Source organism: Mycobacterium sp. 852002-51961_SCH5331710, assembly GCF_001665535.1.
Taxonomy (GTDB): domain Bacteria; phylum Actinomycetota; class Actinomycetes; order Mycobacteriales; family Mycobacteriaceae; genus Mycobacterium.
In genome coordinates this window covers 57,200-155,026 of record NZ_LZSQ01000019.1, presented here as the reverse complement: position 1 = coordinate 155,026, position 97,827 = coordinate 57,200, and the positions used below count along the sequence as shown (strand labels likewise).

The window sequence follows — 97,827 nt, the reverse complement described above, 5'->3', positions numbered from 1 at the left end:
CCGGCCCCGCCGCCGGCGTGAGCCGGGTCGGTTCTAGGTGGGCAGGACTATTCGGGCGTGAGCTGGTCGGAGTCGGCGAACAGAAGTGTGCCCTCGTCGAGCATCACTGCCCATCGACGGGCGGGATCGGCGATGTGGTTGGAGCCGATATCGACGGCAACGGCCGTCATCTCGCCGAAATCCTCCACGATGACGCCGCGCGTCTCGGCGTCTGTGTCGGCGTTGACGCGCACGCGCACGTCCACCGCCAGCTCCGAGTCGTGGCCTTGCTCTCGATCGTCGACGCTTTGGTCAGCCACCGGTTCCTCCTGACGCCTGTCAAGAATTAGCGAGGAAGTCAGTGAACCACGACCGCCCGCACCCGAACACGGAATTCGTGAATATCTTCAGTTTGCGGACCGCTTCGTTCGCTTGGCGTCCATGCGGCCGCCGTCAGGTGCGCTTCTCGATCCACTCAGTGATAGAGCGCAGTGTCTCTGGAATCTGGTCGATCATCTGCCGACCGAGAAGGCTCTCGAGTTTGCCCCCAACGAGTGGAACTTTCACTTGGACGGTTGCTGAGCATTCGAGGCGTTCCCCGTTGCGCGACGGGGCGATCACTACGAAACTGCGGCCAGAGCCTGGCGCACCATGGGCCTTGACGCGAATATCTCCGCGCACTATCCCGTCGTGATCGACGGCCCACGTCTCGCTTTGAACGAGTTCTAGACCTCGGGGATAGAGCTTTCCGAAGGGAGGCGGTAGAACTGCGTCTTTCAGGTCCTGGACGACTGTGGCGCGCACAGTCCCGCTCGCGTCAACGTCGAATGAACGGAGTTCAACAACGTCCTTGTGAGGTGCCAACCGCGCCTCCCAATAGTCCCGCTCGCGGTAGACGGCATGAAGTTGTTCAACGCTGACCGGAGATTCGACGATGCAGTCGAACGACTTTGGCATGCCAGAGAGGCTATCGTCATTCGGCGAAAAAGAAGATCGCTTGACGCTGCTGCCGAAGTGAGCTTGTCGGATCATTGCGGCGCCGATGTATCACGGTGAACAGATCGGTGATGCGGTCGTCGTCGACGAGTGCGACGTCGAATCCGGACACGATGGGCGCCTCGGTCCCCGGCGCGACGACATGACAGGCGAGATATCCGAATCCCCGACTCTGGTGCACCGGACCGGCTTTGGCAAAGCTCAGCCCAGCGAATTATCCGTCCTGGAGCGCTAGGGCCTTCGCGTCGAGCGCCGCGTGACAGACCGAAACCCCTTCGTCGTCGGTCCACCGGACATCGGGTGAGTAGGTGTCCGCGATGGCGGCCCGGCGGCGTTCGGCGTCGCGTTCGTTAAAGACGCTCAGCAGATTGCTCTCCGTAAGGCGCTCGACGGACTCGGGCATCGGGACTCGCGTTCGGTGCGGATTACCGGCCGGGTGCCGATGACAGTACGTCTCAATGGTTGCGCACGAGACGTATCTGGCTCCCGACGGCTCACGTTACGTTTTCGCTCTGTTGTATGGCGGCATCTCAACGGCGCCGCCGAATGCGCACGAAGAAGAGCTGCACCGTTGACAGCTGCGCCCTCATGGCCATACATTTTCGTGCGAGCGTAAACTCGGACTCGGTGTAGGAGCTCCTGTGACCGTCGAAACCGTGCACTCGAACGTCTTCGATGCGGGACTGCCGATGCTGGACTACGACATCACCAGCACGCCGCACGAGGTCCTCGGCCTACTGCGACAGGCGCAATCGCAGGCCCAGGTCGCGATCGGTCCGGTGGGTCCAGAGATCCTGTCCTACGACATGGCCAGGGCCGTGCTGCGCGACACCCGGTTCGAGATCCCGCCCGGTATCAGCCTGATGGCCCAGGGGGTCACTTCGGGTCCGCTGTTCGAAAAAGTCATCTCCACCCTGTTATGCCTGGACGGTGCCGAACACCAGCGCCTGCGCAAGCTGGTCTCCAAAGCGTTCACCCCACGCGCGACATCCCGCCTCTACGAGACCATCGGGGCGGTGGTGAACGAACTCATCGACAACGTCGCGGACTCAGGCCAATGTGACGTCGTCACCGACATCGCCCAGCCCTACCCGATTCCGATCATCTGCGCGCTGCTCGGGGCACCTCGTGAGGACTGGCGGTTGTTCTCGACCTGGGCGGCGGACATCATCAAAGCGTTCAGCATCGACACCAACCTCGTCGACGAGGAGCCCGGCGTCATGCGTGCGTGGGGCGAGCTGGACGCGTACGTCGACGACATGATCGCCGATCGCAGGACCCGCCTCACCGAAGATCTGCTCTCCGAACTCATCCGCGCAGAAGAGGACGGTGACCGGCTGAACGGCAGCGAACTCCGCATGCTCGCAGCCAGCCTGCTGATGGCCGGGACAGACACCACCAGAAACCAACTGGCGGCTTCGGTACAGGTGCTGTGTGAGCATCCCGACCAGTGGTCCCTGCTGCGCGACGACCCCGATCTGGCGATGCGCGCGGTCGAGGAAAGCATGCGTCACTCCCCCGCTGTGTGCGGAACACCACGTTTGGTCACACGAGACGTCGAGTTCGACGGATTCCTCTTTCCGGCAGGGACGTTCGTCATGGTGAACACGTTCGCGGCGAACCGTGACCCGAAGGTCTACGGCGATGCCGACCGTTTCGACATCACCCGCAAGGACGCGCCGGCGATCTTGACGTTTGGGGGCGGAGTGCACTACTGCCTGGGTGCCAACCTCGCGCGGCTCGAGTTGGCGGAGGCGCTCGCGATCATGGCGCAACGCCTCCCGACGCTGCATCGGGTGGGACCGGCCCCGTGGAAGCCGGTGCTGGGCATGACCGGACCGACAAGCCTCCCCATGGAATTCGACGTCGACGCGGTGACGGGTGCGTAGCCACGGCTGGGCGGGCGCCACGCCCGCATCCGATGAGGAGGCGATCACCAGAATCCTTGACGCCGCAGACGAAGTCGTCGCCGAGCGGGGATCGTCCTTACGGATCACGGACGTCGCGCGAAGGCTCGGCGTGACCCGACAGACCGTCTACCGCTATTTCCCCGGAACCGACGCGCTGCTGATCGCCAGCGCGATGCGATCCGCGGACGGCTTCATCGACCGGCTGGCCGAACATGTTGGCGATCAGAAGGATCCGGTTGCGGCGATGGTCGAATGCGTCGCCTATGCCGTCGAGCACTTGATTGGGGATCCCCAGTTCGAGAACTTGCTGACCGAACGCCGGGACGGCGGAATGATCACATCCCTGACCTCGGAAACCGCCTTGAGCTTCAGTCGGTCGATTCTTCACCGGTTCCACGTGGACTGGGAGCTACACGGCTTCGACGAGGCGTCACTGGATGAACTTGCCGAACTGGCGCTGCGGACGATGCATTCGCTGCTACTGGATCCCGGACAACCGCCACGAGACGGCGTCGCGTTGCGCCGCTTCATCGCGCGCTGGCTCGGACCCGCGATCCTCATGCCGCGCGTGGCGGCGGCGATCGCATAAAGCCGCGTCGCTCACGCGGCGTCGCTGCAGATTGCTGCGGCCCCTGTCAGGCAACGGACTCTTCAGGCAACTTTGCGGGACCACGTATTTGATGCGTAATCGCTGCCGCGCCAGACTACGCCCCGCGAACGAAAGAGTTCCTATCCGATTGGTAAGCGACCTCGTCCTGGCGGGCCACGCTTCTACGCGCGACCTCAACGGCAGGACGGTTCACTGCGAGCTACGCTCGTCGCCGTACGGCGGACCGAGGAATCGCCGCAGCATCTGGTACTCAGCGTCGGGATCCTTCATGGGCCAACTCCAGAGCGCCAGAAAAACCCGAATCAGCCACTGCTCCGCGAGGGGGTCGGGATCCTCGAGTCCAAGCATCTCGGCGGCAAACCGCGCGATGACCTCAGACGTCGTCAGCCAGTCTGTTTCGGCGGGCGGATGGGCGGAGCGGAGCGCCTTGGTCAACGGGTCGGACCGGGCACGCTTCAACGCCAACGCCGTCGCCTCGACCGCCCTCTCCGCACCCTTGAGTCCGCGGATCGCTTCGCGCACTGTTTCGACGGTGCGGGCCGCGTGGATACCGACGACAGCGTCGCGGATCGCGGTCTTACCGCCGGCGTGCCGGTAGATCGTGGCCGGCGAGCAGTGCACCTCCGCGGCCAAAGCATCGATGGTGAATGCCTCCCATCCACGCCTTGCGATCAGATCGGCGGCTGCGGCATGGATGCGCTTCGTTGCCTCGGAACCTCGGTCTTGACCGACCAACCAATCCGTACCGGCCATTCCGCGCGCCTTCCTCCGCTGGCAGCCTCGGGGCTCTATCTCTCAGGATGAGAAGAACAGCGCCGATTCTCTCATGCAATGCGCAGCTCAGGGGTCGTCCGTGAGAAGGTCTTGCCCGACCGCGCCGCGAGGAGCATGTCAACTTCCTTCGGCGCCGTTGACGGCCCTCGGCCACAGGACCAACGCTAGGACCGTGGCGATCTTGGACGACCCTGCTCAATTCTTCGGAAATGCCGCCATTCAGGATCCATACCCGCTTTATGAGCAGATGCGGTCGGAAGCACCGGTACACCGCATCGGCGAGTCCGATTTCTACGCGGTCTGCGGCTGGGACGCGCTCGTCGAGGCGACCAACCGGGTGGAGGATTTCTCCTCGAATCTCACCGCAACCGTGGTCTACGACCACAGCGGCGCGGTGAACCCGTTCCCGATGATGCCGCTCGGCGACCCGGCGCACGCGCTCGCCACCGCGGACGATCCGGCACACGCCGTGCATCGCAAGGTTCTGTTGCCGCACCTGTCGGCTCGGCGAGTCCAGGTGATCGAGAAGTTCGCGGAGGAGACCGCGCACCAGCTGTGGACGGAGTCGGTGAATGACGGGCGAATCGAATGGATGAGCGCCATAGCCAACCGGCTTCCGATGAAGGTGGTCGCTCAGCTGCTCGGCTTGCCCCACGATGATGTGGACAAACTCATCAGGCTGGGATACGCCACCACCACGCTGCTCGACGGGATCGTCACTCCGGAGCAACTCGAAACCGCCGGTCTGGCCGCAATGGAACTGGGCGGCTACGTCCTGGAACATTTCGAAGCGGCGGCCAGCGATCCACAACCGGGACTGATCAGCGATCTCGCTGCGCGCTGCGCCTCCGGCGAGGTGGAACAGCCGGTCGCCTTGAGCATCATGCTCACGCTCTTCAGCGCCGCCGGCGAATCCACGGCCTCGCTGCTCGGCAGCGCCGCATGGATTCTCGTGAGCCAACCGGACATACAGAAACAGGTCCGCGAAGATCGCGACCTCCTGGTGCCCTTCATCGAGGAGACGCTGCGCTACGAGCCTCCATTCCGCGGCCACTATCGCCACGTCCTGCACGACACCACGCTGGGCGGCGTCGACCTACCCGCCAACTCACATCTGCTGCTGTTGTGGGGCGCAGCCAATCGCGATGCCGCGCAGTTCGATTCACCGCACGAGTTCCGGCTCGACCGCGACAGCGGCAAGGGGCACGCCACGTTCGGCAAGGGTGCTCATTTCTGCGTGGGCGCAGCCCTTGCCAGGCTGGAGGCCCGGATCGTCCTGCGCATGCTGCTCGAACGGACCGAATGGATCGAGGCTGTCGACATCGGAGATTGGCTGACCAGCATTCTGGTCCGCAGATTGGAACGTCTGGAACTGGCAGTCCAATGACGACGGTTCAACCCCCGCCGAATCCTGCGCAGGATGCAGGGCGTTGATCAAGATCTACCGCAAGAGAGCGCTGCGGATAGCGGCGCTCATCATGGCCGCCATCTTCGCGGCGATCTCGTCGCTGACTTACCTCGCATACTCGGGGAGGTTCATTCCCGTCGACACCGTCACAGTGACCTCGGCACGTGCCGGGCTCGTGATGGACCGCGACGCCAAGGTCAAGTACCTGGGAATTGAAGTCGGAAAAGTGTCCTCGATCGAATACGACGGTGCACAGGCGCTACTGACACTCAAGATTCGCCGCGATCAGATGGAATACATCCCGTCCAACGTCACCGTCCGTATTGCGAGCAACACGGTATTCGGTGCGAAGTCCGTCGAGTTCCTGAGCCCGCAGACTCCCGACAAAATCCCACTTGCAGCCAATTCGCATCTGCGTGCCGCCGAGGTCGCCGTAGAAGCCAACACCCTCTTCGAAACGCTCGTCGACACTCTGAAGAAGATCGATCCAACCGAACTCAACGCGACGATGACGGCAATCGGCGAAGGGTTACGCGGAAACGGACGGGACATCGGGACCACTATCTCGACGTTCACCGACTACATGGGAACGTTCAACTCGCACCTGCCCACCCTGCAGGCGGATATCCAAAAGGTCGGCGACGTCGCCGATATCTATGCAGAAGCTGCGCCGGACATCCTGACCTTGTTCGATAACGCCGGTCCCCTCAGCGAGACCATCGTCGACCAACAGGAGAACCTGGCCACGACGTTGATGGCCTCGGCCGGACTGGGAAACAGCGCAGCGGATGTGCTCGGGCCCACACAGAGCGACTTGACCGCCGCGGTCCAGCGATTGCGGGCCCCGTTGAAGGTCCTGGGCGACTATTCACCTCAATTAGGCTGCCTCCTAACCGGTTTGGCGACCACACTCAAAGAATTCACTCCCGCTTGGGGAGGCACCGTACCCGGGGTCTTCATGAATGCCTTCTTCATCCCAGGCGTGGCGCCGTACACGTACCCCGAGAGCCTTCCCATCGTCAACGCATCCGGCGGTCCCAATTGCCGGGGACTGCCGAATCTGCCCGGGAAGATGAAGAACGGATCGTGGTTCCGGCCGCCGTTTCTGGTGACGGACAACGCATATATTCCGTATCAGCCCAATACCGAACTCCAATTCGATCCGCTGTCAACCTTCCAGTTTCTGTTCAACGGCGCCTATGCCGAGCGAGATGACTACTGATGCCCAAGGACCGGCTCGGGCTGAAAGTTGCAGCATTCACCGTTGTGATGCTGCTCGTCCTCGGCCTTCTCGTAATGACCTTCGGAAAGTTCCGTTTCGGTTCAGCGGTGTCCTACCGTGCAGAGTTCGACTCTGTCTCACGCCTGAAGCCCGGCCAGGACGTGCGCGTGGCAGGCATTCCCGTCGGGTCCGTTATCGACATCGCTATCAACGGCGACCATGTCGACGTCGAGTTCGAGATCGACAAAGAGTATCGGATATACAGCTCGACCCGCGCGGCGATTCGATATGAGGACCTCGTCGGCAACCGCTACCTCGAAATCAGCACTGGCTCAGGGGAACTACGGCCGCTGGCGCCCGGCGGTACCATACCGCGCTCGCACACCGTACCGGCAGTGGATCTCGACGCTCTACTGGGCGGTTTGCGTCCGGTCCTCAAAGGCCTCGACGCGAGCAAGGTCAACGAGGTCAGCAACGCGATCGTCGAATTACTCCAAGGCAACGGCGGCACCTTGGCCAAGGTCCTGTCGGATACCGACTCGTTCACCCGGACGCTGGCGGGACGCGACCAGTTGATCGGTGATGTCATCGACAACCTCAACACCGTACTCACTTCGATCGATGACAAAGGGGCACAACTAGACACGAGTATCGATCAATTGCAGCAACTGACCACGACATTGTCGGCCGGGCGCGACCCGATTGCGGGGGCGATCCAGCCGCTTGCCTCCGCACAGGCCGACCTCACCGACCTGTTGATCTCGTCGCGGCGTCCGTTGCAGGGGGTGATCGAGCACGCGCGTCCGTTGGCGACCGTTCTTGATGATCGGAAAGAGGAGGTGAATGCCGTGATCGAGCCACTCGCCGAGAACTACCTGCGACTCAGCGCGCTCGGTCAGTACGGCGCGTTTTTCAACATCTTCTTCTGCGCAGTGAAGATCAAGATAAACGGTCCGGCAGGGAGCGACATCTTGATTCCGCTGCTCGGGCCGTCGGATCCGTCAAAGGGACGGTGCTCCGATGGCGGTTGAGGAGCGGGGTCGCCGGAACCCGTTACGCACAGGCATTTTCGGAATCATTCTCGTGATACTGCTGGTGCTCGTCTCATTCGGTTACTCCACACTGCCCTTCATGCCACAGGGAAAGGTCTACACCGCGTACTTCACAAACGCCGCCGGAGTCACCAGTGGAAGCGATGTGCAGATCTACGGTTACAACGTCGGCAAGGTGACCTCGGTCGACCTCGACCTGAGCGCCCGCGCCGCAAAGGTGCTTTTCACCGTCGACCGCGATCTACGCCTCGGCGACCAGACGCTGGTGGCGATCAAGACCGATACCATTCTCGGCCAACGGATTCTGGCGGTCACCCCGGGTGGTGCAGGTTCGGTCGACACCGTGCCGCTCGGACGCACGACGACCCCGTACACCTTGCCCGACGCGTTGCAGGACCTGGGCAACTCCGCAGCCGAGCTGGACACCGACGCCTTCGAAAGCGCGCTTGAAACTCTGACCGCGACGATGCGCGATGCCACCCCCCAGCTGCGCAGCGCGCTCGACGGCGTGGCGGCGCTCTCCCGCAGCATCAACGCCCGCGACGAAGACCTCGCCCAGTTGTTGACTCACACGAAATCGCTGTCCACCATCCTCGCCACTCGCTCACGCGAACTGAATCAGCTGATCACCGACGGTAATGAGCTGTTCGCCGAGCTCAGTGAACAGCGCACCGCGCTCGCCTCGCTCGTCGCGGGGATCGGCGATGTGTCGAGGCAGATATCGGGGTTCGTCGCGGACAACCGTCGTGAATTCGGTCCCGCACTGGTCAAGCTCAACCTCGTACTCGAGAATCTGAACGCCCGCCGCGCCCACCTCGACGAAGCGCTCAAACGGCTCCCTGCCTTTTCCACCACATTGGGTGAAGTTGTGGGGTCCGGACCGGGCTTTTCCGTCAACATCTGGGGCGTGCCGACTCCTGCCGTTGCCGGCGTGCTGTTGGACACCTACTTCCAGCCGGGCAAGCTGCCCGACAGTCTCGCCGACATGCTTCGCGGATTCATTCGAGAGCGACTCGTGATCAGGCCGAGAACGCCATGACGATCGGACTCAACCGCCCCCGACGATGGCCTCGGGCTGTGCTCATAGCCGTGCTGACCATGACGCTTGTCGCCGGGGTGTACACAGTGTGGCCGCGCACGCAGCAACGGAACATCACCGGCTTGTTCTCCTCGGCAGTGGGTTTGTACGTCGGCGACGAGGTGAAGGTCGCCGGGGTCACCGTCGGCCGGGTCACCGGAATCGAACCGGGCCCGGAGCACACCAGGGTGGCAATGAGTGTCGACTCAAGGATTCCCGTTCCGGGCGATGCCGCCGCCCTGATAGTTTCGCCGAATCTGGTCTCCGCTCGGTTCGTGGAATTCGCGCCGATCTACGACGGCGGCCCGACCCTGTCCGACAACGCGGTCGTCGGACTCGATCGGACAGCGGTACCGATCGAATGGGATCAGGTCAAAGATGAGCTGACCAAATTGTCGGCACAACTTGGACCCAGACCAGGCTCGGCGCAGGGCCCACTGAGCGAGTTGATCAACCAAGCCGCAGATACTTTCGACGGTTCGGGCGAATCATTCAGGAGTGCGGTCCGTGAATTATCGCAAGTGGCAGGGCGTCTCGGGGATTCCCGTACCGACATCTTCGACACCGTGAAGAACCTGCGCATCGTCGTGGACGCCCTCTCGAAGAGCAATGAACAGATCGTGGCGTTCACGTCACATGTCGCCTCGGTCTCTCAGGTGCTCGCGGACAATTCCCGCGACATCGATCAAGCTCTCGGCTCACTGAACAGTGCGCTCTCCGACGTCCGGGGGCTGCTCAAGGACAACAACGATGCATTGATCGGCCAGATCGATCGGCTCGCCGACTTCACCAGTCTGCTCACCGAACGCAGCGACGACATCGAACAAGTTCTGCACCTCGCGCCGACGGCGCTAGCCAACTTCTACAACATCTACAATCCAGCCCAGGCCTCGCTGAACGGCATCGTGACACTGCCCAACTTCGGCAACCCAGTTCAGCTCATGTGCGCGGGGATGTTCGAGACCTCCGAGACGCCGGAGAATTACAAGCGCGCAGAGATCTGCCGCCAGCGAATGGCGCCGGTGGTCAAGCGGCTTCAGATGAACTATCCACCGTTCCTCTTCCGTCCAATCACCAGCATCACGGCGTACAAGGGGCAGATCATCTATGACACACCGCAAACGGAGGCGAAGGCGCAGACCCCGATTGCGCAACTTCAATGGCAACCGCTGCCCGGCGTGACCCCACCGTCCATTCCGCCCGAGGCCGATCTGAGTTCGCTCATGGTCCCGGACGCACCGATTGCGCCACACCGGCCGGACGGACAGACAGGAGCCGGCAGATGATCAACGTGCATCTCCGCAAATCGGCGCGGCAAGCGACGGCGATCGCATCACTCGCGGTGGCGCTCTCGGCATGTCAATTCAACGGGCTGAACTCACTGAACATGCCCGGCACCGCAGGTCACGGCGAAGGCTCGTTCACGGTATCTGTCGAGCTACCCGATATTTCGTCGCTGCCACAGAACTCCCCCGTCAAGGTGGACGACGTGACCGTCGGCAGTGTGTCGGGTGTCAAGCCTATGCAGCGTGACGACGGTACGTTCTATGCGCTGGTCCAGCTCTCCCTCGACGGTTCGGTGCATCTGCCCGCCAACGCCACCGCGACCGTCGCGCAAACATCGCTCCTGGGCTCGCGGCATTTGGAGCTGGCCGAGCCCATCTCCGAACGGCCCGTAGGCTCGCTGGGCCCGAATTCTAGGATCGGCATTGAAAAGGCCGGGAATTATCCGAGCACCGAAGATGTCCTGTCTTCGCTGGCCATCGTCGTCAACAACGGTAATCTTGGTGTACTGCAGGATATTACAGACGAGACGTATGCTGCCGTTGTCGGGCGCGCCGGTCAGTTCACCGCGTTCCTGCCACGGCTCGCCGAATTGGCCGCGGGGTTGGATGCCCAGGCCGGCGACATCGCTACGGCGATGGAGAAGGTCAACCACTTTGCAGGTCGACTCGCCGGCGGTACCGACAAGATCGAGCGGGCACTGGAGGCACTCCCGTCGGCGACGCGGGTACTCAAGGACAACGGCCAACGAATCGTCGATGCTTTCGCGGCCCTGAAGCGACTCGCGGACATCGCCGCCCCGCTGTTGGCTCAGACGAAAACGGATTTCGCCGCTGACCTCATCCACGCCTTCGCCGTGGTCAAGGCCCTCAGCGACAACGCCGAAACGCTCGTCGACGCATTGCCGATCCTGCCGGCATTTCCGATACCGCTCAACGACGGACTGAAGCGGGCGGTCAGGGGTGACTTCCTCAACGTCTTCGCGACGTTTGACCTCACCCTGCGGCGAATGGGCGAGAACTTCTTCACGACGAGCACGCTCGATCCCAACATGAAGCGCCTCTCCGAAGTCATCTCGGTACCCGATTACCTTGTCGGAGCGACATCGTCGTTGTCCGGGCAGGCTGCCGATCCCTTCAAAATCCCGCCCCTGAATCCTCCCGATCCACAGTCGGCCGGCCAACCCTGATGCTCACTCCACTCGTCCGCCTGCAACTGACCATCTTCTCCCTGGTCGCGCTCGTCAGCGTGTTCGTGATCGCAGTGTTCTACGTGCAGTTGCCGAAGGCGTTCGGCCTCGGGACCTACACCGTGACGGCCAACTTCGCGGCCAGTGGAGGTCTGTATCCCAATGCAAACGTCGCCTACCGCGGAACGACCGTCGGCAAGGTCAAATCCGTATCACTGACCCGTGACAACGATGTTCGGGTCGAGATGCGAATCGAGGACACTACGAAAATCCCCGACGACGTCGACGCCTACGTCAAGAGCGTGTCGGCGATCGGCGAGCTATACGTCGATCTTGTGCCGCCGCCGAACGCGTCGACGGATTCTCTGGAAAATGATGGGCACATCGACCGTGCCCGAACGCACATCAGCGGCGACATCGCCAGCCTGCTGCGCGAGGCGCAAAGCCTGGTCGATTCGCTTGATCGAAGCCGGTTGCGCGACGTACTGAGGGAGGCATTCACCGCTTTCGACGGGTCGGGTCCCGAGCTCGCCCGGCTCATCGAATCGTCACGGTCGCTGATCGAAGAAGCCGACAACACGTCCAGCGAGACAATTCAACTCCTCGAACAATCTCAGCCGCTGCTCGACGCCCAGCGTGCGTCCGGGCAGAACATCAGATCGGTTGCAGATGGCCTGGCACGCCTCACGACTCATCTTCGTGAAGCCGACCCCGAGATACGCGCAGTTCTGCAGTCGGCCCCAGGCGCTGCCGACGAAGCGACCGCTCTCTTCGAAGGCATCCGTCCCACGTTTCCGGTGCTGGCTGCGAACCTCGCCAACGCCGGCCGTGTTGGCGTCATCTACCACAAGTCGATCGAACAGGTGCTGGTGATCATGCCGGCCCTTGCCGCGGCGGTCATCACAATCGCGAATCAGTACCCGGCAGACGAGGGCGCCAAAGCGGACTTCAAGCTGAATTTCGGTGATCCACCGCCCTGCATCACCGGGTTCGTACCTCCGTCCGACATACGCTCGCCCGCCGACACCACGCTTCGCGATGTCCCGAAAGACATGTACTGCAAGGTCCCGCAGAACGATCCAACAGTCGTTCGCGGCGCACGCAACTACCCCTGCCAGGAATTCCCCGGCAAAAGGGCGCCGACGGTGCAACTCTGCCGCGATCCGCGGGGTTATGTACCGTTGGGGAGCAACCCGTGGCGCGGACCGCCGGTGCCGGTGGGAACACCGGTGACCGATCCACGAATGACTCTGCCGCAGAACAAGTATCCGTACATTCCGCCGCAAGCGGACTACGATCCCGGGCCTCCCGCCGTGCAGCTTCCGCCAGGTGTGCCGCCCGGGCCGGGGCCGGCGCTCACCGCGCCGTATCCGACGCAGGTCCCGCCCGTGACCCCCGGACCACCTCCACCGCCTCTACCATTTCAGGCGCCGCCTGACCAGGTGATCCCGCCATACGTTCGGCCGTCTGCGCCACCCACTCCTGCAAATCCTGGCGGCGCAACGCCACCCGCGAGCGAGAACGCACCGTTGCCGGCTGAGGCCGGATTGTCGGGAACAAGCCAACCACAGGCGGGCCGTGCCGCCGTGACAACCTACGATCCGACAACCGGTGGGTTTCTCGACCCGTATTCCGGAATCAGCCTGTACGCCAGTGGCTCATCTCGAACATCCACAGCAGAGAACTGGGTGGACCTCATGACCTACCCCCGCCTCAGTTGACGACAGCGAGACCCCCTCAGTCGACATCGATGAGAAGGTGGGTGAGCCGAAGTTCCGCGATACGCCACTCCCCGTCGCGCCGGACCCATCGGTCATGGTAATGACCGTAGGCAGTCAACCCCGTCCCGTTGTTCCACTTCACTCGCTCTTGAGCCGCCCAGATCACGCGGGCCCCATCCTCGTCGAGGTGAAACTCCGGGCTGTGCACCTGATGGACCGTGACCGCATCTGTCACAGACGCCTGCACTGCCGCAAGCGTGGCGTCGCGTCCGACGATCGGCGGCACGTCATCGCCGCCTCCTAGATCGAAGACGATGTCTTCGGCCATCAGCTCGGCCAATCCGGCCCAGTCCTTGGTGTCCATCAGCCGGCAGTATCTCGATTTGGCCTGCTCCAATTCGAAACAAGTCTCTAGGTCGATTTGCACAATGGCTCCTCCATTGGACGAAGTGATGTTCAGGCCGGTCGGAGCAGCATGGCCGTAGTTCCGCTGTTAGCGGCTCCGACTCCGACCGCTGCCAGCGATACGTCGTCGACCTGCCGGCCGTCTGCCTCGGCCCGGATCTGCAGACACGCCTCGTACAGGTGACCGAACCCGTGCAGCCGGCCTCCGGATAATTGGCCGCCCGCGGTGTTGATCGGCAGGTCACCGCCGAGCGAGATGCGTGCCGGGTCGGCAATGAACTCGCCGGACTCGCCCACCTTGCAGAAGCCGAAATCTTCCAACCAACACAGTACGAACACGCTGAACCCGTCGTACAACGAGGCGTAATCGACATCGCCCACAGTGAAATCCGTTCGGTCCCAGATGGTTGACCAACGCGAACTGATCCGAGTGATGTCGTCCCCGCCCTCCCAGGTGAACCGGTCGTGATGAGCGCAGTCCAGTGACTCGACCGTAACCGCGTGATGGTCCAGTGCTCGTGCGTGTTCGCCCCGCGAGATGACGAAGGCGGTCGCTCCGTCACAGGCGATGTCACAGTCGTACATGCACAACGGCTCGGACACCATGCGCGCGTTCAGGTAAGTCTGCAGATCCAATGGGTCGGTGTAGATCGCCGACGGGTTCCTCCGCGCGTTGGCGCGTTCGGCGATCGCAACAGAGGCGAGTTGTTCGCGCGTCAGCCCGTAGCGGATCATCCGGGCTCGAATCTGCATTGCGGCGAGATTGGCGGCGGTGGCGCCAAAAGGCAACTGCCATACCAGTATTCCGGCCGGGCGGCCGTCGCGCGCCCCGTAGCCCTGGCGACGCCCTGAGCCCTGGGCCGTGCCCTCCCAGATGCTGCGCCAGCACAGCACATGGTTGGCGAGGCCGCCCGCAACGGCGAGCATCGCGTCGACAACGGCACCCAACTGTCCGGGCGATTCCACTCCTCCTGCCACCCAATTCGGTTTGATGCCGAGGGCGTCGTGGATATCGCGCAGAGAAGCGCCGGAGAACCCCGGGCCGGCCTGCGACGCCCCCGGGTACGTGGTCAGCCCGTCGATGTCGGCGAGCGTGAGTCCTGCGTCTTCGACGGCGGCCAGGCAGGCGTCGGCGGTGAGCCGCAGTGCATCCCGACCCAGTCGCCTGCCGATAGCAGATTGACCGATGCCACTGATGATGACGTCGTCGGTGAGCGGCGAGGCCATCAGAGATCCGGTTCGAACAGCGGTACGAACACGTCGTCGTCACCGTCACTGCGTGGATCGAACGTGACGCGTACCGGTAAGCCCGCGGTGACATCGTCGGGCTCGACGTTCACGAGGTTCGTCAGGACTCGGACGCGCTCGTCCTCGACGGGTGTGACGAACGCGATGATGTACGGCGGCGGAAAACTCGGGAAGAACGGGTGTTGATTCACGGTCCACGTCTCGACGCGTCCCCGGCCGCTGAGCGCGACGTATCCGAGCTCGCCGTGGTCATGCGGGCAGCGCACGGCCGGTGGGTGAACCAGACGCTCGCAACTCGAACAGCGCTGCAGACGAAACCGCCCGTCGGCGCCCGAAGTCCAGTACGGCCGATTCACCTCCGACAGCAGCGGAATCGGCTGATCCGGTGTGGTCTCGCTCACCGCTCGTCGACGCCGAAGATGAACCGGTCGGCGATCGCGTGCTCGTTGCGGATCGACATCTCCTGAGCGGTGTTCAGCCAGAGGCCGTCGAAGCCCTTTGAGTGCATGCCCGCGTGGATGGCACCGATGTTCTTCAGGTCCTGAGTCGGCAACTCTCCCCAGCCGTCATGGTCCTGCCAGCGCTCGAACTCCTGCCAACCGGCTTCGGGCACTTCGCCGGGTGCGAAGTGCTCGAGCGAGAACATCTCGAACGTGCACCTGTTCGGATCGTCGGCGTCGGGCAGCATCCGGTACCCGAGCAGACACGATTTCTCAACGAGGATCACGAGCGTGGGAAAGATGTGCCAGTCGCCGTTTCCGGCGAAATACTCCTCCATCGACATCCGCGGGAAATCGACGCCGTCGGCCAGCGCCAGTTCCTCACACATCTTGTGGTAGAGGACAAATGGCGGAGTTTCACTGGGCTCCATCGTTGCCAGCTGCTGCGCGGCGCGATAGTCGCGCTCGGTGACCAGCGCGTTCACCCCGAGGAAGTTGTACTGCATAGCGTTGGCGAACACCTCCGGCCGCGAGGACTGCTTCCGGCGAGCACTGTCACGCTCGGCCGTCTCCGGCCGCTGTGTGTAGATGAACCGCGAGTGGTTGCGGTAGGCGATCGTCGGCGTGTACGGCGCGTAGACGTACTCCTGAGGCAGTGCCGGTTCGGTGCTCGGCCGGGGACCCTGAGCAGCCCGCAACGTCTGCGGGTGTGTGCCCGGCGTGTGGTAGCCCTCGATGAAGGCATCGATGACGGTCTTGTAGTTGGCCGGCAGAAACGTCCGCTTACGCCAGCGGTAACGCATGTCCTGCAGGCGAAACGGCGCCAGTGCAGTAGGCAGCGGGTCCAGCCACGACAGGAGGTCAGGCGGGTCGTCGGCCATGCTGATGAACACCCAGCCACCCCATGTACCCACGTTGACGGATTTCAGCCCCCACTGATCCCGCGGCCGGGAGGCGAACTCCTCTCTGCACGGGACGAACGACGAACGGCCGTCGAGCGCGTAGCGCCACCCATGGAACTCACACCGCAGATCCCCCTCGACAGCCGTGCCGGTCCCCCGCACGATCTTCATCCCGCGATGTGCGCACGCGTTGTAGAACGCCTTGATGCTGCGATCCTTCTGGCGCACAACGACGATCGACTGCCGACCGATGGTGTACTCGTAATAGGAGCCCGGGTCGGGGATCTCTTCCTCGCGGCACGCGGCCTGCCAAACCCGGGTGAACAGCCTGTCGAGTTCGAGCTGGAGGAACTCCGGGTCGAGGTAACGGCTCTTCGGGACGAACGTTTCCCCACACGCATACTTCTCCGGCACACGCCGGGTCGCCACGTCGGTCATCGTCACCTCTGTCTCGTCAGCCGGCAGGCGGCTTGTCGAAGATGTTGGGCCACAGGATCGCCTCTTTGAATGACGTTTCGATCTCGGCGAACGCGCTGGGGATGTCCCACGTTCCCGTGGCCGAGACGATTTCGCGCTCGATCACCGGATTCGACATCAAACTGATCCGGCCGTTCCCGGCGAAGATCACGCGGCGATTCAGCCAATCCGACTGCACGCTCGCCAGATACGCCACCGGCGGCACGCAGTTCTTCGGCGACAACCGCACATTCGAATCGGAGTAGTCCATGCTGCCACCGCCCTTGATGCCCTGCGTCATTCGCGTTCCGGCGATCGGAGCGATCGCGTTCGACGTGACACCGTAGTTGCGCAGGGCGTTGGCGCAGGAGAACGTGAGGCCGACGATGCCCATCTTCGCGGCCGCATAGTTCGGCTGGCTCGGCGCGCCCTGCAAACCGGACATCGACGTGAAGTTGATCAACCGGTACTGGCCGCCGCGGTTCTCCCGCCACCATCCGGCCGCATGTCGGCTGATGTTGAACGTCCCCTTCAGGTGGACGGCGACGACGGCATCCCAGTCCTCCTCGCTCATCTTGAAGACCATGCCGTCGCGCAGAATGCCCGCGGCGTTCACCACTACGTCGAGCCCGCCGAGGGTGTCGGCGGCGCGGCCGATCAAGTCGGCGCAGGCGCAGAAGTCCGTGATGTCGGTGGTGTCGGAGAAGGCCTTGCCACCCTGTGCGTTGATGGCCGCGGCCACCGCCTCTGCCGGCCCCGGGTCACGACCGGTGCCATCGACTCCCACACCTGCGTCGGAGACCAGGACGGTCGCTCCTTCTGCCGCCAGCCCGTCGGCCACGGCAGCTCCGATACCGCGACCCGCGCCGGTGACCAGCGCCGTCCGTCCGTCCAGTGCACCCATACCCGCTCCTTAACAAGCGCTCTCCGGCATCATACAAGACAGTAGAACACTGTGTGTATATCTGTATACTAGTCGAAACCCCATTCCGAGTATCGGCGCTCTAGCTCCGCAAGTGCCTCCCGGCCGCCTCTGGCCGCCCGCTCCTTCATGAAGTTGAACTCGTCCTCACGCCAGGACAGGTTGCTGAACACGCTGTGCGCCATGGGAACCCAGTCGCCGAACTGCGCCATGCCGACCGCGTGCCAGAACGTGATGAGTGCGTGCTTGCCGACCATCAGCCCGTCCGCCGAATGGTGGGCGATGGCGCGGGCATACCGCAGCGCCTCGTCGTGCAGCCGTTCGGCGGGAACCACCGACGCGGCGACTCCCCACTCGCGCAGCTCGGCGGCGGGGACCTTGCGCCCCGTGATCATGGCCTCATAACCGCGGTTCGGCCCGAGCTTGAGCAGGGCCAGCGGCATCGCGGTCGAGAATCCGGCGAAGCCGATACGGGCCTGCGGGCGCGCCAGGTACATGTCGTCCGCGACGACCAGGATGTCGGCGGCAAGGGCGAGGTTCATCCCCGCCCCCAAGGTCGCACCCTGGCATGCGGCGATCACTGTCTTCGGAAACTCCAGCCAGTTCGCGAGGTGGCGGTGCAGCCTGCGCGCGTTGCCCATCCGGGCTGTCTGGGGCAGCTTCTTGCCCTTTGCCAGGCCGGCCTTTTCGACGGGGAGCCTGCGAACGTCGTCACCGCTACAGAAGTCCTTGCCGTCAGCGGCCAAAATGACGACCTTTACATCGTCGTCGTTCTCGGCTTCGTCGAGATGTTTCTTGAAAAGCGTGTGCATATCGGGCGACAGGATCGCGTTGCGCCTGTCAGGCCTGCTGATCGTGATCTGCGCAATGTGCCGTTCGATGACGTCGTAGCGGACCCAGTTCTCGTCGACCTCGATATCGCCCGCGGTCCCATCGTCAGCGCTCACCACACCCCGATTCCACGCAGCAGATTGTACATCTGAACATATTCCGCTCTATTGTTACATAGATGATAGGGTCGCCACGTGCCGACGATGACTATCAGCAAGGACGTCGCGGCAAGCGCCGAGGCGGTGTGGGCGATACTCGCCGACTTCGCCGATGTCCGGTGGATACCGGTGATCAACGACGTCGAGGTCGAGGGTGACGGTCCGGGCATGAGCCGCAAGATCCGCGGCTCCACCGAGGGTGAGCCGACGGTCGAGACGCTGCTGTGGATTCGGCCTGCGCAGAGACAGATCGCCTACCGGATCACCAACAACCCGCTGCCGGTCAGCCACTTCGAAGCCGTCGTGTCGGTAACCGAATCCGAAGGCCGCGACTGCCGGGTCGGCTGGGAGGTGGAGTACGAACCATCCGCCGACGACGCGAGTGCGCGGGAGAGTATCGAACTGGTTTACGGGATGATGGCCGACTGGCTGGCGACCGCGGCGACCAACATCGCCACGTAGTCTTGGAACAGATATACAGCATCTGTTCATTAGTCTAGAATGTTGCCGGTGATCGACCCCCTGGACCTCGTGCTCATCAGCGTCGACGACCACACCGTCGAACCTCCCGACATGTTCAAGGGCCGGGTCCCAGCTCGATTCGCCGACGATGCCCCAAAGATCGTGCAGGACAACGACGGTGTGTGCTACTGGGAGTACGCGGGGCTGCAGATGCCCAACATCGGACTCAACGCCGTGGCGGGCCGGCCCAATGACGAATGGGGCTTCGAACCGTCACGCTTCGAGGACATGCGCAAAGGCTGCTACGACGTCGGCGCCCGGGTCGACGACATGAACGCGGCGGGTGTGCTGGCGTCGCTCTGCTTTCCCTCGTTCCCCACCATCTCCGGAGCGCTGTTCACCTACCGCGGGGAGCGAGACATCTCCGAGGTGATGGTCCGCGCGTACAACGACTGGCACATCGAGGACTGGTGCGGTCGGCATCCGGACAGATTCATCCCGATGGGAATCCTCCCGCTGTGGGACCCTGTGCTCGCGGCAGGCGAAGTCGCGCGCCTCGCCGCGAACGGATGTCGTGCCGTAACCGTGCCTCAGCACATCGGGAGCTACGGCCAGCCACCATGGCAGGACCCACGGTGGGACCCGCTGTGGGAAGCGGTGTGCGAACACGAAACGGTCGTCAACATCCACATCGGCACCGGCGGCGGCGTCCCTGTCCCGTCGGACCAGACCACCTACCTCGCGTACAACTCCATGCTGGCGATCGATACCATGAGGTTCACCGCGGACCTGCTGTTCTCCCCCGTCGTCGTCAATTTTCCGACCATCAAGTTCGCCCTCTCCGAAGGCGGCATCGGATGGATTCCGTTCCTGCTCGAGCGGTTCGAGGACATCTACTCCCGGCAGCGTGCGTGGACCGGTGACGATCTCGGTGAAGGTCTGACCCCGACGGACGTCTTTCGACGCAACTTCATGTCGTGCTTCATCCGCGATCGCGTCGGGATCGAGATGCGCGAGCGGATCGGGACCGAGACCATCTGCTGGGAGATGGACTACCCACACTCAGACAGCAGCTGGCCGGATGCGCCCGAGCAACTTGCGACGCAACTCGACGGATGTTCGCCCGACGAGGTCGAGGCGATCACCTGGCGAAATGCCGCGCGCGCCTACGGCTATGACGGTGTCGAGCGTCTCGGACGGCAAAACTGCACGGTGGGCGCACTGCGGGAGAAGATCGCCGGTCTCGACCTGTCGGCGCCGAAGGTCGATGCGGGCCGCGCACCCAAGGCCGGCACCACCGCGATCACCTACGGCGAGATGAAGGAGCGGATGGCGTCGATCATCCGCGGCGGCACGTGACCGAACGCGACTACGGTGTAGCCCTCACCGACGCGGATCGTGCGTTCCGCGACGAGGTTCGCGCCTTCCTGTCCTCGTCGCTGACTCCCGACCTGCTCGACCGGGACGGCGGCGAGACCACTCGCCTCGATCGGATGCGGATGTGGCAGAGTCGACTGCACGCTGCGGGACTGGCGGCGATCTCCTGGCCGACGGAGCACGGCGGACGCGCCGCGACGCCGACACAGCAGCTCATCTTCAGCGCGGAGATGGCCGCTGCCCGCGCCCCGGAGCCGATCAACCGCAGCGCCATCAATCAACTCGGCCCGACGATCATCCAATGGGGTAGCGACGAGCAACGAGAGCGCTATCTGCCCCGAATCTTGTCGGCGGAAGATGTCTGGTGTCAGGGCTTTTCAGAACCCGATGCCGGCAGCGATCTCGCAGCCCTGAGAACCAGGGCTGTCATCGACGGCGACGAACTGGTCATCACCGGGCAGAAGATCTGGACATCGAAGGCCTCCTACGCGAACTGGATCTATCTGCTGGCTCGGACCGATCCGAGCGCCGAGAAGCGAGACGGGATCAGCTTCATCCTGGCCGACCTGGCCTCACCCGGCATCGAGGTCCGCCCGATACGTCAGATCACCGGCGCCGCGGAGTTCAACGAGGTGTTCTTCGACGCGGTGCGGGTACCGCTCGCCAACGTCGTCGGACCGCTGCACGGCGGATGGAAGGTCGCGAAGTCGACGCTGGGCTACGAGCGGGTCGGCCAAAGCCGCACGCATCGGATAGAGCGCCGACTCGACATCTTGGTCAAGATGGCACAGAAACCGAACGCCCTGACCGACAGGGGCTTTGCCGACTCCTATGTCGCCGACCGAATCGCCCGGTACGTGGCGCAGGTCGAGGCGCTGCGCCAGATCGCCGCACAGGCCACCGCCGCCGGCGTGCGCGGGGTCAGCCCGGGGCCGGAAGCGTCTGTCGCCAAACTGCTGACGTCGGAGGTGGACCAGTCGATGGCCACGTTCGGGCTCGAACTGGCCGGGCCGTCCGGCGTGCTGGAACGCGGATCGGCCGGGGCCGCCAAGAAGGGCAACGTCGCCACGAGCTATCTGCTGATGCGGGCGGCCACCTTCGGTGCCGGAACGTCGGAAATCCAACGCAACGTCATCGCCGAACGACTCCTGGGGCTGCCCCGTGACCCCTGACATCACCGTCTCGCTCGCCGAGATCGCCGATACAGCAGCCGAAATCGCCGCGCTACACCAATCGGCGCACGACATCATGCGCCAGGCCTGGTCGGTGGAACGCACTCGCTCGCTGCTGGACGGGTCGGCGTTCGACGAGATCTTGTGGAACACTGTCCGCGACCTGGGCTGGCCGGACGTGCTGGTAGCGGAAGACCGCGGCGGCGCAGGCGGAACCGTGCGCGAACTGGCCGTGTTGAGCGAGTCGGCCGGATTCGTCGCGGCTCCCCTGCCGCTGGCCGCCACGGCGGCCGCGGCGTGGTGCGAGAGCAACTGCGTCGACGGAGTCGCCGTCGTGTTACCCGAACCCGCAGCACTCACGGGTGAGACAGTCTCGGGCACATTCGGTTTCGTTCCCTACGGCGGTGTCGCCGCCCGCTTCACCGTCCTTGCCGAAGCCGACGAGTCGTCGGTGCTCGGCATTGTCGACGCCTCCGGGCCGGGCGTCACCCGGACACCGCTGACGCCGCTCGATCACACTCCCGCCGCGCTCGTCACGCTCGACGATGCGCCGATCCGCGCTATTGCCGACGGTCCTGGAACTGCGCGCCGCTATCGCGAAACGGTGATGCGCTGGCGCGTCGGGCTGGTCGCCGAACTGGTCGGTGTTGCCGCGGCCGCCAACGCCGCCGCAACCGAATACGCGAAGGTCCGCGTGGCTTTCGACCGGCCGATCGGTGCGTTCCAGGCCATCAAACACCGCCTTGTCGACCAGCGATCGGCGATCGAGGTGGGCCGTGCACTTGTCAACCGGGCCGCCGACGCTTGCGATCAAGGCCATCCGGATGCAAGCGCATTGGTCTCGTTGGCGGTGTTCTGGGCCCTCGACGCGTTACGCGCCGTTCCAGAAGGAGCCACGCAGGTGTTCGGCGGCATCGCCTATACCTGGGAGCACGAGGCTCACGTGTTCCTGCGCCGCGCGGCGACCCTGGCCGCATCCATGGGGTCACGCGCAGCCCATCGCGAGGCGATCACCGATTGGCTGGCCACGCGCGGCTGACACTCAGCGATAGTCGAGGGTGACGTCCAACCGGTCGAAGGTGTTGACCAACGACGATTCCCGCTTGATCCGCTGACCCGTCACGCGCACTGCCTTCGCGCGTTTCAATACCTCGGCGAGTACGAACCTCGCCTCGCGCCTCGCAAGGGCAGCCCCCATGCAGAAGTGCTCTCCGACACCGAAACCGAGATGTCCCGCCGCGTCGGTGCGCATGATGTCGAAGTCCTCGGCGGTGGGTCCCCAATGGTCGACGTCTCGATTGGCCGACGCGTACGCCATCAGCAGACCTTGACCCTCGCCGATGGTCTTTCCCCTGACCTCCACATCCTTCGCGGCCTGGCGCGCCATGCTCATCACCGGCGTCCACCACCGCAACGTCTCCTCGACCGTGTTCTCGGAGTGCGACGGGTCGGCGAACAACTTCTCGGCCTGGTCGGGATGCAGATCCAGGCATTGCACCAGCCCGGCCAACAGGCTCTGAGTCGTCTCACTTCCCGCGGCAAGCAGCGTCATGGCGTACACCATGATCTGCACTTCGTTGAACGGTTCGCCATCGATACGCACCTGCGTCAGCATCGTCAACAGATCGTCGCGTGGATTCTTCGCCCGTTCGGCGGTCAGACCCAACAGGTACGGGGCGATCTGATCGAAGATCACCTGGAAGTCTTCATCGGTGGCCAGACCACTGCCGGCCTTGGCGATGGTCGTGGCCCACGACGCGACTTGGGACCAGTCCGGCTCCGGCACACCGAGGAAGTACGAAAAGATGTACACGGGAATGGGTTCGGCGATGTGCCCGATCCAGTCGAACTCACCGTCGGGAAGCTTGTCAAATGCCTCGGCGACGACCTGCTGTACGCGGTCTTCCATCTTGGCCACCGCCGACGGTGTGAATCGGACACCGATCGCTTTTCGATGCGCGCGGTGCTCGGGCGGATCCATGAACATGATGCCGCGGCTTCCGAAACCCTGCGGATCGACGCCTTGCCGGTGCGCGATCAGATCCATCATGATCGCGATGCGTTCCGACTTGAACTTCTCCGGCCGCGCCGAGATTGCCTTCACGTCGTCGTACTTCGTGACGACCCAGAACTGACCCTCGTCGTACCAGTGCAGCGGATCGGTCTCCCGCAGCTCGCGGAACGCGGCATTGGGGTCGCCGAGGTAGAACGCCGGATCGTCGAATCGGGCTTCGGACAGTCCAGTGGTCGTCGCCATGCTATGAACAATAGAACACAGACTGTGAATCTGTGAACAAGGAGTCCGTCCTGGCCACGCCGTCGGATAGTGGACGCAATAAGACGAATATTGTTCAATTGTGCAGCAAGCCGCAGAACAGGAGCGCACTCGTGAGCCAGAAACCCGCCACAACGGATTTCCTGGCCGATGTGCGCGTGCTGCAGCTCGGCGACGGTATCGCGGGTTCGGCGGCCGCCGCACTGCTCGCGAGCCTCGGCGCTGACGTCAGCAGGATCGCGGGTCGGCGAGTGCGCCGGGCGGGGCCGGTCCTGGCGGGGCCACACGGGCCCGTCGCGGCTGTCGATGCGGTACTCGATCACCGCAAGCGGATCCTCGACTCGGGCGCCGATCCGGTGCAACACGCCCGCGCGGCCGACATCGTCATCGCCGACGGCGCTGCCGTCCCGACTATCGACGGCCCAGCCGTCGTCGTGCAGCTTTCACCCGTCGGGTCTGCAACTGAGCACCCCGGCGGTGAACTGGTCGCTCAGGCGAGCGGCGGGCTGCTGGCCACGATCGAGGACGGCGACGGCCGACCGATGCCCGCCCCCGGTTACGTCGCCCTCAAATCCGCCGGTGCCGTCGCCGCTCTGGCGGCGTTACACGGGCTGGACGGTCGCAACGACACGCTGACGGCGGTTCATGTCGACGTCTCCATCCAGGAGGCGGTGATCTACACCGCCGCGCTGCCCGAATGCGCGCACGTCATGTACCGCTGCCCGGGCCGCGCGGGCAGCGGGCGCTACCTCGCACCGTCTGGCGTATTCACCTGCCAGGACGGGCTGGTGCGCATCACCGCGGTGGAGAACCATCAGTGGAAGGGCCTGCTGGCGGCGTTCGGCAATCCGGGCTGGGCTCTCGGCCTCGACGAACGGCCGGCACGCATCGAACATGCCAACCTGATCAACGCCAAGGTCACCGAGTGGACTCGCGAGCGCCGCAAGGCCGACTGCGCCGCCGTGCTACAGGCCAACGGTGTCCCGTCGACGCCTGTGAACCGACCGGACGAGCTGCTTGACTCACCACAACTGGCACACCGAAACTCCTTGATCCGGACGCGTATCGGTGATCGCGACGTCACTGTCCTCGGACCTCCGTGGCGAACGACATGCGGTGCGATGGGCGAACGCCGGCCCGGCGGCCTGCGCGGGTTACGCATCGCTGAGCTCACACACGTGTTGGCCGGTCCGATCATCGGCTCTCTGCTGGGCGCGATGGGAGCGACCGTCGTGCGCCTCGAGGACCTCGACCGACTCGACATCTACCGGCGCAGCGGCCCGTTCGCCGACGGCATCGCCGGTGTCGAGCGCGGTGCCTACTACGCGGTGGCCAACCACTCCAAGCGCAGCGTGCTGATCGACCGCGACAACGCGGTCGGCGATGTCGCCGCTGCGCTGTCGGAAGCCGACGTGGTGATCGAGAATGTCGGGTCGTCTCGGCTGGACCGGCTACGCGTCGCACCGGCCGAACTCGCCGCCTCGGGCCGGCTCGTGATGCGCGTGTCGGGATTCGGATCGGATGGCCCACTGGCCGGATATCGCGTGTACGCCAACAATGTCCAGGCCTACGGCGGTCTGGCGGGCCTGACGATGGGAACGAACGGAGAACCCGCCCGGTTGGGCACCGTGCTGGCTGATCCGCTCTCATCAGTCGTGGCGGCGGTGGTCGTCGCGGCATGGGCGGTCGGACCGCGCGCCGATACCGGTGCCGTCGTAGATCTCTCGATGTCGGAGGTTGTGGCATCCACGGTTTCCGAATACGTCGCGGCCGCGTCGACCGAGCAGCTGACGGCCGATCCGACGGTGCGTCGCGCGGTGTACCGCAGCGCCGACTCCCATTGGGTGGCAGTCGAATTGAGCGGTGACGAATCCGTGAACTTCCACGACGGCGAGCTAGCCGAGCGGATCGGGTCATCGCAGGCAGAGGACGCCGCTGCCGAGTTGGCCGGAGTCGGTGTCGGCGCCGCGGTGGTACGCAGCGCCGACGAACTGGTCGTCGACCCCCACCTGGCCGCGCGGGAGTTCTTTCCCGAGATCGCTCACCCCGATCCGGAACTCGGCACCGGCCGCCTGGTCGGCCTGCCGTGGCGGTTCGCCGGGGAGGGGCCGGTCCCGCTGGGACCGCCTCCCGCACTCGGTAGTACACCCGCCAGCGCACTCTACGAGAGGACGACCGTGTGACAACGTCACGATCTGCAACCTCAGCGACGGTGTGGTCATCGACGTTCGTGCCGTCAAAGTCGCCCTACCCCGAATTCGGCCAGGACGGCTACAGCGTCGCGTGGGTCGACACCGACACCGGACGCTTCCAGGTTCTCGTCGACGGCGCCAGGCCCGCATCCGGCACCGTCGGCCACCTCGTGCAGGTGACATTGGGCGGTGACACCGTCGAGATGTTCGTCGCGGATCCGTCATGACGGGGGTCCATATCACCGGGATCGGTGTCACCGAGTTCGGCAAGCACAGCCAGACCCCGCTGGCCGACCTGGGTGTGGCGGCCGCCGAGAAGGCGCTCGCGGATGCGGGCATTGAATACGACGCGGTCGGCGAGGTGTTCACCTCCTCCGCTCTCGCGGGCCCACAGATGGGGTTGGCGGTGGCACACCGGCTGGGCCGCACCGGAATTCCGGTGACCGCGCTGGAGAGTGCGTCCGCAGGCGGAATGGTCGCCCTGCGGCATGCGGTGTGGGCGGTCGCATCCGGTCGCTGCCGGACCGCGCTGGCGATCGGTTACGAGAAGACGACCGCCCTGGAACCGGGTGGTGTGGTTCCGGCGGCGGTCGGCTTCTGGGACCGATTCCCACCTCAGCTGCACTACGCGATCGAGGCGGCGCGCTTCCTGCACGAGACGGGCTGTGGCCCGGAGGCCATCGCCGCCGTTGCCGCCAAGTCGTACAACCAGGCTCGGCTCAACCCCCTTGCGGCGCGGCGTAATCCGGAGCCGGTGACGGTGGACGACGTCCTCGGTGCGAGGATGGTCGCCGAACCCCTGACGAAGATGATGTGCCACGCGTCGGTCGACGGCGGGGCCGCCGTCGTGGTGTCCGCCGACCCGGCCAAGCGGTCGGTGTCAGTGCTGTCGATCGAACAAACCAGCTGGCCTGACGATCCACATTGGCCAGTGACGGGACCCGTCGTGGGCCCCCCATCCCAGATCACGCTGACCGCCAAGCGCGCATACGCCGACGCGGGTGTGGACCAGCAGGACGTCGGGGTGGTGTCGTTGCACGACATGTGCGCCAGCGAGGAGATCACGGCGTTGGTCGCGCTGGGTCTGGCCGACTCCGCCGGCGTGATCAAACTCATCGAGTCCGACGGTCTGGCGTCGGACGGCGTGCTGCCGACCAACACCGACGGCGGGTGCATTGCGCGTGGCCATCCGATCGGCGCAACCGGTCTGGCGCAGACCGCGGAGGTCGTCAGCCAGCTTCGCGGAGAGGCTGGTTCGCGTCAAGTCGCGGACCCGCGGACGGGCCTCGCTCAAGCGGTGGGCGGCGGGGGGTCCTGCGTCGTGGGTCTGCTCCGCGCATGACCGTCAGGCGATGGCGCCGCTCTCCTTGAGCGCCGCGATGCGGTCCCAGTCGCCCCCGAGCTCGAGTATCAGTTCCTCGGTGTCGGCGGCGAATTCAGGCATCGGACTCAGCTGCAGCGGGGTCTTGTCGAACAACACCGGACTCGCGACGAGTTCGAAGCTCCCGCTGTCCGTTTCGACGGCGGCGATGGCGCCGTTGGCACGAACTTGGGGATCGGCGGCGACCTCGACGGTGTTCTGCACCACCGACCATTGACCGTCGAAGCCGTCGAGCACCTTCCGCCAATGCTCGAGTGGTCGCGCCGCGATGGCCTCTCGGATGACCTCGGCGGCCAGGGCGGCATTCCGGGCGAGGGACTCGTGGCTGGCGAACCGTTCGTCCTCGGCGAGTTCGCCGACCCCGATGCGTCGGCAGAACTCACCGAAGAAGCGGATGCCCTGCAGCATCGACAAGCCGAGGAAGCGGCCGTCGCCAGTGCGATAGAAACCAACCAGGGGATTGTTGGGCGCGACGTTCGCACCCGCGGTGTTGGACACCCATGGTTGGCCGCTCACCAGCGCGGCGTTGATCGCGACTCCCGACGCCCATACGCCCACACCGAGCAGCGAGATGTCGACGACCCTGGCATGTCCGGTCCGCTCGCGCTCGAACAACGCGGCGGAGATGCCGCCGGCGATGGTCATGCCTCCGATCGAGTCGCCGTACGCCGGACCGGGCTGCGGTACAACGCCTTCGAGATCGCTGGGTGTCGATCCCATCGCGCCCGCGGCGCGACTCCAGAACGCGGTCATGTCGTAACCGCCGATGTCGGATTCGGTGCCGAGCGGACCGTAGGCGCTGCCGCGCGCATAGATGATGTCCGGATTGACCGCGCGCACGTCCTCGACATCGATCTTCAATTTCTTGCGCGCGTCGGGCAGAAAGTTGGTGAGGAACACGTCGCTGGTGCGCGCGATCTCCATCAGCAGTTCATGGCCATCGGGGGTAGACATGTCGATGGCCACCGACCGCTTACCGCGGTTGGCGTGTTCCATCACCGGATTTCGGTCGCCCTCGATGGTGATGTGGCCGAGGTTGCGCAGCCCGCGTTGGGAATCGCCGGTACGCGGGTGCTCGATCTTGATGACGTCGGCTCCCCAGTCGGCCAGCACGGCGCCGGCTGCGGGAACAAACGTCCACTGCGCGACTTCGAGCACGCGCACGCCCTTCATCGGCGCTGGGGCACCTGATGTCATCTAAACCCTCCGAGATTGTGACCGAGGCCATCGCACTGAACAATAGAACACTTTCTGTCTAGCTGCTATTGTCCATTGCGTGACGGGAGCGTTGTCCCACCTTCGCGTGTGTGATCTGAGTGGCCAGCTCGCGGGCGCGGGAGCCACCAAGATCCTCGCTGCGTTCGGCGCGGAGGTGATCAGGGTCGAAGATCCCGCGACCCGGGGTCTATGGGATGCGCTGCGCGGTGTGGGCCCCTACGTCGACGAACGCCGCGGCGTCAATCTCGGCGCCGGGTTCAACAACCACAACGTGGGTAAGTCGGGGGTGACGATCAACATCCGCACCGACGAAGGCAAAGACCTGCTGCGCGAACTGATCGCCATCAGTGACGTCGTCTGCGAGAACTTCGCGGCCGGTGTCATGACGAAACTCGGCTTCGGCTATGGCGAACTGCGACAGCTCAAGCCGGACATCATCTATGTCTCCAACTGCGGGTTCGGTCACACCGGCCCCTATCGCGACTTCAAGACCTGGGGACCGATCGTTCAGGCGGTCAGCGGCTTGACGTTCACCGCGGGGCTGCCGGACACCGAACCGGCCGGTTGGGGATTCTCCTATATGGACCACGTCTCGGCGTTCTACATGACGACAGCGATCCTGGCGGCGCTGCATCACCGCGAGCGGACGGGCGAAGGCCAGCATGTCGATCTGGCGACGGTGCCCGCGGGCATCGCGATGCTGCCCACCGAGGTCCTCGACTGGACCGTCAATCACCGTTCGACGGCGCCCGGCGGCAACAGGGCCGACTTCGACGAGATGGCGCCACACGGCATCTACCCCTGTCTGGGCGAGGACCGCTGGATCGCGATCGCATGCCGAGACGATCGCGAACTCGGGTTACTCGCGAAGGTTATCGACGAGCCGGAGTTGGCGACGGACCGTTTCGCCACGCTCGATCGGCGTCTGCAAGCCGCTGACGAACTGGACCGATTGATCGGTTCTGCGACGGCAACCCGGGATGCGGCGATGCTCGCCGACGACCTCATTGCGGTCGGAGTTCCGGCCAGCGTGGTGAAGAGCCCGCGGGAACGGATCGATGACGATCGCGATCTCGCGCAGATGAAGCTCTTCCCCGTGGTGCCCCACCCGGACATCGGTGACGTTCGCGTCGAAGGCATCCCGATGCGGTTGTCGGCGACGCCCTGGCAGATCACCTCGGCGGCACCGCGACTGGGACAACACAATCGCGAGGTGCTTTCGGGTCTGCTCGGCCACTCCGACGCCGAACTCTCCGACTGGGCACAGCGAGGTGTGATCTGAGCGCGCTGGACGACCTGCGCGTCGTCGAACTCACCGACCAGTTCACCCCCGTAGGTGGGCGGGTCCTGGCCGAGCTCGGCGCCGACGTAATCGTCGTCGAGCCACCCAACGGGTCGACGCACCGTCGCCGTCCCCCCTTCGTCGATGACGCGCCAGGTGTCGACCGAAGCCTGCGTTGGTGGTCAGGCAACGTCGGGAAGCGTTCGGTGACAATCGATCTGGTATCCGATTCAGGTCGGCGGTCTCTCGAGTCGCTCATCGCCACCGCCGACATCGTGATCGCAGGCGGTGACCAGTGTGAGGGTGTCAGTTACGACGTATGCCGTACCCGTGACGCCCGGCTGATATGGGTTTCGGTCAGCGCATTCGGTCTGGGCAGTGCGCGCGCCGGACAACAGGTGACCGACCTGACGATGCTCGCGGGCGGAGGTCCGATCTGGAACTGCGGATACGACGACCGCACCGTCCCGCCGATCAGAGGTGCGGGCGATCAGTCCGCCAATATCGCCGGAATGTACTGTGCGATGGGGGCACTCGTCGCGCTCGCGCACCGCGACCACACCGGGCAGGGTCAACTGGTCGACGTCAATGTCACCGCCGCCTGCAATGTCACATGCGAGCAGACGACATACCACTGGCTGGTGAACCAGGACGTCTGTCGGCGCCAGACCGGTCGGCACGCCTATCCGACGCCCAGCTCTCCGGTGCAGGTCCGTTGCGCCGACGGTCATTACGCGACCACCGGCGTGCTTCCTCGCAAGCAGGAGGACTATGCGCGGCTGCTCGCCTGGCTTGACGAACTCAACCTCACCGAGGAATTGCCGGAAGCGGTGTTCCTCGAGATGGCAGCGGCACGGGACAAGCCGGTGGATCTCGCACTGATCGGTGCCGATGACGAGACGACGGCGATACTCAGCGCAGCCCGCGACGCCATTCGGCTCATCGCCTCGCGGCTACCCGCCAAGGAGTTCTTCGTGAGCAGTCAGCGTCGCGGCTTTGCCTGCGGCGCTGTCCTACCGCCCGATGAGGCGTTCGAGGACGAGCACACCGTCGCGCGGGGATTCCACCGGCGCTTGGAGCATCCCGAATTGGGCAGGACGGTCACCTACCCGGGCACGCCGTATCTGTTCAGTGAGACGCCGACGGTTGCCGCGTCCCGCCCACCGCTGTTGGGTGAACACAACGATCTCCTCGACGACCTGCTCGAACGGCGGCCATGAGCGACGGGCACCGCCTCACCCATATCGGCCTCTGCGTACGAGACATCCGACGCTCAAGGGAGTTCTACTGCGCTGCACTTGGTTTCACCGAGGTCGGAAGCATGAGGGTCGATGACGATGCCAGTGCGCAGCTGCTCGATGTTCCTGGACTGGTAGTGGATCTGGTCTACCTGCAGCGCGACGGATTCCGTGTCGAGCTGCTCGGGTACGCCGAACCCGGAACCGTCGGCGAACCGGAATGCCGGCCGATGAATCGACTCGGCTTCACCCACTTGTCCTTCCGGGTGAACGACGTCGACGGCATCGTCGACGCGATCGTCGCGCACGGGGGTCGCGTAATCCCGGAACGCTCGGTGAACTTCGGCGGCGGCAACCTCGGCGTGATGGCCACCGATCCCGACGGCAATCTGCTCGAGCTCATCGAACGCACTCCACGGCAGACAGGTGATTGAATCATGGTGCCTGCGACAAACGAGTTGGTCTATTCACCGTTCTCCAAGGCGATCTTCGACGATCCGTATCCGGTGTACCGTCGGCTGCGCGACGAGGCTCCGGTCTATCGCGATCCCGAAAACCGGTGGTGGGTGCTGTCCCGCTTCGAGGATGTCGCCGATGCCCTTCGCGACTGGCCGACGTACTCGTCGAAACTCGGGCCCGCGCCCGAGAACCCCGACGACGATGGGCGCAAGTACTCGGTCATCTCGATGGATCCACCGCGCCACGACCGGATCCGCGGTGTCCTGAAGGGGTTCTTCACGCCCAAGGCCGTCGCCGCCATGGAGGACGCTTTACGAGCGGTCGTCGACCACCACCTCGGCCGGTTGCGGCCGGGCACCACGGTCGACGCGATGGAGGCGTTTGCGTTCTCGATCCCCACCGACGTCATCGGCGACCTGCTCGGGGTCCCGCAGTCCGACCGCGAGCAGCTTCGCGTGTGGTGGGAGGCGTTCTTGACCCGCCACGAGGGCGAGGTCGCCATGCCGGCCAGTGCGATCGAGGCCAACCGCAAGATCAGCGCCTACATCGGCGATCTCATCGAGCAGCGGCGTGAACGCCCCGGCGACGATCTGATCAGCATCGTGCTCAGCGCGACGTTCGACGATCCGGAGAGCGGCGGTGAGCGTTCGCTGACGCCGCATGAGGTCCTGATGTTCGCCAACCTGCTGTCGGCGGCGGGGTCGGAGACCACGCAGAAGCTGATCTCCAACGGTCTGGTCGCCCTGCACGAGCATCCGGAGCAGTGGCGGCGAATCGTCAACGACCACAGCCTTATTCCGACAGCGGTCAACGAGGCACTCCGATACGACACACCGAGCCATTGGGTCGCGCGCACCCTCACCCGGCCTGTGGAGAAGCACGGCGTGAGCATGCAAGCCGGCGACTGGGTGCTACTCCTGCTCGGCAGCGCCAATCGCGACGAGCGCCGCTACGACGATCCCGACCGTTTCATCCTCGACCGTCCGCGCGGCACCGACGTCTATTTCGGCTGGGGCATCCACATCTGCCTCGGTCAGTGGCTGGCCCGCCGGGAAGCGCAACTGGTGTTCGAGTACGTCGCCAAGAAGTTCCCGGACTACTCCATCGGCGCCCGTGAGCGAGTCTTGACGGCGACGGTGCGCGGATATACGAGCGTGGAGATGACGCTCAGGTAGCGCCGAACACGCCGGGAGACTGCGAGTAGTCGACCGTGGACAGCTCGGTCATCCCGCCATCGACGTGCAGGACCGTTCCCGTGACGAAAGACGCGTCGTCACTCGCCAGAAACGCCACCGCGGGAGCGATCTCAGAGTCCGGATCGGCTCCGCGCTTCATCGGCGATGCCGCCGCGGTGCGGGTGTAGTTGTCCCACTCGGTGCCTATCATGTCGCGCTGAACATCGGTCAGCGCGAACGGACACAGCGCGTTGACACGAATGCCATGGCGCGCCCACTCGTTCGCGGCCACCTTGGTCAAGGCCTGAATTGCGCCTTTGGCAGCCGAATACGGTGCGGTGTAGGACATCCCGCCGAGCGCGGATCCCGACACGAAGTTGATCACCGACGCCCTACCGGAGGCCTTCAGCGCCTCGAAGGCAGTCTGCATGAACCGGAATGTCGCCTTGGGACCGGTCGCTTCCGACAGTTCCCAATCCTTGTCGGTGACCAGTTCGAGTGCCTTGGGCATGGCGAAGTACTGGGCGGCATTGACGAGGACGTCCAGCTTCCCGTCGACGGCGGCCGCGGCGGTTGCGGCCGCGATGTCCTCGCGCTTGGCCACGTTGGCCCGGACGAAGGCGGCGGTGCCACCCCCGGATTCGATGAGCCCGACGCACTCGTTCGCTTTGTCCTCGTTGAGGTCGACGATCGTCACCCGCGCACCCTCGGCGGCAAGCCTGCGGGCGATGGCCCGCCCCAAGCCCTGGGCACCACCCGTGACAAGCGCATTTCGATTCTCCAGCCGGGACAAGCCGCGCCTCCCTAGGTTGAACAGTTGAACATTATTCGTTCTATCATCCAAGATGGTATCCGAACGAGGAGGGACTGGATGCGCGTCGAAGTGGATCGCGAACTGTGCGAGTCCAACGCCGTCTGTGTGGGTATCGCGCCCGACGTGTTCGAGCTCGACGGTTGACCGCTACCGATGTACATCGGCCTGACCGACGAGCAGAAGCTCCTCAAGGACACCGCATCCGGGCTTGCGGACCAGCTGGCGACCACCGATCCGAGTGACATACCGGCCGGCGACGTCATGGCTGAGCACTGGCGTCACGTCGTCGAACTGGGCGTGCCGACGCTGCGCTCCCCCGGCCTGTGCGGCCTGGATGCCAGTGGTGTCGAGACGGTCGTCGTCATCGAGGAACTGGCACGCACTCTCTGCGCGGTACCGGTCGTCGGTCAGGCGATCCTGGCCACCGAGCTGTTACAGGCCGCCAAGGCGGAGAAACAACTGGAACTCGTCGCCGAGGGAACTCTGCGCATGGCACCGGTCCTCACCGCCGATCTGCAGCGCTTCGGTACGACGGGAACCGACGGCGTGGCCGTCGATGCCGCCGGCGCCACCCACGCCCTGGTGGCCAGCGAGTCCGGCGGCGTCCACCGCCTGCACAGCGCGCCACTGGATGCCGCCGACAAGGAGGGCCTGGACCTCACCCGGGCGCTGCAACGTATACCTGCCGACCCCGGAACGCCGGTCGGCGATCCGATCGACGAGAGCCGATGGCGACGTGTCGAGGCGCTTGCGCTGACCGCCGTGGCCGCGGATTTGCTCGGCGTCATGCAGGGCGCACTCGATGACGCGGTGCGCTACGCCCAGGACCGCGTGCAGTTCGGCGTCAAAATCGGCTCCTTTCAAGCGATTCAGCACATGCTGGCGGATGCGTTGGTCAGCGTCGAGGGGACCCGCAGCTGTGTCTGGCACGCGGCTTGGGCCATCGATCACCTGCCGCTCGAGGAAGCGCTGTTGGCCGCGATGACAGCGAAGGCGTACGCGGCGGCGGCGGGTCGTAACGTCGTCGACACAGCCGTGCAGGTGTTCGGCGGCATCGCCATCACCTGGGAGCACGTCAACCATCTACGGGTACGCCGAACGTTGTTGGATCGTCGGTTGTTCGGCGACGAGACCGCGCAGTACGAAGCCATCGCGGCGATGCGACTGGCGAATGAGGAGTTGGCGTAGCCGATGGACTTCAACGACACCCCCGAGGAAGCGGAATTCCGGGCGCGTCTCCGACAGTGGCTGCGGGAGCACAGCGCCGACGCCGCCATCCCCGACGATCCCGCGGCGCGCGCGGACGCTCAGAACGCCTGGCACCAGACGCTGTACGAAGCCGGCTACATCGGGCTGTCGTTTCCCGAAGAATACGGCGGCCACGGTCTGCCACCCATCTACGAAGCCATCCTCAACGACGAGTTGGGGCGCGCAGGTGCGCCGCCCATCGAAGGCGTCGGCCACCTCAGCAATGCGCTGCGACTGTTCGGGTCCGATGCGCAGCGCGCCGAACTGCTGCCCGCCCTGCTGTCCGGCTCGGTGCGCTGGTGCCAGGGGTTCAGCGAACCGGAAGCGGGATCGGATCTGGCGAGCCTGAAGACCAGGGCGGATCTCGTGGAGGTGGACGGTCGCCAGATGTTCCGGGTCAACGGCCGCAAGATCTGGACCAGCTTCGCCGCCGTCGCGGACTGGTGTTTCCTGTTGTGCCGCACCGAACCTGATGCGCCGAAACATCAAGGCATCTCGGTTCTCCTCGTCCCGATGTCGACGCCGGGGATTGACGTCAGACCCATCGTCAACGCCGCGCGAAACCGTGAGTTCGCCGAGGTCGCGTTCGACGACGTCGATGTTCCAGTGGAGAACCTGCTTGGTGACCGCGGTGCGGGCTGGTCGATCGCCAACCAACTGCTCGCCTATGAACGCGGACCGAGCGACATCAACTGGATCAGCAGATTGTCACGGCAACTGCGCGACCTCGAACAGCAGGTGCGCACCGGCCGGCTTGAGAACTCCCCGATGACGCGGGTGCGACTCGGTCGCGCCTACACAGAGTTGCGCGCCCTCCAGGTCAAGGTGCAGCGCTCACTGAGCGATCGACAGCGCGGAGCCCTTCCGGGCCCGGAGGGATCGATCGACAAACTGCTGATGACCCGCGCCGACCAGACTTTCGGTCACACGATGATGGACCTCACCGACAGCCGGCCCCTGCTCGCCGAGGGACTCGAGTGGGACATCTACGTATGGTCGCGGGCGGCCGGGATCTACGGCGGTACGGCGCAGATCCAGCGCAACATCGTGGCGCAACGAGTGCTGGGTCTACCGCGCCCGAAGTGACGCGTACGCCTCTTCGAGTGCGGCCAGGCGGCGAAGCGTGACCTCGTCGGCCTCGCCGGCCTCCACCTTGCCCTTGACCTCGGCGATCTCGGCAGCGAGCCGCTCGGCGGCCTCGCCGCGCGTCAGCAGGTCCTGATCGGCCCAGTCGTCGTGCGGAATGCGATCCCCGGGATCCATCGGCGCCTCCTTGCCACGGTTGAGTTCCCGCACCATCGCGCGGTATAGTCAATTGAGCAATTCTTGTCTAATTGTTCAATCAAGCCTATCAGCCGGAAGGACTGGGAACGAGCGATGCCGCTGCAACCCTCGATGAAGCTGCTCTCGGTCGATGACCACCTCATCGAACCCCCGCACGTCTGGTCCGACCGGCTGCCCAAGAAGTATCTGCACGACGGGCCGCGAATCGTGGAGTTCCCGCGGGAGGGCAAGCCGCCGATGCATCAGTGGGTCTACGAGGGGCGCGCCTATCCCAACATCGGGCTCAACGCGGTCGCGGGCAAGTCTCCCGAGCAATTCGGTGTGGACCCGGTGCGGTACGACGACATGATCCCCGGCTGCTACGACCCGAAGTCCCGACTGATCGACATGGACATCGACGGTGTCCACGCGATGCTGTGCTTCCCGTCCTTCCCCCGGTTCTGCGGCACGGTTTTCCTCGAAGGCACCGACAAGGATCTGGCGCTGCTGTGCGTGCAGGCATGGAACGACTTCTCGATCGACGAGTGGTGCGCCACCGATCCGGCTCGGTTCATCCCGATGATGATCACCCCGCTGTGGGATACCGGGTTGATGGTCAGGGAGATCGAACGCATGGCCGCCAAGGGTTGTCGCGCCGTGGGGCTGCCCGACAACCCTATGAATCTGGGCCTGCCGAGCTTCCACACCGCGCATTGGGATCCGGTCTGGTCCGCTCTGGAGGAGACCAACTTGACCGCGGTCATGCACTTCGGTTCCGGCGGTATGCCGCCCGCCACCGCACCCGAGGCACCGTTCGCCGTCATGGTCACGCTGATGGGGACGACGTCGATGTCGGCGGCGGTCGAACTCGTCTTCTCCCCCGTCTTTCACAAGCACCCGAATCTGAAGGTCGCGTTCTCCGAGGGCGGCATCGGGTGGATGCCGTATCTCATCGAGCGGGCCGACTACGTCTGGCGCAAGCACAAGTACTATCAGAACATCCATCCGACGGTCGCACCGTCAGAGCTGTTCCGCCGCAACATCACCGGCTGCTTCATCGAGGACGAGGTGGGTGTCGGCCTGCGCCACCTGATCGGAATCGACAACATCACCTGGGAGTGCGACTACCCGCATTCCGACTCGTTCTGGCCGAAGAGCCGGGCCCGCGCCGAGGAGATGCTGGCCGGCGTTCCCGATGAGGACGCGCACAAGATCGTCGAACTCAACACCCGCCGTTGGTACGCGTTCCCCGAGGAGGGGTTCACGTCCTGCACGGCCGACTCCGGCTGGCGGCCCCACGGCGGCAATCCGCCGGAGTACGACTATGACGCCGTGATGTCCGACCACGGTGGCGTCGGCTACGGAGCCTTCATCCAGAACCTCGTCGACCAGATGGCCAACAAGGAGTAGCCGCGCGCACTATCGTATGCCCGCGACTCCCAACCAGTTTTCGACCATTACGAGCCGACCCGACGAGGCGAGCGTCAGATAGAGCGTCGACTCGTCGGTGCCCAGCGTCATGTTCGTGGTCATCGGATCGTCGGCCGGGATCGCGCCCAGCGATTCTCCGGCTGCGGAAAAGACCGTCACCCCGCCGGTCCCAAGGGTCGCCACCAGAATCCGTCCCGCTGAATCGACACACAGGCCGTCCGCGCCGCCGACGTTGAGCGGCCCGCCGCTCGGAACGGTCGCCAATCCCCGTGCCCGCCCGATCATTCCGGGTCCGTCGAGCTCGAACTCCCAGATCCTTCGCGTCCGCGTTTCGGCGACGTAGAGCTTCGACTCGTCGGGTGAGAGCGCCACACCGTTGGGCATCTCCAGCGGGAAGACAACCTCCCGCAGATTCCCGTCGACGGTGCCATACAACAGGCCCGTGACGTCTCGTGTGCGTCCCCTTGTCGTCCCGCCGTCGGTGACGTAGAAGCCCCCCGCCGCGTCGACACACACATCGCTCGGCCGGATAAGTGGCAACCGTTGACCGTCGTGGGTGGTGAAGTCGGTCGTGAGCGTGCCAATTCGACCGTCTGTATCGACGACCTGAAGCTGAGGTGTCAGCGGCGCGGCCGCGGGTCCGATCGGCCGGAACAGCTGTGCGGCCCCGGGAAAGCCGTAGGGCCACGGCCCCATACCGAACGTCGAGCCGCCGTTCTGGCAGACAACGAGACGGCCGTCGGGCAGCCGGGCGATCCCGTTCGGCCCACCGCCGGTGTCGGCGACCTTCTCCCTGGTGCCGTCCGGTCGCACCCGCGTGATGCACCCGCCGGCGATCTCCGACACCAGCACCGACCCATCCGCCTCCGCGATCGGGCTCTCCGGGAACGCCAGCCCGCTGGCGAGAATCACGGCTGTCCTGCCCACCACGCGTGGAACACATTGTCGGACAGTGGAATATCTCCGACACCGATCTGGCCGGCGGGCCAGTTCGCCGCCGGTTGGCGCAGCGGCGACTCGGGATGGCCAACGCCGTACCACAGACGGTGTTTGCGGTGCAGGAAGAGCCACCGGTTGTCGCGGCGCTCGTAGCGGTCGTCGTACCTGATGAGCTGCTCGACGAAGCCGTCGGCCTCGGTCTGGGCGAAACAGAGCACCCATACCTGGCCGTGAGCGCGGACGTCGTCGTCGAAATCGATCAGATGGTTTGCCACCAGGGTGACCGCGAACGGGCATCCGTCGAGGCTGTGGGTCATCAGTCGGCGCAATGCGTCGGGGCCGTCGCCGAATTCGCCGAAGCGGGCATCGGGCGAGTACACGTCGACCATCGCGTCGACGTCTCGTGCTTCGAGCGCGGCCGCATACCGGTAGGCAAGCTGACGAATCTCGTCGCGCGCCACCCATTGCGCGACCGGATCGCGGTGAGTCATCCGCCTCCCGTCACGTTGATATCCTGGCCGGTGATCGCCGACGCGGCATCCGAGGCCAGCCAGATGGAGACGTCCGCTACCTCGTCCGGGCGGATCAGTCGGCCCATTTTGGTCGACGCGACCAGCCTGCGTCGCACCTCGTCCGGACTCACCCCATCGGCGGCCGCCCGCCGGGCCAGGTAGTTGTCGACCAACTGACCCTCTACCGTGCCGACCACCAGCGTGTTGACCCGGATCCCGGCGGTCCCCACTTCCAGTGCCAGCGTCTGCCCCAGTGCGCTCAATGCCAGCTTGGCCGCGGCGTAGTGGGCCTTCTGCGGTTGCACCGTACGCGCCGCGGCCGAGGACAGAAACTGGATATTGCCACTCCTGGCCGGAATCATTGCCTGCCGCAGTGCCTCTCGCGACAACACCATCGGGGCGACGAGATTCGTTGCGAGCACCGCGTTCCAGTTGTCGACGGTGGCCTCCGCGACCGGCTGATCGGTGCCCGGTATCGCGGCGTTGTTGACCAGGACATCGAGGCGTCCCCAGCGGGACATGATCGCGGAAACGACGTCCCCGCACTGACTCTCGTCTCGGATGTCGGCGACGTGCACCGAGGTATGGCCACCGTCCTCGGCGATCACGTCCGCGGTCACCGCCAGTTGGTCTGGCCGCCGCGCGACCAACGCGACCGTGGCGCCGCTGCGGGCGTACCGCCGCGCGATCACACGGCCGATTCCACCGCTTGCGCCGGTGACGACGACGACGCTGTTCGCGAAGTCCGCACTCATGGCCACTACCCGTCCAACAGCATCTTCGCCATCGGCGTGCCTGCGGGGAACACTTCGGTGATGCCGGCGCTGAGATATCCCGAGTCGGTCACCATTGTGATGCCGTTGACGACGCGCGCCGCATCACTGCACAGGAACAGCAGCGCGTAGGCCTGTTCCATCGGCGTAGCGGCGGCCACGCCGACCTTCGCGCGGTAGTCGGCACCGAAGTCGAGCCAGAGTTCTGCATTGGCCCGCGCCAGTGGCGTATCGGTGGGACCGGGGCAGATGGCGTTGATTCGAATGCCGTCGGAAATGAGATCCATGGCCTCGCGCGCCACGTAGGCGCATACCGCCTGTTTGGTGAACATGTAGTGCGCACAACCGTTGTCGACCGCCCACGCGGCGGCGGTGTCGAAGTCCACGATGTCGAGGAACTCGGTGAGCTGCGGCAGGTTCGACCGCCAGGCGAGCCCGGCCGCCGACGAGATGAACCCGATCGCACTGCCCCGGGGGAGCATGTTCTCGGCGCGCAGTCGCTCGATGAGGTGACGGTGACCGATGAAGTTGATGCGCTCGATACCAGGACCGTCCGCCACGCCCGCGCACGCGAAGAGGGCGTTGACGGTGCCCCCGCATTCGGCCACCGCAGTGTCGATGCTGTTCCGGTCCGCCAGATTCACTCGGATCGCGATGACGCCGGGCAGGTAGCAGTCGGCGTAGTCCATGACGACGACGTCGGCACCCGCGTCCTGAGCGAGCCGAGCTGTGGCATTGCCCATCCCGGTGGCGCCACCGACGACGACGACACGCTTGTCTCGATAGGAGAAGGCGTCGAACAGGCTCATGATGCCTCCAGTGTGGTCGCTGCCGTTCGGCGGCGGAGTCTTTCAGATATTACGAGAGCACACTATCTGTACTATTGTCCAGTGACTGAACACGGCGTGGACTCCGTCGTCGAGGACTGGATCTCAGCGAATATCGGAACGGTGTGCGCCATCGAACGCCACCAGCGTTGGCGGCCCGCATGGTTCGTCACCGCGGACAGCGGCGATCGGGAGGTCGGCCTCTACGTCCGGGGAGATCGCGACGGGTTCGGCTTCGCCACCGTCGCCGCGGAGGCAGAGATACTTCGGGTGCTGGAGGCGCATCAGATCCCCGTCCCCCACGTACACGGGGACATCAGCGAGCCTGGTTCTCCGGCAATGGCGATCGTGATGGACTCGTTGCCGGGAGCACCGAATCCATGCCTCGCCGACGATGCTGACGGCGTCGACGCGGTCATGGACTCGTATGTCGACGCGCTCGTGCGCGCCCACTCGATCGACCCGGCGGCGTTCGCCGCTGCGGGCCTGCGCATCCCCGACAGTCCACGTGCGCTCGCCCTCGATTATTTCGAGACATTCGTGACCCGCTATCGGGACTTCAAGCGGCGCCCGGAACCGCTGCTGGAGTTCGCGATCGGATGGCTGCGGCGTAACGCCCCGGACCACCGGTCGACCCCGTCGTTCGTTCTCGGCGACACCGGGCAGTACATGTACGCCGACGGCCGGATCACCGGCCTGATCGACGTCGAACTCGCCCACATCGGCGACGTCTCCCACGATCTCGCGGGTCTGCGATTGCGCAACGTAACGGAGCCGATGGGCGACCTCGGCCGGGTACTGCGGCGCTATGAGGCGGTCTCGGGAACGCCGCTGGATCGGACCGCGATCGAGTTTCACACCGCCAAGTTCGCGCTCTGCACGCCGCTCGGTGTCGCGATCGTTCTGCATCTGGACTTACCGCTGACCGACATCGTCCAATACATCGAGTGGTTCCACCTGTTATCGCTGCACACTATCGAATCGATCGCCCGGCAGGCCGACGTCGAGCTGTCGGCTGTGTCGTTACCCGAGCCCGAGCCCACGGCCTACCCCGGCGCGATCGCCGGCCTGGCATCCATGGTGGAGTCTCTCGCAGTGCCGCCCGGCATCGTCGAGTACCAGCGGTCCGCGGTGGCGAAGGTCGCGCGATTCTGTCACCGCGTGAGCGAGTACGCGCACGCCATCGACGCCGCGGACCTCGATGATATTGCCGATCTTCTCGGCATTCGACCCGCCGACCGCAAGGAGGGTGACGAAGTCCTCGAGGGGTTCGTCCGCACAGCACAACCGCATCACGACTCCGCATTTATTGCGCTGCTACACCGTCGGGTGATGCGCCAACTCCTGCTCATGGAACCGCTACTGACCGGCGGTCGGATCGGGCACGTGACACCACTGAGCGAACTGTTCGACTAAACCGTCAACTCGGCTTCACCCGCAACACCCGCACCCACGTGTATGTCAATGGTGGAATCGAAACGGCCCTGGGTTTGACGCTGATGAGCCGCAGAACCCGCACGATCAATATCGCACTGTCGGTGACTTACCCGATCTACCTGATGCTGAACGCGTTACGCGCCAGAGGGTGGCTGTCAGGCGGCGGTGAGCCTGACAGCCAGTCGCGTGGGCCCGCGCAATGAGCTGTGATGCGACCACGTGGTGTCGCCGACAGTATCGATTCGAGATACCCGTGACACGAGTTCGCGAAGGACGGCTTGCGCCTCCATCCTGGCGAGCGGTGCGCCCAGACACATGTGGGCACCGTAGCCGAACGCGATGTGCATCCGCGGATTTCGCTCCGCGCGGTACTGGTCGGGCTCCTCGAATGCCAGTGGGTCGCGGTTGGCCGCCCCGAACAGCAATAGCACCCGCGACCCTTTGGGTATCGTCACGCCGGCGATTTCATAGTCGGCACGCGTGTACCGGTAGAGGTTCTGAATCGGCGTCGTCACGCGCAACTGTTCCTCGACCGCCATCGGAATGAGGTCGGGGTCGGCGCGAATCATGTCGTACTGGTCGGGGTTGCGCGCCAGCGTGTCGAACATGCCGCCGAGCAGGTTGGTAGTTGTCTCGTTGCCCGCGATCAGCAGGTGGATGGCGATGAGGAACAGTTGCTCGTCGGTCAGGGTGCCGTCGCTGTTGTGTTCGAGCAGCCGACCCACGACGGTGCCTGAGCCCTTGAGCCCACCGTGGGCGAATTGGTTCAAGAAGTAGCGGCGCAGTGCGGCCATGGCCACCATCGACTTCCCCGCATCGATGACACCCTGTGGGGTCGGCGAGAAGTCCATGATCCGCACACCGGCCTCCGACCATCGCCGGAAATCATCGGCGTCGCACTCCGGCACTCCGAGGATTTGGGCGATCATCCGGATGGGCATCGGAATCGCAAGACGCTGCACCACATCACAGCCGGGGTTATCCAGCACGTCGGTGATCAGTTCGGTGGCCAGCTTCTCGGTCATCCCCTTCCAGCTGCCCATCGCGCCCTTGCTGAACCCCGGCTGGACCTGCTTGCGCAGCCGCGCATGTTCGTCTCCGTCAGTGAGCACCGCGAGCGGCGCCGAGAACTTCAGCCGGGTGACCCCTTCGGAGCTCGTCACCTGATCGGTTTCGCGCAGCGCGGCCCTGACATCCTCGAGTCGGCTCAATATGAAGTTGGCGCGGCGGGGGTTGTAGTGGACGCGTCCGCTGCGGTGAAGTTCTCGGTATGCCCCGAACGGGTCGGACGCCGTGGCAGGGTCCATCGGATCGAATTCGGTGTTGACGGCACCCGTCCACCCTCGATAACCGCGGACGCGGGCCTGCACTGCCGCTTCGACATTCATCCGAATCGCATGCACGAACGGGCCGATGACACCGGGAGTGTTCCGCGCGCCTGCCATCGCCGCTACCGTCCGCGGAACTGCGGGTCGCGCTTCTCCATGAAGGCCGCGATACCTTCCGCGACGTCGTCCGTACCCGCCACCTGATCGACCAGCAGCGCCTCGGTGTGAAACGCCGAGGCACGGTCCACGTCGAGGGCTTGGTTGAGCATCGCCTTGGCGGCGGCGATGCCGCGCGTCGCACCGCGTGCCAGGCGGTTGGCCCACGCGGTCACTTCGTCGGTGAGTAGTTCGTCGGCGACGACTTTGTTGACCAGCCCGATGCGATGCGCCTCCCCCGCCGTGATCTCCTCACCGAACATCAGCAGTTCCTTGGCGATGTTGAACGGCACCTTGCGCGCCAGCAGGTACGCGGCGCCACCGTCGGGGGCGAGTCCGCGCCGGACGAAAAGCTCGATGAGCCGGGCACTTTCGGCGGCGACAATCAGATCGCACGCCAGCACCATGCTCGCACCGACACCGGCGGCGGTTCCGTTCAGACCGCAGATCACCGGCTTCTCACAGTCCAGGATCGTCGACACCACCGCCTGCGAGCCGTTGCGCAGAATCCGCGCGGCGTCTCCGGCGATGCGATCCTGGCTTGGCCGCATCTCTGGGTCCCGCAAGTTGGGACCGGTACAGAAGTGCTTGGTCCCCGCCGCCGTCAGCACGACGGCACGGATCTCGTGGTCCGACGATGCTCGCACGAGGTTGTCGATGAGGTCGCGCTGTATCGCCCGCGTCACCGAGTTGCCCATGTCCGGCCGGTCCAGCACCAGCCAGCGCACCCCATCTTCGGTGCGCGTCGTCAACCCGGTGGTGCTCACAGCGAGATCGGTACGCTCGCCGGACCGCGCACCGAGTTGGTGTGAACATATTCGACGGCGTCCTCGTCGACGTGCCACGTCGGGAACCTCGCCAAGGTTTCTTCGATCGCGACCCTGGCCTCGAGCCGCGCGAGCGCAGCGCCGAGGCAGAAGTGGGCCCCGTGACCGAAGCTGACGTGTCGGATGCCGGTTCGGTTGACGTCGAAGACGTCGGGGTTCGGGTACTGTCGCTCGTCGCGACCGGCTGATCCGGTCAACAACGCGACCTTGGAACCCGCCGGGATAACCGCGCCGTGGTATTCCGCGTCCCGCACAGTGAAACGGCCCTGCACCGGGGACGGCGCCTCGTAGCGCAGCAGTTCCTCGACCGCGCCGCCGATGAGGCCGGGGTTCTCGACGAGCTTGGCGCGTTCGTCCGGAAAGCGCGCCAGTGTCAACGCCGTCCAGCCGAGCAGTCGCGCGACGGTCTCGTTGCCCGCGACGTTGATGAGCGCGATGAAGAACAGTACTTCGCCGTCGTCGAGACGACGAGTCTCTCGGCCAGGCTGCACCAGGTCGGAATCCATCAGGTTGCTGACGATATCGCTGGTGCTGTTCACACGGCGCTTCTGGATCTGTTCTTTGTAATACCCGAAGAGCTTCTCGTTGGCCTGTTGGCCCAACTCGCTGAGCTCCGCGGCGCCCTCCTCGCGGTGGAGCTGTAAATCCGTCCACTCGCGCAGATTGTCATGGTCTTCTTCCGGGAAGCCCAACAGCGAACTGATCACCATGACCGGTAGCTTCATGGAAAAGTCACGGACGTAGTCGAATCCCCCGCTGCCGACATGGGGGTCCAGATATCCGCGGCATAGCATGCGCACCCGGTCCTCGAGCTCGGCGATCTTGCTACGAAAAAAGGTGCGGTTAACCATTTTTCGCATAGCCGTATGGTCTGGCGGATCCATCATGATCATCGCCTTCGGCGGCGACCATGGTTCGGGCGTGATCGCATCCAGCGTGATGCCGTGCTCGGACGAGAACGTCTCGGTGTCCAGGGAGGCCGCCAGCACGTCGTCGAACCGGCTCAGGGCGTAGAAGTCGTACTGCTCGTTGTAGTAGACGGGAGCCTCGTCACGCAGCCGTCGCCACACCTCGTAGGGATCCTTGTGCAGGGTGCGGTCGAACGGATCCCAGCGCAGCTCCGCTGTCACCATCGGCAGGTCCTTTCCTAAGGGGCAACCGCTAGACAATGGTACACTCTGCGTCATTCTGTACAGTACAGAAAGGTCGAGGAGGACGGGCAGGTTGGAAACGCGAACGCTGGACCATGTCATCTACGAGAAGGACGGTCCGATCGCCCGGATCATCTTGAACAACCCCGAACGTGCCAACGCCCAAACCTCCGAGATGGTGCACAGCGTCAACGAAGCCCTCGACGACGCGCAGTACGACTACGACATCAAGGTCGTCATCATCAAGGCCAACGGTAAGGGGTTCTGCTCCGGCCATGTGCCGGACGGCAGTTATCCGGAGTTCAAGGCCGAAATCGACGCCTCGGGCAAGGTCTGGCGGTCGGCCGCGCAGCTGTTCCTGTGGCCGGTGCTGAAGCTGTGGGAGTTCCCGAAGCCGGTCATCGCGCAGGTGCACGGCTACGCGATCGGCGGCGGAACCACCTGGGCATTGATCCCGGAGATCACCATTTGTTCCGACGACGCGTGGTTCCAGATGCCACTCGTGCCCGGCTTCGGTCTGCCCGGCTCGGAGACGATGTTCGAGCCGTGGGTGTTCATGAACTACAAGCGCGCCGCCGAGTACCTGTATACGGCGCAGAAGATTCCGGCGGACCAGGCGCTGGAATTCGGTCTGGTGAACCGGGTGGTGCCCGCCGACCAACTGGAGGCCGAAGTCGAGAAACTCGCCGCCAAGATCGCCAAGGCGCCGTTGATCACACTGCAGGCCACCAAGGCCGGCATACTGCGGGCCTGGGAGACCATGGGGTTCCGCACCCATCAACAGGCCAGTAACGATCTGCAGGCCGTGGTCACCGGGTCGAAGGAGTTCCAAGAGTACATGCGGGAACTGATGAAGAAGGCGGCCAAACCCGCCGACCGGGTCTGACGTGCCACTGCAGCCGATCGTCCGGTTCGGCGGCGGCGAGCACGTCGAAGAGCTACGCGCGCGCGTCCGTAACTGGTTGTCCGACAACCTGCCCGACGAGTTTCGGCGCACCGCGGCCAACCCCGACTACCTGCCGCGCGACGCACACGAACGCGCCGTGGCGTTCTGCCGCGACCTGCACGCGCAGGGGTGGTTCGTTCCGCACTGGCCCGCGAAGTTCGAAGGCGGCGGCCTCGGCGTCGTCGAGCAGGTGGTCATCCGTGAGGAACTGGCCTACGCGGGCGCACCGCTGGTCAACACCAACGGCGTGAACATGTTGGCGCCCGTGCTGTTTCGGTTCGGCACCCCCGAACAACAGCAGGAGCACTTGCCCTTGATCGCGCGCTCGGAGCGGATGTGGGCGCAGGGCTACTCCGAACCCGAGGCCGGATCCGACCTCGCCGCACTGCGGATGACCGCACGACGCGACGGCGACCACTATGTCCTCGACGGTCAGAAGACATGGACGAGCAACGGTGTGCTGGCCGACTGGATCTTCGTGCTCGCGAGGACATCACCGGTCGCCGAGAAACGCCAGGAGGGCATCTCGTTCTTCCTCGTCGACATGTCGAGCCCGGGCATCACTCGCCGCCCCATCAGGTCGATGACCGGATACCCGACATTCGCCGAGGAATTCTTCGACGGCGTCCGGGTGCCTGCGACCAACATGGTCGGCACCGAGGGTGAGGGTTGGAAGGTCGCCAAGGCTCTGTTGGACGCCGAACGCTCCAACGTCACGCGCGCTGCGCAGGCCCAGCGCTATCTCGATGAGCTCATTGACTGGTGCCACGCACAGCGGGGGTCTGCCCATGACCCGCTGGCCGATCCGACGAATCGCATCGCGTTGGCCAGGGCGGTCGAGCGCGTCGAGGTCGGGCGGGCCTTGTCCTACAGGGTCGCCCACCTGCAGGCGGCCGGTGCGCTCGATCCGGCGCTGCCCTCGCTGTCGAAGCTGTACCACTCCGAGTTGACCGCGGAGCTGCGTGCGCTGGGCGCCCAGATCCTCGGCCCGAGAGGGGCATTGATGCCCGATGATCCGGACGCGGTGTTGGACGGCCACTTCTCGGAGGGGCTGCTGTTGTCGCTCATACACACGATCGGCGGCGGTACGAGCGAGATTCAGCGCGACCTGATCTCTACCACTGGTCTCGGGCTTCCGCGCTAGCGGAGCGTTGTTGGGCCACGGCCGCCATCGCCAGCTCCAGCGGGTGGAAGGCCGCCAACTGCGCTGCCTCCGCCGAATGGATCAGTCGCTTGGTCATTTCGACCGCGCCCGCATCGGATTCCGCCAATTGGACAGCGACGGCGATGGCGTGGTCGACGGCCGAGCCGGGCTCGGCGACGTCGGTGACCAGTCCCGCCTGTTGCGCGTCGGACGCCGTCATCCGGTGGCCACGCAGCAGCAGCGACGCCGCGCGGTGTTTGCCGACCTGCTTTGTGAGCCGCCATGCCAATCCCCCGTCGGGAACAACCGCCCGCGCAACGAACGGCGCGCTGAAGAACGCGTCCGATGCGGCGACGACGAGATCGCACGCCAGGGCGAGGCTCCAGCCGAGTCCCACCGCTGCGCCTTCGACCGCGGCGACCGTCGGTACCGGCACGGCTTTGAGTTGCTCCATGACCCGCTGCGCATGCTCGACACGGCCTGCCGGCGCGAGTGGCCCGGTACCCTGCGCCGGGCCGGTCTTGAGATCACCGCCCGCACAGAAGAATCCGCCTTCACCGGCCAGAACGACGCCACGCACGTCCGAATCGGCGGTCACGGCCGACAGCTGCTCGGACAACTCGGTCCACGACTCGTAACGCAAGGCGTTGCGCTGCGTCGGGCGATTCAACAGCAGCAGGGCGACGGCGCCCCTGTCCTCACGTAGCACCAGTGGTGCACTGCCGCCGGACATTTCGCTACCGGTTGAGGAACTTGTCGATCGCAGCCCGGTGTTCCGGAGTGGTGAAACACTCGGTCTCCGCTGCGATCCCGTAGTCGAGGATGGCGGTCACCGCGCGCTCGGCGTGCAGGTTCAGGGTCCGTTTGGTGTCCTGCACCGCGCGCGCCGGCAGGTCCGCGAGCCGATGCGCAAGCGCGAGACCCTCCTGCTTGATCGACTCGTGCGGCACCACCCGATTGGCCAGCCCCAGCTCGACCGCCTTGTCTGCCCGGATGCGCTCGCCGAGGAGCAGATACTCCTTGGCCTTCATCAGGCTCATCATCAGCGGCCAGAGCACCGAGCCTCCGTCACCCGCGACAAGGCCACTGGCAACGTGCGTATCGGCGAAGAACGCTTTGTCCGACATCAATACGATGTCGCACAGCACGGCGATGCTGCAGCCGAACCCGACGGCAGGACCGTTGACCGCCGCGACGATCGGCAGCGGGAAATCCACCATGTCGCGCACGATGCGACGGGCATCGCGCATGCCCTCGCGGCGGGTGACCGGGTTTTCGACGTGGGTGCGCAACCACTCGACGAGATCGCCACCCGCGGAGAAGAAGTCGCCCGTCCCCGTCAGCAGGACGGCCCGCGCATCCGGGTCGTCCCCGAGCGCGGACCACAGCCGGGTGAATGCGCCGTGCATCCGGTTATTCACCGCGTTCGCATTGTCCGGGTTGTTCAGCGTGACGATCCGGACCGGACCATCGTTGGCCACCAGGAGTTCGTCGCACCCGGTGAGCTCCGAAGTGCCGTTCGGCAGTTCTGTCATCGCAGCGCCCCGGCCAGTCGCTTGGTGATGGTCTCCTCAGCCTCGGCGACAATACGTGAAACGAGCTCGCCGGCTGTCGGGATGTCCTCGATCAAACCCATCGCCGTACCGACCCACCAGATCCCGGCATCGAGATCGCCTGTCTCGTAGACCTTCACCCCGCGTTTCCCGGCGACCAGATGGGCGATGTCCTCGAATTGACCTCCCTGATTGAGTATTTCGACGACCTCACGTGAAACTGCGTTGCTGGCGACGCGCCCCGTGTTGCGCAGTTGCCGGAAGATCAGCTCGGTGTCGAGTTCGCTGGCCGCGACAATCGCTTCCTTGACGTTCTGATGTATCGGCGACTCGACCGTGCACATGAAACGCGAACCCATGTTGATGCCGTCCGCTCCGAGCGCCAGCGCGGCCACCAGACCACGGCCGTCGGCGAAACCACCGGACGCGATCATCGGGATCTCGATTTCCTCGGCAGCCGCGGGGATCAGGACCAGCCCCGGGATGTCGTCCTCACCCGGATGACCCGCACACTCGAAGCCGTCGATGCTGATGCCGTCCACACCGAGGCTCTGCGCCTTGACCGCATGCCGCACCGAGGTGCACTTGTGCAGCACCTTGATCCCGTTGTCGTGAAACATCGGTAGATGCGGCGCCGGGTTCGACCCGGCCGTCTCGACGATCTTGATGCCTGCGTCGACGATCACCCGCCGGTATTCGTCATAGGGCGGCGGGTCGATGGTCGGCAGAATCGTCAGGTTCACCCCGAACGGCTTGTCGGTTAGATCGCGGGCGCGGGCGATCTCGTTGGCCAGGTCCGCAGGTGTCGGCTGGGTCAGCGCGGTGATCAAACCGAGCGCCCCCGCCTCCGACACCGCTGCGGCCAGTTCCGCGCGCCCCACCCATTGCATACCACCCTGCACGATCGGGTGTTCGATGCCGAATGCCTCGGTGAATCGTGTGGTGATCAACGGTGTCGAGATCCTCTCAGGAGTCAGACGGCAACCAGGCCGGTCTGCGGGTATGGACGAATGCATCACGGTCTGAGCTGACCGACCAACGCGGTGCGCGCTTTTCAAGGAAGGCGGTGAACGCCTCGATCTGTTCTGACGTTCCGATCGACGACCAGTAGCCGCTGACGTCCACGGCAGGCAGAGCGCGCGCCATCTCGCGCTTCATCGCCGCCCGCGCGGCGGGCCCGGTCTGCCGAACCCGGTCGAGCAGGGTCTGCGTCTCGGCGGCAAGTGAGTCGTGCGAGACGACCTTGCCGACGAGTCCCATCCGCTCAGCCTCGGCGGCGTCGATCCAGTCGTTCCCGTAGATCATGTGGTTGGCGCGCAATGTACCGATGCGTTGCGGAATGCGTGCGGCGACGAACGCCTCGTACACGCCGCGGGTCAGATCCGGCACCCGCATCCGGGCCTGATCCGAGGCGATCACGAGATCGGCGAACAGCGTCATCACCAGCCCGCCGCCCATCGCGATGCCGTTGACCGCGCACAGCACGATTTTCGGGATCTTGCCGAGCACTTCGAACGGCGTAGCGTCGTACGCCTCGGTGAACGAGTCCCACGAACGATCGGGATTGCTCACCGAGTTCATGTCGCCGCCCGCGCAGAACACGTCGCCGGATCCGGTGATGACCAGGAACTGCAGATCCGGTTCGTCGGCCACGATCATCGCCGCACGTTTGATTCCGTGGTAGCCGTCGGCGGTTACCGCGTTGCGCTTCTCCGGACGGTTGATGGTGACGGTGAATGTGTCACCGGCGATCTCGCCGATCAGCTCCGGTGCACCGAGATCGACCCGCAGGGAGTCCGGCAGTCCGCTCACGAGATCACGGCGACGAGCTCGCCGACGTCGTAGGTGCCACCGACCTCGACCTTCCACGCCACCACACCGGATGCCGGTGCCTCGATGTCCATTTCGACCTTGTCCGTGGCAATCGCATACAACGGGTCGCCCTCGGTCGCGGACTCCCCGTCGGCGATGTACAGCTGCGTCACCTCGGCTTCGGTGATGGCGTCACCGGGTTTAGGCATCCGAACTTCGGTCACACGATCCTCCCAACCGCTTCGACAAGCTGAGCAGCACCCGGACGGCACGCCGCCTCCAACGTTGCGGCCCGGGGCACCGGGGTGTACGTCCCCGCGACCCGCTGTATCGGCGCCGCCAGCACGCCGAACAGCTCGGTGCCGACGGCAGCCGCGATCTCGGCGCCCGGTCCGCAGAAGCCGACCGATTCATGGGCGACAACAAGGCGTTTGGTCTTTCGAACGGAGTCCAAAACGGTCGCGAGGTCCAGCGGGACGAGTGTCCGCAGATCGACAACCTCCACCGAAACGCCCTGACCTTCCAGCTCTTTCGCAGCTTCGAGGGCGGCATGCACCATCACGCCGTACGTGCAGATGGTGACGTCGGCGCCCGCCCGCTTGACGTCGGCCTGCCCGAGTGGAATCACGTAATCCGCCAGTGGGACCGGCCCCTTGCCCCCGCCGTAGTAGAGCTTCATCGACTCGATGAACAGACAGGGATCCTCTTCGCGCAGGCACGCGTTGAGCAGCCCCGCCGCATCGGCTGCCGTGCTGGGCCAGACGACCTTGAGTCCCGGCGTATGCATCGCCCACGCCTCGAGGGCTTGCGAATGCTGCGGTCCGGCAGCCGTTCCCACCATCGTGCGGATCACCAGCGGTGCGCCCTGACGGCCGCCAGACATATAGCGGACCTTCGCGGCGTGGTTGGCGATCTGATCCATCGCCACGCCGAGAAAGTCCATGAACATCAACTCGGCGACGGGGCGCAGACCGGCCAGCGACGCGCCGAGGGCGGCGCCGATGATCGACGACTCCGCGATCGGGGTGTCGCGCACCCGGTTCTCCCCATACTTCGCTGACAGACCCGCGGTGATTTTGAACATTCCCCCGCCCGACCGATCGCCGATGTCCTCACCCAGCAGGACGATCGAGTCGTCGACGGCCATTGCACGGTCGAGGGTCCGGTGAATCGCCTGGACCAGCCCGAGATCCTCGGTGTCGCCGTCGGGCACGCCCCGGTGCGCCTGACTCTGTGCCGACAATGCAGATCCGTTGTCGGCGAAGACATCACGAGTCAACTCATCGACGTCGAGCGGAGCGGCGTCGCGCGCCGAGGCGAAGGCGGCCTCGATCTCCTCCGCCGCCTGGACGTCGATCGCGTCGAGCGTGTCGCTGGTGGCGATCCGGCCATCGAGCAGGCGCTGCCGATAGCGGGCGAACGGCGGGTCGGCGCGCTTGGCGGCGAGCTCGTCGGGATCGGCATAGGCCATCGCATCGCCGAAATAATGGCCCTGCAGTCGATAGGCGAGCGCCTCCACGAATGTGGGACCTTCACCCGACCGTGCGCGTGTGACCGCCTCGGACACGGCCTCGTACACGGCCTGCGGGTCGGTGCCGTCGACCGTCACACCCGGCATTCCGTACCCACCGGCGCGTGTCGACAACGTCGTGGTCCGGGTGTACCGCGACATCGCCGTGCACTCCGCCCAGGCGTTGTTCTGGCAGAAGAACACCACGGGCAGCGACCACAGCGCCGCCATGTTCATGGCCTCGTGGACGTAGCCGATGCTGGTGGCGCCGTCACCGAAGCTGACGAGAACCACCTGTCCGGTGCCGCGGATCGACGCGGCCAACGCGATGCCGTTCGCGATCAGCGGGCCCGCCCCCACGATGCCGGTCGTCCAGGCGATCCCATGGTCGGGATCGGAGATCCCCATCGCCCCTGCCTTACCCCGCGACAGGCCGGTTTCCCGACCGAGGATCTCGCCGAAATAGCCGGCCAGGTCGATACCCTTGGCCACGACGTCACCCAGGCCGCGATAGGTGGCCACGAGTTGATCGGAATCCGACAGCGCCAGCGCCGCACCCGCCGACATCGCCTCCTGACCGTCCACCGGCCAGTAGCTCATCGCGATCTCACCGGACGACAAGCCCTTTCGGACGCGTTGATCGGCATGGTGAACCTTGCTCATTCGGCGGTACAACTCGATGGCGCGATCGGTGGTCGCTGATTGCGCCTCGGTGTCCAACTGGGTGGCCATTGAGTCTCCTTGCCCGCACACTTCGGCTGCACGATTCTACAACATGACGAAATGTGTTCAATCGTTCTGTCTGCTCACTGTCTTCAGTTGCTCGGCGAACAGCATCCGGTCGAAATAGCATCGCTCGAGGATCAGCCGGTCTCCGTCGAAGCCGAACAGGTTGACGCTGAGCATGTCGAAGGCGGTACCCGGGCAGGTCGTCCTGGTCTCGACGATCAGCCCGTCGGGACCGTGGTAGATGCCCTCCGCGGTGTAACGCATCCGCGGCAGTTCCTCCCACTGCTGCAGGATCATCTGGCGGACCGCCGCATCACCATCGTAAACCGTTGCGGTGGGCACGATTTCATAACGTGGACGAGCGAAGGTGGCCATCACCGCCTCGAGGTCGCGATCGTTCTCGGCCGCGACGTGGCGCAGCACCGTGGCTTCGCGGATTCGCCGCAGGTCGGCGCCACTCATAGCGGCTGAAAGGTGGGCAGGTGGCGGCCGTCGTCCAGGGGTAACCACGCGACCGATACCCCATCCCCGACCGCGGGGGGTGGACCGAACACGTTCGACATGATTCGGGCGCCCTCGTCCAGGTCGACCAGCACCACCGAGTAGGGCACCCGGTCCGCGAAGGCCGGATGTGCGGCACGATGGTGCACGCTCACTGCGTAGACGACGCCTCGTCCACTGAGCTGCTCCCAGCGCAACGAGAACTCGCCGCAGTGCGGGCACACATGCCGCGGGTACCAGACCAGTCGCAGACACGACTCGCACCGCTGCATCACCAGTTGATGTTCCCGCGTCGCCGCCCAGAACGGTGCCGAGACCGCGGTTGGTTCGGGTACCGGCAATCCTTCGCTCACAACGTCGCCTCCGATCCGAGGATGACCGTGGAGGTCGCGGACAACACACCGCCCGTGCCGTGCGCCAGGGCGGTCTGCGCGCCGGGCACCTGTCGTTCGCCGCATTCACCGCGCACCTGGCGGGCGGCCTCGACGAGCAGGAACGCCCCGAACGCGCCGGGATGTGTGTACGCGAGCCCGCCGCCGGTGGTCTGGCCCGGAAGGGCGCCGCCGGGCGCGAGCACACCGTCGGCGACGAACGCTCCGCCCTCCCCCTTCTTGCAGAATCCGAGATCTTCCAACGCCAGCAGCACGGTGATGGTGAACGAGTCGTACAACTGCACGACGTCGATCTGGTCCGGCGTCAGACCCGCGGCGGCGAACGCCGTCGGACCGGACACCGCACCGGGAGTGACGGTGAGGTCGGGCATCTGGGTGATCATCGCGTGCGATGCCGCCGACGCCGCGCCCAACACGTAGACGGGCCTGCCGAGATCACGCGCTCGCTGTGCGCTGGTGATGACGATCGCGGCTGCGCCGTCGGTGACCAGACAACATTCGAGCTTGTGGACGGGTTCGGCGAGGTAGCCCGAGTCGAGGACGTCATCGACGGTGATCGCGTCGCGCAGATGTGCGCGCGGATTGCGCACCGCCCACGCCCTCGTGTCGACCGCGATCTGTGCGAGCTGCTCGGCCGTGGTGCCGTAGGCCGCCATGTGGCGACTGGCGGCGAGTGCGTACGCGCTGATCGGAAGCATCACCCCGAACGGTGTTTCCCACTCGAGGCGTTCGGGTGTGGCGAACACACCCAGTCCCTTCTCGCCGCGCTTGCGCGCCGCACGCGGTGTCGAGGCGTAGACGATCACCACGGTCTCGGCGAGGCCGGCGGAGATCGCGGCGACGGCGTGCTCGATGTACAGCCCGTAACTCGCGCCACCGGTCTGCGTCGCATCGGTGAATCGCGGTGTGATCCCGAGGTATTCGGCCAACTCGACCGAATGCATCAACGTACCACCGGTGCATGTGCACAGACCGTCGACATCGCGCAGCGAGAGGCCGGCGTCCGCGAGCGCGGCGCTGATGACACGCGCTTCGAGCTCACGGAGCGGCACATCGATGACACCCGACGGTGACACCTCGTCGGCGACCCCGACGACGGCGGCGGCGCCACGAATGTTGCGATTCACACGTTCTCCTGTTCGAACAGTTCGCGCAGCCCGGGCTGACTCACCTTCAACGACGGCGTGCGCGGAAGTTCGTCGACGATCCGCAGCTGCACCGGCACCTGGTATCGGGTGAGGTGCTGGCCGACGAAATCGAGCAGGTGGTCGGGTTCGACCTGCGCACCGTCGACGAGTTCCACGGCGGCGACCGGCACAGCCCCCAAGCGCTCGTCGGGAAGTCCGGTGACTCCGGCGTCACGCACGGCAGGGTGACCGCGCAGCGCGGCCACGATGTCCGCCGGGGCGATCTTGAAGCCACCTCGGATGATCACGTCGTCGATGCGGCCGTCGACGTACAGAAAGCCATCCTCGTCGACCCGGCCGAGATCCGTGGTGCGAACCCACTCGCCGCCGTCAGTCCGGACCTCGATCAGGCCCTGACCGCCTGCGGATAGCTCACTGCCGTCGTCGACCGAGACGACGCGCACTTCGCGGCCGCTCTGCGGACGACCAACACTGCCCCGCTTCGCCTTTGCCCATTCACGGTGCAGTGCCAGGTTCCAGCCCGCGACGCCGCCCGCGAACTCGGTGGCCCCGTACGACGGCAACACCGCGACGTCGTACCGCGCCTCGAAGGCCTCCTGAACGGGCACCGGCAGTGGCGCCGTACCGGAGGTGACCACCTGCACGCTGGAGAACACCTCAGGTGGCACATCGGCGTCGAGCACCATCGCCAGCGCCGACGGCACGAGGCTCACCGCTTTGGGCCGGTGGCGCACGACGACGTCGACGAAATCCGCCACCCGGAACCGCTCCAACAGTGCGATCCTGCGTCCTTCGCAGAGGTTCAGTAGGGTGCGGAACAGGCCGGACATGTGCACCAGCGGCGAGCTGACGATGGCGACGCCCGAGCGCAGGCGCAAGCCTCCCGCGTCACTCGAGCCGTAGTGGGCACCCGCGGCCGACAGCGTGTGTGCAAATGAGTCGTATGACAGCGGAACCCGCTTCGGCGGGCCGGTGGTGCCGCTGGTCAGCATCTCGACCGCCACACCGGGTGGTTCAGTGCGGAAGGGCCCGGCGCCCGGATGCTCCAAGCCGGCGACGACCTCCACGGTCGGTGGCGTCGTACTAACCTCGAGACCGACCGCGCCCGCAGCCGCCGCGACCATCGACGGTCGCTGCCAATCGGTGCCGGTTGCGACAACGGCGGGCAGGCGCAGCTCCTCGATGTCGGAGGCCAGCCGGGTGTCCCCGTTCGACGGGTTGATCGTGACGACGCAGGCGTTGGCGAGCAGAACGCCCAGCATCGCCGCCACCATCGCCGGATGATTGCGCAGGACGAGTCCGATCGGCGCGCCGTTAGCCAATTCCGCTGCCGTCAAACGCCTTTCGACTTCGGTTGCGACGTCAGCGATGGCACCCCAGTCGGTCCACGCCCCGTCGTACTCGACGGCGGGGGCCGCCGGGTCCAGCGCCAGCACGGCTCGAATGCGAGCGGTGAGCTGCTGACTCAAGCCGGCGCCGCCGCGAGTTCGCTTGCCACCGGGATCACCTCTTCGGCGAAGAGCTTCATCGAATCGTGGACCTTGGCGCGATCCATCGCGCCACCGCGCGACATGCGCAACATGATGTTGCGCCAGCCCATGTCGATGACCGTGCGCATCTTCTCGATGATGCGATCGGGGCTGCCCATCAGCGTGAGATGCGAGTTGAGAACCTGCTCGTAGCTTTGTTTGTCGTGCTTGTCGAACCAGTCGGCATACGCCTTGTAGTCCGCCGGGATGTCGCCGCCGCGCTCGAACGGGCTGGAGTACTTGCGGTGCGTCTGGATGGACAACTCGACGCTCTCCTGCGGATAGGTTCTGGCGAACGAGTCGTCGGAGTGACAGAACGCGTTCAATAATGCCCAAACGTTGCCGGTGGCCGCGGTGAGCCCCATCTTGGCCTGCGTCTCGAGGTAGATGTCCAAAGCTCCCTGCAGGTCGGGGTCGACCTGGTACGGATTGCCGATGATCGCACCGAATCCCTTGTCGGCCAACCACTCGAAGCTCGACGGCGTCTTCATCACCGTGCCCCACACGGGAATGGGATCCTGCACCGGTCGGGGATGGATGGTGACGTCCTCCAGCTGCCAATACTTACCTGAGTAGGTGACATTCTCCTGCGCCAGCAGCAAATTGACGATCTCGACGCATTCCTGATACCGCGCGGTGGCCTCATCCATCGGAATTCCGAAACCCTTGAACTCGTGCGCCTGGTAGCCGCGTCCGAAACCGGCATCGAACCGCCCTCCGCTGAGGTTGTCGACCATGGCGATGCGCTCGGCGAGACGGATCGGATCGTGGAACGGGGCGACCATGCATGCGGTACCGATGCGGATTCGTTCGGTCTGCGCCGCTATCGCCGCAGCCACCAGGGGCAGATCCGCGAGGGTGCCGTAGGGCGAGAAGTGGTGCTCGGCGAGCCAGACCTCGTCGTAGCCGAGTTCCTCGGCCCACCGCACCTCCTCGAGCACATTGGCTAGGACATCTTGGTGGCTGAGGTGATTGGGCTTGTCACCGAGGATGAACACGCCGAACCGCATGTCATCGCCTCCGCTGAGAATGTAGTTGCAGTTACTGCGACTATATTGCACGATTGAACAGATCACGTCAATCCGTTCTATCGCCGTGGAGGGCCATGTGACCGCATCTGCGACCCTGTCCGCCAGCATGGTCGGCACCACCCTGGCCCCCACGACCTACCGCTGGACGGAGACGGATTGCATCCTCTACGCGCTCGGGGTCGGGGCGCGCCCGCCGGCGGAACGGCAGCTGCTCGATGAGCACTGCGGGCCCGCGGTCCTTCCCACCTTCGCGCTGATCGCGAACTGGTGGGCGGTCAAGGATCTGCGTACGACGCTGCAACTCGGTCAGGCCCCGATCGTGCATTCGGCCCAATCGCTGGAACTCGAACGTCCGCTGCGCCCCAGCGGCGAGGTGAGTGTCACCGCGGAGGTGTCGGCGCTGTGGGACACCGGCAAGCACGCTGCCATCGAGGTGTCGTCGGTCGGAGTCGACGACGAGGGTCCCCTCTTCCGCGCGTCCTCGCAGACCATGGTGCTCGGAGCGGGAGGTTTCGGAGGGTCGCGAGGACCGGCTACCGTCGACACCCCGCAGGGCACACCCGACGGGGTCCACACCGACGACGTCCGGCCCGAACAGGCGGCGATCTACCGGCTGAGCGGTGACCGCAACCCGCTGCACATCGATCCCGCCGTGGCCCGCAAGTTCGGTTTCGACGACGTCTTCCTGCACGGTCTATGCACGTTGGGGTTCGCCGCACGTGCCCTGATCACCCTCGCGGGCGGGGGCGATCCGGCGGCACTGACCTCCATCAGCTGCCGATTCGCAAAGCCGGTCGAGCTCGATGCGCAACTGCGCACGGAAATCTGGCGCGACGGCACGCGCGTTCACTTCCGGACCGTGCAGGGCGACGTCGTTTCCCTGCGTTCCGGCACCGCGACATTGGCAGGATGCTGAGCATGGATCAACGGCGCGCACGAGGCCGGCGAAATCGCGAGGCACTGATCGCGGCTGCCATCGAGCTGTTCACCACCAGGGGATACGAACAAACCACTGTCGAGCAGATCGCGGAGGTGGCCGGCGTCGCACCGAGAACGTTCTTTCACCACTTCGCTGCCAAGGACGACATCCTCTTCCACGGGTACGCCGACCGTCTGGCGGAGGCGATCCGGCGATTCCGCGCGGCTCACTCCGGCTCGCTGTGGCACGCACTGGCCGAAGCGTCCGAAGCGGTGGCCACCGCCATCGCCGAGAACCCAGAGATCTTCCTGGTGCGCGCCGCGATGTACGGCGAACTGCCGGCCCTGCGGGCCACCATGCTTCGCATCAACGACGACTGGATCGACCAGATGACGGTCGAAGTGGCGCGGTGGTTGGACGTCGAGCCCGATGTCGACATGCGTCCCCGACTGGCCGCAAGCTTGGTCAACGGTGCCAACCGAACGGCAATCGACCTGTGGGTATCGGGCCGTGGGACAGGCGATTTGGCCGCCATGATGTCGGAGGCCGTGCACCTGCTGCGTCCGTCGATCAACCGAATCGAGCGCGAGTCGAAGCAGGCCGGGAGTCGTCGTGTCGGATGAGCTACGCCCCGTAGCGGTAGTCACCGGTGGGGCGCGCGGCATCGGCGAAGCGATCGTCGAGGCGTTGATCGAGGCCGGATACCGCACCGCGGCGGTCGACGTCAACGCCAAGGCGGTCGCGCGTGCCAAGGAGTCGCCCGCGTGGCGTGCGGGGCTGCTGGTGCCGTTGGAGCTGTCGATCACCGACCGCCCGTCAGTCGAGCGGGCGATGCGCGAGCTCACCGCTGAGCACGGTCCCATTCGCGCCCTGGTGAACAACGCCGGAATGACCCTGCCCGCCAGCTTTCTCGATCAAACCGACGAGGACTGGGACCGCATCGTCGACGTCAATCTCAAGGGCACGTTCGTGATGGGGCAGGTCGTTGCTCGGCAGATGGTCGAGGAGAAATCCGGAGTCATCGTGAACATCAGCTCGGTGTCGGCTCACGGCGTCCGGACCGGGCCGCCGGCCTACGCGGCCGCGAAGGCCGGAGTGGAAGGCCTGAGCCGGCTGATGGCGGTGCAGTTGGCGCCGTTCGGCATCAGGGTGAACACGGTGGTCGTGGGTACGACCGCAACGCCGTGGCTGCTGTCCCGCAAGACCGACGACGAGCTGGAGCACATGCGTTCGTCGACGCTGCTGGGCCGCATCGGCGAGCCGCAGGACGTGGCCAACACGGTCGCGTTCCTGTGCTCGCCGGAGGCCAAACATCTCACCGGTCAGCTCATCTCGGTCTCAGGTGGGCAGTGGATCCCATGACCGCAACTCACAGAACGATGAGACATCTTCTGCTACTCTGTTTACCGCTGTTCGCGCCTCGAGCCCGGGGGATTCGGTGGATCTGAAGAGAATTCTGTTCGACGTGAGCGATCACGTCGCGACGATCACGATCAACCGCCCCGAGCGGCTCAACGCCACCGACGATCTGGCCCGAACCGAGCTCGGATGGGCCTGGGGCCAGGTGCGTGACGACCCCGGCATCCGCGTGGCGATCATCACCGGTGCCGGCGACCGGGCGTTCTGCGCCGGACAGGACATCCGAGCCACGGCGCAGAGCGGTATCCGCAACAAGGTTCCCGGTTCGCGGTTGCATCACAACGTGTGGAAGCCGGTCATATGCGCACTCAACGGTATGGCGGTGGGCGGCGCATTGCATCAGGTCGCCGACGCCGATCTGATCATCGCCGCGGAACACGCTGAGCTGATCGACACGCATCTGGCGGTCGGCAACGTGTTCGCGCTCGAGCCGGCGGTTCTGTTGCGACGCATGCCGCTGTCGATGGTGATGCAGCTCGCACTGCTGACCAAGGACGGGCGCATCAGTGCGCACCGGGGCCACGAGATCGGCCTGATCAATGAGGTGGTGCCCGCACAGCGCCTGCAGGAGCGCGCACGCGAGATCGCCTTGTCGATCGCCAAGCTGTCTCCCGCCACCGTGCAAGCCTCCATCAAGGCGATGTGGTCCAGTCTCGACGTCGGCCTGCACGCCGCGCACGACGTGGCCTACCGCTATGTACTGCAGCATCAGATGACCCATCCCGACTATCGAGAGGGAATGGCCGCGTTCGCCGAGAAACGTGAACCGCGCTGGGTGGTCGAATGACTCGACCGACGGGGGCTGCCAGAGCATTTCATTACGAACCGCTCCCGTACGACGCGGTGCTGCCCGCGATGCTGTGCGCCGTCACCTCCCGTCACGGCTCGAACGACTTCGTCGTCTCCACGACGGGCGACGGCACCGTCGAACGAATCACCTACTCAGAGGTGGAGGCCCGATCCGCCGATATGGCGGCCCGCCTGCTCGCCGCGGGCGTCACCAAGGGGGTCCGAGTCGGCATACTGGCACCCAACGGCCCCGACTTCGTCACCGCGTTCCTCGCGGCCACCCGCATCGGGGCGGTCGCGGTGCCGATCAACACCCTTTTCCAACCCGGCGAACTGCATTGGGTGCTCCGCCATGCCGACGTCCACACGCTGCTGGCCGTCGAGACCCTGCTGGGCAAGGATCTGTTGGAGCGCATCGAATCCGCCGCTGGGGACTTCGACGAGGTCGACGGACAACTGCGGATTGAGCGACTACCCCAGTTACGTAACGTTCTTCCGCTGGGCGGGCCCGGCCGCCGCTGGCCGAGCGCCTGGCCCGACCCGGTGCCGACCGGTTTCCTTCGGTCGTGCGAATCCACCGTGCGGGCGGCGGACGACATGCTTGTCATCTACACCTCGGGCAGCACGTCAAATCCCAAGGGCATCATCCACACTCACGGGACAGCGATCACCCACTCCCGGTTCATCGCCACCGCCCACGAATGGGACCACCATGACCGAATCTACGTACCCATGGTGTTCTTCTGGGTCGCCGGACTGGTCTTCGGGATGCTCGGCCCCATGCAAGTGGGTGCGACCATCCTCACCGAGTACCGGTTTGACGCGGGCGAGGTCTTACGTCTCCTCGAAAGCGAAAAGGCCACCTACACGACGGGTTTTCTTCATATCGGCCCCGCACTGGTCAACCATCCCGACTTCGCCGCCGCCGATCTGTCGAGCCTGCGCGAGGGTTACCAGCAGGTGCTGCTACCCCCCGGGCGACGCACGCCTGACCCGTCGCTGCGGGTCGCGCAGCTGGGAATGACCGAGACCTGCAGTTCGCACACGTGGTGGCCCCCGCACGAGGAGCTGCCCGAGGCCAAGCGCGGGTCGCTGGGTGTCGCAGCGCCCGGTTACGAGCACAAGATCGTCGACGACGCGGGCAACGAAGTGCCCAACGGCGTCACCGGCGAGATCTGTGTGCGCGGAACGGCATTGCTGCGTGGAATGGTCGGCAAGCACTGGCATGAGGTGGTGGACCGTGACGGCTGGCTGCACACCAGGGATGCCGGCTATCGGGACGACGACGGCCATCTGTACTTCGCGGGCCGCACCGACGAGATGATCAAGACCGCCGGCACGAACGTCGCCCCGGTGGAGGTCGAGGCCGCACTGGCTCGCATCGACCCGGTACGCATCGCCTACGTTGTGGGCGTACCAGATCCGGACAAGGGCGCGATCGTCAGTGCCGCCGTGGTGCTCAACGAGGGGCGCACCGCATCGGCCGAGGACCTGGCGGCCGCGTGCCGTGAGCAGATCGCGGCGTACAAGGTGCCCAAGAAGTGGGTGATCCTCCCCGATCCCCGCCGCTTGCCCTACACCACGACCAACAAGATCGACAAAGCACGGTTGACCGAGTTGATGGCGACCGGAGAACTCTCGTGACGTCGTCGGCCGAACTCGAGGCCCGAATCGAACGCCTGGAGGCGCTCGACGAGATCCGCCAGCTCGCGGCGAAATACGCGGTCGCGTTGGATATGCGGGACCTCGATGCCCTGGTCAATCTGTTCGTCGACGACGTGAAGGTTCCCGGAAAGCGTCGCGGCCGCGCGGCGCTGCGCTCCTGGTACGACCGCGAGCTGCGGCACGACCTGTTGGGCAGCGCACACGGTGTGCACGGCCACGTCATCGACATCCACGACGCCGACAACGCCACGGGCCTAGTCTATTCGCGCAATGACTTGGAGACAGAGTCGGTTTGGCTGATCGAGATGCTCGCTTACCTGGACACCTATCAACGTCGGGACGGTCGTTGGTACTTCGTCAAGCGCACGCCGTTGTTCTGGTACGAGAGCGACATCACCCATCCTCCGCTGGGCGAGCGGAAGATGCGGTGGCCGGGTACCCCGCCCCACGACGGCGGCTGGCACGATGCGTTTCCGTCGTGGCAGGAGTTCCACAACGCCGAATCCGGCCGTCCCGACAAACCGGTACCTGCCCCGGCACCGGTGGGCGCGTGGCTGCGCACACTGCGCCGCAATGCCGCCGAACCGCGGGTCCATCCCGCCGGCCACTCCGACGACGACCCGCGGGATGGCTGAGATGGGCGATACCGCATGGGTTTTCACCCCTTCACCGGAGCAGGACGAACTTCGCCGGACGGTCCGTGCATTTCTCGAGCTCAAGTCTTCCGAGAGCGAAGTCCGCCGTGTCATGGGGACTCCCGACGGTTACGACCGCGACGTGTGGTTCCAGCTCGCCGACCAACTCGGGCTTCAGGGTCTGGCCATCCCAGAGGAATTCGGTGGGAGCGGGTACAGCCTCCAGGAACTGGCGTTGGTGGTCGAGGAGTTCGGGCGTGCCCTGCTGCCCGGTCCGTTCTTCGGGTCGGTGGTGTTGGCCGGCAGCGTTCTGATGTGCTGCGCAGACACCGGTGCCAAATCGACGTATCTGCCGCGCATCGCATCGGGACTGACGGTTGCGGCGCTGGCAATGACAGAGCAGTCCGGTCGGTGGGATGTCGACGACATCCAGACCAGCGCACGTTTTACCGGTTCACGCTGGACCCTCGACGGCACCAAGACATTTGTACTGGATGGGCACATCGCAGACCTGCTGCTGGTGGCGGCCCGCACCAATGCGGGCATATCGCTGTTCGCGGTCGACGAGACCGATAACCTGCACCGCCGGCCGTTGTCAACATTGGATCCGACGCGGCGCCAAGCCCGCATCGACTTCGAGCACACCCCCGCACAGCTGATCGGCGCCGAGGGGCAGGCACGGCCCGCGATGTCACATGCCCTGGACATCGCGGCGGCCTGCCTGGCCGTGGAACAGGTCGGGGGTGCCCAGCGCTGCCTGGAAATGGCAGTCGACTATGCGAAGGCGCGCCGACAGTTCGGCAGGCCGATCGGGTCGTTTCAGGCGATCCGCCATAAGTGTGCCGACTTGATGCTGGAGATCGAGTGTGCCCGCGGCGCAGCACAATACGCCGTGCAGGCGGCGGCCGGACAAGCGGGCGAACTGCCCGCTGCGGCGTCCCTGGCCAAGGCGTACTGCTCGGACGTATTCACCAAGACCGCCGCCGCTAACATTCAGATCCACGGCGGTATCGGGTTCACGTGGGAGCATCCCGCGCACCTGTACTTCAAGCGAGCGAGGTCGTCCGCGCAGCTGCTGGGCGACGCCACGTACCACCGCGGCCTGCTCGCCGACCGGGTCGGGATCTAGAAGTCGGTGCCGCCGTCGATGTTGATCACGGCGCCCGTCATGTAGGCGGCCCGCTCGCCCAGTAGGAACGCGATCAACTCGCCGGCTTCGTGCGGGCGCCCACCCCGGTCGAGCGCGACGCGCATGTTCCACGCCGGATTGCTGGCCAGGTGCGTGTAAATCGCATCGTCGAGCGGCACGTCGTATTCCGTCGCGCGCTGTGCGCGGATGAAATCGTTCACCTCGGTGTCGAACAAGCCGGGACAGATAGTATTCACCCGGATTCCGTCCGGCCCATGGGTTTTCGCGAGGATCTTGGAAAGCGTCAGGACGGCGGCCTTGAGCGCGTTGTAGGGCGGTATGAGGATCTTCGGCGCCCGTACCGAATACGCGGCCGTCGTCACCACCGTCCCTCCCCCGTTGCGCTGCAGATGGGGAATGACCGCGCGGCATGACCGCACCGTCGCCATCAGGATCATCTGGTAGTACCAGTCCCACGAATCGTCGCCGTGCTCGAGAAACGGGCCCTGCTGCCTCATCGGGCCCGCCGTCACGGCCAGGCCGCGCAGTGGGCCGAGCCGGTCGGCCGTCTCATCGACGGCGCGCTGCACGCCATCGCCGGTGGCGGCGGCGTCGACGCTGATTCCCACGGCGTTCACCCCATATCGGTCGGACAGCCGGTTCGCCCTCTCGGTTGCCCGTTCGCCGTCGCGCGCCAGGAGCGCGACATTGGCGCCGTCGCGAGCCAGCTCCTCGGCGGCGGCGAATCCCATGCCGGTCGTCCCGCCGACAATGATGAAGTTGCGTCCGGACACCCCGAGATCCACGCTGGCCCCCTTCTTGCCGGTCACTGCGCCAACCGATATCGTGCGAGACTAAACATCTAGACGAGTGATGTCACTATGTTCACCCTGTGTTCTCCGAGCCTCGCGAGGTGGGCGACGGTGCGCCGGAACACCGGAACACTGGGTGTCGCGTAGCATAGAGACCTTGACAGACTCAGCTTTCTGGGACGAGGGGCGACATGTCGACTGAGCGGGCCGCGGCCGCGATCGACGAGCAAGAGGAGTCGGACCGCCGAGATCAGATTCTCGAGGCGGCGAACCTTTGCTTTGCGCAACTGGGGATTCAGCGCACCAGCGTGCAGGACGTAGCCCGGATGGCGAATGTGTCGCGGGGGACGGTATATCGGTATTTCGAGGACCGCACGATCCTGATCGAGGCGGCGATCGAGTACGGCGCGCAGAGGTTCTACAAGGAAGTCGCGGCGGCGATGGCAAAGAAGCCGACGCTGGCGGAAAAGATCGGCGCGATGGCCGAAACCCACGCCAAGATCCTGCTCGACCATCGGACCCGCAATCGTTTGATGGCCGACGACGCCGAGTTGATGCGACACATGATCTCCGATGGGGACTCCGCGGTGCGACGCACGACCCAGTTCCTGGTGCCCTACGTGCGGGAGGCCCAGGAGCGAGGCGAGGTGGGGGCGGGCGTCGATGTGGCAGCGGCTAGTGAATGGCTCGCGCGGATCATTTACTCGTTCTCGACGGTCAACAAAGCTCAGACCTTCGACATGTCCAAGCCGGCGACCGTGCGCCGCTACGTCGAGAAGTTCGCGGTCAACGGTCTGCGGTGAACCGAGCGCACCCCTAGTCAGTAAGACATAATCTGTAATATTGTTCTCCCCGACGGCGCAGGAGAGCGAGGGCAGAGATCTGATGGGTGAGCGTTCGCTGGCCGGTAAACGGGTGGTCGTGGTGGGCGCGTCCGCGGGGATCGGACGCGCCTTCGCCGTCAGAGCAGGCAAGGAGGGCGCCCGACTGGTCCTCGCCGCCCGCCGGGTCGACAAACTCGAGGAGGTCGTCGCGGAGGCGGGCGGAGGCGTCGCGGTCGCCGTCGACGTCCGCACATCGGCCGATTGCGCGCGTCTCGCAGATACCGCCCGGGACACCCTCGACACGGTGGACATCGTGTTGATCTCGTCGGGCTACGCACCTCTGAAGATGTTCGCCGACACCGATGCACAGGACTGGCTCGACGTCTTCGAAACGAACGTGGTCGGCGTGCACGAGATCATTCGCGCGCTGCTTCCCGCGCTCACCCCTTCAGCGATCGTGGCTGCGATGTCGTCGGATTCAGTCCGCCACCCGCACACCGCGCTCGGCGCCTACTCGGCGAGCAAGGCAGCGTTGGAACGGTGCCTGGTCTCATGGCGCCTGGAGAAACCGGGATACCGGTTCAGCTGCATCGAGGTCAGTGGAACCGTACCAACGGACTTCACGTCCGCCTTCGATCCCGACCTTCTGGATACCGCAGTCACCGAATGGCTTTCGCGCGGCCTCGTTCAGGAGAGCCTGATGGCCCCGGAAGCGGTCGCGGATGTCTTGGTCGGAATCTACGCCAGCGCCATCGACCATCCGGACGTCGGTTTGGAATCGATTGTCGTGAAGTCTCCGACAGGTCCGATGCGGGCATGACCACGAAGATCGAGTCGGCATGGCCGTCGCACCCGGACTACAGGATCGACATCAGGTCGTGTCGCTACATCGGGCAGGTGTGGCTCGACGACACCCTGGTCGCCGAGAGCGAGAACTGCCTCGTCGTTGCGGAAACCGATCACGTTGACCGGCTGTACTTTCCGGAGGACGACGTCCAATGGGATCTGCTCGTACCCAACGCGCACACCACGGTGTGCCCGTTCAAGGGCGAAGCCTCGTACTGGAGCCTGCGCCACCGGGACCAGGAGATCGAGAACGTCGCGTGGAGCTACCCCACTCCGCTGCCCGAGGTAGCGGGGATCGTCGGCCACGTTTCGTTTTACGACGAGCGGCTGCGCGTCGTTGTCGTGGAGCGTTGGCATGACGGCTCCTTGGTACCCGTGAGGTTTCCGCTGTGGGGCGATGCCGCCGAGTTGGTGCGACTGATCGACGTCCAACCCACCGATGCGAATACGTTTGTCGGCCCCGCGCATGGTCCCGCGGCCCGCGATGTGGTGGAAGGCGGGCAGCTACTTGCAGAAGCCATCGTCGCCGTGTCGAAAAGGCTTCCGCAGCAACGTGTCACGTCTGCGTCGATGGTTTTCGTCAAAGCCGCCTCCTTCGGGGCACCGGTCGATCTGACCGTCGAACTGCTCCGCAAGGGGCGGACGTTCTCCACCGCCGAGGTACGCGCGACCCAACACGGCACACTGCGAGGTGCCGCGATACTGCTGTGCGACTCCGGATCCGATGACGTCATCAGTCATGTGGCGGCGATGCCGGACGTCGCGAAGCCCGTCGACGCAGAACCGTTCGAAGGTTTCGGAATGCCCGGCCGCGAGATAAGGATCGTCGACGGGGCCTACGATCTCAACCCCGACCGGGTGGGCCCGCCCGAGATCAATGCGTGGGTCCGGTTCCGCGAAGCCCCCGATGAGCCGTATCTCCACACGGGCCTTCTTGCCCAGTCGTCGACGCATTGGACCATCGCCGCGGGCATGCTCCCCCATGCCGGATTCGGCGAGGCGCTTGCGCACCGCACATTGTCGACGGGGATCATGAAGGCCACCATCGCTTTTCACGAGGAGGTAGATGTCACCGACTGGCTGCTCTACGCCAATCGAGCGTTCTGGGCCGGCCGTGGCTTGGTCCAGGGGGACGGTCACGTCTTTACCGAGGACGGCCGGCTGGCGGCTTCTTACACGATTCAGGCTATGGTTCGTGAGTTCCAACGCGATCCTGCAGCGATGGGGCACGACAGTCGGACCGCTATGTGACAAGTTGACACTATCTGTTCTATCATCCAACCGGCATGGAGGCCCGCGTCTTAGCGCATTGGAGGGCTAGATGAACCGTCTCAGCGGCAAGGTGGCCGTGATCACCGGCGCAGCCCGTGGTCAGGGCCGCAGCCATGCGGTGAACATGGCCGACGAGGGCGCCGACATCATCGCAATCGACATTTGTGCGGATATCCCCTCGAACGAATATCCGCTGGCGACGCGCGCCGACCTCGACGAGACAGCGAAGCTGGTTGAGAAGGCCGGACGCAGGGTCATCACTGCAGCAGTCGACGTGCGTGACCGGCCCACCCTGAAGAAGGTGCTCGACGACGCCGTTGCCCAGCTCGGCGGTCTGCACGTCGTCGTCGCGAATGCGGGAATATGCCCGCAAGGCAGCCATATTCCCTACCGCGGGTTCATCGACGCCTTCGACGTCGACTTCGTGGGAGTCGTCAATACGATTCACCTCAGCCTCGATCATCTCGGGCCGGGTGGTTCGATCATCGTGACCGGATCGATCGCGGGGCTCGTCGAACAAAAGGATCTCGCGACCGGCGGCGGACCGCAGGGTCCCGGCGGCGCGGGGTACGGCATGGCCAAGAAGATGATCCGCGAGTACACGAAGGCGCTCGCACTGACGATGGCACCCCACAGCATTCGGATCAACGCGATCCATCCCACGAACGTGAACACCGACATGCTGCACAACTTGCCGATGTATCGCACATTCCGGCCGGATCTCGCCGATCCTTCGCGTGATGATGCCGAACTCGTCTTTCCCGTCCTCCAGGCGATGCCGATCCCCTACGTCGAGCCGGAAGACATCTCGCATGCGGTCGTCTACCTTGCTTCCGACGAGTCACGCTATGTGACCGGCCAACAACTCTTCGTCGACGCCGGCGCCAGCCTCAAAATGGGTATTTGAGCCCGCGAACCTGCGGGGCCGATGACGTCTGATGCGCCCGCCTAGCGACCGTCGACCGCCGTTGCGGCTGTCACCGTAATCGGTACGTCGTCCTCCCACGGCTGGCGATCGATCAGATCCGCGATCCCGAAGGTGCCACGTTCGAACTCGCCTGTAGCGGCGTCGACGAGGCGATACTGCTGCCGCTGTCGATGGATCGGCTGACCGTCGATCATGATGATGCGGACCTCGCCCGGTTCGAAACGACAGCGGGCGTGCAGAGCTCGCACCAGGTTCTCGTTGTGCAGATGGCCGTCGCCGAAGCTCCATCCGAGCGCATACGCGGCGACCATCTCGCCCTCGACGACGGCGTACTCATCCTCACGCCCAGCGGACATGACGCGATTCAACAGCGTCACGACCGCGCGGCCGTGTGCGTACATCGCACGAAACGCCAAGCCGCGGTACATCGCGATCTCCGCATTCTCGGGACCGGCGAGCCGTTCGAGTTGCTTGTGCTGCAATAATCCGAGTCCCGAGGCCCGCTCCTGGATCTTGGCGGTCGCCGACTCGGTCAGACACCACGTGGAGATGTCCCAGTTGCCCGCGTAGTAGCGCATCCCAGGCAGGAAGGACACTTTCGGCGGGTCGACGTTGCCGAGAACGATTGCCGCGATGATCACCGCCATCAGCGCGGCCACGGCCCACGGCTGCGCAAGCTCAGCGAGGCCGAGATCCGCATGTGCGACGAAGAGCGACCCGATGCCGAAGATCATGAAGACGTTCCACTCCAGAGGCACACCAAGAGGAATCGACGTCAGTATCACGAGATGGAAGATCACCATCACCGTGGCCGCGACGATGGTGATCACTCCGCCGTGGGAGAAGAACATCACCAGCGGCACAAGCAATTCGACGACAGTGCCGCCATGCGCGAGCAGCCGCGGGATGATGCTCGGCCGGATGTCCTCCGGGTAGCCGCGATAGAGCAACGTGCGCAAGCGCTTCGAGCGAACCAGAGGGCTGTTACCCATCATCGTCGCGACAACATAGGGAAAATGTTTGTTCAGCTTCGACGTGGCCGCCCCCATCCAGATCGCCACCATCACCAACTTCGCCGCGACGATCATGTCCTGCCCCGGCAGCAGGAACGTCACCGTCAACGCCCCGTACACCTCGCCGCGGGCGGCGAGGAAGATGAGCTTGTCGCGAAGCCCGGCGATCGCAAGCAACGCGACAATCACAGCGATGTTCGGAGTCGGCAGCAATCCGATCGAGGTATCCAAAGCGGCAACGGGTCCCGTGCCGTCCGACAGCAGCGCGCAGAGCGTCGCAACGAGCAGACCGGCATACAGCATCACGTCGAGCGGACCGCGGCGATCGCCGGCGGTCAGCGGCACCCAGCGCGGCCACGGCGGGAGCCGGATGGTCCCGACGCGGAGCCAGTACAGCACCGAGCCCATCGGCGGTTTGATCTTCCCGGTCAACGGCCCGAATCCGCAGCCCAGTCCGAGCGCCTCGAACAGCAGCGCCCACAGCACGGCCTTCTGGAAGACGATCGGCTCGCTCCACCACGACGCGATGTTTCCCCACCCGTCGATGCCCTTGGTGGCCAACGCGAAACACACGCCGCCGATGACGAACAACGCGATCTTCACCGTGTAGAGCACATACAGCACGTCGGGGTTCCCCATCCCCCGCTCCGCGATGTGGCGCACGAGAGGCTTGAGCCGCTCCGATCGGCTGCCCTGCCGCCATGTCGGGTGGTCGAGCGCGGGTGAATCCGCTTTCAGAAAGCCCATTGCGCTGTTCTCTCTAGGTCAGCGCGTCGTTGCGGATGTGAGCGAGGTGATGCAGCAGAGCCTCGTTGCGACCGAACACGACGTGGTCGACCCCTGCCTCCAGGCCACGCTGACAGGCCTCGGCCATCGGGAAGTCCTGGCCGTCGAGCACCTGGGCGGCGCCGTCGATTCCCATCTTGTACCAGGTGCGTTCCTCCTCGGTGGTGATCTCCTTTGGCGCCCCGATGGACAGGTAGACCACGGCCTCACCGGGACTCTTGCCCGGATATGCGCGCAACATCTGCGAGGTGCCCGGTGCCTCGATCAGCACACAGCTGGGAAACAGCCCGTACACCACGGTGCCGAAGAATTGGTCTGGCCAATCGGCTTCGGGAACGTTGCGATACTGCACGATGTCGCGGAACGGAAACGCCCAGCGGATGTTCCGGCCGTAGATGTCGTAGACGGAGTTGTTCGACGCCAGCGGGTCGAGGGTGTCGGCGTGCACGTAGGGGAAGTGGTAGCCCTCGAAATTTACGTCGACGGCGAGTTTCCAGTTGCAGGCGATGTCGTAGCGCCTGGTTTCGGCATGGTGGTTGTGGTCAAACCCGTAGTCCGACAGCGGTACCGAGATTCCATCGAGAGCTGCGGACACGTCGACATCGGCTGAGAGCCCCACGACGATCAGTCCCGCTTGAGCGGTGACCGGCAATTCGATAAGACCACGGCGCTCGAGATCCGCTCCTGCGAACATCTTTCGGGCCGGAGCCCCCATCAGGCGCCCGTCCAGGCCGTAGGTCCACCCGTGGTAGGGGCAGCTGAGTGACCGCGCCCTGCCGCAGCCGTCGGCCACCTGCGCGCCACGATGCGCACAGCCGTTGATGAACGCACGAAGGACACTGTCTCTGCCCCGGGTCACCAGCACAGGCGTGCCCATCACGTCTTTCGTCGTGTAGGACCCCGGCACGGCGACTTCGCCGGCCCAGCCGATCACGTGGGGAACGCTGCGCAGCATCGCGACGTCGGCCTCGAAACGTTCGTGATCCACGTAGGCGCTGCGCGGTTCACACCAGACCTGATCCGCGACATCGAGGGAGTCGTTCTCGAAATGCTTGAGGACTCGGCGGGTGAGATCGAGGGCTTCTTGTCGGGGCACGGCCGATCCTCAGTAGCGGACCGGGTCGTCGACGAGGGCGGTCCGCAGCGCACGGACCTGGCTGGCGAAAAAGCGTTGTGAAACAGAGGTATTGGTAGCGATCAGATCGAAGGCGTGGAATGCGCCGTCTGCGATCTCCTCATGGACGGCCACACCGTGCTCCCGGAGCCGCCGTGCGTAGTCGCGGCATTCGTCGTGAAAGAGGTCGAGGGTTCCGACACCGATCCAGGCCGGAGGCAACCCGGACAGATCGGTGCGGCGGGCTGGGACGGCTGCGTCAGGGTCGGCGCCTGCCAGGTACCACTGCCACGCGATCCGGTTGTCGCGAGCGGTCCACATCACCCGCCGGCGTGATTCTGCGGGCGTCCGGTCGTCGAGCATTGGATAGACCAGCATCTGTAGGGCGAGATCGACATCGCCGCGGTCGTGGGCGAGGTGCGCCGCCGCGGCGGCGAACCCGCCGCCGGCGCTGGCGCCGCCCACCGCGACTCGTGCCGGATCCACCCATGACTGCCGCGTCAGCCACTGCAGTGCGGCGTAGCAGTCCTCGAGTGGTGCCGGGTACGGATGTTCCGGCGCGAGGCGGTGATCCACCGCGACGACCGCGACGTCGGTGAAGTTGACCAGCCTCCGGCAGAACCGATCCTCCTGCGCTGCAATGCCCATCACGGTGCCGCCGCCGTGAATCCACAGCAACGCCGGCCCGGGCGTGTCGGTGTGGGACGGGCGGTGCACCCGCACGGTGACGTCATTGTTGACACGGGCCACTTCGACTCCCCGCACACGACCGGTCCATCCCGCGATACTCATCAATGCACGCGGTAGCGACAAACCGCGTTGCAGCGCATAGCCTTTCGGCAGAACGCGCGACAGCCGGCGGAGTTCGGGGTCGACCCGCCCGTAATCGATGTCACCCACCGGCCGCCACCGTTGACGGAACGGCCGGCCCAGCGATCTTTCGCCCGGCACGGAGAAAGCTGCCCGTCCGGACATTGCCGACCAGGCCCGTCGACACCCCGTCCCGAACGACCGTGCGGCCACCCACGAGGACCGCGGCCACCGCGTCGTCGTTGCGGTTGACCATGCGGCTCAGGCCGCCGAACTGTTCGACGGGCTGTTCTGCGTAGGCATCGAGCGCTTCGTCCAGGCGCGTCGGATCGATCACGGCGATGTCGGCGCGATCACCGACGCGTAGGTGGCCCGCATCCAGCGTATACCAGTCAGCCAGTTCGCCAGTCAACCGATGAACGGCGTGCTCGACGGTCATGAACGGTGCACCGGCTTCCGCGCTTTGCCGTACGTGGCGCAACAACCGCAGCCCGCTGTTGTAGAAGGCCATGTTGCGCAGGTGGGCCCCGGCATCGGAGAAGCCGACCTGCACCCCGGGGTGGCGTCGAAGAACCGACCGTTGGTGATCACCACATCGAAGCTCATCGGAACTCCACTCCACATCGCTTCCGGTCGGGTCGCGACGATTACAATACACTTGCGCGTTAATGTATGGTCACGAAATGACCGAGCCCAGAGCCGTCGAATACGATCTGCCGCACCTGCGGATGAGCGCGCTCAGCTGGGGGCCCGACGATGGCCGATTGGCCATCTGCCTGCATGGATTCCCTGACAGCGCGCACAACTGGCGACAGCTCGCGCCGATTTTGGCAGCCAACGGATTTCACGTGATCGCACCGTTCACGCGCGGCTATGGCCCGACTGGGCCGGCTCCCGACGGTGACTACACCATCGGTGCCCTGATGAGCGATGTGGTCGACCTGTACTCACACCTGGGTCGGCCATCCGATGCCGTGCTGATCGGCCACGACTGGGGCGCGTTCACAGCCAGTGCGCTTGCGGCGTATCCCGGCTCTCCATTCAGCGCACATATCGCGTTGGCGGTTCCTCCGCTCGCCGCGATCGACAACTCGAGGCGCGGACTGGGTCAGCACCTGCGAATGTCGGCGATCCAATTGCGCAGAAGTTGGTACGTACTGTTCTTCCAGCTGCCCGCCGCACCGGAGCGAGTGCTGCACCGCGTGATACCCCGGCTCTGGAAGGACTGGTCCCCACGTGGAGCGCACGTTGGCGACGGCGTCGCCGAGACGATGGAAGCTCTGCCTTCGCTCGCGCACCGTCGGGCGGCGGTGGCGTACTACCGCGCCGCAGCGCGATTCACCCGCCCCGCATCGCAATACGCGGGTCTGCACCGCTTCCGGTTCAAGTTGCCCACCCATCCGATCCTCGTGTTGCAGGGCGAAGAGGACGGCGCGATCCAATTGGGCTATCTCGACGGCGCGATCGACGCGGCGCCGCCGGGCAGCCGGGTCCGCACCATTCCCGATGCCGGGCATTTCCTCCAGATCGATCAGCCCGAAGCGGTCGGCACGGCCATCCTCGAGTACTTACGGATCGGCTGAGTTCAGCGCGCCGCGTCCGCGCGCCGCAATTCGTAGTCCGCCGGATTGCAGCGGTTGGTCCATCGCCAGTAGTCGAAGATGCGGAAGCTGTACAGTGTGGGCAACCCTCCCGAAGAGTTCTTGTAATAGCTGCTGGATACCGCGGGATGGCTGTACACCATCTGCCGTAGGCGTTCCTGGTTGCGCCGGTTGTAGTCATCGCACACGTCGGCCCGCGGCATCGCCCAGTCGTAACCACCCGCCAGCACCATGTCGATGCACGCCATGATGTAGCGCATCTGGCACTCGGAGTTGTAGATGATGCTGGCGCCGTTGACCGCGTTGGTGCCCGGACCGTACATGCAGAAGAAATTCGGAAATCCCGGCACCGTGATGCCCAGGTAGGCGTAGGCCGAATCGCCCCAGGCGGTGTTGAGCTCGACCCCGTTCATACCCTTTACGTTGATCGGGCCCAGTTGGTGGTTGACGTCGAACCCCGTGGCCCACACCAGCACATCGGCTGGGCGATGCACTCCGTCGGCGGTGGTGACACCGTCGGGGGTGATCTCGGCGATGCGCTCAGCGATCAACTCCACATCGTCGCGCTGCAACGTCGTCAGCCAGGTTCCGTTGTCCTGCAATGTCCGCTTGCCCATCGGCGGATAGCTCGGCGTGACCTTCGCCAGCAGTTTTTCGTCGGTACAGAACACGCGCATCCAGGCGATGAACATCTCGCGGATGGCGTGGTTCGACGCGTTGCACGACAGTCCGCCGTTGTCCCAGTCGGGATCGATCTTCACTTGTTCGTCGAGTGCGTCGGCGATCGGCCACCACGACACGAACCGCAACCACCGTGCGTAATAAGGAAGGTGACGCATGGCCCACCTCGCGCCGTCGGGAACGGCGTCGTGGTACATCGGATTGGGCGCCATCCACTGCGGGGTGCGTTGGTAGACATCGACCTGCAACGCCGAGTCCGCGATGGCAGGCACCAATTGGAATCCACTGGCCCCCGCGCCGATGACGGCAACGCGTTTACCCGTCAGATCGACATCGTCGCGCCAGTCCGCGGTGTGGAAGGCCGGCCCACTGAAACTGTTGGCGCCCTTGATGTCCGGAATCACCGGGTTGCTGAACTGGCCCACGGCGCAGATCACGGCGCGCGAGGACAACTCTTCGACGCGGCCGTCGGCCCGCCGGATCGTCACCCGCCAGAGTGCCGACGCCTCATCCCACATCGCACCGGTCACCTCGGTGTCGAAACGCACGTGCGGGACGATGTCGTACTTGGTCGCGACGTCCTGGAGGTACCTCAGGATCTCGGGCTGCTCGGCGTAGTAATGGCGCCAGTAATCGGTCGGTTCGAACGAGTACGTGTAGTACTGACTGGCGATGTCGACGCGACATCCCGGATATCGGTTGGCCAGCCAGGTGCCGCCGACAGCGGGCCGCTTCTCCACGATCGTGAACGGCACACCCGCCGCCTTGAGCTTGACCCCGGCCAGCAGCCCGGCCTCGCCGCAGCCGATGACGACGACGGGAAAGTCTTGGCGCTGCTGCGCTGTCGACGCCAGTGGTGGGCCGGACTGGTCGGCGTCGGTGAACCGCAGATCCGCGGCGACATAGTCGACGAACTCCTCGGTCACCGTTCCCGCCGAGATCACGTCGAGCATCGACCGCATCTGTTCGGCGTTCGGCACGAACGGCGGCGGGCAGCCACGATCACGGTAGTCGCGAACCACCGCGACTGCGCGATCGCGCACCTTCTGCTTGTCCGGTTCGCTCATGGCGCCCTGCAGGTCCATCGCGATGAGCGCATACGGCCTGGGCAGCTCGTCGAGCAGGCCCATGTCGCCGGTCATGTGCACCATCGACATCAACAGCGCCGGCACACTCGCCTCGGCGACGGCGGTGCGAATGACGTCATCTGAATCGTCGAACGGCAGGCCTAGCAGCGGGTCGCCCTCGCCGATGATCGCTGGATTTTCTACCGCCGACTGGCGCATTCGCTAATCATACACAACGCATAGAGCGTATGGTCTAAACCGCGATCACCTCGACCGGCAGGAATCAGTCGTATGACGAACCTCAAGATTCGGCGCATCCGATTCGATCTCACGGGTAACGATGTGCCGTTCAACTGGAATCCGGAGCGACCGGCGTTCGCGATGCAGTGCAACCTGATCACCTTCTTCGCGCCGGGATTCGAGAAGTTCATCGTCGACGCGACCCGCGAGGCCATTCCCTTGATGCGCGATCCGCGACACATCGAGGAAGCCAACGCCTACCTGCGGCAGGAGGCGCAGCATTCGGCGGCGCACATGAGCCACTTCCGGGCGCTGGTTCGGCGTTGGCCGGGGTTGCAGGAGACGATGGACGGGGTGATCGAATCTTATGACCGGCTCACCGCGACAAAGCCTTTAGCGTGGCGACTCGCCTACACCGCGGTCATCGAGAACACCTTCACGCCCTACTTCAAGGTCTTCCTCGACCACGAGGACAAGCTCTTCTGGCCCGGCGACGAACGCGTGGCGTCGCTGTTCCTCTGGCACTTCGTCGAAGAGATCGAACATCGCAGCTCCGCGTTGATGGTCTACGACGCCGTGCACGGCGACTTTCTCTACCGCGCCAAAACCATCGGCGCCGTCGTCAAGCACATGGGTGAGATCCTGTCCATCGTCTCGAGTGGGTTCCAACAGCACGTGCCCGCAGCGGACGGTGGCCAGTACGGCCGGTTGCTGCCAGATGGGTTGACACCGCTGGCGATGCTGGCCGCGGCACGAGCCGCCCGGCAGCTGACCGGCCCCGGGCAGGGCACCTATTCCGGCGTGCCCAGGCGGGAGATGATAGCGATGCTCACCGGCCTTGTCCGTTCACAGGGGCCGCACCACGATCCGGCATACGAGAACCTCCCACCCTTCGCGGGACGGTGGCGCGAACGGTACGACCAGGAGCCGAAGAGCGCTGCGCGTTGGTATTCCGTCGGCGCGGGCTCGAAGTGAGGGCGGGTGGGGGTGCCGCCGCCGATATGATCGCCGGCATGCGGGCCGAGGAAATGGGCGAATAGTGGCACGGCGCCACGGCTGGTCGGGCAACACCCCGACCTCGGACGAGGAGGCGATCAACCGCATCCTCGACGCCGCCGACGACATCATCGCCGAGCGTGGCTCAGCGATGCGGATCGCCGACGTCGCACGGTCGTTGGGCGTCACCCGGCAAACGGTGTACCGCTACTTCCCCGGCACCGAAGCGCTACTGCTCGCGACGGTCATGCGCTCCGGCGACGGTTTCCTCGAGCAGCTGGCGAACCATGTCGCCGGCGAAACCGACGCCGTCAGGGCGGTCGTCGAAGGCTTGGCCTTCGCGATCGAGCATCTCTCGAACGACGACCGGATGATCTACATCCTGAGCAAGCGGTCCAGGGGTGAGCTCGCACCCTCGCTGGCCTCCGACACCGCGCTCGCCTTCAGCCGATCCATGCTCCACCGCTACGAGGTGGACTGGGAGGCAAACGGTTTCGACGGAGAGGCCCTCAGCGGGCTGTCCGAATTCCTCCTGCGGATCCTGTACTCATATCTGGTCGACAGCAACCGAACTCACCGCAACGGCGCGGAGTTGCGCACCTTCCTGGCACGCTGGGTGGGGCCAGCCGTTATCTACCCCCGATTCGCGGTGGCCATGGAGTCGGTGAGCAAGGTCGCCCTCCCACGGCGCTCCCGGAGCCGTCCGGCGTCGTAGCCTCCAGCGAGATTCCCTGTAAGTCCAGGTCGCAGTGGAACATCCAGGCGGGTGCGGGCAGACGCCCAACCGATCAGGTGGTGGCGTCGAAGGTGATGACTTCGCCTCGATTGATGGACACCCAGTCGCGAGCCTCCAGGTAGGGGCGGAAGGTGTCGATGATCAGCTTCTCGTCGTCGGAGGTTTTGGGCCGCTGAAGCTCGTAGAGGTGGGGAAACTCCGTCCAGGTGACGACGGCGTCCCATAGCCGCAGCGCCGCGTCGCCGGTGGGCGGGTCGATGAGCACCGGGCCGAAGAGGCACTGCCCGTCGGGAAAGAACATCGTCGGCACGCCGTATCCCCCGGCGTCGATCACCCGCTGGTGATCGGCCATCACCTCGTCGCCGGTGGTCGGGTCCGTGATCGCCTGGTCGACCAGGTGCGGATCGAAACCGAGTTCGGCGAGTAAGCGCCGGGCGACGGCCTTCTCGTGGGGCTTGTGCCCGTCGACATGCAACGCCCGCCCCGCCCGGGCGTACCACGCGTCGAGGTTCGCCATCGAGCGTCGCCGCAACAGCGCACCGATGCGCATCATCGACCAGCCGTAGGACCACTCCCTTTCCCACGGGTGCTTTTTGCCCTCCTGACGGTTGACTTCTTCGAGGCTGAAGAACCGCCAGTTCACCTTGAGGCCCGTGAGGTCCCGGACCTCGCGAATCCACAGCGACGTCTGATACGCGTAAGGACACATCACGTCGAAATGAAAATCGACGAAAGTCGGGCGACCCGTCACATGTGAACCCTAGGCCGCGGCGGCGAGCATCTCAACGACGCTGATCGGTCGGTGGAGCCACACCGGTCGATGCTTGACCAGAGTGCCACGTGATGCGCTGGCGAGCAGATGGCTACACAATGTCAGCATGCATGTCGAGAACTGGAACCCGGTGAGATGAACCTCCGAAACTGTCTGCTTCTGCCGGCCGTATGGCTCGCCGCGACGCTAACCATCGCGCCGAGTGCAACCGCTGAACCACGGTCGACCGTCCACGACGTCGAAGCCGCCGTCGCCAAGGCCGAAAGCCTCCTTGGGACAGACGAATTCGGCATCTACGGATGCGAAGCTCTGGTGGCCCACGCATTCGGCGTGTCGCAGGCTGAATTCGGTTGGGACGGCGCGTCCGAGACCATGTATCAAGCTCTTCTCGAACAAGGCAAGATTCACACCGACAGGAATCCCCCACGTGGGGCACTCGTTTTCAGTAAGGGATTCGTGGGGCCCCACATCGACATTTCCCGCGGGGACGGAACGTACATATCCGCCGGCGTGCAGGGCCTGTCACCGGGATACGGCGACGGGAGCAACATCCAGATCCTGCCCAGTCCCAGTGTGGGAGACGCCAACTACACCTACCGCGGCTGGAGCATGACGTTCCCGGAGTAGGTCTGTCCGTGCTGGGATACCGTCCGGAACAAAGCCAAAAGGGCCACGCCTTTGGACGTGGCCCTTCTGTCGTGGAGCTGCCGGGAATCGAACCCGGGTCCTACGGCGTTCCCTCAAGGCTTCTCCGTGCGCAGTTCGCTATGCCTCTACTCGGACCTCCTGATCACGCGAACAAGTCAGGATGACGATCCCAGTCGCTGTTTGGTGTCCCGATGAGTCCCGCGACCGAACTCACCGGTTTATCCCTCTAGCTGATGCCAGACACCGGGTCGAGGGCTTTCCCGGGCTGACAGACTAGCCGTCGCTTAGGCAGCGAGGGCGTAGTCGCGCTGATTGGAATCGGCGCTTAATTGGTTGCAACGACGCTTACGGTGGTCTCTTGCCTGCACCGGCACGCTTCCCTTGATTCGACGCTCGAAGTCGAAACCGTTCAGCCCCTTGTTGAGTTGTCCAACACCATGCCCGCCAACCTTCGGCGGGACATTCCATCCTACGCGACCCGCAACGCCTCACCACAACCATTTATGCCCTCACAGGTACATCGCTGCAGCTCAGATCACATAGTTGAGGTGCTCGACGACGCGCCTGCCGACCTCTTCATCGCCGCTGTACCCGACGGCGTCGGCGTGCTGGGCCAACGAGGTCCGGCCCCCTGCCAGCCGGGCGAACAGTAGCGCGTCGAGCGTGATGGTGGTCGTCGGCTCGGCACCGCCGAAGTCCTCGACGACGTGCGCGCGGCCCTCGACCGCGACGTTGATCGTCCTGCCAAGGGGCCCGGTCAACACGATCGAGACACGGGATCCGTCCGGCGCCCGGCCCAGTTTGCCCACCACGAAGCCCATGCTTGCCGCCATCTCGTCCAGCGCGAGCTCCGACGGCCGCCCCAGCGGGTCGCTCACCGGCTGCCCGAGTGCGTCGCGGATGTCGTGCTCGTGCATCCAGCAGTCGAAGATCCGCACCCGCATGAATCGACCGTAGGTGTCCGGCCCCGCAGGTGTGAGGGTGACTTCGTTCCAGTCGCCCTCGGAAATCGCGGCCAGGGCTTCCCGCCGCTGTCCGGTGATCGAGCGGAACCTCTTCAGCAGGTCCTCGACCGGTAAGGCCCGCAGATGCCGGACCCACCGCTCGTTCATGACCCCGATGTCGTTGCGCACGTGCTTGAGCGTGGAGACGTCAATGTCGGCCTCCGGCGTGCCGACGCCCTGCAACATCGACTCCGTCCCGACCACATGCGCGACGACGTCGCGAACCGACCAGCCGGGTAGCGGCGACGGCGCCAACCACTGGGCATCGGTCAGCCCGTCGACCACTTCCCCGATGGCGTCCCACTGCGCGAACAGTGCGTCGAGCACCGCCGACCTGTCGAGATGTGTCACCGGACGCGAGGCGCTGCTGCTCACGTCCCGACGGTACCGCGCGCCCTCGACGAGCAAGCCGGGAATGCCGGAGCGTTAGGGCGTGTCGGCCGCGAGCGGTTCCGCCGCACGATCGACGATCACGGTCGGCCGCCCGAACAGGTACCCCTGGGCGAATCGACAGCCGGCGCGAATCACCATGTCGGCCTGCTCATCGGTCTCGATGCCTTCGGCGACCACATCCAGGCCAAGGGGGTTACACACCGCGATCACCGACCGGTATAGCGTGGCGTCCCGAGCGCGTTCCGTCCCGGCCAACAAGCTGCGGTCCAGCTTTACGGCGTCTACCGGCAATGAGTGCAGATAGGTCAGTGAGTTGTACCCAGCCCCGAAGTCATCCAGCGCTACCTTGACCCCAATGGCGTTGAGCCGCAAGATCTGTGCGGCCGCCGCATCGAGGTCGAAGATCGGCACGGTTTCGGTGATCTCCAGCGTCAACCGACCGGACTCCATGCCGTAGCGAGTCAGCGTCTCACTCACCACGTCAACGAAGCCCGACTCGCGCAACCGTGCGGCCCCGATGTTGACGTGTAACTCCAAACCTGTTCCACCAGAGATGATTTCCCGACACCCGAGGTCCAGGATCATCGCATCGAGCGCACCCCCGAGCCCCGCAGCCTCAGCTGCGGCCACGAACGTCTCGGGCGGGATCTGCGCACCATCGGGCGCGGTCCACCTCGCGAGCGCCTCGACCGCCACCGGGGTCGCCTCGGGCAGCCGGACGATGGGTTGGAAAACCAGGGCGAATCCTGCGGGCGGGCCCCCGTCGGCCCGACGCAACGCGCTCGGAAAATCCGCCGCCAAGCCCAGCATCGACGGGTAGACGACGGCAATGTCCTTGCCCAGCCGCTTCCCCTCGTACATCGACTGGTCGGCCTTGCGCAGCATGTCATCCGGGGTCTGACCGTCTTCGTTGGCGCCTAGGCGGACCAAGCCCATGCTGGCGCGAACGCGCGCGGTGGAACCGTGCACGACGAACGGCTCGCGCAGCGCAGCCCGGATGCGGTCGGCGACAACCTCCGGCGGTGTCACGCCGTCCTTGATCAGGATCGCGAACTCGTCACCGCCGATGCGGGCCAACGTGTCCGTATCCGCGACGCAGCGACGGAGGCGGTCTCCGACGGCGCGCAGCAACTCGTCACCACCCGCGTGCCCGAACCGGTCGTTGACATCCTTGAAATCGTCGAGGTCAACGAAGATAAGCACGTAATCGCCGCTGGCGACTGCGGTTTCAAGCCTCTTGCCGAACAACAGCCGGTTCGGCAGCCCGGTCAGCGCGTCGTGGTGCACTTGGTGTGCAAGTCGACGTTGCGCGTCGTACAGTCGCACCGTCAGCCTCTTCTGCGTACGCATCGCGAAGACCTGGCGCGCGGCGACCAGCAGTACCATCATCACCGCTCCACTGACGAGCACCGCGTCCAATTGCTTGCCGATCAGCACGTGGTAGGCGTAAAGCATTGCCATACCGGCGAATCCAACGTACGGCAGGGTCAACTGCACGTAGTCCATCACCCGTTCTCCGGCGTCGCCCGAGGGTTCCAGCTCGGCCATGGCGTACGTCACCAACACCAGGCCGATGACAAACGCGCCGCCCGCCCAGAGCTCACCGCTTCCGACATCGACGGTCCGGAAGTACGCCACCATCCGGTCCGCGGACGTGAGCACCACGACCCCGCCGCTCAACAGAAGACAGTTCGCGCGGTACGGCCTGCCCGCCGGGTAGATGATCGCGAAGTACACCGCCGCCACCACCGCGCAGAGTTGCAGCAGCGAATACGTGATCAGAACCGCGGGGTTGTTCGAGCGAGGGAACGCCGCGGCGGCCAGTCCGCCGTATCCGGCGATGTAGGACAGCAGCGAGAAGGAGATGGCCGCCACCACCCCGTCCAGCACGGAGGCGACGGCGGAATGCTGGTGCGCCGGATGGTCGCGACTGCCGGCGGTCTCGTCGTCGGCACGGCCCAGCACGACCACGGCGACAGCGATCAGCACCGCGGGGAGCAGGTACGCGATGATTTCTCTCACGCCCGCCACCCGGCCGTCTGCAGACCCTCCCCCGGCCCACCACATCAACTCACCGACTTGCCAGCTCAAGCACGCGGTGGCGATCAGTATCCGCCACCAGCGAGACGCGCCGCTGACCCTGCGCGCAACCGAGAAACCGATGACCAGAATGGCGATGCCCACAACCGCCTGCAGCGCGGTCAACAGTGCGGTTGCCACATCGCGTCCCCATGGCGCCAGCGCGTTGACCGAGACCACCACGAACATGGCAACCAGAACGGCCCACCGCAGCCGATAATCTCTGAGCGACACCCCTTCACCCGCCTCCCGGTCGTTATGATGCCTCACCCGACCGGATGCATATGCAACTATTCGCGCAACCGGCTAACCCGCGGCGATCATCGCCACCGCGCCGAGCGCCAGCACCATTCCGAGCGCCTGCCATCGGGTGACCCGCTCGCGCAGCACCACGATCGCCAGCAGCACCGTCGCCGCCGGATACAACGACATCAGCACGCCCGCGAGCGACAGCAGCGCCGCCTGCAGCGCCAAGAGCATCGCGATGTTCGCGCCGACGTCGAGGAAGGCCGCGAGCACCGCCAACTTCAGCGGGTTGCCCGACGGTGGCCGCAGATTTGCGCTCAGCGCCGCGATGAGGATCACCAGCGCCGTCGCCGACGCCCGCGCGAACACCAGTGGCCACAGTCTGGCCTCCACCGGCGCCTGGTCGATCAGCACGAAGTTGAGCCCGAACGCCACGCCCGAGCCGACCGTCAGCCACGCCACTCTCGGCGTGAACCGGTGCTCCTTGACGTCCTCGTCGGAGGCCTCGCGGCTGACCAGGACCACCGCGATCAGCGCCAGCACGACGCCCACACCGGCGATCAGCCCGGGCCGCTCTCCGAGCGCCAACCCCACACCCACGGGGATGCCGGCCACCAGGATCGCGGTGAGCGGCGAGACGACCGAAATCGGTCCCGAGCCGAGCGCGGCGTAGAACCACCACACGCCGAACGCCTGCGAGACCCCGCACAGCACGCCCCACACGACCGCACCCTGGGATACGTCGCCGCCGATCGGCACCGCCACCGCGGCAAGCACGACCATCGCGATCGGATAGGAGACCAGCACGACGCGCAGCGCGGCGACGCGGCGGGAAGCCAGCCCTCCGACGAAATCGCTGACCCCGTATCCCAGCGCCGACGCCAGCGCCAGCGCGACTCCGATCAGGTCATGCCCTTGGCGCGGCGACCCAACTCGCGGGTGATCTCGCGCTGCGCGTCGCGGCGGGCCAGGTCCTGGCGCTTGTCGCGGGCTTCCTTGCCGCGGGCCAGCGCCAGTTCCACCTTGACCTTGCCTTCGGTGAAATACAGCGACAGCGGCACGAGTGTGAGGTTGCCGTCGCGAATCCGGCCGATCAGCTGATCGATCTGCTTGCGGTGCATCAGCAGTTTGCGGTTGCGCCGCGGCGCGTGGTTGGTCCAGGTGCCGTGGTGATACTCCGGGATGTGCACGTTGCGCAGCCAGACCTCGCCGTCGTCGACGGTGGCGAACGCGTCGGCCAGCGACGCCTGTCCGTCCCGCAGGCTCTTGACCTCGGTACCGACCAGCTGGATGCCCGCCTCGAATGTCTCCAAAATCGAATAGTTGTGCCGCGCTTTACGATTGGTCGCGACAACCCTGTTGTTCCCGGAGCGGGACGGATCGGCTTTCTTGGCGCCCTTTTTGGCCACGGCTACCTTCGTATGTAGAGCCGCAGTGTGACGTACGCGGTGATGCCCGACATCGCCAGCCCGAGGAACAGCATCAGCGGTGCGCTGAAGTACAGCACGTCGGCGTAGTCGACCTTGGCGATCAAATTCGCCTGATAGAACTGGTTCAAAGCGTTCTCCAGGAACAGCGCCCGCACCACTATCAGCCCGACGATCGCGATGACCACACCGATCAACGCCGCCAGCATGGCCTCCACCAGGAACGGCAACTGGGTGTACCAGCGACTGGCTCCGACCAGTCGCATGATGCCGATCTCGGTGCGTCTGGTGTAGGCCGCGACTTGGACCATGTTGGCTATCAACAGAATCGCGCCGACCGCCTGCACCAGCGCCACCGCGAACGCGGCGTTACTGATTCCGTCGAGCACCGCGAACAGCCGGTCGATCAGCTCCTTCTGGTTGAGCACGTTGAGCACGCCGGGCTGGCCGACCATCGCCTGGTCGAAATCCTTGTGCTGTTCGGGGTTGTCGAGCTTGACGATGAACGACGCCGGGAACGCATCGCGCCCCGCGACGTCCTTGTACTGCGGGAACTTCTTGATCGCGTCGTCGTAGGCCTCGTCCCGGTTGAGGAAGCGCACCGAACGCACGTCGTCGCGGTCCTCGATCTGCTGGCGCAGCGCCTTGCACGGGTCGGCGTCGCACGACGGGTCGTTGGCCGAGACGTCGTTGGTCAAGAACACCTGGCTCTCGACGCGGTCGAGGTAGATGTTGCGGGACTGATCGGCCAGCCGCACGACCAGCAGGCCGCCGCCGAAGAGCCCGATCGAGATCGCGGTCGTCAGAATCATCGCCACGGTCATGGTGACGTTGCGACGAAATCCAGTGAGGACCTCGTTGATGAGGAAGCCGAAGCGCACTAGCGATCCATTCCGTAGACGCCGCGCTGCTCGTCGCGAATCAGCCGGCCGAGTTCGAGTTCGACGACCCGCTGACGCATTGAGTCGACGATGTGGTGGTCATGGGTGGCCATCAGCACCGTGGTACCGGTGCGGTTGATCCGCTCGAGCAGATCCATGATGTCCTTGCTGGTCTCGGGGTCAAGGTTGCCCGTGGGCTCGTCGGCGAGCAGCACCAGCGGGCGGTTCACGAAGGCTCGGGCGATCGCGACGCGCTGCTGTTCGCCACCGGACAGTTCGGCGGGCAGGCGATTGGCCTTGCCGGACAGCCCGACCATCTCCAGCACGTCGGGCACCACGCGGTTGATGGTGTCGGCGCGTTTGCCGATGACCTCGAGCGCAAACGCCACGTTCTCGAAAACGGTCTTCTGCTGCAGCAGCCGGAAGTCCTGGAAAACGCAGCCGATCACCTGGCGCAGGCTGGGGATATGCCGGCCCGGCAGCTTGTTGACATGGAACTTCGACACCTGGATGTCGCCGTGGGTCGGGGTCTCCTCGGCCAGCAGCAGCCGCATGAACGTCGACTTGCCCGAACCCGACGGCCCGATGAGGAAGACGAACTCACCCTTGTCGATCTTGACCGAGACATTGTCGAGCGCGGGCCGCGCAGACGACTTGTACTGCTTGGTCACGTTGTTGAGGGTGATCATCACGGCACGCCAGTGTAGCGGGGGAACAGCGATGCCCTAGCTGACCGGACTCGGGGCCGGCGCCGGCGACGGCAGCAACTGCGGGAGCGGGGGGAACAGGGGCGGCTGCGTCGTCGGTGTCGTTTCCGGTCCGAGGGTCTCGGTGGTGGGCTGCCGCGGCCCGGGGCCGTCGGGGTCGATCACGGTCGTCGTCGGCGTCGGCGACGTGGTGGTCGTGGTCTCGGTCGGGCTTGTCGTGGTCGTCGTGGTGGTGGTCGTGGTCGTGGTGGGCGTGGACCGCCGCACGTTGGTGCGCGGCACCCAAGTGTAGTTCGGGTCGGGTACGAAACCGGGCGGCACCACGGCCGGGGTGGGCGCCGCCGGCGGGGTGGGTGGCGGCTCGAAGGTCTGGTTCACCCAGAACAGCGCCACGAACGCGACCATGAGCACCACGGTGGACACCCGCATCCGGCCCAGGCGGCCCCGGAACCAGTTCCTCACGGCTTCTGCTCCGGGGAGGGTTGGGTCGGCTCGCCGCCCTCGGGGACGGCCGCTGGATGCGGGATCGCGGCGACCATCGGGTTGTGCCCGTCACCTGGTGACGAGATGCCGCCGCGGCGCAGCGCACGGATGACCAGAACACGGAGCCGACGGCCGACCTCGAACTGCTTACCGGGCAGGGTGCGCGCCACCATCCGCAGATTGACGGTGTCGAGCTCGATGCTCTCCACCCCCATCAGCTGCGGGGCATCGAGCAACAGATCGCGCAGCCCCGGATCCTCGTAGGCGCTTTCGGCGACGCTGTGCAGCAGGTCGTTGACCTCGTTCAGGTCGGCCGACGTCGGGACGGGGATGTCGATGACGGCGCGCGCCCAGTCCTTCGACAGGTTGACCGATTTGACGATCTGACCGTTGGGGATCGTCATCATCTCGCCCTCGCTCGAGCGCAGCTTGGTGACGCGCAACGTGACGTCCTCGACGGTGCCCTCGGCCGGCGCCGCGACACCCGTCACCGTCAACGACACCAGATCGCCGAAGCCGTACTGCTTCTCGGTGATGATGAAGAATCCCGAGAGCAGATCCTGCACGAGCCGCTGCGCGCCGAAGCCCAGCGCGGCGCCCAGCACCGCGGCGGGGGCCACCAGCGATCCGATCGGGATGGCGAGGATGTCCGTCACCTCGACGATCACGATGACGAACAGCAGCGCGACCGAAACCCACGAGATCACCGACGCGACCGCCTGGCGGTGCTTGGTGGTCTCCGAGCGCACCAACTGGTCGCTTCCCGCGTACTCGGCGTCGAGGCGTCGCACGACCTTCATTGCGCCCCAGTTGATGAACCGCGCCGCCAGCACGCCGCCGATCAGCAGGAGCGCGATGCGCACCCCGCGGTCGAGGATCCACACCCCGATGTTGCCGGTCCAGAAGCCGGTCCAGCGCTCGGCGAAGTCGAAGGCGAGTACGGTGCTGTTCATCTCGGCGCTAATCGTCTGATTGGCTCTTGCGCCAACGGATCCCGGCTTCCAGAAATCCGTCGATGTCCCCGTCCAGCACCGCGGCCGGGTTGCCGACCTCGAACTCGGTGCGCAGGTCCTTGACCATCTGGTAGGGGTGCAGCACGTAGGACCGCATCTGGTTGCCCCACGAGCTGCCGCCGTCGCCCTTGAGGGCGTCCATCTCGGCGCGCTCTTCCAAGCGCTTGCGCTCCAACAGTTTTGCCTGCAGAACCCGCATCGCCGAAACCTTGTTCTGCAGCTGCGACTTCTCGTTCTGACACGTCACCACGATGCCCGTCGGGATGTGGGTCAGCCGGACCGCCGAGTCCGTGGTGTTCACCGACTGCCCGCCCGGCCCGCTGGAGCGGTAGACGTCAACGCGCACATCGCTTTCCGGGATTTCGATGTGGTCGGTGGTCTCGACCACCGGCAACACCTCGACGTCGGCGAACGACGTCTGCCTGCGGCTCTGGTTGTCGAACGGGCTGATGCGCACCAGGCGGTGGGTGCCCTGCTCGACCGACAGCGTGCCGTAGGCGAACGGCGCGTGCACGGCGAAGGTCGCGCTCTTGATGCCCGCCTCTTCGGCGTAGGAGATGTCGAAGACCTCGACGGGATAGTCGTGCTGTTCGGCCCAGCGGATGTACATGCGCATCAACATCTCGGCCCAGTCCGCGGCGTCCACCCCGCCGGCCCCCGAGCGGATGGTGACGACGGCCTCGCGCTCGTCGTACTCGCCGGACAGCAGCGTGCGGACCTCCATCGCCTCGATGTCCTCGCGCAGCTTGCCCAGCTCCGCGTCGGCCTCGGCGAGTTCGTCGGCACTGCCCTCTTCGGCGGCCAGCTCGTACATCACCGGCAGGTCGTCGAGCCGCTGCCGCAGCTCCTCGACGCGCCGCAACTCGCCCTGCGCGTGCGACAGCTCGCTGGTCACCTTCTGAGCACGCGTCTGGTCGTCCCACAGGTTCGGGTCGGAGGCCTCGTGCTCGAGCTTCTCGATGCGACCGCGGAGGCCCTCGACGTCGAGCACCCGCTCCACCGTGGTCAGGGTGGAGTCAAGGGCGGCGAGGTCGGCTTGACGGTCAGGATCCACGGGAGTTCAGGTTACCCGGGTGCCGATCGAGGCCGGTTCTCACGACTGGCGGCACCGAACGCGGTGCGCGTTCTAGCATCGGAGGCGTAACCGCCCGGCCCCGACGCGACAGCCCCCTGCGCGAGGCCGGTCAGCGACAGGAAACTCGACAAAAGGTATCCATGCGCCCCTACCACGTGGCGATCGTCGGCTCAGGGCCTTCGGGTTACTTCGCCGCCGCGTCGTTGCTCAAGTTCGCCGACTCCGCCGAAGACGCCGACGTGCGCGTCGACATGCTCGAGATGCTCCCGACCCCCTGGGGGCTGGTGCGCTCGGGTGTGGCCCCCGACCATCCGAAGATCAAGTCGATCAGCGCCCAGTTCGAGAAGACGGCCCTCGATCCGCGGTTCCGGTTCTTCGGCAACGTCGCGGTCGGCGAGCACGTGCATCCCGCCGAGTTGGCCGAACAGTACGACGCGGTGATCTATGCAGTCGGTGCGCAGTCGGACCGGGCGCTGGGCATCCCGGGCGAGGACCTGCCCGGCAGCGTCGCCGCCGTCGATTTCGTCGGCTGGTACAACGCGCACCCGCACTTCGAGGAGATCGCGCCGGACATCTCCAGCGGCCGCGCCGTCGTGATCGGCAACGGCAACGTCGCACTCGATGTCGCGCGGATCCTCGTCACCGACCCCGATGTGCTGGCCGCGACGGACATCGCTGACCACGCATTGAAGTCGCTGCACGACCGCGGGGTCGAGGAGGTCCTCGTCGTCGGCAGGCGCGGTCCGTTGCAGGCGCCGTTCACCACCCTGGAGCTGCGCGAGCTCGGACACCTCGAGGGGCTCGGCGACGTCGATGTCATCATCGATCCCGCCGACTTCGCCGACATCACCGACGAGGACCTCGAGGCGGCGGGCAAGACCGTCCGCAACAACATCAAGGTGTTGCGCGGCTACGCCGAGCAGACACCGAAGAACGCCAAGCGTCGCATCGTGTTCCGGTTCCGCACCTCGCCGATCGAGATCAAGGGCGACGGGCGCGTGGAGTCGATCGTGCTCGGGCGCAACGAGCTGGTCGAGGAGAACGGCCGCATCGTCGCGAAGGACACCGGCGAACGCGAGGAGGTGCCGGCCCAGCTGGTGGTGCGCGCGGTGGGCTATCGCGGTGTGCCGACACCGGGCCTGCCGTTCGACGAACGCAGCGGCACGATCCCGCACACCGGCGGCCGCGTGGACGGCAGCCGCAACGAGTACGTCGTCGGCTGGATCAAGCGGGGCCCGACCGGCGTCATCGGCAGCAACAAGAGCGACTCGCAGGAAACGGTCGACACGCTGATCGCCGATCTGTCCGATGCGCAGTTGTCCGACTTCGACGAGAACCACTCGAGGCGGCTGGCGGAATGGCTGGTCGAGCGGCAGCCGAAGGTCATCACCGACGACCACTGGCGGCTGATCGACGAGTACGAACGGTCAGCGGGCGAACCGCATGGACGGCCGCGCGTCAAGCTGACCAGCGTGGCCGAAATGCTGAGGATCGGGCACGGCTGATCAGGCGTACGGCTGCGGCGGCGGAGGCGGCGGCGCGGCGTCCGGCGGCAGGCCCTGCGGCGCGAACCGCCAGTTGTCGGGGTTCTTCGGCGAGTAGACGACCGGGAACAGCTGGCCCATTGTCGGCCAGTCGTCGACGTCCACCTCGAGCCGCTGGTATACGACGTGCTCGTTAACCGTGGGGCCGTTGATAACGCCGGTGATCGTCACGTACTGGGGCCCGGTCACGTCAGTGGGTCGCGGGCTGACGCCGGTGACCAGCAACTGACCCGAGGGCCAGTCGGTCGGGGCGCCGCGGCGGCGCATCAGCATCGGCCGGGCCAGCAGCACCAGCGCACCAACCAGCAGCACTATCACCGCGAATTCCCACATCCCGACATGGTAGGACGACAGGCATGGATTCCGAGGCGAGCGCGAGTGGGGCGGACGATCTGGCACTGGCGCTTACCCTGGCCGATGAATCGGACGCCAGGACGATGGCCCGCTTCGGCGCGGTGGACCTCGTCGTCGAAACCAAACCCGACCTGACCCCCGCCACGGATGCCGACCTCGAGGTCGAGTCGATGATCCGGCAGCGACTCGAGCGGGAGCGCCCGAACGATTCGGTGTTCGGCGAGGAGTTCGGTGGGACGAAGGAATTCGTGGGCAGGCAGTGGGTCGTCGACCCGATCGACGGGACCAAGAATTTCGTGCGCGGCGTGCCGGTGTGGGCGACGCTGATCGCGCTGTTGCACGACGGCGTTCCGGTGCTCGGCGTGGTGAGTGCGCCCGCGCTGCATCGTCGGTGGTGGGCGGTGGCCGGCCGGGGCGCGTTCGCGCGGGTGAGCGGGCAAGCGGAGCGACATTTGACCGTGTCGAAGGTCGATGACCTCGGCTCGGCGAGCCTGGCGTTCTCCAGCCTCTCGGGCTGGGCCGACCGCGGCATCCGCGAACGGTTCGTCGCGCTGACCGACGCCGTGTGGCGGGTGCGCGGCTACGGCGACTTCTACAACTACTGCCTCGTCGCGGAGGGCGCCGTCGACATCGCGATGGAGCCCGAGGTGTCGACGTGGGACCTGGCGCCACTCGACGTCTTGGTGCGCGAGGCCGGGGGCCGTTTCACCAACCTCGATGGCGAGGATGGGCCTCACGGTGGCAGCGCGGTCGCGACCAACGGCCTGCTACACGATGAGGTTCTGCGTCGGCTGCTGTGAGTTCGACAACAACTTACTTGTGAGTCAGTTCCGATACCTTACTCTGGAGTCAGTTCGACGAGTTCGGACGTCCCCAATCAAAGCGAGGCAGTCGAAATGAGCAAGAACCTGCCGTCGAAAAACGGATCCAAGCCCAAGCGCAGCGGCAAGGAAAGTGCCGTCGGCTTGAAGAAACACAAGCGCTCCGCAACCGATCTCGGGCTCGCGCTGGTCACTCCCCTGGTCGGTCAGGAGTTCTTGGATCGCTACAACCTGCGTGACCCGCTCAACCGCGGGTTGAAGTACGGCGTCAAGCAGGTCTTCTCTGTCGCGGGCGCCGCCAACCGACAGTTCAAGCGCGTGTCGGGTAATCAGAGCGGCCCGACGCGGCTGAAGAAGAGCGGATCGGACTACTTCGATCTCACCCCCGACGACGAACAGCAGATGATCGTCGAGACGGTCGGCGAGTTCGCCGACGAAGTCATCCGCCCGGCGGCGCGAGAAGCCGACGAGGCCGCCGACTACCCCGTCGACCTCGTGGCCAAGGCGTCCGAACTCGGCATCACCGCGATCAACGTGCCCGAAGATTTCGAGGGCATCGCCGCGCACCGGGCGGCCGTCACCAATGTCCTTGTCGCCGAGGCGCTCGCTTACGGCGACATGGGCCTCGCGCTTCCGATCCTGGCTCCCGCGGGCGTCGCATCGGCGCTCACGCATTGGGGCAGCGCCGATCAGCAGGCCACCTATCTGAAGGAGTTCGCGGGCGAGAACGTCCCGCAGTCCTGCGTCGCGATCGCCGAACCGCGTCCGCTGTTCGATCCGACCGCGTTGAAGACCACGGCCGTGCGCACGCCGAGCGGTTACCGCCTCGACGGCGTGAAGTCGTTGGTGCCGGCGGCCGCGAACGCCGAATTATTCATCGTCGCAGCGCAACTCAATGGCAAGCCCGCGCTGTTCATCGTCGAATCGTCGTCGAAGGGGCTCAGCGTCACGCCGGACCCGGGTATGGGAATCCGCGGGGCCGCGATCGGTCAGGTGTCGCTCGACGGGGTCACCGTGCCACTGTCGGCGCGGCTCGGCGAAGAGGGCGCCAACGATGAGGATTACTCGGAGGCGCTCGCGCTGTCTCGGCTCGGCTGGGCGGCGCTGGCCGTCGGAACCTCGCATGCGGTGCTCGACTACGTCGTGCCATATGTCAAGGAGCGCCAAGCTTTCGGCGAACCGATCGCGCACCGCCAGGCGGTCGCTTTCATGTGCGCCAACATGGCGATCGAGTTCGACGGTCTGCGCCTGATTACCTGGCGCGGCGCATCGCGGGCCGACCAGGGCCTGCCGTTCGCCCGCGAAGCCGCGCTGGCCAAGCGGCTGGGAACCGACAAGGGAATGCAGATCGGCCTGGACGGTGTGCAGCTTCTCGGCGGCCACGGTTACACCAAGGAACACCCCGTTGAGCGCTGGTACCGCGATCTGCGTGCCATCGGCGTCGCCGAGGGCGTTGTAGTCATCTGAGTCTTACGAGCGAAAGTCGAACCATGGCAATCAATCTGGAGCTACCGCGCAAACTCGAGGCGGTCATTGAGAAAGCGCACCAGGGAGCCGCCGAGATGCTGCGCCCCATATCCCGCAAGTGGGATCTGCGCGAACACGAGTACCCGGTGGAGCTCGACACCCTCGCCACCCTCTTCGAGGGGATTCAGGGCGCCAAGACCGTCGCGTTCGCCGGCGCCGAGGCGTTCGCCGGTGGCGACGAGCCAAAGGACGTCAATCACAACGGCGCGAACATGTCGGCCGTGCTGAACGTGATGGAGATCAGTTGGGGCGACGTGGCATTGATGCTCTCGGTGCCGCGCCAGGGGCTCGGCAACGCCGCCATCTCCAGCGTCGCCACCCCTGAACAGCTCGAACGGCTGGGCAAGGACGTGTGGGCGGCGATGGCGATCACCGAACCCGGCTTCGGCTCCGATTCGGCGGCGGTGTCGACGACGGCGAAGCTCGACGGCGACGAGTACGTGATCAACGGCGAGAAGATCTTCGTCACGGCAGGCTCGCGGGCCACCCACATCGTGGTGTGGGCGACGCTGGACAAGTCTTTGGGCCGCGCGGCGATCAAGTCGTTCATCGTGCCGCGCGAACACCCCGGTGTGACGGTCGAACGGCTCGAGGACAAGCTCGGCATCAAGGCCTCCGACACTGCGGTCATCCGGTTCGACAACGTCCGGATCCCCAAGGAGAACCTGCTGGGCAGCCCGGAGGTCCACGTGGAGAAGGGTTTTGCCGGGGTCATGGAGACGTTCGACAACACCCGGCCCGTCGTCGCCGCGATGGCCGTCGGCATCGCCCGTGCCGCGCTGGAGGAGCTGCGCAAGCTGCTCACCGACGCCGGTGTCGAGATCTCCTACGACAAGCCCTCACACGCTCAGAGCGCACCGGCCGCGGAGTTCCTGCGGATGGAATCCGATTGGGAAGCGGCGTATCTGCTGACGGTGCGCTCGGCGTGGCAGGCCGACAACGACATTCCGAACTCGAAGGAAGCGTCGATGGGCAAGGCCAAGGCCGGCCGGGTGGCCAGTGACATCACCCTCAAGGCCGTCGAACTCGCGGGCACCGTCGGCTACTCGGAGGTCACGCTGCTGGAGAAGTGGGCGCGCGACAGCAAGATCCTCGACATCTTCGAGGGTACCCAACAGATTCAGCTGCTCGTGGTCGCGCGGCGCCTGCTCGGACTGTCGTCGGCCGAGCTGAAGTAGCTCCTCGCCCGGGTCGCCGAGCAGACGTAAAACTGCCCATTTCGCGGCGATTTTGGGCAGTTTCGCGTCTGCTCGCCAGGGAATCAGAAGCCGTCGTGCACGACCACACGGGTGCGGCCGGTGACGCCGCCGCCGATGATCGTGCGCAGGGTGTGCGGAGCGTCCAATATCGTGACGTCCTTCGTGACGTCCGCTAGGTGCTTGGGCCTGAGCTCGCCTTCGAGCTGCTTCCAGATCTCGCGGCGCGGTCCGATGGCGAGCTGCACGGAGTCGATCCCGGCGAGCGTGACGCCGCGCAGGATGAACGGCATCACCGTCGTCGGGAGGTCGGCGGACCGGGCCAGACCCGAAATCGCCGCGACACCAGCGTAATTCAGCGTGCTCAATGCATACGCGAGGGTGTCACCGCCGACGCTGTCGACCACGGCCGCCCATTTGGACTTGCCGAGCGGACGAACCTTCTCCCCCTCCTCGGGCAGCCGTCCGATCACCTGGTACGCGCCGAGGCCCATCAGATAGTCGTGGGCTTCGGCCTTCCCCGAGGAAGCGATCACCTCGTAGCCGAGCCCGGCCAGCAGGTCGACGCTGATGCTGCCGACGCCTCCGGTCGCACCGGTGACCAGCACCGGCCCGTCCTGCGGCCGGACGCCGTGCGCGCGAATCGCGTTGACGCTCATGGCCGCGGTGAAGCCGGCGGTTCCGATCGCGGCGGCTTCGCCCGTCGTCAACCCGTCGAGCTTGACCACGTAGTCGGCCGGGAAACGGGCGGTGTCGGCGTAGCCGCCGTGCCTGCCGGTGCCGATGTCGTAGCCGTGCGCGACGACCCGGTCACCCACCGCGAAGTCCGATGACGACGACGCAGTGACGGTGCCGGCCACGTCGATACCGGGGATGAGCGGATACGACCGGGCCACACCGCCGTTGGGCGTCACCGCCAGTGCGTCCTTGTAGTTGATCCCCGAGTACTCGACGGAGATCGTGACCTCACCGTCGGGCAGCAATGCGTCGTCGACGACTTCGTGCCGCAGGGAGATCTCTCCCGCGGAGTCCTGATGTGCGACCAGGGCGTTGACTGCGCTCATGACGCTCATTGTTCACCACAGACAAAAGTCCCCGGACGCGTGCTGCGCCCGGGGACTCTTGACGTGCTTTACGAACCGAGATGCGAGATCAGGTCAGGCTTCATCTCCTGCAACTGAGCACCCCAGTACTCCCAGCTGTGCGTGCCGTACGGCGGGAAGTTGAACACACCGTTGTTTCCGCCCGCGGCGATGTAGTTGTCGCGGAACGTGATGTTCGTGCGGATCGTCAGGCCCTCGAGGAACTCGGCGGGCAGGTTCGCACCACCCAGCTCGTTGGGCGTGCCGTTACCGCAGTACACCCACAACCGGGTGTTGTTCGCGACCAGGGTCGGGATCTGCAACATCGGGTCGTTGCGCTTCCAGGCGCTGTTCGGGTCCTCGGTCGGACCCCACATGTCGTTGGCCTTGAAGCCGCCCGCGTCGCCCATCGCCATGTTGATCAGGAACGGCCACTGGCCCTCCGACGGGTTCAGGAACGCAGACAGCGCGCCGGCGTAGATGAACTGGTCCGGGTGGTAGACGGACAGGATCATCGCCGAGTTACCCGACATCGACAGGCCGACCGCGGCGTTGCCGGTGGTGGACACGCCCCTGTTGGCGGCGAGCCACTGCGGCAGCTCGCTGGTCAGGAACGTCTCCCACTTGTAGGTCTGGCATCCGGCCTTACCGCAGGCCGGCGCGTACCAGTCGGAGTAGAAGCTGGACTGGCCGCCCACGGGCAGGACCAGCGACAGCGGCGTCTCGTAGAACCACTCGAACGCCTGGGTCTCGAGGTCCCAGCCGTTGTAGTCGTCGCGAGCGCGCAGGCCATCGAGCAGGTACACCGCCTTGGAGCCGGTGCCCTTCTGGAACTGCACCTTGATGTCGCGCCCCATCGACGGCGACGGCACCATCAGGTACTCGACCGGCAGGCCGGGCCGGGAGAACGCCCCAGCGGAGGCTGACTGGCCGGCGAGGCTCACGAAACCCGGCAACAGGGCCGCCGCGATGGCCGCCACCGCGAAGCGCCGCGCCCAGGGGCCGCGAATTCTGTCAATCAAGCTCATTCTGCAAGTCCATCCATCTTCCGGTTTGCCACTTAGGAGGCCGTTCCGTCCGCGATCGAGCGATCGCCATCGACACCGCAGCGGCTGCTCCACTGCGCTGTCATGCCCGCTCGACTGGACCCGGGGCCGTCGAACGGACCGAGAAAATTTCAGTTGTCGCGTGTGCAGTAAAACATGATGATCAGCGCAGGAGAAACCCCGGGCGGTCCCGCGCGCCGCTTTCTGTGAGCAAATTGTTGCCCGCGGGACGGTCGAAAACGCCCTCTATCGTGCCTCAGCGGTCGCTGTGCGCACCCGTAGGCTTCCGCATATGGCACCGGCCCGCACGCCGCGACTGTCTGTCGACGACTGGATCCAGGCCGGCTACGAGATCCTCGCCGAGCGAGGCATCAAGGCACTCAAGCTGGACGCGCTGTGTGAGTGTGTCGGCGCCACCAAGGGCAGCTTCTACTGGCATTTCACCGACATGGCCGGTTATCGATCGGCGCTGGTCAGCGCATGGGGCGAGGTACGCGACGACGACCGGCGGCACTTCGCGGCGCTGAGCGACCTGCCACCGCGCGAGCGGCTCTCTCGCATGATGAGCGCGCTGGTCGACGCCCGGCACCGGACGCTGGAACGGGCGATGCGGGAGTGGGCCCGCACCGACGAGGAGGTCGCCGCGGGCGTGCGCGCCTCGGACCGGCGGGTTCTCGAGGCCGTCCGGCAGGCGTTCATCGAGGACGGGTTCGACCTCGAGGAGGCCGACCTGCGCGCCAACGCCACCTTCGCGGCCGGTATCGGCTTTTTGCACTTGTCCGGGTCGAAGGCGAGCGCGAGGGCTGCGGCGCGGCGGGAACGGTTCCTCGACATCATGTTCGCGCGCTAGTTTCCATACAAAAAAGTATGGTAACGTCCTGGCCCATGACGGCCTCGGCTCTTCCGCTGGTCGACGCGGATTTCGTCGACCGGCTCGCCGATCGGGCGGCCGAGGCCGAGCGATTGCGCCAGTTGCCGCAGGCGACGGTCGATGAGCTTCTGGCGTCGGGGGTGACCGACCTGCTGGTGCCCGCGCGGTACGGCGGCATGCAGGCGCCGCTTCCGGCGATCTTCGATCCGGTCCGGCGGATGGCGCACGGCTGCGCGTCCACCGCGTGGACGATCGGCTTCTACATGCTGCACAACTGGATGCTGGCGTTGTTCGACGAGCGCGCCCAGGAGGAGGCGTTCACGACGCGCCCGTTCCTCGCCCCCGCTCCCCTGGCGCCGACGGGTCGGGGCCTGCCCGCCGACGGCGGCATACGGCTGAGCGGCCGGTGGTCATGGGCCACCGGCGTCATGCACGGCAACTGGATCATGGTCGGCGCGCTCTGCGGCCCCGAAGACGATATGGCCGCCATCTATCCCGCGCTCGCCCTATTGCCGATCGACGACGCCATGATCGACGACGTCTGGCACACCGACGGCAT

Annotated in this window: 98 protein-coding genes, 1 other RNA gene and 2 pseudogenes (1 of these 101 running past the window's edge); 48 read left to right on the top strand and 53 right to left on the bottom strand. The window is 65.4% G+C overall.

The annotated features are described in order from the left end of the window. Positions 1-47: 47 nt before the first annotated feature. The 4 genes from A5752_RS03735 to A5752_RS27875 form a co-directional block, all read right to left on the bottom strand. On the bottom strand, positions 48-299 hold the full coding sequence (locus A5752_RS03735; protein ID WP_067082247.1) for a hypothetical protein: 252 nt from the start codon (positions 297-299) through the stop codon (positions 48-50). A gap of 133 nt (positions 300-432) precedes the next feature. After that, positions 433-936, bottom strand: a complete 504-nt coding sequence (locus tag A5752_RS03730) for a DUF2505 domain-containing protein (RefSeq protein ID WP_067082244.1) — start codon at positions 934-936, stop codon at positions 433-435. 16 nt (positions 937-952) lie between these two features. Beyond that, complete coding sequence (locus tag A5752_RS27880) at positions 953-1,156, bottom strand: hypothetical protein (RefSeq protein ID WP_067082240.1); 204 nt, start codon at positions 1,154-1,156, stop codon at positions 953-955. A 33-nt stretch (positions 1,157-1,189) separates the two neighbouring features. Continuing rightward, complete coding sequence (locus A5752_RS27875) at positions 1,190-1,378, bottom strand: hypothetical protein (RefSeq protein WP_067082237.1); 189 nt, start codon at positions 1,376-1,378, stop codon at positions 1,190-1,192. Between the two features lie 238 nt (positions 1,379-1,616). Between A5752_RS27875 and A5752_RS03715 the strand changes: the two genes are divergently transcribed. Together A5752_RS03715 and A5752_RS03710 are read left to right on the top strand one after the other, a co-directional pair. Then, entirely contained in the window at positions 1,617-2,864 is a 1,248-nt protein-coding gene (locus tag A5752_RS03715; protein ID WP_067082234.1) for a cytochrome P450, read from the top strand. Continuing rightward, entirely contained in the window at positions 2,857-3,474 is a 618-nt protein-coding gene (locus tag A5752_RS03710) for a TetR/AcrR family transcriptional regulator (protein WP_067082231.1), read from the top strand. The genes A5752_RS03715 and A5752_RS03710 overlap by 8 nt, the downstream gene beginning before the upstream one ends. A gap of 210 nt (positions 3,475-3,684) precedes the next feature. Here the strand turns inward: A5752_RS03710 and A5752_RS03705 are convergent, their stop codons facing one another. Beyond that, positions 3,685-4,248, bottom strand: a complete 564-nt coding sequence (locus tag A5752_RS03705; protein ID WP_067082228.1) for a TetR/AcrR family transcriptional regulator — start codon at positions 4,246-4,248, stop codon at positions 3,685-3,687. 193 nt (positions 4,249-4,441) lie between these two features. On the opposite strand from A5752_RS03705, the gene A5752_RS03700 reads away from it, so the two are divergent. Genes A5752_RS03700 through A5752_RS03670 form a run of 7 tightly spaced genes read left to right on the top strand, consistent with a single transcriptional unit; the run spans position 4,442 to position 13,223 of the window. After that, entirely contained in the window at positions 4,442-5,656 is a 1,215-nt protein-coding gene (locus tag A5752_RS03700) for a cytochrome P450 (RefSeq protein ID WP_067082225.1), read from the top strand. Positions 5,657-5,699: 43 nt separating this feature from the next. After that, on the top strand, positions 5,700-6,899 hold the full coding sequence (locus tag A5752_RS03695) for an MCE family protein (RefSeq protein ID WP_502686639.1): 1,200 nt from the start codon (positions 5,700-5,702) through the stop codon (positions 6,897-6,899). After that, positions 6,899-7,930, top strand: a complete 1,032-nt coding sequence (locus A5752_RS03690) for an MCE family protein (protein WP_067082222.1) — start codon at positions 6,899-6,901, stop codon at positions 7,928-7,930. Before A5752_RS03695 ends, A5752_RS03690 begins: the two co-directional genes overlap by 1 nt. Beyond that, on the top strand, positions 7,920-8,990 hold the full coding sequence (locus A5752_RS03685; protein WP_067082219.1) for an MCE family protein: 1,071 nt from the start codon (positions 7,920-7,922) through the stop codon (positions 8,988-8,990). Before A5752_RS03690 ends, A5752_RS03685 begins: the two co-directional genes overlap by 11 nt. Further along, complete coding sequence (locus A5752_RS03680; RefSeq protein WP_067082216.1) at positions 8,987-10,315, top strand: MCE family protein; 1,329 nt, start codon at positions 8,987-8,989, stop codon at positions 10,313-10,315. Before A5752_RS03685 ends, A5752_RS03680 begins: the two co-directional genes overlap by 4 nt. Then, positions 10,312-11,502 carry an MCE family protein gene (locus tag A5752_RS03675; RefSeq protein ID WP_067082213.1) on the top strand — a complete coding sequence of 397 codons (1,191 nt, stop codon included), beginning with the start codon at positions 10,312-10,314 and terminating at the stop codon, positions 11,500-11,502. Before A5752_RS03680 ends, A5752_RS03675 begins: the two co-directional genes overlap by 4 nt. Next, positions 11,502-13,223 (top strand): MCE family protein, encoded by a 1,722-nt coding sequence (locus tag A5752_RS03670; protein WP_067082211.1) that lies wholly within the window; start codon positions 11,502-11,504, stop codon positions 13,221-13,223. Before A5752_RS03675 ends, A5752_RS03670 begins: the two co-directional genes overlap by 1 nt. A 16-nt stretch (positions 13,224-13,239) precedes the next feature. Here the strand turns inward: A5752_RS03670 and A5752_RS03665 are convergent, their stop codons facing one another. The 6 genes from A5752_RS03665 to A5752_RS03640 form a co-directional block, all read right to left on the bottom strand. Then, positions 13,240-13,650: a nuclear transport factor 2 family protein gene (locus A5752_RS03665; protein ID WP_286159381.1), complete on the bottom strand. Its 411-nt coding sequence runs from the start codon at positions 13,648-13,650 to the stop codon at positions 13,240-13,242. Between the two features lie 29 nt (positions 13,651-13,679). Beyond that, the gene (locus tag A5752_RS03660; RefSeq protein WP_067082205.1) at positions 13,680-14,855 is read right to left on the bottom strand and encodes a thiolase family protein; all 1,176 of its coding nucleotides are present in this window, start codon (positions 14,853-14,855) and stop codon (positions 13,680-13,682) included. Further along, positions 14,855-15,277 carry a Zn-ribbon domain-containing OB-fold protein gene (locus A5752_RS03655; RefSeq protein ID WP_067082202.1) on the bottom strand — a complete coding sequence of 141 codons (423 nt, stop codon included), beginning with the start codon at positions 15,275-15,277 and terminating at the stop codon, positions 14,855-14,857. The genes A5752_RS03660 and A5752_RS03655 overlap by 1 nt, the downstream gene beginning before the upstream one ends. Then, positions 15,274-16,656, bottom strand: a complete 1,383-nt coding sequence (locus A5752_RS03650) for an aromatic ring-hydroxylating oxygenase subunit alpha (RefSeq protein WP_067082297.1) — start codon at positions 16,654-16,656, stop codon at positions 15,274-15,276. Before A5752_RS03650 ends, A5752_RS03655 begins: the two co-directional genes overlap by 4 nt. Positions 16,657-16,672: 16 nt before the next feature. Then, complete coding sequence (locus A5752_RS03645) at positions 16,673-17,578, bottom strand: SDR family NAD(P)-dependent oxidoreductase (protein ID WP_067082200.1); 906 nt, start codon at positions 17,576-17,578, stop codon at positions 16,673-16,675. Between the two features lie 68 nt (positions 17,579-17,646). Beyond that, the gene (locus tag A5752_RS03640; protein ID WP_067082294.1) at positions 17,647-18,543 is read right to left on the bottom strand and encodes an enoyl-CoA hydratase/isomerase family protein; all 897 of its coding nucleotides are present in this window, start codon (positions 18,541-18,543) and stop codon (positions 17,647-17,649) included. 87 nt (positions 18,544-18,630) lie between these two features. Here A5752_RS03640 and A5752_RS03635 point away from each other — a divergent pair, with 87 nt between their 5' ends. From A5752_RS03635 to A5752_RS03620, 4 genes are read left to right on the top strand one after another with little or no spacing between them, the layout of a single operon-like run. Then, positions 18,631-19,047, top strand: coding sequence for an SRPBCC family protein (locus tag A5752_RS03635; protein ID WP_067082197.1), 417 nt, complete (start codon positions 18,631-18,633; stop codon positions 19,045-19,047). 39 nt (positions 19,048-19,086) lie between these two features. Further along, positions 19,087-20,406, top strand: coding sequence for an amidohydrolase family protein (locus tag A5752_RS03630; RefSeq protein ID WP_067082194.1), 1,320 nt, complete (start codon positions 19,087-19,089; stop codon positions 20,404-20,406). After that, positions 20,403-21,596 carry an acyl-CoA dehydrogenase family protein gene (locus A5752_RS03625; protein WP_067082191.1) on the top strand — a complete coding sequence of 398 codons (1,194 nt, stop codon included), beginning with the start codon at positions 20,403-20,405 and terminating at the stop codon, positions 21,594-21,596. Before A5752_RS03630 ends, A5752_RS03625 begins: the two co-directional genes overlap by 4 nt. Then, positions 21,586-22,635 carry an acyl-CoA dehydrogenase family protein gene (locus tag A5752_RS03620; RefSeq protein WP_067082188.1) on the top strand — a complete coding sequence of 350 codons (1,050 nt, stop codon included), beginning with the start codon at positions 21,586-21,588 and terminating at the stop codon, positions 22,633-22,635. Before A5752_RS03625 ends, A5752_RS03620 begins: the two co-directional genes overlap by 11 nt. Positions 22,636-22,638: 3 nt before the next feature. Here the strand turns inward: A5752_RS03620 and A5752_RS03615 are convergent, their stop codons facing one another. Continuing rightward, the gene (locus tag A5752_RS03615; RefSeq protein WP_067082185.1) at positions 22,639-23,853 is read right to left on the bottom strand and encodes a cytochrome P450; all 1,215 of its coding nucleotides are present in this window, start codon (positions 23,851-23,853) and stop codon (positions 22,639-22,641) included. A 131-nt stretch (positions 23,854-23,984) separates the two neighbouring features. Between A5752_RS03615 and A5752_RS03610 the strand changes: the two genes are divergently transcribed. The 3 genes from A5752_RS03610 to A5752_RS03600 are packed head-to-tail and all read left to right on the top strand — an operon-like array spanning position 23,985 to position 27,405. Next, positions 23,985-26,054: a CoA transferase gene (locus A5752_RS03610; protein ID WP_231983317.1), complete on the top strand. Its 2,070-nt coding sequence runs from the start codon at positions 23,985-23,987 to the stop codon at positions 26,052-26,054. Positions 26,055-26,083: 29 nt separating this feature from the next. Beyond that, positions 26,084-26,290: a hypothetical protein gene (locus A5752_RS03605; protein ID WP_231983316.1), complete on the top strand. Its 207-nt coding sequence runs from the start codon at positions 26,084-26,086 to the stop codon at positions 26,288-26,290. Beyond that, positions 26,287-27,405: a thiolase family protein gene (locus A5752_RS03600; protein WP_067082179.1), complete on the top strand. Its 1,119-nt coding sequence runs from the start codon at positions 26,287-26,289 to the stop codon at positions 27,403-27,405. Before A5752_RS03605 ends, A5752_RS03600 begins: the two co-directional genes overlap by 4 nt. A gap of 3 nt (positions 27,406-27,408) precedes the next feature. Here A5752_RS03600 and A5752_RS03595 read toward each other — a convergent pair whose 3' ends face one another. Beyond that, entirely contained in the window at positions 27,409-28,641 is a 1,233-nt protein-coding gene (locus tag A5752_RS03595) for a CaiB/BaiF CoA transferase family protein (RefSeq protein ID WP_231967324.1), read from the bottom strand. A gap of 79 nt (positions 28,642-28,720) precedes the next feature. Between A5752_RS03595 and A5752_RS03590 the strand changes: the two genes are divergently transcribed. From A5752_RS03590 to A5752_RS03575, 4 genes are read left to right on the top strand one after another with little or no spacing between them, the layout of a single operon-like run. Beyond that, on the top strand, positions 28,721-29,944 hold the full coding sequence (locus tag A5752_RS03590; protein ID WP_067082173.1) for a CaiB/BaiF CoA transferase family protein: 1,224 nt from the start codon (positions 28,721-28,723) through the stop codon (positions 29,942-29,944). Beyond that, a complete protein-coding gene (locus tag A5752_RS03585) occupies positions 29,920-31,164 on the top strand; it encodes a CoA transferase (RefSeq protein ID WP_353612294.1) in 1,245 nt (414 codons plus the stop codon). Before A5752_RS03590 ends, A5752_RS03585 begins: the two co-directional genes overlap by 25 nt. Further along, on the top strand, positions 31,161-31,616 hold the full coding sequence (locus A5752_RS03580; protein WP_067082168.1) for a VOC family protein: 456 nt from the start codon (positions 31,161-31,163) through the stop codon (positions 31,614-31,616). Before A5752_RS03585 ends, A5752_RS03580 begins: the two co-directional genes overlap by 4 nt. Before the next feature lie 3 nt (positions 31,617-31,619). Then, a complete protein-coding gene (locus A5752_RS03575) occupies positions 31,620-32,816 on the top strand; it encodes a cytochrome P450 (RefSeq protein ID WP_067082165.1) in 1,197 nt (398 codons plus the stop codon). Here the strand turns inward: A5752_RS03575 and A5752_RS03570 are convergent. Next, positions 32,809-33,609 (bottom strand): SDR family NAD(P)-dependent oxidoreductase, encoded by an 801-nt coding sequence (locus A5752_RS03570; RefSeq protein ID WP_067082162.1) that lies wholly within the window; start codon positions 33,607-33,609, stop codon positions 32,809-32,811. The two genes, A5752_RS03575 and A5752_RS03570, sit on opposite strands and share 8 nt — an antisense overlap. 78 nt (positions 33,610-33,687) lie before the next feature. Here A5752_RS03570 and A5752_RS03565 point away from each other — a divergent pair. From A5752_RS03565 to A5752_RS03555, 3 genes and pseudogenes are all read left to right on the top strand, one after another. Continuing rightward, positions 33,688-33,768 (top strand): annotated as a pseudogene (locus A5752_RS03565) (ferredoxin); the annotation flags it as partial. 15 nt (positions 33,769-33,783) lie between these two features. After that, positions 33,784-34,818 carry an acyl-CoA dehydrogenase family protein gene (locus A5752_RS03560; protein WP_067082159.1) on the top strand — a complete coding sequence of 345 codons (1,035 nt, stop codon included), beginning with the start codon at positions 33,784-33,786 and terminating at the stop codon, positions 34,816-34,818. A gap of 3 nt (positions 34,819-34,821) precedes the next feature. After that, positions 34,822-35,964 (top strand): acyl-CoA dehydrogenase family protein, encoded by a 1,143-nt coding sequence (locus A5752_RS03555; protein WP_067082156.1) that lies wholly within the window; start codon positions 34,822-34,824, stop codon positions 35,962-35,964. Here A5752_RS03555 and A5752_RS03550 read toward each other — a convergent pair. Then, positions 35,947-36,141: a hypothetical protein gene (locus A5752_RS03550; protein ID WP_067082288.1), complete on the bottom strand. Its 195-nt coding sequence runs from the start codon at positions 36,139-36,141 to the stop codon at positions 35,947-35,949. The two genes, A5752_RS03555 and A5752_RS03550, sit on opposite strands and share 18 nt — an antisense overlap. 114 nt (positions 36,142-36,255) lie before the next feature. Here A5752_RS03550 and A5752_RS03545 point away from each other — a divergent pair, with 114 nt between their 5' ends. Further along, on the top strand, positions 36,256-37,551 hold the full coding sequence (locus A5752_RS03545) for an amidohydrolase family protein (protein WP_067082153.1): 1,296 nt from the start codon (positions 36,256-36,258) through the stop codon (positions 37,549-37,551). Between the two features lie 9 nt (positions 37,552-37,560). Here A5752_RS03545 and A5752_RS03540 read toward each other — a convergent pair whose 3' ends face one another. The 4 genes from A5752_RS03540 to A5752_RS03525 are packed head-to-tail and all read right to left on the bottom strand — an operon-like array spanning position 37,561 to position 40,605. Continuing rightward, the gene (locus tag A5752_RS03540; protein ID WP_231967323.1) at positions 37,561-38,499 is read right to left on the bottom strand and encodes an SMP-30/gluconolactonase/LRE family protein; all 939 of its coding nucleotides are present in this window, start codon (positions 38,497-38,499) and stop codon (positions 37,561-37,563) included. Then, positions 38,481-39,002 (bottom strand): nuclear transport factor 2 family protein, encoded by a 522-nt coding sequence (locus A5752_RS03535; RefSeq protein ID WP_067082147.1) that lies wholly within the window; start codon positions 39,000-39,002, stop codon positions 38,481-38,483. The genes A5752_RS03540 and A5752_RS03535 overlap by 19 nt, the downstream gene beginning before the upstream one ends. After that, the gene (locus tag A5752_RS03530) at positions 38,999-39,778 is read right to left on the bottom strand and encodes an SDR family NAD(P)-dependent oxidoreductase (protein WP_082963734.1); all 780 of its coding nucleotides are present in this window, start codon (positions 39,776-39,778) and stop codon (positions 38,999-39,001) included. Before A5752_RS03530 ends, A5752_RS03535 begins: the two co-directional genes overlap by 4 nt. 5 nt (positions 39,779-39,783) lie before the next feature. After that, positions 39,784-40,605, bottom strand: coding sequence for an SDR family oxidoreductase (locus tag A5752_RS03525; protein WP_067082144.1), 822 nt, complete (start codon positions 40,603-40,605; stop codon positions 39,784-39,786). An 81-nt stretch (positions 40,606-40,686) separates the two neighbouring features. On the opposite strand from A5752_RS03525, the gene A5752_RS03520 reads away from it, so the two are divergent. Further along, a complete protein-coding gene (locus A5752_RS03520; protein ID WP_067082142.1) occupies positions 40,687-42,039 on the top strand; it encodes a phosphotransferase family protein in 1,353 nt (450 codons plus the stop codon). A 176-nt stretch (positions 42,040-42,215) separates the two neighbouring features. On the opposite strand, the gene A5752_RS03515 is transcribed toward A5752_RS03520, so the two are convergent. From A5752_RS03515 to A5752_RS03505, 3 genes are read right to left on the bottom strand one after another with little or no spacing between them, the layout of a single operon-like run. Beyond that, positions 42,216-43,505, bottom strand: coding sequence for a cytochrome P450 (locus A5752_RS03515; RefSeq protein WP_067082139.1), 1,290 nt, complete (start codon positions 43,503-43,505; stop codon positions 42,216-42,218). Between the two features lie 5 nt (positions 43,506-43,510). After that, complete coding sequence (locus A5752_RS03510) at positions 43,511-44,311, bottom strand: enoyl-CoA hydratase/isomerase family protein (protein ID WP_067082136.1); 801 nt, start codon at positions 44,309-44,311, stop codon at positions 43,511-43,513. After that, positions 44,308-45,504 (bottom strand): cytochrome P450, encoded by a 1,197-nt coding sequence (locus A5752_RS03505; RefSeq protein WP_067082133.1) that lies wholly within the window; start codon positions 45,502-45,504, stop codon positions 44,308-44,310. Before A5752_RS03505 ends, A5752_RS03510 begins: the two co-directional genes overlap by 4 nt. A 91-nt stretch (positions 45,505-45,595) precedes the next feature. On the opposite strand from A5752_RS03505, the gene A5752_RS03500 reads away from it, so the two are divergent. Both A5752_RS03500 and A5752_RS03495 read left to right on the top strand, forming a co-directional pair. Further along, entirely contained in the window at positions 45,596-46,408 is an 813-nt protein-coding gene (locus A5752_RS03500; RefSeq protein ID WP_067082130.1) for an enoyl-CoA hydratase/isomerase family protein, read from the top strand. Position 46,409: 1 nt separating this feature from the next. Then, complete coding sequence (locus A5752_RS03495) at positions 46,410-47,612, top strand: acyl-CoA dehydrogenase family protein (RefSeq protein WP_067082127.1); 1,203 nt, start codon at positions 46,410-46,412, stop codon at positions 47,610-47,612. On the opposite strand, the gene A5752_RS03490 is transcribed toward A5752_RS03495, so the two are convergent. From A5752_RS03490 to A5752_RS03440, 11 genes are read right to left on the bottom strand one after another with little or no spacing between them, the layout of a single operon-like run. Beyond that, positions 47,584-48,345 carry an enoyl-CoA hydratase/isomerase family protein gene (locus A5752_RS03490; RefSeq protein WP_067082124.1) on the bottom strand — a complete coding sequence of 254 codons (762 nt, stop codon included), beginning with the start codon at positions 48,343-48,345 and terminating at the stop codon, positions 47,584-47,586. The genes A5752_RS03495 and A5752_RS03490 overlap by 29 nt on opposite strands. Positions 48,346-48,349: 4 nt before the next feature. Continuing rightward, positions 48,350-49,147, bottom strand: a complete 798-nt coding sequence (locus A5752_RS03485) for an enoyl-CoA hydratase/isomerase family protein (RefSeq protein ID WP_067082121.1) — start codon at positions 49,145-49,147, stop codon at positions 48,350-48,352. Continuing rightward, positions 49,144-50,115, bottom strand: coding sequence for an NAD(P)H-dependent flavin oxidoreductase (locus A5752_RS03480; protein ID WP_067082118.1), 972 nt, complete (start codon positions 50,113-50,115; stop codon positions 49,144-49,146). The genes A5752_RS03485 and A5752_RS03480 overlap by 4 nt, the downstream gene beginning before the upstream one ends. A gap of 16 nt (positions 50,116-50,131) precedes the next feature. Next, a complete protein-coding gene (locus A5752_RS03475) occupies positions 50,132-50,977 on the bottom strand; it encodes an enoyl-CoA hydratase/isomerase family protein (protein ID WP_067082115.1) in 846 nt (281 codons plus the stop codon). Beyond that, on the bottom strand, positions 50,974-51,201 hold the full coding sequence (locus tag A5752_RS03470) for a biotin/lipoyl-containing protein (RefSeq protein WP_082963728.1): 228 nt from the start codon (positions 51,199-51,201) through the stop codon (positions 50,974-50,976). Before A5752_RS03470 ends, A5752_RS03475 begins: the two co-directional genes overlap by 4 nt. Then, complete coding sequence (locus A5752_RS03465) at positions 51,198-53,219, bottom strand: alpha-ketoacid dehydrogenase subunit alpha/beta (protein WP_067082112.1); 2,022 nt, start codon at positions 53,217-53,219, stop codon at positions 51,198-51,200. The genes A5752_RS03470 and A5752_RS03465 overlap by 4 nt, the downstream gene beginning before the upstream one ends. Before the next feature lie 57 nt (positions 53,220-53,276). Next, entirely contained in the window at positions 53,277-53,678 is a 402-nt protein-coding gene (locus A5752_RS03460) for a nuclear transport factor 2 family protein (protein WP_067082109.1), read from the bottom strand. Then, on the bottom strand, positions 53,675-54,070 hold the full coding sequence (locus tag A5752_RS03455) for a Zn-ribbon domain-containing OB-fold protein (protein ID WP_067082106.1): 396 nt from the start codon (positions 54,068-54,070) through the stop codon (positions 53,675-53,677). The genes A5752_RS03460 and A5752_RS03455 overlap by 4 nt, the downstream gene beginning before the upstream one ends. Then, positions 54,067-55,236 (bottom strand): acetyl-CoA acetyltransferase, encoded by a 1,170-nt coding sequence (locus tag A5752_RS03450; RefSeq protein WP_067082104.1) that lies wholly within the window; start codon positions 55,234-55,236, stop codon positions 54,067-54,069. Before A5752_RS03450 ends, A5752_RS03455 begins: the two co-directional genes overlap by 4 nt. Next, on the bottom strand, positions 55,233-56,693 hold the full coding sequence (locus A5752_RS03445; RefSeq protein WP_082963726.1) for a class I adenylate-forming enzyme family protein: 1,461 nt from the start codon (positions 56,691-56,693) through the stop codon (positions 55,233-55,235). Before A5752_RS03445 ends, A5752_RS03450 begins: the two co-directional genes overlap by 4 nt. Positions 56,694-56,722: 29 nt before the next feature. Continuing rightward, entirely contained in the window at positions 56,723-57,796 is a 1,074-nt protein-coding gene (locus A5752_RS03440; protein ID WP_067082098.1) for an LLM class flavin-dependent oxidoreductase, read from the bottom strand. 97 nt (positions 57,797-57,893) lie between these two features. Here A5752_RS03440 and A5752_RS03435 point away from each other — a divergent pair, with 97 nt between their 5' ends. The 7 genes from A5752_RS03435 to A5752_RS03405 all read left to right on the top strand — a co-directional run bounded on the left by A5752_RS03435 (position 57,894) and on the right by A5752_RS03405 (position 64,373). Next, a complete protein-coding gene (locus tag A5752_RS03435; protein ID WP_156613576.1) occupies positions 57,894-58,733 on the top strand; it encodes a MaoC family dehydratase in 840 nt (279 codons plus the stop codon). A 2-nt stretch (positions 58,734-58,735) separates the two neighbouring features. Beyond that, entirely contained in the window at positions 58,736-59,359 is a 624-nt protein-coding gene (locus A5752_RS03430) for a TetR/AcrR family transcriptional regulator (protein WP_067082275.1), read from the top strand. Further along, the gene (locus tag A5752_RS03425) at positions 59,349-60,098 is read left to right on the top strand and encodes an SDR family NAD(P)-dependent oxidoreductase (protein WP_067082094.1); all 750 of its coding nucleotides are present in this window, start codon (positions 59,349-59,351) and stop codon (positions 60,096-60,098) included. Before A5752_RS03430 ends, A5752_RS03425 begins: the two co-directional genes overlap by 11 nt. A 103-nt stretch (positions 60,099-60,201) precedes the next feature. Next, positions 60,202-60,942 (top strand): enoyl-CoA hydratase-related protein, encoded by a 741-nt coding sequence (locus A5752_RS03420; protein WP_231967475.1) that lies wholly within the window; start codon positions 60,202-60,204, stop codon positions 60,940-60,942. Then, a complete protein-coding gene (locus A5752_RS03415) occupies positions 60,939-62,588 on the top strand; it encodes a class I adenylate-forming enzyme family protein (RefSeq protein WP_067082088.1) in 1,650 nt (549 codons plus the stop codon). Before A5752_RS03420 ends, A5752_RS03415 begins: the two co-directional genes overlap by 4 nt. Then, positions 62,585-63,244, top strand: a complete 660-nt coding sequence (locus tag A5752_RS03410; RefSeq protein WP_067082085.1) for a nuclear transport factor 2 family protein — start codon at positions 62,585-62,587, stop codon at positions 63,242-63,244. The genes A5752_RS03415 and A5752_RS03410 overlap by 4 nt, the downstream gene beginning before the upstream one ends. Further along, positions 63,183-64,373, top strand: a complete 1,191-nt coding sequence (locus A5752_RS03405) for an acyl-CoA dehydrogenase family protein (RefSeq protein WP_502686635.1) — start codon at positions 63,183-63,185, stop codon at positions 64,371-64,373. The genes A5752_RS03410 and A5752_RS03405 overlap by 62 nt, the downstream gene beginning before the upstream one ends. Here A5752_RS03405 and A5752_RS03400 read toward each other — a convergent pair. Further along, the gene (locus A5752_RS03400) at positions 64,370-65,203 is read right to left on the bottom strand and encodes an SDR family NAD(P)-dependent oxidoreductase (protein WP_231983315.1); all 834 of its coding nucleotides are present in this window, start codon (positions 65,201-65,203) and stop codon (positions 64,370-64,372) included. The two genes, A5752_RS03405 and A5752_RS03400, sit on opposite strands and share 4 nt — an antisense overlap. Before the next feature lie 173 nt (positions 65,204-65,376). Between A5752_RS03400 and A5752_RS03395 the strand changes: the two genes are divergently transcribed. From A5752_RS03395 to A5752_RS03380, 4 genes are all read left to right on the top strand, one after another. After that, the gene (locus A5752_RS03395) at positions 65,377-65,988 is read left to right on the top strand and encodes a TetR/AcrR family transcriptional regulator (protein ID WP_067082079.1); all 612 of its coding nucleotides are present in this window, start codon (positions 65,377-65,379) and stop codon (positions 65,986-65,988) included. 40 nt (positions 65,989-66,028) lie between these two features. Beyond that, on the top strand, positions 66,029-66,829 hold the full coding sequence (locus A5752_RS03390; RefSeq protein WP_231983314.1) for an SDR family oxidoreductase: 801 nt from the start codon (positions 66,029-66,031) through the stop codon (positions 66,827-66,829). Positions 66,830-66,906: 77 nt separating this feature from the next. Then, on the top strand, positions 66,907-68,106 hold the full coding sequence (locus tag A5752_RS03385) for a DUF427 domain-containing protein (protein ID WP_231983313.1): 1,200 nt from the start codon (positions 66,907-66,909) through the stop codon (positions 68,104-68,106). A gap of 70 nt (positions 68,107-68,176) precedes the next feature. Continuing rightward, positions 68,177-69,034 carry a mycofactocin-coupled SDR family oxidoreductase gene (locus A5752_RS03380; RefSeq protein WP_067082068.1) on the top strand — a complete coding sequence of 286 codons (858 nt, stop codon included), beginning with the start codon at positions 68,177-68,179 and terminating at the stop codon, positions 69,032-69,034. Between the two features lie 41 nt (positions 69,035-69,075). On the opposite strand, the gene A5752_RS03375 is transcribed toward A5752_RS03380, so the two are convergent. From A5752_RS03375 to A5752_RS03360, 4 genes and pseudogenes are all read right to left on the bottom strand, one after another. Continuing rightward, the gene (locus A5752_RS03375; protein WP_067082065.1) at positions 69,076-70,815 is read right to left on the bottom strand and encodes a DUF3556 domain-containing protein; all 1,740 of its coding nucleotides are present in this window, start codon (positions 70,813-70,815) and stop codon (positions 69,076-69,078) included. A gap of 13 nt (positions 70,816-70,828) precedes the next feature. Then, positions 70,829-71,950: an aromatic ring-hydroxylating oxygenase subunit alpha gene (locus A5752_RS03370; protein WP_067082062.1), complete on the bottom strand. Its 1,122-nt coding sequence runs from the start codon at positions 71,948-71,950 to the stop codon at positions 70,829-70,831. A 9-nt stretch (positions 71,951-71,959) separates the two neighbouring features. Further along, a complete protein-coding gene (locus A5752_RS03365; protein ID WP_067082058.1) occupies positions 71,960-72,868 on the bottom strand; it encodes an alpha/beta hydrolase in 909 nt (302 codons plus the stop codon). After that, a pseudogene (locus A5752_RS03360) lies at positions 72,861-73,409 on the bottom strand (hypothetical protein); the annotation flags it as partial. The pseudogene A5752_RS03360 and the gene A5752_RS03365, both read right to left, overlap by 8 nt. A 52-nt stretch (positions 73,410-73,461) precedes the next feature. Here A5752_RS03360 and A5752_RS03355 point away from each other — a divergent pair. After that, positions 73,462-74,361 carry an alpha/beta fold hydrolase gene (locus A5752_RS03355; RefSeq protein ID WP_067082267.1) on the top strand — a complete coding sequence of 300 codons (900 nt, stop codon included), beginning with the start codon at positions 73,462-73,464 and terminating at the stop codon, positions 74,359-74,361. A gap of 2 nt (positions 74,362-74,363) precedes the next feature. Here A5752_RS03355 and A5752_RS03350 read toward each other — a convergent pair whose 3' ends face one another. Then, positions 74,364-76,346 carry a flavin-containing monooxygenase gene (locus A5752_RS03350; RefSeq protein ID WP_067082052.1) on the bottom strand — a complete coding sequence of 661 codons (1,983 nt, stop codon included), beginning with the start codon at positions 76,344-76,346 and terminating at the stop codon, positions 74,364-74,366. Positions 76,347-76,418: 72 nt separating this feature from the next. Between A5752_RS03350 and A5752_RS03345 the strand changes: the two genes are divergently transcribed. Both A5752_RS03345 and A5752_RS03340 read left to right on the top strand, forming a co-directional pair. Continuing rightward, positions 76,419-77,342, top strand: a complete 924-nt coding sequence (locus A5752_RS03345) for a metal-dependent hydrolase (RefSeq protein WP_067082049.1) — start codon at positions 76,419-76,421, stop codon at positions 77,340-77,342. A 64-nt stretch (positions 77,343-77,406) separates the two neighbouring features. After that, positions 77,407-78,078, top strand: a complete 672-nt coding sequence (locus tag A5752_RS03340) for a TetR/AcrR family transcriptional regulator (protein ID WP_067082046.1) — start codon at positions 77,407-77,409, stop codon at positions 78,076-78,078. A gap of 73 nt (positions 78,079-78,151) precedes the next feature. Here the strand turns inward: A5752_RS03340 and A5752_RS03335 are convergent, their stop codons facing one another. Further along, positions 78,152-78,850, bottom strand: a complete 699-nt coding sequence (locus A5752_RS03335; RefSeq protein WP_067082043.1) for a mycothiol-dependent nitroreductase Rv2466c family protein — start codon at positions 78,848-78,850, stop codon at positions 78,152-78,154. Between the two features lie 156 nt (positions 78,851-79,006). On the opposite strand from A5752_RS03335, the gene A5752_RS03330 reads away from it, so the two are divergent. Then, positions 79,007-79,498 (top strand): hypothetical protein, encoded by a 492-nt coding sequence (locus tag A5752_RS03330; protein ID WP_067082040.1) that lies wholly within the window; start codon positions 79,007-79,009, stop codon positions 79,496-79,498. A gap of 69 nt (positions 79,499-79,567) precedes the next feature. On the opposite strand, the gene ssrA is transcribed toward A5752_RS03330, so the two are convergent. The 10 genes from ssrA to prfB all read right to left on the bottom strand — a co-directional run bounded on the left by ssrA (position 79,568) and on the right by prfB (position 88,806). Next, positions 79,568-79,936, bottom strand: a transfer-messenger RNA (tmRNA) gene (ssrA, locus tag A5752_RS03325). 113 nt (positions 79,937-80,049) lie between these two features. Continuing rightward, on the bottom strand, positions 80,050-80,898 hold the full coding sequence (locus A5752_RS03320; RefSeq protein ID WP_067082264.1) for a maleylpyruvate isomerase family mycothiol-dependent enzyme: 849 nt from the start codon (positions 80,896-80,898) through the stop codon (positions 80,050-80,052). A gap of 51 nt (positions 80,899-80,949) precedes the next feature. Next, entirely contained in the window at positions 80,950-83,229 is a 2,280-nt protein-coding gene (locus A5752_RS03315) for a putative bifunctional diguanylate cyclase/phosphodiesterase (RefSeq protein ID WP_067082038.1), read from the bottom strand. Positions 83,230-83,301: 72 nt separating this feature from the next. After that, the gene (locus A5752_RS03310; protein WP_082963722.1) at positions 83,302-84,147 is read right to left on the bottom strand and encodes an EamA family transporter; all 846 of its coding nucleotides are present in this window, start codon (positions 84,145-84,147) and stop codon (positions 83,302-83,304) included. Further along, positions 84,144-84,650, bottom strand: a complete 507-nt coding sequence (smpB, locus tag A5752_RS03305; protein ID WP_067082035.1) for an SsrA-binding protein SmpB — start codon at positions 84,648-84,650, stop codon at positions 84,144-84,146. The genes A5752_RS03310 and smpB overlap by 4 nt, the downstream gene beginning before the upstream one ends. 2 nt (positions 84,651-84,652) lie before the next feature. Next, positions 84,653-85,549: a permease-like cell division protein FtsX gene (ftsX, locus tag A5752_RS03300; protein ID WP_067082032.1), complete on the bottom strand. Its 897-nt coding sequence runs from the start codon at positions 85,547-85,549 to the stop codon at positions 84,653-84,655. Beyond that, complete coding sequence (ftsE, locus tag A5752_RS03295; RefSeq protein ID WP_067082029.1) at positions 85,549-86,238, bottom strand: cell division ATP-binding protein FtsE; 690 nt, start codon at positions 86,236-86,238, stop codon at positions 85,549-85,551. Before ftsE ends, ftsX begins: the two co-directional genes overlap by 1 nt. Before the next feature lie 36 nt (positions 86,239-86,274). Beyond that, entirely contained in the window at positions 86,275-86,718 is a 444-nt protein-coding gene (locus A5752_RS03290) for an Rv3103c family proline-rich protein (protein WP_067082026.1), read from the bottom strand. Continuing rightward, positions 86,715-87,692 (bottom strand): mechanosensitive ion channel family protein, encoded by a 978-nt coding sequence (locus A5752_RS03285; protein WP_067082023.1) that lies wholly within the window; start codon positions 87,690-87,692, stop codon positions 86,715-86,717. The genes A5752_RS03290 and A5752_RS03285 overlap by 4 nt, the downstream gene beginning before the upstream one ends. A 7-nt stretch (positions 87,693-87,699) precedes the next feature. After that, on the bottom strand, positions 87,700-88,806 hold the full coding sequence (gene prfB, locus A5752_RS03280) for a peptide chain release factor 2 (RefSeq protein ID WP_067082020.1): 1,107 nt from the start codon (positions 88,804-88,806) through the stop codon (positions 87,700-87,702). 161 nt (positions 88,807-88,967) lie between these two features. On the opposite strand from prfB, the gene A5752_RS03275 reads away from it, so the two are divergent. After that, positions 88,968-90,332 (top strand): FAD-dependent oxidoreductase, encoded by a 1,365-nt coding sequence (locus tag A5752_RS03275; RefSeq protein WP_067082017.1) that lies wholly within the window; start codon positions 88,968-88,970, stop codon positions 90,330-90,332. On the opposite strand, the gene A5752_RS03270 is transcribed toward A5752_RS03275, so the two are convergent. After that, the gene (locus A5752_RS03270) at positions 90,333-90,704 is read right to left on the bottom strand and encodes a hypothetical protein (RefSeq protein ID WP_067082014.1); all 372 of its coding nucleotides are present in this window, start codon (positions 90,702-90,704) and stop codon (positions 90,333-90,335) included. It abuts the gene before it with no gap. 23 nt (positions 90,705-90,727) lie between these two features. Between A5752_RS03270 and hisN the strand changes: the two genes are divergently transcribed. The 3 genes from hisN to A5752_RS03255 all read left to right on the top strand — a co-directional run bounded on the left by hisN (position 90,728) and on the right by A5752_RS03255 (position 94,251). Further along, positions 90,728-91,525: a histidinol-phosphatase gene (gene hisN / locus A5752_RS03265; RefSeq protein WP_067082011.1), complete on the top strand. Its 798-nt coding sequence runs from the start codon at positions 90,728-90,730 to the stop codon at positions 91,523-91,525. Positions 91,526-91,621: 96 nt separating this feature from the next. Continuing rightward, positions 91,622-93,013: an acyl-CoA dehydrogenase family protein gene (locus tag A5752_RS03260; protein WP_067082007.1), complete on the top strand. Its 1,392-nt coding sequence runs from the start codon at positions 91,622-91,624 to the stop codon at positions 93,011-93,013. A 23-nt stretch (positions 93,014-93,036) separates the two neighbouring features. After that, entirely contained in the window at positions 93,037-94,251 is a 1,215-nt protein-coding gene (locus A5752_RS03255) for an acyl-CoA dehydrogenase family protein (RefSeq protein WP_067082004.1), read from the top strand. Positions 94,252-94,334: 83 nt separating this feature from the next. On the opposite strand, the gene A5752_RS03250 is transcribed toward A5752_RS03255, so the two are convergent. Further along, entirely contained in the window at positions 94,335-95,333 is a 999-nt protein-coding gene (locus A5752_RS03250; RefSeq protein ID WP_067082001.1) for an acrylyl-CoA reductase family protein, read from the bottom strand. Positions 95,334-95,401: 68 nt separating this feature from the next. Continuing rightward, a complete protein-coding gene (locus tag A5752_RS03245) occupies positions 95,402-96,379 on the bottom strand; it encodes an esterase family protein (protein ID WP_067081998.1) in 978 nt (325 codons plus the stop codon). Positions 96,380-96,689: 310 nt separating this feature from the next. Between A5752_RS03245 and A5752_RS03240 the strand changes: the two genes are divergently transcribed. Continuing rightward, positions 96,690-97,247 (top strand): TetR/AcrR family transcriptional regulator, encoded by a 558-nt coding sequence (locus A5752_RS03240; protein WP_067081995.1) that lies wholly within the window; start codon positions 96,690-96,692, stop codon positions 97,245-97,247. 35 nt (positions 97,248-97,282) lie between these two features. Beyond that, on the top strand, positions 97,283-97,827 hold the start of the coding sequence (locus A5752_RS03235) for an acyl-CoA dehydrogenase family protein (RefSeq protein ID WP_067081992.1). It continues 625 nt past the right edge of the window; 545 of the gene's 1,170 nt are visible here — the first part of the coding sequence; the start codon lies at positions 97,283-97,285; its stop codon lies off the right edge, out of view.

Coding starts and splice junctions, on each gene's coding strand:
- A5752_RS03730 (WP_067082244.1), bottom strand. CDS start 936: ATGCCAAAGTCGTTCGACTGCATCGTCGAATCTCCGGTCAGCGTTGAA.
- A5752_RS27875 (WP_067082237.1), bottom strand. CDS start 1,378: ATGCCCGAGTCCGTCGAGCGCCTTACGGAGAGCAATCTGCTGAGCGTC.
- A5752_RS03705 (WP_067082228.1), bottom strand. CDS start 4,248: ATGGCCGGTACGGATTGGTTGGTCGGTCAAGACCGAGGTTCCGAGGCA.
- A5752_RS03690 (WP_067082222.1), top strand. CDS start 6,899: ATGCCCAAGGACCGGCTCGGGCTGAAAGTTGCAGCATTCACCGTTGTG.
- A5752_RS03685 (WP_067082219.1), top strand. CDS start 7,920: ATGGCGGTTGAGGAGCGGGGTCGCCGGAACCCGTTACGCACAGGCATT.
- A5752_RS03680 (WP_067082216.1), top strand. CDS start 8,987: ATGACGATCGGACTCAACCGCCCCCGACGATGGCCTCGGGCTGTGCTC.
- A5752_RS03675 (WP_067082213.1), top strand. CDS start 10,312: ATGATCAACGTGCATCTCCGCAAATCGGCGCGGCAAGCGACGGCGATC.
- A5752_RS03670 (WP_067082211.1), top strand. CDS start 11,502: ATGCTCACTCCACTCGTCCGCCTGCAACTGACCATCTTCTCCCTGGTC.
- A5752_RS03660 (WP_067082205.1), bottom strand. CDS start 14,855: ATGGCCTCGCCGCTCACCGACGACGTCATCATCAGTGGCATCGGTCAA.
- A5752_RS03650 (WP_067082297.1), bottom strand. CDS start 16,656: ATGACCGACGTGGCGACCCGGCGTGTGCCGGAGAAGTATGCGTGTGGG.
- A5752_RS03645 (WP_067082200.1), bottom strand. CDS start 17,578: ATGGGTGCACTGGACGGACGGACGGCGCTGGTCACCGGCGCGGGTCGC.
- A5752_RS03635 (WP_067082197.1), top strand. CDS start 18,631: ATGACTATCAGCAAGGACGTCGCGGCAAGCGCCGAGGCGGTGTGGGCG.
- A5752_RS03630 (WP_067082194.1), top strand. CDS start 19,087: ATGTTGCCGGTGATCGACCCCCTGGACCTCGTGCTCATCAGCGTCGAC.
- A5752_RS03615 (WP_067082185.1), bottom strand. CDS start 23,853: ATGGCGACGACCACTGGACTGTCCGAAGCCCGATTCGACGATCCGGCG.
- A5752_RS03600 (WP_067082179.1), top strand. CDS start 26,287: ATGACGGGGGTCCATATCACCGGGATCGGTGTCACCGAGTTCGGCAAG.
- A5752_RS03595 (WP_231967324.1), bottom strand. CDS start 28,641: ATGACATCAGGTGCCCCAGCGCCGATGAAGGGCGTGCGCGTGCTCGAA.
- A5752_RS03580 (WP_067082168.1), top strand. CDS start 31,161: ATGAGCGACGGGCACCGCCTCACCCATATCGGCCTCTGCGTACGAGAC.
- A5752_RS03575 (WP_067082165.1), top strand. CDS start 31,620: ATGGTGCCTGCGACAAACGAGTTGGTCTATTCACCGTTCTCCAAGGCG.
- A5752_RS03560 (WP_067082159.1), top strand. CDS start 33,784: ATGTACATCGGCCTGACCGACGAGCAGAAGCTCCTCAAGGACACCGCA.
- A5752_RS03555 (WP_067082156.1), top strand. CDS start 34,822: ATGGACTTCAACGACACCCCCGAGGAAGCGGAATTCCGGGCGCGTCTC.
- A5752_RS03550 (WP_067082288.1), bottom strand. CDS start 36,141: ATGGATCCCGGGGATCGCATTCCGCACGACGACTGGGCCGATCAGGAC.
- A5752_RS03545 (WP_067082153.1), top strand. CDS start 36,256: ATGCCGCTGCAACCCTCGATGAAGCTGCTCTCGGTCGATGACCACCTC.
- A5752_RS03535 (WP_067082147.1), bottom strand. CDS start 39,002: ATGACTCACCGCGATCCGGTCGCGCAATGGGTGGCGCGCGACGAGATT.
- A5752_RS03530 (WP_082963734.1), bottom strand. CDS start 39,778: ATGAGTGCGGACTTCGCGAACAGCGTCGTCGTCGTCACCGGCGCAAGC.
- A5752_RS03525 (WP_067082144.1), bottom strand. CDS start 40,605: ATGAGCCTGTTCGACGCCTTCTCCTATCGAGACAAGCGTGTCGTCGTC.
- A5752_RS03515 (WP_067082139.1), bottom strand. CDS start 43,505: ATGGCAGGCGCGCGGAACACTCCCGGTGTCATCGGCCCGTTCGTGCAT.
- A5752_RS03505 (WP_067082133.1), bottom strand. CDS start 45,504: ATGGTGACAGCGGAGCTGCGCTGGGATCCGTTCGACCGCACCCTGCAC.
- A5752_RS03490 (WP_067082124.1), bottom strand. CDS start 48,345: ATGTCCGGCGGCAGTGCACCACTGGTGCTACGTGAGGACAGGGGCGCC.
- A5752_RS03485 (WP_067082121.1), bottom strand. CDS start 49,147: ATGACAGAACTGCCGAACGGCACTTCGGAGCTCACCGGGTGCGACGAA.
- A5752_RS03465 (WP_067082112.1), bottom strand. CDS start 53,219: ATGGCCACCCAGTTGGACACCGAGGCGCAATCAGCGACCACCGATCGC.
- A5752_RS03460 (WP_067082109.1), bottom strand. CDS start 53,678: ATGAGTGGCGCCGACCTGCGGCGAATCCGCGAAGCCACGGTGCTGCGC.
- A5752_RS03440 (WP_067082098.1), bottom strand. CDS start 57,796: ATGCGGTTCGGCGTGTTCATCCTCGGTGACAAGCCCAATCACCTCAGC.
- A5752_RS03430 (WP_067082275.1), top strand. CDS start 58,736: ATGGATCAACGGCGCGCACGAGGCCGGCGAAATCGCGAGGCACTGATC.
- A5752_RS03415 (WP_067082088.1), top strand. CDS start 60,939: ATGACTCGACCGACGGGGGCTGCCAGAGCATTTCATTACGAACCGCTC.
- A5752_RS03405 (WP_502686635.1), top strand. CDS start 63,183: ATGCCGCCGAACCGCGGGTCCATCCCGCCGGCCACTCCGACGACGACC.
- A5752_RS03395 (WP_067082079.1), top strand. CDS start 65,377: ATGTCGACTGAGCGGGCCGCGGCCGCGATCGACGAGCAAGAGGAGTCG.
- A5752_RS03380 (WP_067082068.1), top strand. CDS start 68,177: ATGAACCGTCTCAGCGGCAAGGTGGCCGTGATCACCGGCGCAGCCCGT.
- A5752_RS03375 (WP_067082065.1), bottom strand. CDS start 70,815: ATGGGCTTTCTGAAAGCGGATTCACCCGCGCTCGACCACCCGACATGG.
- A5752_RS03355 (WP_067082267.1), top strand. CDS start 73,462: ATGACCGAGCCCAGAGCCGTCGAATACGATCTGCCGCACCTGCGGATG.
- A5752_RS03350 (WP_067082052.1), bottom strand. CDS start 76,346: ATGCGCCAGTCGGCGGTAGAAAATCCAGCGATCATCGGCGAGGGCGAC.
- A5752_RS03345 (WP_067082049.1), top strand. CDS start 76,419: ATGACGAACCTCAAGATTCGGCGCATCCGATTCGATCTCACGGGTAAC.
- A5752_RS03330 (WP_067082040.1), top strand. CDS start 79,007: ATGAACCTCCGAAACTGTCTGCTTCTGCCGGCCGTATGGCTCGCCGCG.
- ftsE (WP_067082029.1), bottom strand. CDS start 86,238: ATGATCACCCTCAACAACGTGACCAAGCAGTACAAGTCGTCTGCGCGG.
- A5752_RS03285 (WP_067082023.1), bottom strand. CDS start 87,692: ATGAACAGCACCGTACTCGCCTTCGACTTCGCCGAGCGCTGGACCGGC.
- A5752_RS03275 (WP_067082017.1), top strand. CDS start 88,968: ATGCGCCCCTACCACGTGGCGATCGTCGGCTCAGGGCCTTCGGGTTAC.
- A5752_RS03270 (WP_067082014.1), bottom strand. CDS start 90,704: ATGTGGGAATTCGCGGTGATAGTGCTGCTGGTTGGTGCGCTGGTGCTG.
- hisN (WP_067082011.1), top strand. CDS start 90,728: ATGGATTCCGAGGCGAGCGCGAGTGGGGCGGACGATCTGGCACTGGCG.
- A5752_RS03260 (WP_067082007.1), top strand. CDS start 91,622: ATGAGCAAGAACCTGCCGTCGAAAAACGGATCCAAGCCCAAGCGCAGC.
- A5752_RS03255 (WP_067082004.1), top strand. CDS start 93,037: ATGGCAATCAATCTGGAGCTACCGCGCAAACTCGAGGCGGTCATTGAG.
- A5752_RS03250 (WP_067082001.1), bottom strand. CDS start 95,333: ATGAGCGCAGTCAACGCCCTGGTCGCACATCAGGACTCCGCGGGAGAG.
- A5752_RS03245 (WP_067081998.1), bottom strand. CDS start 96,379: ATGAGCTTGATTGACAGAATTCGCGGCCCCTGGGCGCGGCGCTTCGCG.
- A5752_RS03240 (WP_067081995.1), top strand. CDS start 96,690: ATGGCACCGGCCCGCACGCCGCGACTGTCTGTCGACGACTGGATCCAG.